We start from the raw sequence: 81,045 nt of genomic DNA on the forward strand, positions 1-81,045 counted from the left end.
TGCGACAAATTTCATCATTTTTTGTCACAACTAACTGATTTTCAATAGCGATTTTTCAACATGGCAACAGGGGCGGACAAGTCAGGACTACCATTGATGTCACAACTCCAGATTTCACCCTGATCCCAGCTCCTGTTACTCTGAGCTCCGCCGCTGTCATCCTGAGTGTTTGAAGTGACGACCCGAAAAATAAGTTAGCTTCAAACGTATCGAAGGAGACAGCGAAAATCAATATGTTTATGGAAATTTTCTAACACTCACATATATAGTAACTTGTAGAGGCAAATTTTAAAAGGGATTGGAATACATTATTGTTTTATTGTTCTTTGATAAATATAGTTCTGAATAGAATTCCGACATTCTGACAATTTTCAATTTGTCACTTTGATTTAATTCAAAAAATGATTGATCAAAAAATTCATGGGACAATTCGTTTCTATAGAAGTATAAATTATAAAATAATAATCTTGTGAATGAACGAAAAGAGCTTAGGATTTTAAAAGCTCCTGTTTTTGTATTAGGCAAGATGATTCTCATTTGAAAGAATCCTAATGATTTTTCGAAACGACCTAATTTTGGTATATCAACTACGTTTTTCTCAGCATACTCAAATGGTTTCGAATTCTCTGGCTCGTCACAATTGTAATAGTTGTAATACTTTTTTGCCAATTGTTTTGGGTTGTATATCTTGTCATTGAAGTACAAAATACCCTCTTCGTCAATAGTAATTCTGAATCCCATCTCCTGTATTCCGCATGGCATTTTATTTGGTTCCCTAAAAACAAAGATAAGGCTACATTTTGAGCCCAAAGGAAATTCTTCAAATAGAAATGCTTGTTCACTGTTATTCATTAGTAGAGGCACAATAAGATTCTTATAATAGTTTAAACATGAGGCATTCTCTTCGCTTAGATATCTAATGATAGTCATCGTTTTGATATCATCGATTGTGTAAAGCTCAGCATTGCCCTCAACTTTTTTATTTGTGCATGCGGCAACTAAAACAGAAACTAACAAGATGGAAAAACCTTTAAGCATAGATCGTTTGAATCTATAAATTTATTAAGTAACATGGAATATCTTTAAGCAAATCAGTTTTCGGATTAAAATTTTGAAAAATGATAATTTAAGTTCTTTTCATGCCTTGTTTTCGTTATTCATCTGTGTAGAGGGAAATTTAAAAATGAAACAATTTTTATACAACCAAAAATACATATAAAAATATTTTCATGTATTGAAATATGAGATTTCAAAAGTACTTCAAGGTGCAGTCATAGTACCGACCGAAAGCGACGAAATGTTCAAACGCTCCTTCTTCCTTCTCATTTCCTTGTTCCTTATTCATCTTAATTTCATGAAGCTCGTCAAGTTCATAATGTAGAAAGGCACTTTTTATAGTTGTCAGTTGTGAGTAGTCAGAGACCAGTTTTAATGTCACTCATACTCTCACATTTGCGAAGCACACATCGACGCAGTCGCACATTTCCACACTTCCTTGTTCAGTGTTCAAATCACCCTTCAAATCAAAAATCTCAAATCTGATATCTTAAATCATCACTTCGCCCAGCCATCCTTCAGCGTCACCGTCCGATTGAAAACCGGCTTTCCTTCAGGGCTTTCCTTGTCAGGAACAAAATATCCGAGCCGCTCAAACTGAAAGTATTGTCCCGGTTTTGCGTCTGCCAGTGCGGGCTCGCAATATGCAGTAACCGTTTTTATGCTGTCGGGATTCAGGTAATCAACAAATGTTTTTCCTTCTTCGGCATCGTCAGGTGCGTGAACCGTGAAAAGCCGGTCGTAGAGTCGTGTTTCGCAGGCTACAGCTTGCTTTGCGGGAACCCAGTGAATCGTTCCTTTTACCTTGCGGCCATCAGGACTATTTCCACCGCGACTGGCCGGATCAATTTCTCCGTAAATTTCAATCACACTTCCGTTTTCGTCTTTTTTGCATCCGGTGCATTTTACGAAATAGGCATAACGCAGACGTACTTCATTGCCCTGATACAGACGGTGATAGCCTTTTACGGGTTCTTCCATGAAATCCTCGCGCTCGATGTATAATTCACGTCCGAAAGGAATTTCGCGGGTTCCGGCTGCTTCGTCTTCCGGATTATTGATGGCCGTTAAAAGATCGGTGTTGGCATCGTCGAAATTCGTGATAATCAGTTTCACCGGATTCAGCACGGCCATGCGGCGTTCGGCGCGTTTGTTCAGGTCTTCGCGTACGCAGAATTCAAGCAAACCAAGTTCAATTACATTCTCGCGTTTTGCAATGCCCACCTTGTCGGCAAACATTCGGATGGATTCGGCTGTATATCCACGACGACGCATCCCGCTGATGGTCGGCATCCGCGGATCGTCCCAGCCATTTACGTATTTTTCGTTGACCAGCTGCAGCAGTTTACGCTTGCTCATCACGGTATAACTCAGATTCAGTCGTGCAAATTCAATTTGCTGTGGCGCATGAATGCCGATGTTTGCAATGAACCATTCATATAATGGGCGATGTACTTCAAACTCAAGCGTGCAAACCGAATGGGTGATGCCTTCCATCGAATCGCTCTGTCCGTGCGCATAATCATACATTGGATAAATGTTCCACTTATTTCCTGTGCGGTGGTGTTCCGAATGCAGAATGCGGTACATAATGGCATCGCGCATGTGCATGTTGGGTGAGTTCAGATCAATTTTGGCGCGTAAAACCATGGCCCCATCAGGAAATGCGCCATCGCGCATGCGACGGAATAATTGCATGTTTTCTTCAGGCGTGCGGTCACGATGTTCGCAGGCAATGCCCGGGCGCGTAGGCGTGGTGCGGTTTGCGCTGATTGTTTCCTGACTGCATTCGCACACATAGGCTTTGCCGCCCTGAATCAGTTTTTCGGCCCAGTCATACAACTGCTGAAAATAATCACTGGCGTAAAACTCATTGGCCCATTCAAAGCCGAGCCATTTAACATCCTCCTTGATGGAATCGACATACTCAACTTCTTCCCGGGTCGGATTGGTATCGTCGAAACGCAAATTGCATTTGCCGTTGTATTTGCGCGCCAGTCCAAAATTCAGGCAGATGCTTTTTGCATGGCCGATGTGAAGATATCCATTGGGCTCAGGCGGAAAACGAGTCAGAACGTAATTAAAACGTCCGCTCTCCAAATGCGAGTCAATGATTTCTTCAATAAAGTTTTTCTGCACTTTTCCTTCTTCAGGAAGATTGATTTTTTCGTCGGCCATTTTTTCTACTTTTGTACAAAATTACGAGCAAAATTTTTATCAACCACTATTTATGGAGATTATTTCAATTGAAGGGATGGAATTCCGCGCTCCGGTGGGGTGTTTCGACGAAGAAAAAATTGTTCATCCGGGCTTTTCCGTTGATGTGTACATCTCGTTTGATGCATCTGATGCAATGATGAGCGACAAACTTGACACTACGATCAACTATCAGGCGGTATATCTTCGGATAAAAGAAATAATGGAAGTGCATCACAATATAATTGAGCATGTGGCGAATCATATCCTCGATACTATTTTGAATGATTTTGCAAAGGCACAACATGTGCGCTGCAAAATTCATAAAACTTTTCCGGCCCTTGGCGGCCGCATTGCTGCTGTTGCTTTCGAAGCAGAGCGGGGGAGATAGGTTCCCATCCTTCGAAGGTTGGCTGCTATCTTATCACACCACCAGTAACTTTTTCTGGCGCGGATTTGCAATCCGTGACAGATAAGGTTTATCTTATCACACCACCAGTAACCTTCAACACATCATTGGTAATTCTTTCCATCGCCTTGTCAACCTCAACATCAGTCAGGGTTTTTTCATCGTGACGGAACATGAAACTAACGGCGTAGCTTTTCTTATTTTCCCCAAGTTTTTTATCGATGTAAACATCAAAAAGATCAACTGCTTTCAATAGTTTCTTTTCAGCTCCCTGTGCGGCTTTCTGAATTGCTTCAAATGAAACATTGCCGTCAAGCAGCAAGGCCAGATCGCGGCGCACAGCCGGAAATTTCGGAATATCCCTGAATCTGATACTGGTCTTACGGATTTTTTTCAATAACAAATCGAGGTTCACTTCTGCATACCAGATATTCGCATCAACATCGGAAAGCTTGCAAATGTTTGGATCAGCTAAACCAAAGGATGCAAGCGGCTTTTCATTAAGCATGTAGGTCATGCCAAAGACAAACTGATTGTTCACTTCTGTTTTGGCGACAAGCGAATCCATGATGCCAAGGTATCCGAAAACGCCTTCCAAAGCGGACTTCATACAGAAAAAATCAGATTCTTCGGGTTTGTATTTCCAGTTTTCGGGACGTTCGTTGCCGGTCATAATCAGCGAGAGCATGTTGGTCTCGGAAAAGCGTGCCATCACAGGTTTTTCTTTGTCCTGTGTGTTTTTGACATACGTTTTCCCGGGTTCAAAAAATTTCAGGTCGGCCGCACTCCGATTGATATTATGAGCAACCGACTGCAACATGCCGGATAACATGCTGTAACGCATCACATTCAGCTCGCGGCTAAGCGGGTTTTGCACAGTAACAATGCTGTCAACCGGATACACACTGGCTTTTTCATACCATTGCATACTGTTGAGAGAGTTGCACATTATTTCACTGAATCCGTTGGCTGCAAAATAATTGGATACTTTTTGTATCAGTTCGTGTAAGGTAATTCCTTTGCTCGTCGGGTAAATCGTATTCGATTTTTCCGGCATCGGAATATTGTTGTATCCATAAATGCGAAAAATTTCTTCATAAACGTCCACTGGACGGGTAACATCGGTGCGGTTGAGCGGAACTTCGACCGTAATTTCTTCTGCATTTTGTTTTGAAATTACAAAGTCCAGATCTTTCAGAATTCCAATGGTTGTTTCAACTGAAATTGGAGATCCTGCGAAAGTGTTCATGGCAGTGAAGTTCAGCGTTACAACTGGTTTCTCGGCTTTTGCCGGATAGAAATCCGATATCTCGGAACTGATACTGCAGCCTGTAATTCCTTTCAATAATAAAGCAGCCCGTTTGATGGCATAAATAGTGATTTCCGCATCCGTGCCACGCTCGAAACGAAACGACGCATCGGTGTGCAATCCATGATACTTGGCGGTTTTACGCACGGATACCGGATTGAAACAGGCACTTTCGAGAAACACTCTTTTTGTTTCCATGCTAACGCCGCTATGTGTGCCGCCGAAAACGCCCGCGATGCACATACCTTTTTCTGCATCACAGATCATCAGGTCGCGCGAGGTGAGCTTGCGTTCAACGCCATCGAGCGTAGTAAATGGACTACTATCGGGCAAACATTGTACAATCACTTTTCCACCGCTGATTTTGTCGTAATCGAAGGCGTGGAGCGGCTGTCCAAGCTCAAGCATCACATATTGCGTAACGTCGACAACTACATTGATCGGACGTAGTCCGGCGGCTTCCAGATTTCTTTTGAGCCAGTCCGGACTTTCAGTGACATTAAGATTTGTGAGCGTCAGACCGCTGTATCGGATGCATGCTTCTGGATTTATTACTTCAACTGGAGTGGTCAGGTCGTTGTTGTCTACCTTGAAATCCTCCACCGATGGCATTTGCAGCTGAACGGAATTTTCTCCGCAACGGTTGTGCAGCGCGGCCGCCAGATCTCGTGCTACGCCCGTATGACACATCGCGTCGCTGCGGTTTGGAGTTAAGCCAATTTCAAAAACTTGATCGGATGAAAGATTGAAAAGTTTTGCTGCCGGCATGCCTTTTTCAGTCGCCGGATCCAATATCATGATTCCTGCGTGTGAGGTGCCGAGGCCAAGTTCGTCTTCAGCACAGATCATCCCGTTGCTTTCGATGCCTCGCATTTTGGCCTTCTTAATAACCAAAGTGGTGCCGTCCGATTTGTATAAAGTGGCTCCGGGTAAGGCAATCAACACTTTCTGTCCTGCGGCAACATTCTGAGCACCGCACACAATCTGTAATTGCTCCGTGCCGACATCTACCTTCGTTAGTGAAAGATGCTCGGTGCCTTCCACATGCGCGCATTCAAGCACGTGGCCGACAACAATTCCCTGCAATCCGCCCTTGATTTGTTCGTGCTCTTCAAGACCTTCCACTTCAAGACCATTGTCGGTCAGAATTTTCGAAATGGTATCTGCGGGCAGGTCAGTGTTCAGATATTGTTTCAGCCAGTTATATGAGATTTTCATCCTGAAAAATTTTCAGCAAAGATACTGAATTCCGGCTTTTTTCAATCCAAACATATGAACTTCATTTCTTCAATCATTCCCGAGTCCAATCGATAAGCCGCAGTGCTGCGCAGGCAGGACATGGAATAGTTTGTACCTAACGCTTCTGGTAATTGCTAAATTTGTACATTTACATGACTAAGTTCACATGAAAAGAATAATAATCCTGTTTTTTCTGTCATGTCTGTTATCTGGAGTTCTCAATGCTCAGGAAAACAAAATCAGCTCGCGCAATGGTCAGGTTTTGCCTGTAAATGGAGCCATCCGGATATTGTTGATTTTTGTTGAGATTGAATATCCGGGCGGCGTTGACAAGTATGCTTCGGAAGTTGGTGAACAGTGGAAACCCGGCTCATATCCTGTCTGGTCAAATGACCTTTTTGATGCGAATGCTTCTTCAGATTTGAAAGGTATTGCAACCCGTTATTATCACGAGAGCTCTTTTGGAAACTACAGTGTTTATGCTGATATTCTGCTGAATCCGGACAACCCATCTATCCCGTTTCAGTATAAAAGCAATGGCGAAGTTAATGTTTCTAATATTCTGATCGATGCATGGAACAAAGGATTTAAAACAAAATCATCTTTGCCGGCTGATAGTTTTGATCTCTGGGTAAAATCCAAATCTGGTGAAATAAAACAATCGAGAACGATGGATGAACCATTATCATTTGATCATGTAATGGTTATTGCGCGTAATTGTACATACCCGGGCAGTCTGGCCGGATATGCGTCGGCCGGAAATTTATCGGGCAAAGCTCCCTTCAGGACCGATTCATACAGTGTGTTCGCTACGCGAAGTGCGAATCCGCTGAATATTCTTTTGCACGAGTATAATCATTTGCTTTTTGGAGGAAACAACGTGCATTGCTGTGGAGGAAACCATATGGCAAGCGGCAATCAATTGTTTTTATCTTTTCAGGGCGGATGGGGAATGATGGGAGCTGCCAATAAATCATTGATGACCTGCAATGCCTGGGATCGCTACAAGCTTGGCTGGAAGCTACCTGACAAAGATTTGTATATTTCTGCAACTGATACATCAGGAAATGAGATTAATTCTGATTTCGATTTCAGCGACAATCGAATTGTTGACACACTGATAGTTCTCCGCGATTTTGTAACTTATGGAGATGCGCTCAGGATAAGACTTCCGGGTATTCCGGATAATGAGTATCCTCAATGGTTATGGGTTGAAAATCATCAGACAAAAAGTTTAACGGAAGCACTTTTGATATTTTCCAATACCAGGAGTCGGGTTGCACCGATCTTGCCGTCCCGGGATTATATGCATATATTCAGGTTGATCACAATGAACTCGAAGGGATGAAGGCTTTCGGAGGAAATGCTGATTTCATTAGGGCTCTGCCGGCAAGCGGCATGTACGATTTTGTCTGGGGTGACACTCTTGTAAGAAACAATTGGTGCCAGAATAATAAACAATATTATCCTTTTGAACGCAAATCAATACTGAAAAACCCTTTGAGCGGCAATGCCGTGACCGAAATGCCTGCGTTTGACGAGAACAATGATGGTCATCTAGAGGAAAAAGAAAAACGTGACCCGGCAATTGAATTTGTTTCCGGTGAATACTTCAACAATCTTCCATACCTTGGAGAGTCAGAAATGGCTTATACGCTAAGCGGAAATAATAAAATCGGAATTGGCACCAACCCGTCTTCGGCAAATTCGCTTACAATGCTCAACGACAATAAGGCTGTCAACAAGGGACTGGTTCCGGATAACCGAATAATCTACCTGAATTCAGTCAGTGTTGAAATTGTACGCGAAGACTGGCCTTCATCGGGCGATGTGCTGGTGCGGGTTCGCAACGGTGATAATATTGTCTCGCAAAATGTACGCTGGTGCGCTCCGAAAATTGTTCTGTCCGATCTTCCGACTGATAATCAATTTGACCTGATCGTGGATAATAAAAAACGAGTTATTATTGATGCAGGACTCACTCCAACGCGCATTGATTCAGCAATAATGGTCAAAGGGAAAAAAGTGATCACAGATTACACACATTTTGAAATGATGCCCGGTACCCGTATGTTGCTCAAGAAAGGTGCAAGACTCGATATACGCAACGGATCAGTATTTCATGTTTCAAAAGGCGCTGTAATCGTTCTGGAAAAAGGCGCAAAAATAATCGTCAGCAAAGATTCAAAGCTTATCAATGATGGTGAAATAAGAAAGCTGTAAGTATTACTGATTTTGTGTCTTATTTTTCGTCTCTCACATTCCCACATCGGTGCACTTGTCTCAGCTTGCCACGTTTTACGTGGTTTTTAAGTGAGCCGCACATACGACGCAGTCGCACATTTTCACATCCTACTCAACAGCATCCTCCAGCGCTTTCAGCGTAAGTGGCTTTGCAACTATTTTTCCTTCAGTATCAATCACAAAAAAGCTGGGCGTTCCCCACACATTCCAGCGAATGGCATTGGCTCCGTCGTATCCTTTTAGATCGCTTAGTGATGGCTCTGGAAGATTTTCCTCAAGCATTCCGCCCAACCATTTGTTTTCATCCGTGTCGATGGAGTAGGAGAGAAGGACAAGATCCGGATTGTTTTTCAGAAAATCGAGTACATGTGGAATAGCTTCGCGGCAGTGTTCACACGAAGACTCCCAGAACATAACAATAACTTTATTTCCAATAAAATCACTGAGCGATACTGTTTTTCCTTCTCGATCAATTCCTGTCAGCTCCGGCGCGGCTGTACCCTTTTTCATGTTTTTAATGGAAAGCGCCTTGCGCTCTGCTTCGCTCGGAATGCCACCTTCGCACGATGAACCATGCATATAGGTCTCAAAAAGATGTAAATAAACATCATCAAAGCCAGACGACTCAAAAGTGTTAAGCAATAAATCCAAAACGTAATCAAACTGCTTGTTATTCCACGAAAAACTGCTCATGATAAAATCAGATGTCCTGATGTACCCGGCGCTCGTTTTTTCATCCGTAAAATTCCTTAGGTAAAAACTGCAGACATCGTAGATTACACGTGTATTTACAAGGCAGCTGTCGTATTTGTCGATATTGTCAAAATAGTGTCGTTTCAGAAAATCATACTCCGACTCAAATCCATGATTAGGATTAGCTTCTGAAAACGTCTTGAAATCAGGTGGAATGCTGCTTTTGTAAAGTTTTACAGAGAATAATCCCGGCTTTTCTTTGTCGAGCGAAATAATCCTTTCCTGAAGTTCTGCAACTTTATTCTGTAACTGGCTTTTCACTTTCTGCAGCTGAACCTGCATTCCCTTTTCATAGTATTCATCGCCAACCGCCGACAAACTGTCAATGGAACTTTCAATGGCTCTGAGCTTGTAAAAAGCCTTGTTTTCTTCCGAAACGAGAATTTTTATTCCCAGGTCTTTTTCAAGATTATCAGCAGTGAATTCAATAATATTTTCTTTGTTTATCACTAGATTGATAAAATATTTTTCTTCCCAGAAGATATAATACTCGCCGGTGACCGGAACTGTATCTGACGAAAACAAAACTTCACCTTTTACCGATTTCATGCTGTCTGCAATCTCCCAGGTGGAGCCCTCAACCGACAGCAGGTAAATGGTGGCCGGCCGCTGAAAATTGGATATCTGCCCCTTCAACACAAAATCACTTTGTGAAAAGCTGGCAACGCATGAGAATAAAAAGAAAAAAGTCAGGCCGATCCGGGTCATATTCGTATTTTTCAAGCCCAAAATTAATCAATTTCCGGGCCTTTTCAGAAAGTTCAGTTTTATATGAACGGAATAATGCAATATTACCCATAAAATTTCGTAATTTTACAATCCTGTTTTTCAAAACGGTCGTATGAGCATGCGCAAAACCATAGTGTTTTTTTTCCTCTTTGTTTGCCTGATGCCTTTTCAGAAGATATCGGCGCAGTTTTACAGTGGGAGCCATATGACTTTTGGGAAAAACAGGGTCCAGTACAACGAAGAGCGTATTTGGAGCCAGTTTCGGTTTAAGGATTTCGATTTTATTTTTTATCAGGATGGACGTAAAATCACCATCAACGCGGCAAAATATGCCTCTACTGCTTTAAAAGAAATTTCAGATAAGCTTGGATATAAGCCGGAAAGTAAAGTTCAGTTCATTGTTTTTAATTCACTGAGTGAAATGAAATCCTCCAATATAGGACTCGATAATGAAGTTCTGTACAACATCGGCGGAGTAACAAATGTGGTTGACAATAAAGTCTTTCTTTATTTTGATGGAAATTATCTTCACCTTGAAGAACAAATCCGCAGTGGAATTGCGCGTGTTATTCTGAATCAGATGATTTATGGCGATCAGATTACCGCCAATATAAAAAACTCCACGCTAATGGCGTTGCCTGAATGGTACCTCGGTGGCCTGGAATCTTATCTTGCTGCTGATTGGAATTCCGAGCTTGATGAAAAATTACGCGATGCAGTAGTTTCCGGAAAGTTCAGAAAATTTAATCATCTTGAAGGTGCCGATGCCACTTTGGCGGGACACTCGGTTTGGCGGTTTGTTGCCGAAAAGTATGGCAGCAATATGATTCCGAATATCATTTATATGACCAAGGTCTCACGCACCGTCGAAAACGGTTTTCTTTTCGTTCTCGGAATTTCTTTCAAAAACCTCATCCGTGAATGGTACGCAAATAATCAGACCGTTTATTACAACGATATTGCAGACAGAATTTCCCCTCCGGAACATAACGCTCCTGTAAAGATTAAAAAGAAAAACCATTACTATCAGGCTAAAGTCAGTCCCGATGGACGCTATCTGACTTATGTAATGGATAAGGTTAATAAAAAGAAACTGTTTATTGTCGATCGCCAATCCGAAAAGAAAAGGAAACTTTTTCGCTTGGGCACTAAAATGAACGAGACTCCGGATATGACTTATCCAATAACAGCGTGGCATCCAACTTCGGGACTTTTTGCGTGGGAGGTTGAGAATAAAGGTCGCCGGAAACTGTATCTCTATAATGTGAATGATGAAACCCGCGAAGAGTTTTTTATTGATAATATCAACAAAGTGCTCGATATGGCCTACTCTCCGGATGGTTCGGTGTTGGCAATGTCTGCAGTAATAAATGGCTACAGCGATATTTTTCTTTTCTATACCGGCAGCAGATCTTTTACGCGGATAACCAATGACGTTTACGATGATCTTCAGCCAAGGTTTATTGATAATGGCCGTTTGATTGCCTTTTCTTCAAACAGGGTCAGCGATACACTGGAGCTTGAGCAGGAGACATATCTGACCGACAACTCCAAACCTGTGATCAGGCAGCAATCGTTTGATATTTTCGCTTACGATATAATATCCAAACATCCGGTAATGCGGCGCGTGACAAATACGCCAGCTGTAAATGAAACATCACCCATGCCCTGGGATGGAAAGTATTTTTCCTTTTTATCCGATCAGAATGGCATCAACAATCAACTGATCGGGTATTTTGACAGTACCATTGATTATGTTGATACGGCGGTACATTACAGATACTTCACAACAACTTCTCCGGCATCCAATTATAGCTCGGCAATCAGAGAACAGGAGTCGTATTTCAATTCCGATTCAGTTGTTCAGGTTTTTACGGTGGGTAAATCTTCGCGCATTGTTGTTTCAGAAAAAAACAGCGTTGACAATTTATCAGCGCTCGACAAACCGTTCAATACTTTATGGGCTGAGGAAAGAAATATGCGTTTTAATATGTCGCAATCAAGACCCGACACAACGCATCAAAAGAATAAATCCGGGCAGAAGCAGGGATTTGTTTCATCACAGAAAGATAGCGGTAATGTCAATATTTACAACTATCGGTTTTCTACCAATACCAGCAAGAATCCGAAAAAGAATAATTCGGTAAAAGCAGATTCAATTGAAAAATTTACTTTGCCGCACCAGCAGAATTATGATGTCGAATATAGCATTGACAAATTAGTATCGCAACTTGATTTCTCTTTTCTGAATACTACTTATCAGCCTTACGACCGATCTGTTGTTTCATTTGGCAATGCCGGAAACAACCTCCTTTTCCAGATGAGCGTATCTGATCTGCTCGAAGATAAAAGAATCTCCGGGGTTGTACGATCATCGCTTTCTCTCGACAATAATGAGTATTTTATCAGTTACGAAGATCTGTTCCGGCGCCTTGACCGACAGATTGTTTTTCATCGCATGACATACGATGCTGCAAACGAAAATTCATATGTAAAGCATCATTTACATGATCTGAATTATATTTTTAAATGGCCGTTCTCTCCCGTGCTTGCAGTGAAAGGAACCATTATCCTCAAATATGATAATCAGGTTTACAAAAGCATTGATGATTTCTCTCTTGCCGCGCCCGATATAAATACATACTGGGGTGGAACCAGATTCGAACTGATTTTCGACAATACGCGCCCGGTAATGACCAATATTATGTACGGTCTGCGTTATAAAATCTTTGCAGAATACTATCAGGGGATAAACAAATCCGAACTCAACCTTATCACGGCTGGTTTCGATATCCGACATTATTCAAAAATTCACAGGACTTTTATCTGGGCCAATCGTGTTGCTTTTGGCACTTCCTTTGGCTCAACACGGCTTCTGTATTATCTTGGAGGCACTGATAATACTTTTCTCCCGTCGTTCAACACCCAGCAGCCGGTTGATACCTCAATGAATTTTGCTTTCCAGACAATAGGCACCAACCTGCGTGGCTTCCCTCAGAACATCCGGAACGGAAATACTTTTGCGGTAATCAATTCCGAATTGCGTTTTCCCGTGTTCCGCTATCTGCTGAACCGACCCATTAAATCTCAGTTTATTAATAATTTTCAGATTGTCGGTTTTGGCGATTTGGGCTCTGCCTGGCTTGGACTTAACCCTTATTCGGAAAAGAATGTAATGGTGCCCGAAACATATTACCAGAAGCCAATAACTGTTGTTGTAAAAACTCCGCGTAATCCTCTCGTGGGTGGTATGGGTCTCGGCGTTCGCACAACCATATTTGGTTATTTTGTGCGCTTCGACGTTGCCTGGGGAATCGAAGAGTTGCATGTTTACAGACCGAGATACGTTTTGTCATTTAGCCTTGATTTTTAATTATGGAATACTCAAAGAATATTGAATCACTGGCTGAGCAGGTATATCCACAACTTGTTGATATTCGCCGCCATCTGCATAAATTTCCGGAACTTTCCGGCTCTGAAAAAAACACAGCGTCTCATATCTGCGCTATTCTGGATGAATGGAAAATTCCTTATCGTGACGGCATTGGCGGATATGGAATCGTTGCACTCATCGAAGGAAAATCAGCAGGTGCTTGCGTAGCATTGCGTGCCGATATGGATGCGCTCAGTATTCAGGAGATCAGTAATTGTGAATACAAAAGCGCAATTGAGGGTGTTATGCATGCTTGCGGACACGATGCGCACATTGCCTCACTTCTCGGAACCGCCTTTATTCTAAATACTCTAAAAGATTCGTTTAGTGGTAGCTTCAAACTGATTTTTCAGCCTTCTGAAGAAAAATTTCCCGGAGGAGCAATTCAAATGATTCAGGAAGGAGTACTTGAAAATCCAAAGGTGAATGCTATAATCGGACAGCATGTATTGCCTGGTTTATCTACCGGGAGCATAGGCTTGAAGAGCGGCCCTTATATGGCTTCTACAGATGAAATTTACATAACGGTAACTGGTCGCGGAGGCCATGGCGCCACGCCAGAACTCAATATTGATCCTGTTGTCATTGCTTCACAAATCATTGTGGCTTTGCAGCAGATAACCAGCCGTGTGGCAAATCCATCCGTACCTACGGTGCTTTCATTTGGAAGAATGATTGCCGATGGTCGTACCAACATTATTCCAGAGGCGGTAACGATGGAAGGCACAATCCGCACTTTCGACGAAAAATGGCGTGCAGAAGCTCACAAGAAAATTATTTCCATTTCAAAAGGAATAGCTGAGGGATTTGGCGCAAAATGCATCGTCGACATTCATCATGGTTACCCGTTTCTGGTTAATGATGAAAAATGCACCGACATTGCTCGTCGCGCGGCCACTTCATTGCTGGGTAGGGAAAATGTCGTTGAGCTTCCATTGCGCATGACGGCAGAAGATTTTGCCTACTATGCTCAGAATGTGCCTGCAATATTCTACCGGCTTGGAATAACCGATTCCAAAACAAAAGAGCCGGCAGCAAATCTTCACACTGCCAGCTTTGACATTGATGAAAAGTCGCTGATAACGGGTTGCTCATGCATGGCGAAAATTGCCATTGACATGTTGTCGGAGCTAAACAATAAGCATTTATGAAATTGGTTTTAATCGTATGTTTAATTGGAAGCTTTCTTGCTTCCTGCACTTCAGGCAACAGTGATTCTAAGACTTACTACCATGGATTTGCCAATAATGCCTGGGAAGAGGGGAAAACGGTGTCTTTTTCATTTGATATTACCGACACAGCCTCGCCTTATGATGTTCATGGGAAAATGCGTATTACCGAAGCTTTTTCGTTTTCAACGCTCGACATGAGTCTTTCGTTGTTGACTCCATCAGGGTCTTCCCGCCACAAGAAAATTCATCTTGAAATGCGCAATAATTCAGGGGAAAGAATGGGTTCGCAGATCAACGATTATTATGAAATAGCATTCCCTGTTTATGATTCAATCAGATTTGCTGAATCCGGGAAATGGGTCATGAATTTCAATCACAATATGCCTGTAGATATTTATAAAGGAATGGTTGGCCTGGAACTTTTTGTTGAAAAACAGAAATAAAAAAAAGCCGCTCACAGAATTCCATGAGCGGCTCAATATATTTAGAAGTAATATTATTTCACAATCAGTTTGCTGATGGCAAAATTACCATCATTACCATTGATCATAACATTGTAGATTCCTGATTCCATTTCAGAAACATTTACGTCAGCACTTTGACTGAAGACAGTTGAAAAGACTACGCGTCCGGTCATGTCAACAACTTTCAGAATGCCTTCTGTTCCAGCTGAAACAGTCACAAATTCACTGGCAGGATTCGGATAAACGGAAGCACTGATTTCGTTTTCTTCAATAGCATTGTAAATCGTAACATCAGTAGCAGCACGTGGCTGAATTTTTCTTTCACTAAAACTGTAATCCATTATTCCGGTGATGTCATAATGTGTATTTAAAACGGGTGTATAAGCATAAATCAAATCACCAACTTTAAGACTTGACATTCCGTCGCCAACCAGCCATTCAAGATAAGTGTCTGGCATAGTTGTGCACTGAGCGTTGGTCACTTTGCAAAGTACGCCTTCGTACATTTCAAGTGCTCCGTCAGGAAGAGCAATATTGGTCACCTGAACCGGATTGCCACTGCTGACTTTGACATAGCTGCTTACAGATTTCAATTCTGTGAGATTGTAATATTCATCAACCACAGCAGCGAAAGTTACGCTGTCACCAATGGCTGGAGTGTTACCAGAGTCATAAACATAAACACCGCTCCATGGACCGGTTCCGTTCTGAATCCAATATGCACCTGATTTAGTGGCGCTGACAATACCACCGGTATTAACAGGTTGTCCAAAATAACTGCTGGCATCGGTAGTTGTGTATTGAATGTCGTATATTGAAACATTTGACATTGTACCAACTGAAACATAGAAAGAATCGATCTGCAGGTGATCGTTGGTTGCAAGAGTATTTCTTACAGAAAGAATAAATTCAGCAGTTGCTGAAGTAGTGTCGCAAAGAACGGTTTGCTCAACCTTGGTCCAGGTAGTGCCATTAATTACTACATAGCTATTGTATGCTCCGTAGTTTACACCATCAAAAAAACCAGTTCTGACTTCTCCGTTTCCACGGGCATAAAAACTGATGTTGTACACAGAGCCGGCAGTTACACTCACTGCTTTTGTCGAAACACGCTTGTGTGCTGTAGTGTCGTTGTTAATCTGCATTGAGTACGTTCCCTGATAAGGGTTGGTTGTGTACTGATCAACATCTGTAAATGTAATACTGGTGGCAACGCCAATCCAGTTTGTTGGAGTGTTCACGTCATCCCATGTTTCGAAACCACTGTAAAACACTTGTTGTCCGATGCCGCTCCCGATTGTCATAACAAACAATGCGGCTAAAAGTAAAGCTTTTTTCATAACAGTAAAAATTTTTCAAAGATAAGCATTAATTTTTTAGTAGGTTTGTATTCTGATATTTGTCATGCTATGAAGTGTAAAGAATTGTTTAATGCCATCGAAAAATTATTCCCGCTTTCATGGCAGGAAAATTACGATAACAGTGGCTTCCAGATAGGAAACCCGGACGATGAAATCAAGGGAATTTTATACACGCTTGATGTAACTCCTCACACGCTTGATCAAGCTATTGCTAATAGATGCAATGTCATCATTAGTCACCATCCACTAATATTTCAGGGATTGAAACAAATTAATCTGGCTAATTCAACTGGCCAGATCATCGAAAAGTGTATTCGCGAAAATATCACAATTTATTCTGCTCATACAAATTTCGACAAACATCCTTCTGGTGTGAGCGGTGCATTGGCTCAAATAATTGGTTTGGAAAATCCTGAAATTCTTGTTCCTGAAAATGGTTTGTTGAAAAAACTGGTTACGTATTGTCCCGAAGCGCAGGCCGCGTCTGTTCGAAATGCTTTGTTTGAAGCCGGAGCCGGCCATATTGGAAATTATGATTCCTGCAGTTTTAATATGTCTGGATTGGGCTCTTTCAGAGCTGGTGAAAACACAAATCCCTATGTCGGCGAAATTGGTGAAGTTCATTTCGAACCTGAAGTAAGAATTGAAACCGTTTTTCCCGTAAGTAAACAAGCTGCAGTTTTATCGGCTCTATTTGCATTTCATCCGTATGAGGAAGTTGCGTTTGATATATATTCACTCGAAAATCAATACCACGAATGTGGCCTTGGAATAATTGGAAATCTCCCTCAGCCTTTGTCATGTGAAGCACTCGTTGATTTAATAAAATCAAAACTGGGGGTTCAGTTTCTTCGTTGCAGCGCTTTTGTTTCTTCAGAAATCTCGAGGGTAGCCGTTTGCGGTGGTGCGGGAGCTTCGTTTATCAGCAGCGCTAAGTCAGCGGGAGTGCAGGCATACATCACCGCTGATCTGAAATACCACGATTTTCAGGCTGCTTCAGGAAGCATATTTCTGATCGATGCCGGCCATTATGAAACTGAAATTTTTGGTTTAAGTGCATTAAAGTCACTTGTTTCGGAAATTTTACCTAATTTTGTCCCTCACATTATTTCCCCGGACTCGAACTGGGTTAATACAGTATAAATCAAATTTATAATTGATATGGCTGTAAGCAAAACAAAAACCACCGACAAAAAGAAGTCAGCTTCTTCCAAGACAGCTCCCAAAAAAGCTGCTCCCGCTAAGAAAGCTGCTCCTGTAAAAAAAGTTGTTCCTGCCAAAAAGAGTCCTGTGAAAAAAGCTGCGCCTGCTAAAACTGCCCCTAAAAAAGCCGCTCCCGCTAAGGCTGTTTCAAAAAAGGCAGCTCCTGTAAAAAAGGTGGTTAATAAAATTGTCCCTAAGAAAGTGGCGCCAGCTTCCAAAAAAGCCATTAAAAAGGCCGTCCCAGTTAAAAAGGCACCAGTGAAAAAAGCTGTTGCGGCAAAAAAGGCTGCTCCTGCCAAGAAAGCTCCTGCTAAAAAAGCGCCAGTCAAGAAAGCTCCAGTAAAAAAAGCTGTTCAGCAAAAAAAAGCACCACTGGCAAAAAAACCAGCCGCAAAAAAAGCAGTTAGCTCAAAAGCTCCTGCGAAAAAACCTGTTTCAAAACCTCAGAAAAAAACAGTAATTGTAAAAACACCGGTCAAGAAAGCCACTGCCAAAAAAGTGGAACAAGCCGTGAAAAAACCCGCAGTACAAGTTGTCGCTCCTAAACAAAAAACGACAATTCCGATTGCGCCTAAAACCGAGAATCGTAAAATCCAAAATACAACCGAAAAAACGAAAGTGCCTGTGAAAAGTGTTGAGAAGAATGAAAAACTGAAAGAAGTGCCTGCTGCCAAGGAAAACAAAAAAATTGCAGCAGCTGAACCTGAAAGAAAAATTGAACAAACTGTGAAACCTGCATCAAAGAAAACTGAAAGCAAAAAAGAAGCAAATCCGGAACCTACTTATATTCCGTTTCCTGAAGGAAATCTTGAGAAATCAATCAGACTGAAGCTGGAAGCACTATACTCACTTCAGGTTATCGATACTCAGATTGATAAAATCAGAATTATTCGTGGTGAACTTCCACTCGAAGTACAGGATCTGGAAGATGAAATTGCTGGCATGAACACACGCCTTGAAAACTACAATGCGGAAATTGCGGCCATTGATAAATCCAAGGCTGAATATACGCAGGAAATTGCGCGCAGCAAGGAAATGGTGAAGAAATACGAGCAACAGCAAAAGAATGTACGCAATAATCGTGAATTCGAATCTCTTGCAAAAGAAATGGAATTTCAGGATCTGGAAGTTCAGCTGAGAAATAAAAAAATTAAAGAAGCTGAGGTTGCCCGTGAAGCAAAACAAAAAATGATTGACGAGCTGCGCAAGGTTCTTGATGTAAAAGTAGCAAACCTGAAAGATAAAATGGGCGAGCTGTCAGAAATTATTGCTGAAACTGAAAAGGAAGAAGAAGTGCTTTTGAAGAAATCAGACAAAGCAAAAGTTATTATTGAAGAACGCTACATGAATGCATATAGCCGCATTCGTAAAAGTGTCAGGAATGGTCTTGCGGTTGTTAAAATCGAAAGGCACTCCTGTGGCGGTTGTTTCAGTAAAATTCCACCGCAACGTCAGATGGAAATCAGAATGCATAAAAAGGTCCTTGTCTGTGAATATTGCGGCCGCATTATCGTTGATGAGTCTATCTCCGAGGCAGTTGAAAATCAAAATTAAAGAATAAAAAAAAGAGGGATTTTAATCCCTCTTTTTTTTGTACAGTATCTGAAATTATTTTCCACCAAATTTTGATCCAAGCGTAATTACAATACTGCTCCTGTTAAGGTCAGTAAGAACTGGCTCAAGATACATTCCCATGTTCTCAATGATTGAAGCATTGTAGAGATCATAGCTTTCATTTTTCATCGTGTAAACAAAAGCCAGATCGATATAATAGTTTTTTTCGCGGATTCCAAAACCAGCAGTGATGTTGCTTGTTGAATAATCTCTGGTGAACGAGCCGGCATAAGGTGATCCATAATATGAGTAACCTGCTCTGATGGAGAAAGGATTAAGCTTGAGTTCTCCTCCAACTTTAAAGTTGTTGGCAACAGCAAAATTTAATCCGATTGCTTCGTTGGCATCAAAGAAATCATACTCTGCATTTCTTGCACGCAGCTTGGCCTGACTGTAATCTACCATTTCATATTCTGCTGAAATAGCACCTATTTTTCCAATTACAAAGGCAATTCCTGCATTCAGTCTCATCGGGGTTGTCAAGCGATAATCATAAACTCCTTGAGGGGATTTTGACTCGAAAGTGGCGGTGTCAAGGTCTGAACGAATAACCCGGCTGTATGTGTCGTGCATGGCATAAAAAGTTGGGGTGTGAACAGCTCCTGAAATACGAACCCAGTCGGTAATTCTGTAAATCATCCCCAGTTTAAAATTGAATCCGGTACCGTGTGTGTTGAGTTCATCATTAACAGAAAGAGATTTAAAATAGCCAATGGTGTCGGCATCATCCAATTCCTTGTAATAGGAGTCTTCGTTGTAGTTTAAGAACGGGAACCCGAGTGTTGTTCCAATATAGAATCGGTCGTTATAGTTTCCACCTAATGTCATGACCATTTCATTTATTCCACCTGAGGTTGTAACGCTTTTCTGTTGCAAAACTCCACCCTCAAATGCTTTGATATAATCGTAGTCGGTACTGCCAGGATTCAGTAAATAAGTGTTCCAGGCAAGATCCGTGTCGAATGAATTTAATTCGTCGTGCCCGTATCCATTAGCCATGTTTTGGAAGACATCAAGAACAGAACTTGTAGAGTTGTGTCCACGCATCAGATAGCTGTTGTTAAAGTCAGCAAGTCTGTTTATTCCAAAACCGAACTGGATGTTTTTCCATTCCGCCTTTTCCCGGCTGCTTGAAATATCGCCTGAAAACACCATCCCGAAGTTTGGAATTGAAAACGCGGCTTTTGTGTCTTCTGATGTTGTTCCTAAAAAGGTTGAAGATGAGTTTGAGAAAGTGATCTGAGGAGTAAACATAAACTCCGAAGATTTATAGACGCCAATGCCGGCAGGATTGGTGCTGAGTACTGAAAAATCGGCACCCAGGGCTGAAAATGCACCCCCCATGGATGAGAAGCGGGCGGTGCCGCTGTTCATCAGAAAAGAGTATCTGAGGGCGTCGGTTTCATTCTGAGCTATTCCGGTAAAGGTCATAAATAGACCACACGCTATGATGATAATTTTTTTCATAACATCGAGATTTTCAAGTTTGACAAGAAGTTAATTACCGGCGTCCACTGCTGTGACTGCTGCTGCTTCCACCACTGCTTCCACTGCTGCTGCCGCTACTGCGACCTGAAGATGATGAACCGGATGAGTGTGACGATGACGAGCTGGAAGAGCTGCGTGATGAACCGGATGAATAGTTGCTGCTAGGGCGTGAAGTGCTGGAGCTGCTTGAACTACTCGGGCGTGAGTAACTGCTGTTGCTGCTTGAGCTGCTTGGACGTGAGTAACTGCTGTTGCTTCCGGAATTACTTGGTCTTGAGTATGTGTTGTTGCTTCCCGAATTACTCGGTCTTGAATAGGTGTTGTTTGATCCTGAATTCGAAGGTCTCGAGTAATTGCTGTTCGAAGAGTTACCAGAGGTTGATGGCCTCTGATAACTTGAATTATTTGAATTGCTAGGTCTCTGGTAGTTGTTGTTGCTTGGGCTGTTGTACTCGTTACTCGATTGAGGCTTGCTATAGTTTGGAGAAGTGTAGGTCTGAACAGGACGCTGATTCGATGAGCTGTTGGTTGGTTTGCCCTGATTTACATTCGAATTGTTATTGACCGGATTCTGCGTGTTAGTGTTGGGACGAGTAGTGCCAGAGTTCACGTTAGTGTTGTTGTTTGGACGAGTATAACCAGAGTTGGTATTCGTATTGTTTTCCGGGCGAGTAACATTGGTGTTCACTGAGTTGTTTGTATTGTTATTCGGGCGGTTTACGCTGGTGTTAGTAGTGTTGTTTGTGTTGACATTGGTCCCAACACCACCATTATTTAATGTTGAATTCGTGGAGTTTATTTGTGTTCCGGTTTCAATTCTTGAGCTGCTTACATTTCCTGCTGATACGGAATTGGTTCCACGGTCAACAAATTTTGATGAATTTACGGTCAAGCCTTCTTTACTATTATTAGCTGCAGTCAGGTGATTTTCGAAACGTGCTCCAAAGCTGGACACAGGTGCTGTAGTGATGTTGCTTCCTGAATTGCTTCCTGTTTCCGGTCTTGGGTTTGAGCCACCACCGATGCTGCTGCCACGAGGTCCGTAATATGTGTCATTGCTTGAGTAGAAGTCGTAGCTATTGTAGTAGTAGTAATTGTTACCATACATTCCATCGTAATATCCATCCCAATATCCGTCGCTGTATCCATTGTTGTAGCCCCAGCCGTAATTTGATCCGTAGTAAGGATATCCCCAATAGTTGTTATGATGTCCCCAGCCGTAGTAGTGATGGTAAGGATAGTTCCATCCACAACCCCAGTAGCTGTAGTTGTAAGGTCTGTACCACCATGAATAGGTGTAGTAAACTGAGACACCATAATAATAGGGGTCGTAATTATACCAGTACAGGTTTGTGTAGTAAGGGTCGTAGTAGTCGAAACCATTATAACCGCCATAGAATCTGCGGATACGCGATGAGTATTCATAATCGTAATAGTCACCATAGTAATTGTTGGTCACATTGTTGGCGCCGTTCTCATCGGTGTAGGTTTCGGTGGTCGAGTAAGGCTGTCCGTTTTCGTCGTAATAGCCTTTGTCGCCAGAGTAGTCAGCAGGTTGGGTTTCGTCAACGTATGCAGATGTGTTATTGGCGGGATCAGCAGTATTGCCGTAGTTTTCCGGTGTGGCATTGGCTACGGCATCTGTTCTTGAATAATATACATCGTCATATGGGTTTGCTGTATAGTAATTTACTGTGCAGCTGGAGAAAAGCAGGACGAAAGCTCCAAAAACCAAATTATAAACTGTCCTTTTCATTTCTTTGTCCTCCGAATTTTATTTAGTACTTTTGTTTTTCAATAAAAACCAAATATCATACCAAAATGGGTGGAAAGATTACGCCAAGAAGTGAAAATTATTCTCAGTGGTATCTGGATATTGTCCAGAATGCTGGTTTGGCAGAGAATTCCGCGGTCCGCGGGTGCATGGTAATAAAACCATACGGGTTTGCCATCTGGGAGCGTATGCGCGATGAGCTGGATCGAATGTTTAAAGAAACAGGACACTCCAACGCTTACTTCCCAATTTTTATACCAAAATCTTTCTTTTCGAAAGAGGCAAGCCACGTGGAAGGTTTTGCCAAAGAATGTGCCGTTGTTACCCATTACAGATTGAAAAACGCCCCTGATGGCTCGGGTGTTGTTGTTGATGAAGATGCAAAACTTGAAGAAGAACTCATCGTTCGTCCTACGTCTGAGACAATTATTTGGGATACTTATAGAACATGGATTCAATCATATAGAGATCTGCCATTGCTGATTAATCAATGGGCGAATGTTGTGCGCTGGGAAATGAGAACCAGACTGTTTTTGCGTACTACCGAATTTCTCTGGCAGGAGGGTCACACGGCCCATGCTACAGAAAAAGAAGCCATTGAGGAAGCTGAACGCATGCTTGGCGTTTATGCTACATTTGCCGAAGACTGGATGGCCATGCCAGTGTTGCAAGGGGTAAAATCAGTGAATGAGCGATTTGCAGGAGCTATTGAAACCTATTGCATAGAAGCAATGATGCAAGATGGAAAAGCTTTGCAGGCCGGGACCTCACATTTTCTCGGGCAGAATTTTGCCAAGGCTTTTGACGTAAAATTTTTGAGTAAAGAAAATCAGCTCGAATATGTGTGGGCCACTTCATGGGGCGTTTCGACTCGACTGATGGGCGCTTTGATTATGACCCACAGCGATGATAAAGGACTTGTACTGCCACCGACCTTAGCTCCTATTCAGGTGGTTATTGTGCCTATATTTAAAAATGAAGAAATGAAGCCAAAAATTCTGGAATATGTTGCCGGAATTGAAGCTGAACTCAAAGAGAAGAAAATTTCGGTGAAGGTAGATGACAGTGAGAATTATTCACCGGGGTATAAATTTGCTGAATATGAGATGAAAGGTATTCCAATCCGCATTGCAGTTGGTGCAAGGGATCTGGAGAATGGAACAGTTGAGCTTGCCCGCAGAGATACACTGACTAAAGAATCAGCAGGGCGGCTGGGGATATCTGATCTTGTTTTTGCATTGTTGGTTGATATTCAGAGCAATCTTTATCAGAAAGCGCTGGAGATGAGAAAGCAAAACACCTGCACCGTTGACACCTGGGAAGAATTTGTTGATGTGATTGAAAACAAAGGTGGATTTGTGTATGCTCATTGGGACGGTACTGCAGAAACTGAAGAAAAAATAAAGGATCTCACCAAAGCCACCATTCGATTGATACCTTTAGAAGAAGGAGAACCCGGAAAGTGTGTGCTTACCGGCAAACCCTCATCGAAGCGAGTGGTTTTCGCCAAAGCCTATTAATATGCAGCGCAAACTTGATGAATTCAGGCGTTTGCTTGAAATTATGGACAGACTCAGGGTAGAATGTCCGTGGGATCGCAAGCAGACCAATGAAACCCTGCGATATCTGACCATTGAAGAAATGTATGAGCTTGGTGATGCCGTGTTGGAGAAGAACGACCAGGAGATAATGAAAGAGCTTGGAGACATTATGCTCCACATTGTTTTTTATGCGAAAATCGGGTCGGAAAAAGGCGCCTTTGATATGGGTGACGTTTTGCATAATATCAACGAAAAGCTGATCAGACGCCATCCGCATGTGTTTGGTGAAACGGTGGTTGCCGACGATGAGGAGGTAAAGGCCAACTGGGAAAAAATCAAAATGGGCGAAGGACGGAAAAGCGTTCTGGAAGGGGTTCCCAAAGGATTGCCGGCTGTGGTAAAAGCATTCAGAATGCAGGAAAAGGTAAAAGGCGTGGGCTTTGAATGGGAGAGAACGGAACAAGTGTGGGACAAAGTGAAGGAAGAATTGCAGGAGTTGAATGAGGAAGTCATTGCCATGGCCCCAATTGAAAAAGTGGAAGATGAATTTGGCGATGTCCTTTTTGCACTGGTGAATTACGCACGCTTTATTGGCGTAAATCCTGAGAATGCGCTGGAAAGAACCAATAAAAAATTTATTCAGCGATTCACTTACATTGAAGAACAGGCACTGAAACTTGGAAAATCGATGCATGACATGACACTTGGAGAGATGGACGCCATCTGGAATGAGGCTAAGAAAAGAGAGAAATAGAAAATTTCACATTATTTTCTGATTATAATTATTGAGTTTACAGGATGCATTCTGCATAATCGCTATTTTTGTATTTCAAAAATGTATGATTATGGGGAAATTTATTTACGTTGGGGTATTATTGCTTTCTATTACCTTTTCAGTACAGGCACAATCAGGAGAAGAAATTGATGCGCGCGTTTTAAGCAGTCAGCTGGCGGATTATAATCTGGTGAAGCCGTATTTTGCGGAAGCATACAATTTGTACCCTTCAGTGCCTAAAGGAATTATTGAAGCTGTCGCTTTCACAAATACTCGTTTTTACAATGTGCCTTTGACCGAGGAGACCTCCAGTGAAGGATTGCCCAGCTATTTGGGCGTGATGGGGTTTATATTTGACGGGAAGGAATATTTTAACGAGAACGGAAAGCTGATTTCAAATTTGAGTGGAGCGAATGAAACATCGCTTCAGGAGCCGTCTGCACGTGCGCAGATAATTGCATGGGCCGGCGCTTTTGACGTGTTGTCGCGGCAAATGAATATTTCAGGGAAAAAGTTGGAGAATTATATTCCAGTATTGATTGCACTGAGCGAAATTCCCTGGCAGGAAGGTGATCCGACCAATGCATTTGCGATGAATTCGCATCTGTATTCGGTTTTGAGTTTTATGAAAGATGAATATTGGGCAGATGTATGTGGGTTCAGCGTTTATTCTTTTGAAATGAATAAAGTGTTTGCACCCAATACACTGAAAATATTGCAATCGGAAAAGGTTGTGATTTCAGCAAATGGGGTAAGTGATAATAAAGGACATGTTATGGAAGGCCTGGGCCTGAAGAGCACGCTTTCGGCTGATTATGCGCCAGCTCTCACTGATCTGACAACCTGTAATTACAGTTCAAGAAGCGGAGTTGCAGTTTCCGCCTATGTGCTGCATACAGTTCAGGGTTCGTATGCGGGCTGTATCAGCTGGTTTAAAAACTGTTCAGCTTCGGCCAGTACACATTATGTTATGCGCAGTAGCGACGGTCAGGTGACCCAAATGGTACTCGAAGTGAATAAAGCATGGCATGTGCGTGATGAAAATCCATACACGATAGGGACTGAAATGGAAGGCTATGTGAGCAGTGCATCGTGGTACACCGAAGCGGTTTACACCAGTCATTCCAATCTGGTGCGCGATGTCTGCAACAGCGGATATGGAATTAACCCGTTGCGCACTATGTATCGTGACACCCTGGATGATGGAACAGCGCTTGATTATGGCGTTCATGTTTTGGCTGGATCGAGCTACTGTACAAAGATAGCCGGACATCAGCATTATCCGAACAACGATCATACAGATCCGGGCAATCACTGGTGCTGGGATTATTTTTTCAGAAAGCTGAATAATACAACACCCGTTACCACTTTAACGACTGCTACAGGTAGTTTCTTTGACACTGGTGGATCGGCTGCAGCTTATAGCAATGATGAACGTAAGATATGGACAATTGCGCCAGCCAATGCCTCATCTGTCACATTATCGTTTTCATCTTTTGATGTCGAAGACAATTATGATTTTCTGTATATATATAACGGACCTACGGTTTTCAGTCCACGGATCGGCCGGTACAATACAACTGCGCCCATCACTGTTACTGCCAGCAGCGGTGTTATGACCATTGAGTTCCGCAGCGACTGTGCGACGACAGCTGCAGGATGGGCAGCCACCTGGACAAGTGCTACTGCTGATGCCACAGCTCCCACAACTTCAATTGCAACAACCGGAACCTGGAAAACCAATGATTTCACGGCTAATGTCACAGATGCTGATAATGCCGGGGGAAGCGGTATTCAGAAAGGGTATTATCAGGTTCTCGAAAATCAGGGAACAGAATGGAGAGCCAATGCCTCGCGCGGTTATTTTGCCGACAACTTTGATGCGTTGCACAGCGATTGGACACAGATACTTGGTACATGGAGTGTGGCTTCCGGATCGCTTTGGCAAAGTGATACTACGCAGAACAACACCAATATTTATGCAGCGCTGAATCAGGAATTGTCGAACAGAACGCTTTATCAATTTAATGCTATGGTGCCGGGCGTTTCTAAAGTAAATAAGCGCTTAGGTTTTCATTTCTTCTGCGACAGCGCAGCGCTCGATCAGCGCGGAAACGGATACTTTGTATTTTTCAGACTGGAAACCAATCAACTCGAATTTTATGAAGTGACGAATAATGTTTTCACACAGCAATTAGTCGTTACCAATGTAGTTACGAATCTGAATCAGTGGTATGATTATAAAATCATCTACGACCGCATTGCAGGCCAGATTTGGGTGTATCGCGATGATGCAATGATTGGAACATGGACAGATACAACTCCCTACAGCACGGGAGGAAAATACATTTCGTTCCGCACAGGAAACGCTCAGCTGAAAGTGACCGAATTGAAAGTATATCGCAGCAGAGCCGCCTCAGTGAATGTTTTGGTGGGCGCACAGGCGTCGGATGATATTCGTTACGAGAATCCTTCACCTTCTATTTATGGTGCAAAAATCAAGTCCATTTGTCAGGATGTGGCCAACAATCTTTCGGTGATTGAATACCATGATTTGAATGTTGATTTCACACCGCCAACTACAATTGCATCTGTGAACGATGGCAGCAGCGCGGATCAAGATATTTCATACAGTTCTTCATCGTTAGAGGCCAACTGGACGGCTTCTGCCGATCCGAATTCGGACATTTCGCATTATATGATTGCGGTCGGAAGCACCGCAGGAGGCGCCGATGTACTTGCCTGGACCAACAACGGAACAGCGCTGACAGCAACTCTGAACGGATTGACATTGTCGCAGGGAACAACGTATTACATTTCTGTAAAAGCAGTGAATAATGCAGGTCTTGAAGGCGCAGTAACCACGAGCGATGGAATTACCATAGCCACTTCGACGCTGGCCGGATTTTTTATGAGTTCGACCGAAGTCTGTCAGGGCGACAGCATTCAATATACAAATACCAGTGTTGGCGCAATAACTTATTTGTGGGAATTCACAGGCGGAGTGCCGGCTACATCGACATTGGCCAATCCAGTGATATATTATCCAAGCAGTGGTGTTTACGGAATCACGCTCCACGCCTATGGTGTAACGGATACTGCATCCATCGGATCGCCGGCAGCAATAACGGTAAGACCCGTTGCAACTGCTGGTTTCACGGTCAATGATACGATTTTTCTCATTCCAGACGCCATGGCTTTGTTTACGAACACCAGTAACAGTGCGGTTTCCTACGCATGGGATTTTGGTGACGGCAATTTCAGTGCTGATGTTAATCCGTGGCATTTGTACGGAGACACCGGAGTATATACTGTTCAGCTTGTCGCAATGTCTGAATTCTGTGGTAACGATACACTGAACGAGGTGTCGTATATCACTGTTCTTTTTCCTGATGGAATCAACGAGGCAGACATGAATCAGTTAACCTTGTATCCAAATCCGGCCGGAGATTTTGTTGAAATCACGCGAGATGCAGAGAGCCGCGAAAAAGCTCAGGTATTCATGTACAACCTGGACGGGCAACTTGTGTATTCAGGAATTTTTGCTGAAGGTCAGGCGAAACTGAAGGTTACAACGACCGGTTTTTCAAGCGGAATGTATCAGGTTGTTGTGTGCGGGGAAGAGACTTTGCGAGTGCCGCTGATGGTGAAATAATTGTTGATTTGGCTATTCGAATGTGAAGCACAGCCACACCATTTTGGAGCGGAGTGATTCGATATTATTTGTATATATGGTGTTTTCACGTTTAAGCATGTCTGGAATTCCGAAAGAAGAACGGAGTTCAACACCGAATTTAAAATACTCTAGGTACCATTCCACGCCTACGCCAAGGTCAACTGAATAGTCATGCGGAAGCAGTTTGAGATTGGCTTCGTCTTCCTGTTTCTTTTTGGATTGTGAGGCCAGGTCGAGGCTGTATTTGCCGCCGAAAAGTACATACGCGCGGAAGTTGGTGATGCGGTTTGTTTTGTATTTAAACAGCAGCGGAAAATCGAGGAATGTTGATTCGGCGGTTTTTGTAACCTTGGTGGTGCTGCCGGTTGAGGGATGAAACACATCGTAATGAACTTTGCGATCACCGAACGAAAGTCCAGGAACAAAGCGGAGGTTCATATTACTGCCAAGACGAAGATCGGACACGATGGCAATCTGAAATCCTCCCTGAGCTTGTGTTGTGATATTAAGTACAGAATCGATTGGGCCATTGGATTCGGGGCGGCGCAGCGTGAAGTCCATATTGTTGAATCCGAGTGTGAAACCAAAATGGACAATTCTCAAATCAAAGCGCGGCAGGTTCTCGATTCCTTGCTCCTGAGCGGATGTTGAGCCGGAAAGAAAAACGAAAACGGTGACAGCAGCAATGATCAGGCGATGGCGCATACTAAAAATCAGACAGTTTGTTGCTTAATAACTGCAAAAGTAAGAATATATTATAAATCGGTTTTTTACACTAAGTCGTCAGTATTATGCCGCTAAAAACTTTCGGGAGCCTATTCAATAATAATAACGCCAATAGACCGAGGTCATTCAAACTGTATTAGCACATGGTTTTCAGCAATAGAACTGTGACCGAGAACATACAAAGATTTCTTGTCACTCAAAATCTTTGCTGTTGATAAGAAAGGCTGCCCTTTTGCACAAATACTTTGATCTAAAATGTATTTTTGCAGGTCTCCTGATTTGGATATTTGTGCAATGCAAACAATGTTGTCCGGGCTAGATTTTGTTTTCCATTTTTCTACTGATGTAGAATACTCCGAGATGGATAAATTATTAATATTATCATTGTAGATTATAAATAAGCTCTCATTCACATATAACGGGAGAAATGATCCAGCAGCCATCCAATATCCTGTTACTCCATTTTCAGTTTTTTGATCCTTTCGAATGTTTTTTATCCATTCAAAATCAAAGGATTTATCAAAGCTAAAAGTGGAAATGTCTAAAAATTGCGCTTCTTCATTATAAATTACTGAGAACTCGGCAATAACATAAACACCACCGTCATCACGTGTGATGATTTTTTTAGTATTTATGAAAAGAAGACCATTTCCTATTTGTTTATTGTAATTATGCGAACTTATATATGACTGGTCAAATTCAACCTGATCAGATTTTGTGATTTCATTTTTGAATAAATCAATTTCAAGACAGTAAACACCATTTCTGAAGATAACTTCACTCAATCCCTGCTTGACAATGGTGCCATTGTAGTACAACCCTCCAACGTGAACTATTCCATTTGCTGGGAAATCCATTTTGTAATCATAAATTTTGCCTTCCGGAAGGGCAAACTGTAAAGGGCCTACAATATTGCCGTTTGCCAGGTAAGAAGTTAAGTAATAATTGCTTTCACTTATTCCTGCAGGGGAGAGTGAATGATATCTTTCCTGATTAATTGATTGTAAATTGCCAAAGTTATCAGTATAAAATGTCCATTGATAATATTCATAGTGCTCTTTATTGATATTCTTTTTCCATTGCAATTCCATTTCAGAGCTATACATCCAGCAATCAATGAGGATAGAGTCTTTACTAGTCAATTTATCAATAAATAGAAGTGCATGATTATTGTTGTCCGGGCTTGAAATTATTTTGAACCCTTGAAAACCATCATTGTCGTCTGAATCAGCAAAATCAAAATACTCTTCCTTACAAGGAAAACTATTTATTACCTCAGTTTTGGCAGAAACCTCAAGATTGTCAAGCGAAATAGCCGTTTTGCAAACACTTAATTCCTTGTCTTTCATAAACCCTGAAAAAATATAAAGCTGTTCTTTCCCGGCAAAAGCGTTAAGAAAAAATGTTTCTATTTTTTCAAATTTAAAAGAGAATTCTTTTTCTATCTCAACACCAGAGTTTCCGATTTTCTGTAAAATAAGTTTATTGGACTTCTCTACAACTAACACATGTTTTTCGTCATTTGTTCTTACCAGAAATGACTTGAGTGCGTAATTCATTTTAGTTAGTTCCGAGATCGTTTTCATTTCTGCAAAATCGCACTTGTTCTGTGCGAACGACATGAATGTGGCGCATAATGATGCAGTAAGAAGGAAAATCGCTTTCATAAAAAATTATTTGCAGCAAATATATGAAAATATATAAAAGACGAAGCCCTTGTCTAATAAGAAAAGGGCTTCGGAAATAAAATGAAGGAGTTCTTTATTTAATCCTTTTGCTGTCCCAGATGAAATAAACAATCAAAGCAGCAAAGGCAATCAATGCTGAAACTTCCGGCCACGGGCAACCCGGGATCCATTCCCAGCTTCCTTTGATTTGCATCTGGTTTACATGAAGAAAATTAAGGTTCACCTCGAAGAACAGCAGCAACGCGCCAACCACGCCAAATAGGGCCGCGCCCGCAATGAAACCGCTTGAAATGAGCGTTCCGCGTTGCTCGCGTGCTTTATTGACTTCGGGATCTTTGTGTCCGGTTGACATGAATTTGTGCAACAGACCGCCAACAATGAGCGGAGTATTCAGGTGCAGCGGTATAAACATGCCGAGGGCAAATGCCAGCGATGGCAAACCGAGCCAGTTGATAAGAAGTGAAATAATGGCCCCAAGTGCAAACAGCATCCATGGTACTGATGCGCCCGGTTGCATAAGCGGTTCGATGATGGACGCCATGGCATTGGCCTGTGGAGCAGCCATTGGGTCATCGTGAATGCCGGGGACCTTTACAAATCCATAGGCGCCGTTGAGTACGTAAATTACAACACCAACCGTTGCTGCAGAAACCAATGTTCCGAGAAATTTGAACGACTCCTGTTTGGCAGGTGTTGATCCCAGCCAATATCCAACTTTGAGGTCAGTGATAAAGCCGCCGGCCATGGATAGAGCGGTGCAAACTATTCCGCCAATGATCAGCGATGCGACCATGCCCGATGCGCCCTCAAGGCCGACTCCGACAAGAATGACCGAAGACAGAATCAGCGTCATGAGCGTCATTCCGGAGACGGGGTTTGATCCGACAATGGCGATGGCATTGGCTGCCACGGTGGTAAAGAGAAATGAAACGATTACCAATGTAACAAGAGCAACCAGTGCCTGAACCAGGGTGAGTTGAATTCCGGCATACAGAAAAATGAAAACAGCGATAACCGTAAAAAGAATCAGCAATAATACGAAAGTCATTTTGATGTCTTTCTGTGTGCGTTCGGGTTGTTCGACATTCTTTTTGCCGGAGAGTCCTGAGAAAGCAAGTCCGAAAGATTTTTTAATCACACCAGAAGATTTGATGATGCCTATAACACCAGCCATAGCAATGGCGCCGATACCGATGTTGCGGACATATCCCGAGAAAATGGCTTCGGGCGACATAGATGCGAAAATATTTATGCCACCACCAGCGGCAGCCATCATGTTCCCGATTTCGTTGAAAAGCGGCACAAACACAAGCCATGAAAGCATGGACCCGACTGCAATTATGAGCGCATATTTAAGTCCGATCAGATATCCGAAGCTGAACACGAGCGCACTGGTGCTCATTTTAAAAACCATTTTTGTGTTCTCAGCCAGTTCTGCACCCCATGGAATGACGCGGGTTGTAACCGTGTCGGACCAAAGTCTGAACTGAGCAGCGAGAAAATCGTAAACTCCACCTATGAGACCGCTGGCGATCAGCAATCCGGCCTGCTTGCCGCCTTTTTCTCCAGAGATCAGAATTTCGGTAGTTGCCTTGGCTTCGGGGAAAGGAAGTTTCCCGTGTTGTTCCTTGACGAAATATTTCCGGAATGGAATCAGAAAAAGAATACCCAGAATACCTCCGAGAAGGGCTGCCAGAAATATCTGCAGAAAATTAATTTCAATGTCCGGGTATTTGTATTGGAGAATATAAAGCGCAGGGATTGTGAAAATAGCACCAGCAACAATAACTCCGGAGCTAGCTCCTATGGACTGAATAATTACATTTTGGCCCAGTGCGTTTTTTCGTTTTGTCAATGCGGAGGCCCCGATAGCAATGATGGATATTGGAATGGCGGCTTCGAATACCTGACCGATTTTGAGGCCGGCATATGCTGCAGCTGCTGAAAAAATTACGGCCATGAGAAGCCCCATCAGGACTGACCACGTGGTTGTTTCGGGAAATGTTTTCGAGGCCGGCATAACCGGTTCATACGTTTCACCATCTTTGAGTTCGCGGTACGCGTTTTCGGGTAGTTCAAACGGTTTATCGTTCTGCAGGTCTTCCATAATAACAAGATTTAACAGATTGGGAGTGCAAGATAATTAAAGTTTGAAAACCGGACGAAAATTTGTTAAAAAAACTGTCGGGATACAGCCCGATTTCCTTAGAATAGCGGCCGAGGTATGATAATACACTGTAGCGGATTATATTGCGATTCCTGTCGGGACCGCCCCAATGCTTGGTGGTTTTAAAAAAAAGAGATGTAAATTGAAGTTGAATAGAATTTGGGGCAAGGTCAATTAAAGAAAATAGCATACTTTAGCAATGTCTGAAAATAAAGACAAGGAATGATATACGATTTAGCAGACAACGAAGTGTGAATTCTGAACAAATGGACATTGCAATCATTGGAGGCGGAGCTGCAGGATTTTTTGCAGCTATATGTGTTAAGGAGAATTATCCCGGGGCAAACGTAATTGTTTTCGAAAAATCGAAAAAGTTACTCTCTAAAGTGCGTATTTCCGGCGGCGGGAGATGTAACGTTACAAATGCCTGCGAAGGTGTGGGGGCCTTATGTAATGCGTATCCACGTGGCGGAAAACAATTGAGAAAGGTGTTTCATGTTTTCGATAATCACGATGCAATGCGCTGGTTTGAGTCGAGAGGGGTTGCTTTGGTGACACAGCCCGATGGATGTGTGTTTCCGGCATCGCAGGATTCGCAAAGCATTATTGATTGCTTTTTACGAGAGTGTCATCGGCTGGGCATTAAGATACAGACGGAAATATCATTTACCGCTTTGTATTCTAAAAGTCAGAGGCTTGAAGTGGTGGTCAACAAGGGAGAAGTGCAATATTTTAATAAAGTAATAATTTGCACAGGTGGAACAAAAAGCAATGAAATATTGAATTGTTTGGACGCATTGGGGCAGCCACGGGAGCAACCTGTGCCATCATTGTTCTCATTCAGTATTCCTGAAAACCATGTTACGAAGTTGATGGGAGTAGTATTGGATAATGTTATAACAAATATACAAGGCACAAAGCTATCGGCAAATGGGCCCCTGCTCATTACTCACTGGGGGATGAGCGGTCCGGCGGTGTTGAAGCTATCCTCATATGGCGCGCGATTCATTCATGAAAATAAATATACTTTTAATCTAAAGGTAAATTGGGTAAACGAGAAGAATGATTCTGTTGTTGGCGAATATCTGAATGATGTGATAAAAACGCATTCAAAGAAACAGATTGATAATTTTGCACCATACACATTGTCAACACGGCTATGGTTGTTTTTATTGGTGAAATGCGATATTCAGGAGACAAGGAAATGGGGTGAAATCAGCAAGAAAGAACTTAACCGGTTGGTCAATATACTTACCAATGACGTGTATGAGGTGAAAGGGCGTGCCGCTTTCCGAGATGAATTTGTGACATGTGGAGGTGTTGGCTTGCAGGGTGTAGATATGAGTACAATGCAAAGCAAGGTGGTGCCTGGCTTATATTTTGCGGGAGAGGTTTTGGATATCGATGGAATTACCGGTGGATATAACTTTCAGGCAGCCTGGAGCACGGCTTATGTGGCGGCAAAACTAGAGTAGGTGTTTTTGAGGAGTTGTGAAACAAAGAAAATTGAAAAGCATCTAAATGAGTATTATTGCCATAGTTTGTATGGTATTAAAACCGGATCTATCCGGTTGAAAAAACTAACTGGAACAGATATTAAATCATGCCGATCAGCACCACGTAGTTTTTGCCGTATTTCTTGGCGCATTTTGGGCAGGTGGTGTACCACATGTATGGTTTTTTTATTTCGAATCCTTTTTCCTTTGCTTTTTCTTCGAAATCCTTACTCCATTTTCCGGTGTTTTGAAATGGTCCTTCGTACACGCGGCTGTAGAATTTTCCGCTGATGGTTTTATTTTCCGCACCGGGAATTTCTTTATCGACCGCCAGAAACACATCCATATTCCATTTGGAAGTATGTTCTGAAAGACAGAGATAGTCGGGTGATGAAGCACCTGCATTTTCCAATGCTGTCATTACACGGGTCATTGTTTTTCCAAAACCAAAAGGCATGTAGAAAAATGTTTTCACCTGATCGCGGATGAATTTTTTATCTGACCATTCAATAATTTTATCATCCCAGGGCTCGGGTTCAAAGCGCGGGCAGCATTCGGCATTTTTGCTGTTTTCGATGCTCATGTTTTTTGCTTTTATGTTTTATTAGAAAGGATAAGTGGTGACTTCATAGAGCTCATCACTGTACTCCATCCTGGTAGACTGTCCTGATAATATATAATAGCCGGAATGTTCTGAATCCGAATACAGTTTTAAATTCAGCGTTGTGCTAAGCCAGATCAATCCATAAGGTAGTTCGTCTTCTCTTATGCTGGTCCCGGTGGTGATTACAACTGTCAAATCATCAGGGTCAAAATCTCCGTAAATCTTTACAATATTGACATACGTCCCAAGATCTGTTTTGAATTCCGTTCGGTTGTAGCCTGTAAAAGTGTTATCTTCTTCGTTGAATTCAACATTGTAAAGACTTTCCGAACATAAAAAATAACCGCTTTCGGTCAGATCGGTTCTGGCTTTGGATGCCCCTACCCAGCTTTTTTCAAAAACTTCGCTGGCCGTTTGCGCCTGCAATGAAATTTGCGCAAACAGAAAAGCAAACAGAATAAAAAACCTTGAAGATTTCATTTGTTTATGTTGTTTAATTAATTGCGGATGATGGATCTGAACATTGTTTTCATTTCTTCACCGGATAAAATTATACTGGCGGGATCATCGTCGTAGCCAATAATTTCGCCGCCACTCATGAATCGAATGAGTTTATTGTCGTTGAAATAGTAGCGGTATTCCCAATTGCTGTCGGGATTGTATTCCGATCCGTCCAGTTTATCAAAATGAAAAATCAGTTTGCCGTCGAGAAAAAGCCATTCACGGTACTGATGCATGGTGCTGTATTGCGATGATATAGTGACAAGCTTCAGCGCCCAGGAGCTGTCCTGGCTGGTATTGCCATCCATATTTGCTGCTTCCATTGCATCGCCATACCAATAAGTAATTGTGTCATGAAAAATACCGATGGCGCGCCACTGTGCATCATAGCGATTCCGGATAATCTGGTCGGAATAATAATATGAAATTGAGTCTGGATTATTGATGGCAATATTAGATTTCACTTCTTTGTAGTACGCACGTATTTCGAGCACTTTATCGTGTTGTGCTGACAAAGAAATTGAAATTATGAACGAGATAATAAAAACAGAAATTTTCATTCGTGTGAATTTTCGATGACATAGTTGTTGCTCAAACAAATATACAAAATTCAACAATGGATCAATCGCAGTTATTATTTTTTTCCGAACATCTGTAAATCGTATAAATGCTTGTATTGTCCGCCGAGTGCGAGCAGTTCTTCGTGTTTGCCCTGTTCAACAATGCGCCCCTGATCGAGCACTACAATATTGTCGGCTTTAACGATGGTCGAAAGTCGGTGGGCAATCACTACAGAAGTGCGGTCACTCAGCAGGCGATCGAGTGCATCCTGCACCATTCGTTCGTTTTCGGAGTCGAGCGAAGAAGTGGCTTCGTCGAGAATAAGAATGGGTGGGTTTTTCAGCACAGCCCGTGCAATGCTGATCCGTTGTCGCTGACCACCGCTGAGTTTGCTTCCGCGTTCACCCATTGAAGTATCGTACCCTTCGGGGGTCTCCATAATAAAATCATGCGCATTGGCAATGCGGGCTGCATTTTCGACTTCTTCGCGGGAGGCGTTTGGTTTTCCGAAAGAAATATTATTGAAAAAAGTATCGTTGAAGAGAATGGGTTCCTGATTCACAATGCCGAACAGACTCCGCAATTCAAGCACATTGTAATTTTTTATCGGTACGTTATCAATCAGAATTTCACCTTCTGTTACATCAAAAAATCGCGGCAGAAGATCGACCATGGTTGTTTTACCAGCGCCTGATGCGCCCACGAGTGCAATGGTTTTTCCTTTGGGAATGGTCAGGTTTATGTTGTGCAGAACATTATCATTTCCGTATGTAAACGAAACATTGCTAAACTCGACAGAATGATTGAACCCTTTAAATTCAGCCGGATTTTCCGGATCAAGAATTACTTCATCGGCATCAAGAAGTTCATCAACCCGCTCGAGCGAAGCCATTCCTTTTTGCACGCTGGACCACGCATTGGAAAAGCTTTTGGCGGGTGGCAATAATTGCGAAAACAACATGATGTATGCAATAAAAGCTTCAGCAGAAAATGCGAGACCGTCTGTGAGTACCATGTTGGCTCCGAGAAATAGAATGATGGCCATTACCAGAATGGAGAAAAACTCAGTTAGCGGAGAAGCAAGATTGCGTTTCCGAAAAATACGTATCTGTAAACGTGTGTAGTTGTGATTGCTTTCAGCGGTATTTTTATATACGATTTCTTCAGCGGTGAAAGCCTTGATAATTCTCAGTCCATGCAGTGTTTCATCGATGAGCGATGTAAGAAATCCCAGTCGTTGTTGTCCCAGTTTTGCTTTTTTTCGAAGCGACCGGCTGATGACCCCCAGCACGAAACCGATGACCGGCAACATGAGCAGAATAATGAGGGTTAGCCTGTAATTCATCAGAAAAAGACTGGAGAGATAAATAACAATAAATATCGGATCTTTAAACAACACCTGAATAGATGACATGACGCTGTTATCGACCTCCTGCACATCGTTTGTCACGCGGCTCATGATATCGCCTTTTCGTTCGTTCGAAAAAAACGACATTGGCAGGTGCAAAATTTTCCGGTACATTTTATTGCGAAGGTCTTCAACGATTCCGTTGCGAACAGGCGCCATAAAATAAGTTGACAGGTAGGTGAATAGATTTCTGAAAAAGAACAGAATGACAATAACAATGCATACAAAGATCAATGTTTGATTGATGCCGTATTTATCCAGCAGATTTGAAATAAAATAATTCAAATTATGTTGAAGTGATTCAAGATTCATTTCGAATGGCACTGACTCAGCAACGCGCTGTTGCATACCGAAGAGAACTCGCAGAAATGGAATGACCATCGCAATGGAAAAGAGCGAAAAAACGGCTGTAAGAATATTAAACAGCAGATAGTAAAGAGTATTTCTCCAATGTCCGTTGATCAGACGGAGCATGCGGCGCAAACTTTTCATGCAAATGAGATTGAATTCTATGCAAAGGTAAAAAAATATGCAGTTTTTATTGAAAATGCAGCTGTAAGATTGTTTTCAGCGCAATTATCACATCTGAAAACTGGCCAGCAGCAGATCCAGTTCCTTGCTTGGCAGACCGAAATTTTGCCCGATCATATGGTTGGTCAGAATTCCGTTGAACATGTAAATTCCCTGTCGCAGAGAAGGATTGGCTTTCAGAAAAGCTTCGATTCCGCCTTCTTCACCCATTTCCATAATGACCGGTGTGAAGAAATTGCTGAGTCCGTACGATGCGGTCTGTGGAACCCTGGAAGGAATATTGGGAACGCAATAATGAATAACATCGTGTTTGATAAACACAGGGTCCTTATGCGTTGTCACAGCAGATGTTTCGATGCACCCGCCCTGATCGATGCTGACATCGACAATCACAGAGCCTGGCTTCATGTCGGCAACCATTTCTTCGGTAACCACCACCATGGGTTTATTGCGAATGGAATGCAGCGCGCCTATAACAATATCGGCATTTTTTAAAGATTTTGAAAGGACTTTCGGATGAATGATGGAAGTAAAAATTTGTTTACCAATATCTTGCTGTAAAGATCTGAGTTTATAGATGTGATTATCGAATACTTTTACTTCGGCACCGAATCCCAATGCAGCTCGTGCAGCATAGGTGCCAACTGTACCTGCACCAAGAATGACCACTTCAACAGGCGCAATGCCTGGGATGCCTCCAAGAAGTTTCCCTTTTCCAATGTCGTTTTTACTGAGGTATTCTGCTGCGACCTGAATGGCTGCATAGCCCGAAATTTCGCTCATGGCTTTCAGCACCGGGAATATATTACCCTGATCTTTGATGAATTCAAATGCAACTGCCGTTGTTTTGTGCTGCATTAATTTTTTGAAATATTCTGCTGTTTGCATGGTGGAGTGCAGCGCAGAAACAACCGTTTGACGGCTCTGCAACATATCAATTTCGCTCGGCAGCATAGGAGCAACTTTCAGAATCAGATTGCACTGATATATTTCTGCAGCTGAATCGGTGAGTGTGGCGCCGGCTTCAGCATATTCTTCGTCGCTGAAATGCGCGTTGCGGCCAGCCCCACGTTGAACATATACTTCGTGCCCATGCGACACAATCAGTCCGACACTGTCGGGCGCCAGTGAAACGCGGTTTTCCTGAAATGCAATTTCAAGTGGAACTCCGATTTTCAGGCTGCTTTTTTTTCTTTTAATCTCCAGTCGTTCTTCGGCAGGCATCATTTGTCCTGCAGGACCCATGTTGTAAATATTGTTTTCAGTCATGGTCAGGAATATTTATTTCGATGTGGCGAAAAGATTCGTCATCGGATGATGAAAGCGTTATTGTAATCAGATTTTTAGGTAGCAAAGCTTCGATTTTTTCAGGCCATTCAATCAGGCAGACCGCATTGCTGTACAGCATTTCCTCAATTCCTGCATTTAGTGCCTCTTCCGGTTTTTCAATGCGGTAACAGTCGAAATGGTAAACTGGCTTAGCTGCTTCATACACGTTTATCAGCGCAAAAGTAGGGCTTGTCACATCCAGCTCTTGCTGAAGCATTATGCGTATCATTTTTCCAATGAGCGTTGTTTTTCCGGAGCCCATTGGTCCGTAGAAGGCAAATACAGCGCGTTTTTCCGCAAGTGTTGCCAGAAAATCCGCAACCATCGTCATGTCATTCAGTGAAACACGGCTGAATACTTTTTTCATTTTTTATTTTGGTGAAAGCGTAATGAGCGGAATCAGGTTTTCTTCAAGTGAAATGCCTCCATGCTGAAAAGTGTCTGCAAAGAAATTCACGTAGTAGTTGTAGTTGTTTGGATAAACAAAATAGTCGGCCGAAATGCAAAACATGTAGGAGGTGCTCACATTCGGGCGTGGCAGATAAATATCGGCCGGATTTTTTACTTCAAAAACATTTTTTCCATCGGAATTAATATTTTTTCCATACTTAAAACGAATGTTAGCGTTGGTTTCGCGGTCACCGTAGATTTTAACCGGATTTTTTACGCGAATGCTTCCATGATCTGTTGTAAGAATTATTTTGAAGTTGTTTTTTGCGGCAAGTTCAAAAACTTCAGCAAGAGGGCTGTGATCAAACCAGCTGCTGGTGATCGATCGGTAGGCTGCTTCATCGTTTGCCAGCTCCTTGATGATTTCCATGTTTGTTTTGGAATGCGAGAGCATATCGACAAAATTGTAAACCAGCACGTTCAGCTGATTTGAAGCGATGTTACTGAATGTCTCAACATATTTTCTACCAGCTCTGAGATTCAGAATTTTTGCGAAATTGTGCTTAATATTCAGTCCTAAACGTTTGAGCAATTCATCCAGCAATTCTGATTCAAATTGATTTTTTGAGTTTTCATCGTCATCTTCTTCAACCCAGAGTTTTGGAAATTTCTTCTGAATTTCGGTGGGCATCAGTCCGGAAAACAAAGAGTTTCTTGCATATTGAGTAGATGTGGGCAAAATGCTGCAATACATTGAATCGCTCACTACTCTGAAATTCTCTTCTATGGCCGGCTGAATGGCTTTCCACTGATCGTAGCGCAAATTGTCAATAACCACCATGAGCACTTTTTCACCTTTCCCAAGCAGCGGAAAGACGGACTTTTGCATTACGTTGTGCGACAGCAATGGTGGATTGTTTTTGTCGCTGAGCCAATCACGGTAGTTTCGTATAAATGCTTTTGAAAAGACTTTATTGGCCTCTTCTTTTTGAGTTCTGAGAATCTGCAACATGCTTTCATCACCCGACTCCTGCAATTCCAGCTCCCAATAAATGAGTTTCCGATATAACGATGACCATTCTTCAAATGTCAGATTGGGCGAAATTTCCATCCCAAGTTTTGTAAACTCGCGCTGATATGAACCGGTGGTTTTTTCATTAATAAGCCGGCGGTCCTCCAGATTTTTCTTAAGCGTAAGTAGTATCTGATTTGGATTTACGGGTTTGATGAGATAATCGGCAATCTTGCTCCCGATGGCCTCCTCCATGATGGCTTCTTCTTCGCTTTTTGTAATCATTACCACCGGAATATTGGGCTTCAGATTTTTTATGTGCGTCAGGGTCTCAAGTCCGCTTAAGCCAGGCATGTTTTCATCAAGAAAAATAATATCGAAATCTTCGGATTTGATCATGTCAATCGCATCATTTCCGTTAGAAACTGGAGACAGCTCATATCCTTTCTGCTCCAGAAAAAGAATATGCGGTTTCAGTATTTCAATTTCATCATCAACCCAGAGGATTTTGCTTTTTGTATTCATGTTACTTTACTTTTCTGGTTATTCATTACATTTGTCTGTTTTTGACAAGGTGGTTTGTCAACGAGCAAAATCATTTTCAAAGATACAAAAAATATTGAAAAATTATTGAATCGTCAAGCAATGGCTGTAAACAAACGCAAGATACTCAACGACCCGGTGCATGGTTTTATTACGATTCCCGATGAATTAATTTTCGGGCTCATGAATCATCCTTGTTTTCAGCGGCTCACGCGCATCCGTCAACTCGGGCTCACTTATCTGGTATATCCCGGAGCCCTGCATACTCGTTTTAATCATGCCATTGGCGCCATGCACCTCATGGATGAAGCCATTGAAATACTGAAGCAAAAAGGTTTTGAAATCACTCCCGATGAAAAGCAGGCGGCGCTGGTGGCCATTTTGCTGCACGATGTGGGTCATGGCCCGTTTTCGCATGCGTTGGAGCACTCACTCATTCATAATGTTTCGCATGAAGATATTTCACTGAAACTGATGGAAAAGCTTGATGCGGATATGAACGGGCAGCTCAGAATGGCCATCCGGATTTTTAAGGGAACGTATAAAAAGAAATTTTTGCATCAGCTTGTGTCTAGTCAGCTTGATGTTGACCGGCTCGATTATCTGTCGCGAGACAGTTTTTTTACGGGTGTTTCAGAAGGTGTTGTTGGCACTGAACGAATTCTGAAAATGATGACTATCGCTGGTGATGATCTGGCAGTTGAAGAAAAGGGCATTTATTCTGTTGAGCGATTTATTATTTCACGCAGGTTAATGTATTGGCAAGTCTATTTTCATAAAACAGTTGTTGCTGCTGAACAAATGCTGATCGGTGTTTTAAAGCGGGCACATGAACTGGCTCTCAATGGCGTAAAAGTTTTTGCTCCGCCGGCTCTTGCTTTTTTTCTGGAAAACAACAACAATCGCACAAACCTGAACGCATCAACGCTGGATAATTTTATCGACATCGACGACAGCGATGTGTTATCGTCGCTTAAAGTTTGGCAACATCACAACGACCCGGTGCTGAGCCGCTTGTCGGCAAATCTGCTGAGTCGCAGACTCCTTCGCGTTGTAATAGATTCTAAGCCGATCAGTAAGAAAAACGAGGATGAATTACTGAAAAAAATCTCAGGCACTTACAATATTTCAAAGGATGAAGCCCGCTATTTTCTAAGCTATGGCGAAATCGAAAACAATGCTTATGCGCCGGGCATTGATAAAATATGGATCGCATACAAAGACGGAACGCGCAAAGATGTGGCCGAAGCCTCTGATCAGCTGAGCCAGGGTGCAATTTCGAAAACCGTGGTGAAATATTTCCTGTGCTATCCGAAAGAAATCATGTAGAGTAGTCAGTGGCCAATAGTCAGTAGCCAGTAGTCTGTAAATTTTCACTTACAACTGACCACCAACAACTGACCACTTTGAATGATATTAGTCATAAACGATGACATGATGTGCTTTACGTAATGTATCTTTGTACCACTAAAATTCAAATACAATGGACGCAATAAAAATGATACAGGAACGTCGCTCAGTCAATAATTTTGACCCGACACGAAAATTAGACAACGAAACGCTGAAAAAAATTGTAGATCTGGCTGTTCATGCACCTTCTGCCTATAATCTTCAACCATGGAGAATAATTGTTGTTCAAAGCGATGAAGCCAAGGAAAAATTCTGGAACCTCGCATATAAACAACCAAAAATAAAAGATGCTGCAGTAAATCTGCTCATTGTAGGCAACAAAAACGGATGGGACAAAGAAAATCCTGTCTGGGATGAAATGCTTAAGACCGTAGGTGGAAATGTAGAAGCGGTTGAAGGCGCCCAAAAAGGAACGGCATATTCGTATGGTTCTACCGAGGAACGCCGCATTGCCTTTGCTCAGGCCAACGCAGGACTGCTTTCGATGAGCATAATGTATGCTGCCAGCACCCTGGGCATCGATTCTCATCCTATGAACGGATATGATTACGATGGTGTTCACAAGGAATTCGGTCTGGCCGAACACGAAATGCCTGTCATGAATATTTGCCTAGGTTTCTTCGATCAAAGCAAAACGCTTAATCCGCGCCGTCCCCGAAGAGGATTTGAAGAGATCACTAAAGTTTTCTAAGACACTTATGCCGAAAATTTATTAAGTTGCATTGCAGTAATTGATTGAAAATCTAAGCAATTAATTGCTGTTGCTTTGTCACATACAGAATACAACCAGTTTCTACCCGCCATTTCCTCAACTAAATTAATTATATTAATTTAGCACTCTATTTCTGACACATATGATGGAATTCACCGCAGCACAGGTCGCATCTTTCATCGGGGGGAATGTTGATGGAGACGCCGCCGCGAAACTCAGCAATTTTGCGAAAATTGAACAAGGCAAAGCCGGAGATCTTTGCTTTCTGTCCAACATGGTTTATGAGCATTATATCTACACAACCGAAGCATCCGCTGTAATTGTGGCAGAGGATTTTGTTCCGTCTGCAAAAGTGAGTGCTGCTCTTATCCGGGTTAAAAATCCGTACGAAGCATTTGCAAAACTAATGACACTGGCCGAAGCGCAGAAACCGAAAAACAAAGGCGTGGCGGAACTGGCTTTTGTAGCCGCCGGCGTGCATGTTCCCGAATCGTGTTTTGTGGGTGAGTTTTCTGTAATACAAGCTGGTTCTGCGATTGGAGAAAACACACAGATTCATCCTCAGGTTTTTATCGGCGAAAATGTTAAGATCGGAAGCGATGTTATTTTGTATCCCGGGGTAAAGATCATGCATGATTGTGTGATCGGAGATCGGGTTATTCTTAACCCGGGCGTAGTTGTAGGCACTGACGGATTTGGATTTGCGCCCGATGCCAATGGCCATTTCAGCAAGATTCCACAATTGGGAAATGTAATTATTGAAGACGATGTTGAAGTAGGTGCCAATACTACGATAGACAGAGCAACGATGGGCTCGACACGCGTTGGTAAAGGGACTAAGCTGGATAATCTGATTATGATTGCTCACAATTGTGAGATTGGGGAGCACAATGTTTTTGCTGCGCAGGCAGGCGTTGCCGGATCGACCAAAATTGGAGACCATAACCAGGTTGGAGGTCAGGTTGGTTTTGCCGGACATCTGAAGATTGGCAGCTATTGCCGGTTTGCGGCACAATCGGGCATTATGGATAGTCTCGATGATCATTCATCGGTCATGGGAGCACCCGCTGTTTCTGCCACACGTTTCTTCAAGATTTATTCTATATTTAAGAAGCTGGACGAGATAGCTTTCAGGGTCAATGCCCTTGAGAAGAAATAAATTTCTTACTTTTGCCTGATTATAATTCAATGAGCAGACAAAAGACCATACGAGAGCCGATTGAAATCCAGGGGAAGGGGATTCACACAGGATGCATGACCACCATGCGTTTTTTACCGGCACCTCCCAATCACGGTTATTCATTTTGCAGGGTGGATTTACCCGGGAAACCCATTGTGCGTGCGCTTGCACAGAATGTGTTTGATACGAGCCGGGGCACGTCCATACGCGAAGGTGAAGCTATCGTAAGAACAGTCGAGCATGTACTTGCTGCTGTCCTTGGTTGCGATCTTGACAATATTCTGATTGAGATCAACAGTGAAGAAACACCGATACTTGACGGCAGTTCGGCGCCATTCACCAACATTCTCCAGAAAGCAGGAATTGTAGAACAGGACGCCATTCGCATCGTGTATAACCTTCAGAAAAAAGTGTATCTGAAAGACAATGACAAGGATGTTGAAATGTGGCTGGTTCCTGACGAAGGCTATCGTATATCGACAATGGTTGATTACAACAGCAAAGTATTGTCGTCACAGAATGCACTGCTGAAAAGCATTTCCGATTTCAATGCTGAATTTTCCAAAGCCAGAACTTTTGTTTTTCTGTCCGAAGTTGAAATGTTGCTGCAGCGAAAACTGATTCAGGGCGGCGACATAAAAAATGCAGTTGTGTTTGTCGATCGCATGCTATCGCAGGAAGAGCTGGATCATCTTGCTACGGTGTTCAATCAACCAAAAGTGAATGTGCTTAAGGAAGGCGTGCTGAATAACATCGAACTTAATTACACAAATGAACCCGCACGTCATAAAACGCTTGATGTGTTCGGTGATTTATGTCTGGTCGGATGCCGTTTTTCGGGGCATGTGATTGCCAATAAACCTGGCCACAAGACCAATGTGGAGTTTGCAAAAATGATTCAGAATCAAATACAGAAGACCTATGGAATTGAAATTGCCTGAATTTGACATTAATGCCAAACCTTTGTTTGACGTAGTGGAAGTTCAAAAGTTTTTGCCTCACAGGCCCCCGTTTTTATTTGTTGACAAAGTCATGATGATGACCGATCATAATATTATCGGAATCAAAAACGTGACCATGAACGAGCCCTTTTTTGTGGGCCATTTTCCTGGAGCTCCGGTGATGCCGGGCGTTATCCAGGTGGAAGCTATGGCGCAGGTAGGCGGCGTTCTGATGTTGAATACTGTTCCTGATCCTGAAAATTATCTTACTTTCTTTCTGACCATTGACGGTATTAAATTCCGCGACAAAGTGGTGCCGGGCGATACGATTGTTTTCTATCTGGAACTTATGAGCCCAATTCGCAGAGGGATTTGTGAGATGGCCGGAAACGGCTATGTTGCTGGCAAGCTGGTTCTCGAAGCCACTATGAAAGCGCTCATTAAAAGAAAGCCCGAAGCAGTTCAGGTATAGTTGGTTAATAATATTTTTTTAATAACGGAATAGTCTGAATAAAATCAGTTCTATTGGTGTGCATTTATTATATTTGCACTTAACCAAATCAAAACCCCATGAAAAAACTCTTGATCATTTTTATCGTTATTGGCCTGACCGCCTGCGGTGGTTCGAAAAAAGAAGATAAAAACACAACAGATTCAACCACCACAAAAGAGGAAGTAGTGCAGATCCCGGATGTAGTGAAAGACGCATTTGCAAAGGCATATCCCAATGCAATGGGAACAAAGTGGGAAGCAGAAGAAGGAAATTTTGAAGCTGAATTTACAGTTGAGAATATTGAAACATGCGTGTTGTACAATAAGACTGGTTCTTTGCTGGAAACTGAAACATCGGTGGAACCATCGAAACTGCCAGATGCTGTAAAGAAATATTGCGCTGACAATATGAAGGGCAAAGAAATTACAGAAGCTGCAAAAATAACTGATGCCTATAATATTGTTACGTACGAAGCTGAAGTGGGTGGCGAAGATTATATTTTCGATGCTGACGGCGTGTTCAAATATAAGTCGCAGGAAAAAGATGACGACGGAAAAGAAGACTAAAAGTCTGTGTAAAAATGATGTCGGATGCAAAAACAACATTCCACCGTCCGAAAGCGACGAAGGAGCTGAAGGACATGGAACCGTTGTTTTTGCTGTTGTTACGACGGTTCCATGTTCCGGCACATCTTTCAGCGTTTAGTCTCAACTGGCAGTCGGAACGGTGGAATGTCGTAACAATGAGCTGTTTTTAGACCGCCTCTAATATTTTTAGAAAAGATTAAAAGAAGCTGCCTTCGGGCGGCTTTTTTCATGCCCGCCATTTACAATTTTATAAAATCTGTAATGATTTCCGTTGCACCGGCATTTTTTAAAACATATTGTTTTGCGGCTTCAGATGAAGCTTTGCGGATGGTTTCATTATCCAGCAAATTGTTACAGATATCTGAATACTGTGTTTCGTCGGAAAATGAAAATCCGCCACCGCACTCTATCAGATCTTTCGCTTCCTGAAATTTGTGATATTGGGGTCCGAATATAACAGGTACTCCATAAACCGCAGCCTCCAGCGTATTGTGAATGCCGCTTCCAAAGCCATTTCCGATATGTGCAATCGTAGCATAGCGGTATAGACTGCTCAGCATGCCGATGGTGTTGATGATGAGAATTCTGTTGTTATTGAAGTCAGGAAGATTTCTCTCACTATACAACGATGCTTTGTATGGTAAAGATTGCTGCAGGTGCGATATTCGCTCTTCGTCGATTTCGTGGGGAATAATTATAAACTTCAGATCCTGCCTTGCATTTATTAACCCAATAATGAATTTTTCATCGGGCTCCCACGAAGAACCTGCCATATAGACTGGTTTTTGCTGAATGAATTGTTCGATTTCAGGAAACGACTTAGCGTCGCTTGCTACTTTCACTACGCGGTCGAATCGGGTGTCACCGGTGATGGTAACATTGCTAAATCCGATTGATTTCAAGATCTCTGAAGAATTTTCGTTCTGCACGAAGAAATGCGTGAACGCTTTTAACTGTCTGCGTTGCCAGCCACCATACCAACGAAAGAAATGTTGGTTTTTTCTGAAAATTCCGGAAATCAGATAGAGCGGAATGTCCGACTTTTTCAATGTATTCAGATAATTAAACCAGAAATCGTACTTGACGAAAAACGCAAATTTAATATTGAAATTTTTCAGCAGTCGGCGTGCATGACACATGGTGTCTGATGGAAGATACAATACCAGATCAGCTTCTTTGTAGTTTTTTCTGACTTCGAATCCGGATGGACTGAAAAAAGTCAGCAGTATTTTGAACGCCGGATTATGGCTCCGGTAGTGCTCTATAAGAGGGCGGCCCTGTTCAAATTCACCCAATGATGAAACATGAAACCAAATCCACTGTTCGTTTGTGTGATTAGCTGAAAATATTTCTTTTTGCTGTCTTCGTCCGTCAATCCAGAGTCTGGCCTTATTGTTTCCTGTCAGCGCTGCAAGCCGGATTCCAAAAGTGTAGAGGTGTATGAAAAGGGTATAAAATAATCTCATTTCAATAATAGTAATACGTTTCGCCAGATGCTTTTTTGAATGGAATGGTCCATTGCAATTTGAATCCATACAAAAACTCAACACGTTTTTCGGTATCGGGTCCGCCAATTGGGAAGAGATAATCGCGGCGCCCTTCCGTAAATGCCTCTACAAATTCAAACCCCGCTTTAAAACTGTACACTTTTTTTGGTGCAAAAAAGGTGTATCCGAGGAATTGTTTTATAGCTACTCCATTAGTCAGATAATCATATCCTTTGGCATAATCGCCGCAAACCTGAGGTGTGATATTGTCGGGGTTATATACTCTGATTTTGTGCTGCATGAATCCTGCACCAGCGCCTATCGTCACTCCACTATTTTTGTTTGCGGCAAATAGCGGAAGAATTTTCGAGACACCGAGCGTAATGTAGTAGCCTCGTTCGTAGGTGTAAAGCTCTGCAAACTGGCCGTTACCGTCGATTATGAAACCATCATCATTGGCAATTCCTGCGAAAAGGCTGTCATGGATTTTTACATTTCCTCCAAAAATATAACTGAAGTCAGCGTCGAATAGCCAATTTGAGCTGGTTTTAAAAGATGCTGCAATTCCAGCAACCTGGTTCATTCCATAACGCTCATCCATATCGCCGCCGGGTAAATGAAAACCATACTGGACGTGAATGCTTGTGATTATGTCAGCTTTTTTTGTGGAGTCTTGTGCAAGGATTTTGGAGCTTGCAAAAGTAAGTGACAGCGCGATAATCAGTAACGAAATGTTTTTCATTTCTCAGAAGTATTTGTGTTCTTTCAGGTATCCGGTTACATAATCTTTCACTCCGTCTTCGAGGCTGACAAAAGGTTTGTTGTAACCTTTCGAAATCAGTTTCGACATGTCGGCTTCGGTGAAGTATTGGTATTTATCGCGGATGTCTTCGGGTGTGTCAACAAAATCAATTACAGGAGTGCACTCCATGGCTGCAAAAACGGCCTCAACCAAATGCAAAAACGCGCGAGCCTTTCCGGTACCTGCATTATACAACCCGCTTTCAGGGCGATGTTCAAACAAAAATGCAATGATGGATGCAATGTCTTTCACGTAAATAAAATCACGCATCTGCATGCCATCAGCGAATTCAGGCTTGTGAGAGCGAAAAAGTTTCATTCTGCCGGTTTCGCCGATCTGATTGTAAGCATGCATAATCACCGATGCCATGCGGCCTTTATGATATTCGTTCGGACCATAGACATTGAAAAATTTGAGTCCTGCCCAGAATGGTGGCGCCTGATTTTGCTGCAATGCCCATTTGTCAAAATCATTTTTACTTTCACCGTAAGGATTCAGCGGTTTTAATTGTTCTACAATATTGTGATCGTCTTTGTATCCAAAAGCACCATCGCCGTAAGTGGCTGCCGATGAGGCGTAGATGAAAGGGACGTTTCTTTCAGCACAAAATTTCCACAAGTCTTTTGTGTAGTTGAGATTGAGTTTATTGAAAATCTCAACATCAATTTCCGTAGTATCGGTGCGGGCTCCAATGTGAAACACTGCCCCAATGTCCGATTTATGCGATTGAAGAAAATCATTCAGTTTATCTCGATGAATAAAGTCCTTGTATTTTCTTCCTTCGAAATTATCTGCTTTTGCTGTTTTCGAAAAGTCATCAACGGCAATAATATTCTCCATGCCGGCATCCATTAGTTGTCGTCCTAAAACGGATCCGATAAATCCGGCAGCTCCGGTTAAAATGTTCAGTTTACCCATGGTGAAAAAATATCGTGCAAAGATAAGGAATGATTTTCAGGCATGGACTTGAGAAGTGTAAGCACAGCGTGAAGCCCGTTCTGTCCCGGATTTATTGAATAATCGTTCACATAAAGGTCGATATGGCTGTTTATCACTTCGTCCGAAATCTCCTGTGAATGGCATTTTATGTAATCCATCGATTCCGGTCGGTTTTGCAGCCCATACAAGACGGAATTGCGTACAAGTTCTTCCAGTTTTTTGATTATCTCGTTTCCAATACTGCGACGAACAACAATGCAGCCCAGCGGCAATGGAAGTTGAGTTTGATTATACCAAAGCTCGCCCATATCGGCGATTTTATGTAAGCCATGTTGCAGAAAAGTAAACCTGCTTTCGTGAATAATGAGACCGGCATTGGCTTTTCCTGATTCCAGCATTAGTAATATTTCGCTGAAAAGTGTTTCCTGTTTGTTATTGATATTAGGAAAAAATCGCGTTAGCAACAGGTTTGCTGTAGTATGTTTTCCTGGGATCAGCATTGTCCCATCATAAGAATTCAAATCAATTTTGGAATCTCTGGCTACAATCAACGGCCCATTGCCAAATCCCATTGCCATCCCGGTACTCAGCATAACATACTCTTTTTGAACAAGCGGATAGGCGGCCACACTCATTTTCGATATGTCCCATGTGCCGCTCAGCAAGCCGTTGTTGAGCTGTTCGATGTCGTGATATTCCGTGTTGAAATAAATTTCGCCTGATGTAATTTTCGAATTCACCAATGCGTCAAACATCAGTGTGTCGTTCGGACAGGGCGATATGGCTAGAGAGAGTGCGGGCACTTGTTTAAGATTTCATCAGGTGATCCAGAGTATAGTCTGTCAAATTTTGGAGTGCTAACGGAATATTCCAGTTTTTAGTGTTGCTCTGTCCGACAAAATTCGAAATCGCCCTGATCTGCACACAGGGAATGTTTTCTTTCATGCATGCATAATAAAAGGCAGCACCTTCCATGGTTTCGATGCCTGGATTGTACCGCTGAAGCCAAAAGGTGCGCTTTTCGGCCGTGGATGTTACTGAATTAACTGTAATAGCACTGGCTTCGGGCAAATCTGTTTTTTTATATATGGTTGAATTAGGAATTAATTTTCCTTCGGTAAATGGCGGAGTTCTGAAGTCGCTGAATTCCGCTTCATGAATGGGCTTTCCGTTATCGCTCAGACAAAGGTCTGCAAAAACATCACTGTTGACTTTTACGATTGATCCGACCAGAAGGTCTTCTTGAAAGCTGCCTGCAATGCCGATCTGGATAGCAGCATCGAAATTTTTATGCTGAAGAATCTTACTTAGCGAAAATGCTGTGAGGGCTGACCCAATGCCGCTTACAAGCAATGTAAAATCGGCGGTTTTTGTTTCAACAATTGACAGCTCATTATTCTGAACACTTCGTGCAAGCAGGAAATCCAGCTCCATGGCGGTGGCTGCGGTAATGAGAATTTGTTTTTTAGGCATGAGTGCAAAATCAATTCAAAGATACATAAATGCTGCGAAAAATGCCCGGACTATTCCATGTCCTTCACTTCGTTGTAGACTATGGAATCTCCTGATGCGAATCAGAGTTCGTTGTACACTGAATCGCGTTCCACTGGCTGGAAACCGGCTTCGGTGATCAGTCGCTGCAATTCGGACAGTGACATATCAGGGCTTTCGCCGCTGCCTGCACGCGTATAAATGCTGGTGGAATCATTGATGGTGCCGTCGAGGTCATCCACTCCGAACTGAAGTGATATCTGCGCGAAGTCGCGACCAACAGCGGGCCAGTAGGCCTTCAGGTGCGGAATATTATCGAGAAAAATCCGAGCGATGGCGTAAGTTTTCAAATCTTCTATGACCGGCGTTTCTTCAATGTCCGACATGCGATTGTCCCGGTTTCTGAATTTCAATGGAATGAAACAATTGAAGCCATGCGTTTCATCCTGCAGGTCGCGCAGTGCTGCCATGTGCGATATGCGCTGTGTGCGGCTTTCGACATGACCGAACAACATGGTGGCATTGCTGGGTAAACCGGTTTTATGAGCCATGCGGTGCACAGCGAGCCACAGTTGGCCGGTTGGTTTTTCAGGACTTATTTTCTCCCTTACAGAATCATCAAAAATTTCGGCGCCGCCACCGGGAAGTGAGGATAATCCGGCATCTTTTAAAATCCGCAACCCATCTGCGATATCAAGTTTATCGATGTTGCACATATATGCAATTTCCACTGCTGTAAACGCTTTGATGTGTATGTGCGGAAATTGTGTTTTGAGAGATTTCAAAAGAGTGGCGAAAAAATAAATTCCCCATTCTGGATGAACACCGCCTGTGATGTGTACTTCGGTAATGTTGTCAGCAACTGCAGAAATATTTTCGATGATTTTTTCCGTCGTAAAAGTATAGCTGTCGGCATCGGACTTAGCGCGGTAACTGCAGAAGCGACAATTATAAACACAAATATTTGTGGGTTCAATGTGAATGTTGCGGTTGTAAAAAACCTTGTCCTGCGAAGCAAATCGTTTGCGGTGTGTGGCCAGCAGAGCGAGTTGTGGCAGGTCGAAATCATTAAATAACAACAGGGCTTCTTCTTCGCTGATGCGTTGATCAGAAAGAATTTTTTCGGCGAGTGGCAGCTGTTGTATAGTGAAATATGGAGTTGATGTTTTCACAAAACAAAAGTACTGAATTTCTACTATTTTTAAGCTCAATGTTACGCAGAAAAAGCTCAATATTCGCCTTTTTTAAGCTTTATTTTGAGTTTGAATGAGCTCTAAATTTTGAGCTAACCATATCACGGATTGCAAATCCGAGCTATGGTTAGCTATGCATAGTGTTTATTTAGAAAAACACCCGCACCTGAACGTTGCCGGTATGCACTACCGGATTGCCTTCGCTGGCGCGGCCGTCGTAGATAAAATTCAATTGCATGTTGCTGCCCAGTGTGCGCTGAATGCTGAGGCCCCATGTGAAGTTGCGGCCGGGCTGCAACCCTTCGAGCATGATGTAGCCCAGACTGGAATTGGTTTCACCGCCATAGCTGATCTGCAGCATATTGAACTGGAGCATGGCCAGGCCTTTGCCTGATTTGCTGAACTTTAGCTCTGTGCCTGCTTTGCGTACAATCGCCTTTTCAACTGACAGCACATTGTTTTTTTCAGAATATTGAAAAAGCATTGTCCAGCGAAAAGTTGTCCCCGGTTGCCATGACAGCGATGGCTTGATCCCGGTTTCTTCGATGCTGTAATTGTTTGAAGTGAAATATTCCGAAGTAAAATCGCGTACGCCGCTGATGGCCGATAATTCCGTCACCCAGCTGTTGACAAATGATTTGCTGATTTTTATTTCGTCCTGTTGGCCCTGGCGGTCTTCGATGCCGTTGGTGAATAGTCCGCGTGCGCGGTTTGAAGTATTGATCCAGTTGATGCTAAATCGCGAATCGTTTGCTTTAAAGGTCAGGACATTTCTCCAGGTGGCATTTTGTGTTACAAGAAGTGAATCCTCACCTTTGGTAGTGAACGGCAGATACATCTCAGATGCTATCTCAGACGAGGTTTTCTTGTCATATGAAAAGGCACTTCTGTTTGAGAATTTGGAGATCTGTTTTCCCATGAATTTTTCTTTTTTCAGGATATCGGCCGGAGTGACAGCAAAGTTTCCGTTGAGTTGAGAAGAGAAAACCCTGATGTAATCATTCGTTGGTGTATAGATGCGAATGAAATTGGCCTCATCGCTGAAGGCGGCTGCCTCAAATTCATTTAGCTCGCGGATGCTGTTGCCATTGTAGTCGTTCCATGTGTAAACGCCTTGTCCGGGTGCGACTTCAAGATATGAAAATTCTTTTTTGGCCTCCATTCCGGAACCCGCTTCATAACTGGCCCCGAACACCATAAATCGTTTTTTGATCCGGCCGCTGTATTCAAGTCGTCCGAGCAGAAATTCCTCATTGGGCGTGGTTCCGGTTTTGTAAATGACTTCACGGTAAATGGCACGTAATAAAATTTGATTGTTTTCTGCAATCTGTCCTGTGCTTTCAAAACCAATATCAGTCATGTAACTTTGAGGTACGAGCTGCAGACTGTCCGCCACTTTGTCTTCGCGGTACTGATAATATACTTTTGCGCTGCGGCTAGAATCGGCATAGCCGGTATAAAATTTAGTCAGCCACCAGTTAAAAGATCCGGCATTCAAAAGATTACTGTCAGCTGAATGCATCTGTTTGGATTCTCCGTTGGCTTCAGCTCCCAGTGCGAATTTGCCGAATTTCTGTTCAAGTTTATTCTGATACTGAAAGAAATCTGTATTCCGGTTGCTCGTTGGCGATGCAAGATATACTGCGGTGGAGCGGAGAATCGTGTTTTTCCAGTTTTTATTTATCTGGAGCAGATTCTGATACGATGCATTTTTGCTGTCGCGCATGAACGCCCCGGTGCTAAGCCGGATCTTTTCCGATTTGGAATTTTGCAGAACAATATCAGCAAGCCCGAAATATGTGTTTCCGCGCTTTTCCATGAGGTCGAGATTCCAGTCACGGGCGAATTCAATGCTGCGAAAACGGTCAATTTCATTGAAATTCCGATCGGTTATTTCGGTGCGGATGTTTGTTGCCAGCATCCATTTTTTTACTGTATCGTTGCCAATTTCCTGATGGCTCCGGAAGTTCAATGTCAGCGCGTGTCCGGCATTGTCAGCGTCGTTCAACGACGAAAACAGATTTATGTCTTTATTGCTGATGGCATATTCGGCATGCAAAGATGTGTTTTTACTAAAATCATATCCTGCCCGAAACGCATACATCTCTGTTTTTTTAGGCGTGATGAGGATTATGACGGGTTCGTACTCTCCCTGCGGAATTCCGGCGATAGGCGACACCCATTTGAAAACGCGTCCGTTGGCACTGCTGCCGGTTTGAACGTAGTTGCCATTGTTTTTTCCAACATAAGAAAAAGTAAGTGCATACAACGCGCTGTCTGTGCTCGTTGAGTAAACGAATACGCTGTCATATCCGAGGGTATCTACCATTGCATACATAACTCTTTCGGTAGTGAATCCGATGCTGTCGATCCCCAATGAATACGCATTTTGAATGGAGTCGCCCACCAGCGACATGATCATTTTCTGCTCATCGGACAAATCCTGTTGCACCGATTGATTTTTCAAATCTGATTCAGAATATAAACTCAGACCTGTTGTGAATTTCCCTGATTTGTAGCCGACTTCGGAAGTTATCAATGAACGCGAATAGTTTTTGTCGGAGTATTCAAATTCAACGGAGATGCGCGATTTGGAAGTGATGATTACTTTAGTTGTAAAAGTTAATTCAGCAGTATTGTAATCAATAATATAATCATTGTCTTCGCCGCGTGTGAGCAATGTTCCGTCGATATAGACTTTTTCGCTGCCGGCCAACACAATGATGAAAGTCTCATTGTTATTGCCTTTCAGCTTATATGGGCCATGATTGCTTTCGATGGCTGTTATTTCCTGACGTGTGTAGCGGCCTTTTCCAAATGATCCGTTGGCCCGCACAAACAGCTCGTCATTTTTAGTGAGTCCCGGCGAAAATGTTGTTTGAAAATCACCGCCCTGTGATTTGCGGTTATATTTTAGGAAATAGCTCTGTGGTGCCGATTGCACCTCGATATCACCTGCCGTGAAAATATTTTTTTCCTTCGAAAGCCGGATAAATATTTTATCGAATTCCTGGATCTGCTGTGTGTTTCCTTCAGGTTGAATCGGAATGTTGTTGTCAGAAATAGCGGCCTGTATTTCGAGATCGTTGCTGAGCTTGCCGTTTAGCATAAGATTCAGCGACGAGCTGAGTGAGAAATCCTGCCGGTTTCCGACACTGAATCCGCGGGTGATGCTTCCGGTTTTATCGAGGCCGTCGGTTTCGAGCCAGGAACCCGCAGTTCCGGTGTTGGTGGCATCGAAAGGATTGTAATAGTTGTTTAGTTCGGGAAAGAGCAGCGTCGTGTCCTTGTGTTTGTAAGGTTTGGAGAGGTTTACACTCATGGCTTTCCACGATATCCTGAGTTCTCCGGCCGTCGGAAATTTTTCTTTTTTAAAGAAAAGCAAACCCTTGCTGATATCGAAGCGGAAGTAAGATGTGTCTGCCGGAGTGCCATCGGGCAGGATGATTTTTATATCAGCCGGATCGACTGTAAAAGAATCGAGTTGAATGGAATCGGGCACCGGAAGCTGCAGGGAAAGCGATTTCACGCCCGGATTCTGCTGGGCCGACAACTGCATGAAGGCAGATAGAAGGACAAGAAAGCCGATTAATCGCTGCATGTGTGTAGGAACGCAAACAAAGATAATCTATTTTAAATTGTCAGTGGTGAGTCAGGGCAGGGTTGAGGTCAGGATCAAGAGTCACGCGTCAACGTAAAACGTTGCAAGCAGGAGACGCGCGCCCAAGTTAGGGTCAAGGTTTAGCATCTTTCAGTCGTTAGCAGTCAGTGGCGAAGCCGTAATAAAAGCTACGCAATACCGGACTGTCCCATCGGGACAAAATATTGGTAGCCCCTGGTCGAGCGCTTCGCGCGAAGGCCCCGGGTAATATTCGCGCAGCACCCGTAAAAGAGGCAATCAGGTATTACGTCTAAATTACAAAAATATTTTTTTGCGGAAAAATATTTCTTTGTATCTTTGCAGTCCGAAAAAATTGGGGCATTAGCTCATTTGGCTAGAGCGTTTGACTGGCAGTCAAGAGGTAACGAGTTCGACTCTCGTATGCTCCACGAGGGAACCCGGGTTAGCCGGGTTTTTTTGTATGGAAAAGAATACATTATTTGGATTATTACCGGAAGAAATTGCCGCCATCGTTGAGAAATACGGTGCCCGCGCATACACCGCAAAACAAATTGCAGAGTGGATGTATGCACGGCGTGTTTTCAGCTACGATGAAATGAGCAATCTACCAAAGCATTTCCGTGATCAGTTGAAAAATGATTATCCGGAAATTTTGGTTCCATATTCAAATGTGCAGATTTCAAAAGATGGCACAAAAAAATATCTGTTCGAGTTTTCCGGTGGTCGAAGTGTTGAAACTGCCGTTATTCCCGATGATGACCGGCTAACGGTATGCGTTTCATCGCAGGCTGGATGTCGCTTTGGATGCCGTTTTTGCGCAACAGGTTCTATTGGCTATCATGGAAATCTGACGTCGGGCGAAATCCTGAATCAGCTGATGGCCATTGATGAACACGATAAAATTACAAACATCGTGTACATGGGTATGGGTGAGCCACTCGACAACTGGGCCGAAGTGTATAAGTCGCTTGAAATTCTGACTTCCGAAAAAGGATTTGGTTTGAGCGCAAGCAGAATCACGGTTTCGACCATCGGGATAAAAGCATCTTTCAAAGAATTGCTGGAAAAAACAAAGGTCAATATTGCCGTCAGTCTTCACAGTCCTTTCCCTGAAGAACGAATGCATATCATGCCTGCACAGATTTCAAATCCGGTTATCGATATTCTCGACATGATCGTTGCAGCGGATTTACCAAAGCACCGCAAGCTTTCGTTTGAATATATCTTATTCAAAGGAATCAATATCTCGAGAAGTCATGCTTTGAAACTGGCTGATATAGCCATTCGCTGCAATGCTCATATAAACCTGATTGTGTATAATGACGTTCCGGGATTAAATTTTGAAGCTCCTATCGAAAGAGAGGTCCTTACTTTTCAGAATGAACTCATAAAAAAAGGAGCCACCGCAACGATTCGTCGTTCCCGTGGACTTGATATTGCAGCTGCCTGCGGCACGCTTGCCGGAAAGAGATAAAGCCGGGCGGTGATCTGGAAAACGAATTGTATTATCAGTCCTGTTTTTTCAACAGTTTGAAAATGGCTATATTTTCACCTGAAATCACCTGAACAAAGTATGTTCCCGGATTTCCAAAAATTTCATCTTCTATAATGTTTGTTTCAGGAAACAATTTCCTGCTGACGACTTTTCCGTATGCATCAAATATTGTTACTTCTGGTGTTTCAGCGGTGTGACTAAAGTGAATGGTAATCTTCCCGTCCGTTGGATTTGGGAAAACAGAAATGCCCCCTGAAAATGAATTTTCAATTATTTCAACGGGATACACAGGATAACAATCTGAGGTATCAGTGCAATTGTGTTGGGAAATAATGCAAGCAAAATATCCTGATTGCGATGGAGAAAAACTCTGATTTGTTTCACTGGGAATGATATTGAAAGTCGGACATTCCACCCATTGGTATAGGCAGTTTTGCTGAGCTATCAGGGTTACGGAATCCGACTGAATGACATTGCTTGGTGTGTTGTTGATTGTCAGATGTAAAACTACAACACTGTCACAGCCAAAAGCGGTCGGAATTGTATATGTGTATGTGCCGGATGAAGTAAGAACATTGTTATCTGGAGCTATATATGAATCGCACGAAGATGCAAAAATCTCATTGGCATCGTTTATAACCTCTATCTCAATTGTATCTGATAATGTCAGTCCTGAAGCGGCATCTGTTACAACTACAATAAAAGTACTGTCATGTGTTGGGTAAACAGCCTGCGGCTCATTTGTATTTATACCATTTGACCATGAAAATAATGACGCATTGTTTGAATTAATGATGATTTCATCAATCCCCCAGTTATCATATCCGGGGCCGCTGGTGTATATCTGAGCCCATCTTATTTTTACAGAATCACTAATAGCGCCTGCTGGTATTAAGCCAGTATGTGCTGACCATGTATATATTGGTCCAGTGGAGGTCATATTTGCAGGCCAATTTTTCAGATCTGTCCAAGTATTAAATGGAGGAAGTGAATATTGCAGATATATTCCTTCGTTAGTCATATCGGGATCTTCGCAGTCGACTGTATTTTCATCTGCTCCGTACCGGCACATGAAGGAAATTGTGACTCCATTTGGAGCGTAAATTGATTTTGTAGTTATTTCCCTAGGTAAAGTCGAATTGTAACCGAACCAGCAATTATGTCCAAATTGATATGTTGTTGAGTCGCAAGGATTAGTAAATAAAACTCCACCAGAAGATGTTGCGCCTGGGCCAACCATCGATGAGTCAAAACCGACAACCAGTAAAGTGCTGTCGCTGCGATACAGCGCTGATAAAAAAACTTCTTCGCCGGCGCAAATGGTTGTTTTGTTTGCCACAACTTCCAAATATCCCTGTGAAAAAGCACAAATGGGAAAAATGATGAATATCACCAATATATGTCGTAGAAGACTACTAATAGTTTTCATTTATTGTTATTTTGAAACAAAATTATGAAATTTAGCAATACAAGTAATATTTCGATGAATGCTTTTTTTGTAATTTTGAAATTGTTTTATTTGCACATTCGCTATAATACCAGAAAAAGCTTCAGTGGCTATCTGGAATTTATTTCTGTGACAAAATCAACACGACCTTCAATAGTCCGAAATGCAATGGAGGACATGGAAGAGTCGGTTGCAGAGACCTCTGCCCAACTACTCCATGTTCTTCGAGGATTTTACACTGCCCTGCAGTGCTCCGAACTATGGAATGTTGGACTACCTTATTCCATCACTGGCATTATGAAGGATAATCATTTTGTTTTATGCCTGAAACCATTCTTGATCAATACCTTAACAACCTCAAATTCATTGTTCTCACAGACCGAGAGACAGGGCTGGCGACAGCCATTTATTTTGATTACACATTGCCCAATATGCATTGCGAAATTTATGGGCAAGCGGTGAGCGAGTATTCCGCAAAAGGCCTTCGCATCGGCATGTCGGGTGGGGGACGCATTACAAAAATCGGTAATTATATTGTTTTACATAGCCGCTCAGGACAATATGGCCGCTACGAAGATGTGGATGCTCTGCGACTTGCACCCTTACATCCAATGCTTTGTGATCGGGGATTTGTTTTTCTTTCACAGTCAGGCGAAGACAATGCGCTGGTGGTGGTAAGGGAGTATGAGGCGAAAATGTAATAGGAGCAAGTTTGGCAACGTATTTACTTCGCACGCATTTGGTGATTATTCGTCACAAAATTGGTTCCGTAACAGTTGGCCGCAATCTGTAAATCACCGACACAATAATCAGACTCAGTATTGCCGAAAAGAAGCACCAGACCGACACAAAGAAATCCAGGTAAAAAACTCCGGTTACGAGATAAGCCACAAAGACTGAAATCCCGAAAAGTTTCATTCCTTTAATCGATGATACCATCAGGGATCCAATGGTGGCCATGGCATAGAAAACGCTTACAATTGGAGTCATGATTACCGGATATCCGAACGTGTAGAAAATGTGACACTCTTCAATTACACCATCGACCGGGAAAATCATCATGCAGGACAGAAAATAGAGTGACACCATGACACCAACGGCCACCATAATTTTCAGAAATTTTCTTTTTCGTTCATTGGATTCAAGTTTTAAAACTGCAAATGGAACCCATGTTGGCCAGAAAATCTGAGCGAAAAAAAGAAATAAATAAGTGCATGGTTCTTTAAACATGGCATATTCAGAATTTGACAGCGACAGCCAGAGAAATCCTTCTGTAATTTGTTGTGCCGCAAAGAGAAGCGGAATGCCGGCAAATGGCAGCTGTTTTGGATGAGTCGCTGTTTTCATTGAGGCGACCCCCATCACCGTCAGAATGGCTCCTGCCCCGAAACTAGCTGTAGCTGAGAAACACATGGTTTTTCCTGTTAGAAAGTATAATTTATTCCGGCTCAAAAGTAACACGAAAATTACTGCGGAAGATTAAATCAGTGGTAATTCGGAAAATATTTTTCCACAGTTGGAACAATTGCTCCTGTGAACGCATATGGTGCCGCCGCATTCGTGACAGGTCCATTTCAATGACTCTTCGCTGAGAAAACACTTATTCCTTTATCAATATACTTGTACCGGTTTGTTGATCGGATCTGATTTTCAGCAAATATGCACCTGCTGATAAATTTCTGAGATCGATGGTTTCATTTGGTTGCAGTATTGTAAACAACATTGTTCTTCCGGTCATATCGCAAATGGTGACTTCTGCGGCGCTGGATGTCTGATCTTCAACTTCAATATTTATAAAATCTCTGAATGGATTTGGGAATGCGATTATTTTAATTTTTTCGTCATTGTATTCATTCAGTCCAGTCATATCCCAGTGGCATGAATCAGCGCCTGTTGGCGAATTTATGTAATAGGTGGCGGTATCCGAAAAACAGAGGGTGAATAAATTCCATTCAAATTCATACAGAAATGGAGATAGAAGATCTTTTGTACTACCGATTCCTTCAATCCAATATTCAGGATAGAACAATAAGTTGCTGTTTTGAATTTCATATCGTTTCCGGTAGCTTGTCCCAATCATCACAGAATCTATTGCGATGACTTTGATCAGAGCTACTCCCTGATGAATCTGCAATGTGTCTCCTGCATGCAAATTATTGAAAGTGTAAAGCAGATGTTCAGTCGTGTAGTCGGTCAACGTGCCTGGGGAGCCGGTTTCCTGAAGGGATGAGTCTGGGAAAAAATAAATCTGTCTGAGGGAATCTTCTCTCAATCCTCCTATAAACACGCTTGCAGACGGAGAATCGGTTGCTTTGTAATAGAGTTTGTTATACGATTTCCCTCCAAGAACGGTGTCTCCTTCCATGATATATTGATAATTGACACCCCATTGTCCAGTCGGTGCGCCATTCCACCAGTAATACTGGTTCCAGTTGGCAAGGTCGGTGGGAAACGGGTAATAGTTCTGACTTTTCAATGAACCTGCGCTGGCAAGCATTGTTACAAGGAATATTAAAAGGAACTTCTTCATTTTAGTGTTTTTTAGAAAAGCAAAAATTGTCGTGGAATTTCAGGTTGCAATCAATGCAACAAATACAACTCTCCGCTGTAATCGTGTTGAAGTCCGTCGGTGAATTCAGCATGAAAATAATAGTAGTAAAGCCCGCCTGAAATGCTGCTGCCGGGATTCCAGCAGGTATATATATTTGTAGTTCTCCACATCTCAATTCCATCCTGATCGGTTACAATCAGCAGACATTTCGAAACATCGTCAGCATCGATGCACCACATTTCATTATATCCGTCATTGTCGGGTGAAAAAGAATTTGGAATGCGGATACGCTCATCCCAGTTATGATCATAATTATTCTCACAGGAAAATAGGAATGAGAAAGCAATGATGATAAAAAAGAATTTTGCTTTCATAGTATCAGAGATTAATTGAAAAAACAAGTCGCGATTGCTGCAAACAAAATTCTTCTGAAACGGGCTTGACAAAAGCGAATGAAGCTACTCCTGCAGAAATCTTTTTCCCTGAATACAAAAGCATGACTCCGCCCGATTTATTGGTTGACAATTGGATTCCCAAACAGACGCGGTGAAACTGATAGGTCGATTCAATATTGAAAATGTGATGTTTAAGCTGATTCATTCTCCAACCTGCGGCGATGGTGCGGAATCCGTTACGAGTATCATTGTAATATCCTCCTGTAAACCGCATCCCGCCTGTGTATTCATTGTATGAAACAAAGCTGATATTCGGCGTAGTCAGGTCATAAAACCTTGCCGTAGCAAACAAGTGAGGTGCTGTAAAAACCAGATGTCCGTGAAATGTTGCAACGGCTTTGCTTAACTGATCCATTGGCTTAACCTGATTTGACTCAATTATTGTGTCTGAAATCGTTAGCTGATCGGGAAAAACAAGACTCTCCCAGTTTAATTTGCATGCAAGTACATGAAAAGACATTCCTGCTGCCAAAGAATAATCCGGATTTTTTAAAAAATCGTACAGCACGCTTATACCGCCATTTGAAGAATTGTACATGTATGATGCAGCGTAATTCCAGTCTGCCGAATAAGTGAAACGTGATTTTTTCGACGGATTGAAATAAATTTCCACATCGGAATTAACAAAGACAGATGGCTTATCAACTGAAAAATCGGGGCCGGCCGATGCCCTAAAAAAGGCCTCTCCTGGATTCTGCGGGAAAACCGAACAAGCTTCACCGGGAAATAAAAGCGGCACCCGGAGCGAATCCTGTGCATTCATCCATAATGGGATTATAAAAATGAGAAAAATAAATTTTCGCATAAAATCCATTTTTTGACTAACAAATGTAATCGATATTTTATCCAAAACAAAATAATTTCTTAACAACCGGATTTTCCTTCTTGCGTTGTATCACAAATTTTTCTGGGCGCGCGTCTCCCGCTTGCAACGTTTTACGTTGACGCATGACCACTCTCCTCTACGGGTGCTGCGCGCGTTTTACCCGGGGTAGCTTCGCTTCGCTCGCAACCATGGGCTACCAATATTTGATCCCTACGGGATCGTTTTGTGCTTCGCAGCTTTTTTTATGGCTTCGCCACTGACCACTGGCAACTGGCTACTGGAAACTATTTTTGTATCTTTGCTTCGTATTTAATTAAAATGAAAATTTCAGCCTCGCTTTATAGTGCCAATGCAACCGATTTGCGCGAGCTGGTGCGCGAACTCGACGCCTACCAGTCCGACTGGTTTCACATTGATTGCAACGATGATCCATCGGTTTTTGATGATATAAAAGAGATCCGTAACTATTCGGATACGCCCATCGATTTACACATCATCAGTCCGGAGCCTCAGAAATACTATGATCAGATTATTGATGCCGGAGTTGAATATGTGACATTGCAATACGAAGCCATTGAAAACTGGCAGCCAATGCCGGTTGCATTCAAAGGTCAATTGGGAATTGCAGTTACTACTGACACAGATATCGCGGTGTTTGATCGTTTCGCCGACAACGCTTCTTTCATTTTATTTATGGCCACCACGCCCGGAAAGAGCGGGGAGCCGTTTCAACAGAAAAATTTCAGAAAGATCCGCGAATTCAGAAATAAATATCCCGATAAAAAAATTCATGTTGATGGCGGTATCAATGCAGAGCTTTCTTTCATCCTGCGCAATATGGGCGTGACAGCCGTTGTGGTTGGTTCCTACCTGCTGCGTCAGGAATTTATTGGTTCGGCCATGATGAAACTGCGTAGCAATACCGGAAGCGAATATAGGGTAAGTGATTTCATGCTGAACCGCGATGAAATTCCGACTGTGACACGCAATGAATATACTTTTCCGCAGTTGCTGAAAGTCATCGAAGACTACAAACTTGGTTTTGCCAACATCGTGGATGAAAACGACATGCTGTTGGGAATCGCATCCATGGCTGATGTGCGTAAAGCTTTGCTGAAGCATTGGCCGACATTGGAAAACCTGAAGGTGGAAGACGTGATGAATTCGCACCCTGCGCTGATCCGCAGCAACAATACGGTGTATGATATGCTTCAGTATGTAAAAAATCTTTCATTTCCTGTGTTGTTCCTTCCCGTGATTGATGAAAGCGGAAGACTGGCAGGCACAGTGAAATTCAACAATCTCATAAAAGGTGAATTATGATTATTCAACTCAGAAATAATATTTCAGATTCTCAGATTCAAGCGCTGGCAGCGGCTTGCGAAGGTGTTGTCGTTAAAGATGAATCAAACATATTGGTCGTTACGCCTTCGGCAATGAAAACCATAGATTCGAAATTTAGCGACAATATTGAAAAAAGCTGGATCATGGATTCCGACATTCAGCTTTCATCCAGAAAATTCAAAGCCGAAACCCGCCAGATAAATATTGGAAAATTTACGTCAGGAAATGCCCAAACATTGCTCACCATCGGACCTTGCGGCGTTGAAGGTGAAGAAATGATGGAGCAAACAGCTAAGTTGATTGTTGAATCCGGGTTGACCAGTATTCGCGCCGGAGCTTTCAAACCCCGCACTTCGCCTTACAGTTTTCAGGGCATGGGTGAAGACGGATTGAAATTACTCGCAAAAATGCGTGAGAAATATGGATTGTCGGTTGTGACCGAAGTGCGCGACAGCACGCATGTTCAGCTGGTGCTCGATTATGCTGATGTGATTCAGATTGGCGCAAAAGCTATGTATGATCATGGCATATTGCGCGCCTGTGGCCGTTCTCAGAAGCCTATTCTAATTAAGCGCGGATTCGGAACGACGTTGCAGGAATTTGTTCAGGCAGCTGAATTTGTTTTGTCAGGCGGAAATCCGAATGTGATGTTGTGCGAACGTGGCATCAGGACCTTTGAAACAAAATCGCGGTTTACATTGGATTTGTGTGGTGTAGCTTATTTGAAAGAGAACACAAATTTGCCAGTAATTCTCGATCCAAGTCATGCCATGGGGTATGCGTATGGAGTTCCTGACCTGGCGCGGGCTTGCATGGCTATGGGCGTTGACGGTTTGCTTATTGAAGTGCATCCAAATCCTTCAGTGGCGAAGTCCGATGCATCGCAGCAATTGAATCACGAAACATTCAGAAAATTGCTTGAATCGCTAAAACCCATTGCTGCTGCGGTTGGACGAAGCATTGTTTAATAAATATACTGTCATCCTGAGCGGAGTCGAAGGATGAACAGCTATTTAAACGAGTATATATGCGTTATTTCGTTGCTGTCTACTCTTCGACTCCGCTCAGAGTGACAGCAATGGCAGCGAGAAATTATACAAACAAACTATGAAAACATTCATCAGCAATCTGAAAAAAATTATGGAAAGCGAAGGCTTGAGTGCTGAAGAGCTTTCTATAAAATGCGGGCTAGAACGTACTTCCATTCAGGCCTTTCTCAATGAACAATCATATCCAAAACCTTCAGAATTGGCTCAGATGGCCAAGGCTATGAAGTTGCCATTTGAAAGCTTTATACTTCCTGTTTTTAATATTCCGAAGACTTTTGATTGTCGCCTGCTGGCACTCGATGTGGATGGTGTGATGACTGATGGCGGCATGTTCGTTACATCCGACCAGAAAGAAATGAAAAAGTTCAATACCCGCGATGGAATGGCGATGAAAATTGCGGCCAGACTTGGGATTGAAGTTGGTTTTATCAGCAACGGTCTCATGGAAGAGCTGATTGGATATCGCGCTGAGATGATTCATGTGAACCGTTATTATGTCGGCAACGACAAAAAGCTGCCAGTGCTTGAGGGCTGGTGTAAGGAGCTGGGTATTGAGCTTTCACAGGTGGCCTATATCGGCGATGACATCAACGATCTGGATGTAATTAGAAAAGTCGGATTGAGCGCCTGTCCGGCCGATGCTACACCGGCAGTTAAAGCAGAGGTAGATTTTGTGCTTCGCACCAAGGGAGGCAAAGGCTGTGTGCGCGAATTTGGCGAAATGCTGGGATGGACCAGGTAGTTGTGGTTAACGGTTATTGGTTAATAGTTAGCGGTTAATGGTTATTAGTTAATGGTTATTAGTTAATGGTTATTGGCGCAACGGCAGTGGTTTAAACGCTTTCAAATAATTCTTTCTGTTAATATAAATTCGGGTCGGAAATTTTTCTACCTTTGCACAAAATTTGAAATATGGACCCGAAAGTGGCTCTGTTTTCCGGCCAGGTAACTCTCCCTTTAGCACAAAAAATCGCTGAATCCTATGGTACAAAATTAGGCAGCGTAGAACTTATGCGTTTTTCGGATGGCGAGTTTCAGGTTTCCTTTGAGCAGACACTGCGTGGATCAGAATTGTTTCTGATTCAGTCAACCATGGCTCCGACAGAAAATTTATTCGAATTACTTCTGATGGTTGATGCTGCAAAACGTGCATCAGCTCATCATATCAACGCTGTGATTCCATATTTCGGTTTTGCCCGTCAGGATCGCAAAGACAAGCCCAGAGTAGCCATTGGCGCTAAAATGGTTGCCAATCTTTTGATGGCAGCTGGTGTTGATCGCGTAATCACGGTTGATTTGCATGCCGATCAGATTCAGGGATTTTTCGATATCCCGGTTGATCATTTATTTGCCTCTTCTATTTTTATTCCATATTTGCAGAGTCTCAATCTTGGAAAAAACATTGTGATGGCTTCTCCCGACACGGGCGGAACCAAACGGGCCAATGCCTATGCAAAATATCTGGATTGCGATATGGCTATTTGCTACAAGCAGCGCTCCAAGCCAAATCAGATCAGCAACATGGTGCTTATTGGCGATGTGAAAGGGAGAGATGTTGTTTTGCTTGATGATATTGTTGATACGGCAGGCACACTTTGCAAATCAGCTGAGCTGATGATGAATGCCGGAGCTAAAAGTGTTCGTGCTATGTGTACTCATGGCGTATTCAGTGGAAAAGCATACGAGAATATTGATAATTCTGTACTAACAGAACTTATTGTGACCGATACAATCATCAAAGATCACAAATCACCCAAGGTAAAAGTATTGTCTGTAGCAGAATTACTTGCCGATGTAATTAGTCGAAATCTCACCTGTGAGTCAATTAGTACTCACTTCAATTTAAACACTCTAATCTAAAACAAAAACAAATGAGAACAGTATCTATGAGCGGTTCCCTCAGAGGGGACGTAGGGAAAAAAGATGCGAAGCGTCTCCGTAAAGAAGGCCTGGTGCCATGCGTGCTTTATGGACAAAAAGAACAGATTCATTTCTTCACACAGGAGAAACAGTTCAAGGATGTGATTTACACGCCGAATGCATGTTTTGTAGAACTCAGCATCGACGGACATAAACATAATGCTCTTTTACAGGAAGTACAGTATCATCCTGTTTCAGACAACATCCTGCATGTTGACTTTTATGAATATGCCATGGATAAACCGGTGTCACTTTCAATTCCAGTAGGTTTTGTCGGAACATCACCCGGTGTACTCAAAGGGGGAAAGATGCAGCAGAAAGTCCGCAAGATTAAAGTAACTGCTTTGCCCGATAAAATGCCGGAAAAAGTAACCATTGATATTACGCCTCTTGACATCAATGACGCGGTAAGAGTTAAGGATATTGTGGCTACTGATTTCAAAATCAATCTTCCTGAAAACAATGTTCTGCTCATTATTAGTCCGTCCAGAAACGTTGTGGAAGAAACTCCAGGCGCGGAAGCCGCAGCTGCACCAGCAGCCGCTGCTGCGAAGAAGTAATTTCAGAAATATTGAATAAAAAAGGCAGGAATTTCCTGCCTTTTTTTATTTCTGTTAGATAACCGTCGAAGGGTTTCAAACCCTTCGACGGTTATCTGTATTAATCCAACAGCAGGAAATATGGCAGACGCGCCTGAACCCCATTCATCTGCGTTGCTTTTTTCCATGCTTCGTACAAAGGTGCAAATTCGCCGAGTTCCTGCTCGATTATTTTACCGCTTTCTACTTTTGTTTCATTTCCGAAATCTTCCATCAGCGTCGAAAGAAAATCTTTCTGAATAGGAAGTTCTTCAACGGAATACTCTGTGAGATTGGCTGCCTGTGCTGCATAGGCTATGGCATCGTAAATGCCGCCCATTTCATCAACAAGCCCCAGACGCATAGCGTCAGTACCACACCAGATGCGTCCCTGGCCAATGCTGTCAACGTCAGCTGCTTTCATTTTACGGCCCTCAGCCACATGATTGATGAAAGTAGTGTAAATATCTTCAATCATAAATTGCAGCGTCGCTCTATCATATTCATTCAGCGGTTTCATGGTGCCAATGTAATCCGAATGCTGATTTGTTTTCACCTCATCAAATGTAATTCCGAGCTTTTCGTTGAACAATTTCTGCAAATTGGGAATCATTCCGAAAACACCGATGCTGCCAGTGAGTGTGGTTGGTTCTGCGTAAATTTTACGCGCGGCACAACTGATGTAATATCCGCCCGAAGCAGCATAATCGCCCATCGAAACAATCACCGGCTTGGCTTTGTTTGCAAGGTAAACTTCGCGCCAGATCATATCCGAAGCAAGGGCGTCGCCTCCCGGGCTGTTAACGCGCAATACAATGGCTTTGATGCTCGAATCGGCCGCTGCATCGCGTATAACCTTTGACATATGTTTGCCGCTGATGGTTCCATGCTGGTATTTGCCATTGTTTATTTCGCCAAAAGCATAAATCACCGCAATGCGATTTTTGTTATAACTCAGCAGTTTTTCCTTAATTCCTTTAAAATAATCACTCATTGAAATATAAGGAATTTCGCCTGTCTGAACTGATTTCGCCAGAATCATTTTATTCAGTTCATCGCGATAAATCAGACTGTCCACAACGCCGTATTTCAGCGCGCCTTCGGCACTAAGAGCAAACAGACTATCGGCCACCATGTTCATTTTTGCAGTATCTGATTTTCGGCTGGCTGCAATTTCTTTCACCAGGTGTCCCCAGATACCATCGGCGAAAGTCTGCAGCTGAAGCCGGTTCTCGTCGCTCATTTTTTCAAGGATGAAAGGTTCCACAGCGCTTTTAAATTTACCGTGACGAATGATTTGCATATCCACACTCAGCTTTGCAAGCGCGTTTTTGAAAAACATGGTCTGCATGTATATACCTTTGAAATCGACCGCGCCTTCCGGATTGAGATATACTTTGTCGGCGGCGGTAGCCAGATAATATGCTTTTTGAGAATAGTTGTCGCCGTAGGCAATAACGAATTTTCCAGAGGCCTTAAAGGTGTCAATCTGATTGCGAATGGCTTCGGTTGTAGCATAGCCGGCATTGACATCACTCAGGTCGAGCAGGATCCCGCTTACGCGCTCGTCTGTAGCTGCATATTTAATGGTACGCAGAATATTGTTGAGCCCCATGGCGGTTTCCGACGACATGGAACCGAAATCCATATTGTCAAATGGATTGTCAGATGAACGTTCTGAAATGGCTTTGTTCAGCTCAATTACAAGAACGGATTTGTCCTGAATTTTCACTTCTTCGCTGCCACCCGACATCAGGCCGGAAATCACAGCAAACATGATCACAAACACAACCAGTACTGTTAGCAGACAGCCGGTCATGGAGGCAAACATCATTTTGAAAAATTCTTTCATAGGTTTAAGGTTTTTTGTTTTGGTAAAAGTAAGAATTTATTTTTCGTCTACAACTTTCGATCGACAAGACAGTTATAATGCTATACATGCGAGCTTCGTACATCTGTGCAGCGGGAGAATGTAGTGGCCAGTAGTCAGTGGCCAGTATTCAGTAGCCAGTTAATTTTCACTCACAACTGACTACTGTTCCTTGCTGGCGGCAATTAAAAAAGGTACCGGAAGAAATCCTCGCCCTCCGATACCTTTTTGCAAAATAAACCAACCATGCATAAGACGAAGGTGTTTTTGATTTGTTACAGGCCGGGTGAAATATTTCTTTTTTGTAACTTTGAAAAAAATTACACCATGGAAAAACTGTCATCTTTATTGGAACCCGGTTTTGTTTTCGGGGAGAAAATGCGCGTATTGCTGAACCATGCAAAAGCAAACAATTTTGCAATTCCCGCAGTGAATGTGGTCGGCACCGACTCAATCAATGCCGTGCTCGAAGCAGCTATGCAGGCCAAAGCACCGGTTATGATTCAGTTCTCGAATGGTGGGGGACAATTCTACGCAGGCAAAGCGTTGCCGAACGATGCGTATCAGGCCAGCATTGCAGGCTCAATTTCGGGTGCTGAACATATTCACCGCGTAGCCGCTATGTATGGCGTACCCGTGATTATTCACACCGACCATGCTGCAAAAAAACTGTTGCCTTGGATCGATGGTCTGCTCGATGCCGGTGAGAAATTCTACGCACAGCACAAGAAGCCACTTTTCAGCAGTCACATGCTCGATCTGAGCGAAGAATCGCTGGAGGAAAATATTGAAATCTGTAAAAAATATCTCGCACGTATGTCGAAAATCGGCATGACACTCGAAATCGAACTCGGCGTTACCGGCGGCGAAGAAGATGGGGTGGACAATACCCATGTCGATAATGCCAAGTTGTACACCCAGCCTGAACATGTTGCCTATGCATACGAAGAACTGCTGAAAATTTCGCCCGATTTCACGATCGCTGCTTCTTTCGGAAACGTGCATGGTGTTTACAAACCGGGCAATGTGAAATTAATGCCTGTGATTCTGAAAAACAGTCAGGATTTTATTCAGAATAAATTCAACACCCAGGAAAAGCCGGTGAATTTCGTATTCCATGGCGGAAGCGGCTCCACACGCGAAGAAATTCGTGAAGCCATTTCTTACGGCGTTATCAAGATGAACATCGATACCGACACGCAGTGGGCTATGTGGGAAGGCGTAATGAATTTCTACAAAAAGAACGAAGGCTACCTGCAAGGCCAGATCGGCAATCCCGAAGGTGAAGACAAACCGAACAAAAAATATTACGATCCGCGCGTTTGGTTACGTGAAGGCGGAAAGTCGCTTGTGAAGCGCCTGATGGTGGCTTTTGAGGATCTGAACGCTTTGGGTTCATACTGAGAAAGAGCTTCGGAAAAGCATTGAATTTTGAATGGTGAGCAGTGATGACATTGCTCACTTTTTTTGTCAGTCGTTTATTGTAATTGTCATGATAATTATCACCAGCGCTGACACAAAGACGCTTTTTTTGGCAGAAAAGTAGGTGTTTTCGTCGGGGAATAGTATTTGTCAATGGCAAACATCTAAATAAATGCATATGAAATCTTCGATAAATGGAAAGTGGCTCGGGAATATGGCTTTTGAAGCAGAAGTCAGTGGTCATAAACTAATAATGGATGTTTCGGCAGAAGGCAACGGAGAGAATCTCGGCCCACGTCCAAAAGAGCTGATGATGGCAGCATTGCTGGGCTGCACGGGGATGGATGTTGTCAGCATTCTTAAAAAAATGCACGTCGAATATGATTCCCTGGATATACGAATTGAATCGGAAGTAACCGAAGAGCATCCGAAACATTATTCGGCCATGCACATTATTTATAGTTTTCGTGGAAAAGAACTTCCTTTGGACAAGCTTGAAAAAGCGATTGAAATGTCGCAGGAAAAATATTGCGGCGTTTCTGCCGTGTATAAAAAAGCCATGCCGATAACGCATGAAATCAGAATTAACGAATAACCAAAAAACAAAACAAAATGACACTCGACACCAATCTTACACATGTTGAAACTGCCGCTGACTGGCAGAAAATAATCAGTGAAAACGAAAATGTAATGATCACCTGCGGTCGCATGGGACCCATGTGTATTCCTGTTTACGCGGTGATGGAAGAAATTGAAAGCGAATACAGTCATGTGAAATTTGCCGACATGATGTTTGATTCTCCCGAATCGCATGTAATTCGCAATGCACCCGAAGTACGTGGCTTTATGGGAATTCCGTTTGTCATGTATTATAAAAACGGTAAAGTTGTAAAAGCGACAAGCAGCATACAGAGCGAAGATCAGGTGCGTACTATTTTGAATGAAAGTTTCGGTGAACCCGCAAAATAAGAAATCATGAGCGCTACAATGCAATACGATGTGATTGTGATAGGTGGAGGTCCGGCCGGATTAACGGCCGGCATCTACCTGTCGCGTGCAAAGCTGAACACATTGATTTTGAATATGGGTGTTGCAGGCGGCCAGATGATTCTGACACACGAAATCGCCAATTATCCGGGGGTGGAAAGCACAAGTGGCTACAAGCTTGCGTCTGTCATGAAAAAGCAGGCACAATCGTTTGGGGCAACCATAAAAACTATTTCTGTTCAGCCTGAAATTAAGGAAGAGGGCAACATGAAAATTGTCCGGGTTGGCGATGCTGTTTATTCGGCATACACTGTAATCCTTGCTCCCGGCGGCGCTCCGCGTATGCTTGGTGTGAAAGGCGAACAGGAATTCAAAGGCCTCGGCGTGAGTTATTGCGCCACTTGCGATGGTGAATTTTTTAGTGGAAAAGATATTTTTGTAGTTGGAGGCGGAAATTCCGCACTCGAAGAATCAGTGTCGCTTGCAAAATATGCAAACAAAATCACCATCGTTCATCAGTTCGACAGTTTTCAGGCATTTCCGGCATATGTAGATGAAGCGAAGAACAATCCAAAGATTGATTTTATCATGGAAGCAGAACTACGTGAATTTGCCGGTGATGGTAAACTTGAACGGGTATTGTTGCATCATAAAAAAAGCGGAAAGGAAGAATGGTTCAATGCTGGTGGAGCATTTGTATTCATTGGCTATCAGCCTAACACAGCGTTTTTGAAAGATATTATTCCATTAAACGAGCGAGGTGAAATAGTGGTGAATGCCGATATGGAAACAGCAGTACCAGGCATCTATGCTGCCGGTGACAGCATCGCAAAAAAATATCGTCAGGTCACAACGGCTGTTGGTGAAGCTACCATTGCTGCATTAGCAGCTGCTTCGCGCACCTGGGAATTGAAAAAGTAATCATTAAAAAATTAAAGTTATGCCAGTCTGGTTGATCGTATTGATAAGTGTTGTTGGATTATTTGTCCTGATCATTGTACGTAGTTATTTAAAATTAAAAAATTCTTCAAACGACGCTGGCAGCGAGCATTTGCTGCATCTGACTGATACTGACTTTCAGAAGAAAATTTCTACCGGAGTCACTTTGGTAGATTTCTGGGCGGGTTGGTGCATGCCCTGCAAACTGCTGGGACCAACAATTAGTCAGCTTGCCGATGATAATGCCGGAGAAGCAAAAATCGCAAAACTCAATGTGGAAGAGTCGCAACGCACCGCTGCCAAGTATGGTGTGAGTAGCATTCCGACCGTTATCATTTTTAAGAACGGCAAAGAAATCAATCGCATTGTTGGTGTGAAACCAAAACAACACTATCAGAATCTGATTGATAAAGCCCTGAAATAATTTTCGCAAATAAACACCAGTGGTCAGTATTCAGTATTCAGTCGTGAGTAAAATTTAACTGGCAACTGTATTGTCGCTTGATCGTCCCCGGAGCCTTAAAGGGCATACGGGCTATTTTTATTTATCGCCTTCCGGCGAATAATTATGGAACTGCGTAGCTTTTTTTGACGCCTTCGGCACTCACCACTCAAAATCATTGGTTCATCTCGCCCCGGAGCGGCTTTTGCAGCATTGTTGCAAGTTCCTTTTCTTTGTATCCCTGTCCTAATAAAAACATAGCTTTTGCTATAGCAGCTTCCGTTGTTATATCATTTCCTGAGACAACGCCAAGATTCATCAAAGGCAGACTGGCTGCGTATTTCCCCATCTCGACCATGCCGCCTTTGCATTGTGTGACATTAAAAAGTGTTTTGCCGGTTGAAACAGCTTCGTGAATGGTTTTTACGAAGCTGCTGGTTGTTGGCGCGTTTCCCGAGCCAAAAGTTTCGAGAATAATCACATCAAGATTTTCTTGCAGCAGCACCGGGCGCGTGTATGCATCGGGCATTCCGGGAAAAAGCTTGAGAATTCCAACACGTGGCGAAAGCGCTTTGTGCACCTTCAGATTTTTGAAACTTGGTTTCGCAATAAACGCTTTGTTGAATTTTATTTTCACACCGATCTCGGCCAGTAAAGGATAATTGCCAGAGATAAAGGCGTTGAAGTTTTCTGCATTGATTTTCGAAGTGCGGTTTCCGCGGAAAATCCGGTTTTCGAAACAAATGGCAACTTCGGGAACCAGCGCGGTATCGTCGTCGTAGGAGGCCGCCACTTCAATTGCATTGATCAGATTTTCGCGTCCGTCGCTGCGAACCATGCCGAGCGGCAGTTGCGAACCGGTAAGAATTACGGGCTTGTTTAGATTCTCCAGCATAAAACTCAGCACCGATGCGGTGTATGCCATGGTATCGGATCCATGCAGAATTACAAATCCATCGTATTTCAGATAATTGATTTCGATAATTTCTACCAGATCTTTCCAGAATTCCGGATTCATATCGGATGAATCAATAATATTTTCCATGCTCAGCATTTCTATCTTCACCGGAAGGCTTTCCAGCACTGGCAGGTAATGATACATATTGTTGAGCTCAAGCGGGATGAGCGACCCGTCCGATTCGCGACGAATCATTCCGATGGTGCCGCCTGTGTATATTAGAAGTACGGATTTCTTACTGTTCATGTCGTCTGTATCTTTTGAAAAATCTGCAAAGCATTTCGGGTCGTGGCTTCTGCGATTGTTGCTTCGTTCACGCCGAGTGTTTGCGACAACAAAGTAACAACATATTTCAGATATGCAGGCTCGTTTCTTTTTCCGCGGAACGGCATGGGCGCCAGAAAAGGAGCATCGGTTTCGAGAACAATGTGATCAAGCCCGGTATAGGTCACAATTTCGCGCAGATTGCTGTTCTTAAAAGTAATCACACCGCTGATTCCAAGCTTGTAGCCGAGGTTTATGGCCGTAGTAGCGTCATCTTTTTCTCCGCTGAAACAATGCAAAACGCCGGTCACTTTTCCGTTGAATTCCGACATGATTTTCAAGGTTTCTTGCATCGAGCTGCGCTGATGTATGGATACAGGCAAATGCAGTCGGGAAGCAGTTTCCATCATATAGCGAAAGACAATTTCCTGCTCTTTGAAATACGTTTTATCCCAGTATAAATCGGTACCGATTTCACCCACAGCAATCCATGGAAAACCACCTTCGATTTCCTTTTCAAAATGCGCGATCTGTTCCTTGTAATCCGCATCAACACTGGTTGGATGAATACCGGTCATCCCATACATCAGACCCGGAAATTGTTCAACTATTTGTTTTACTTTTTCTGTGTGTTCCTTGTCAATATCGGGTATCAGCAATTTCTCAACTCCGGCTTCGCGGGCGCGCTTCGCAACGTTGCTCAGGTCTTCGTCAAATTGTGTAAGATAGAGATGAGTATGGGTGTCAATCAACATCATTTTTTTACAAAGAAACAGGAAAAATTCTGATTTTCAGTGAAAATTTGTAGAGAATATATGCCTTCAGCCAGTTGCGATACATTTATTTCAGAGCTGCTAAGTTGTTCTTCCATAACAAGACGTCCTGATTCGTCATGTATTCTGAAAATGGCTTCATCAGCTATGTTTGATCGAATAAAAATTACATTATCAACTGGATTCGGATAGAAATGAATTTCATTTTCACGGTTTTCACCGATGCCAACCGGATCAACAACAACAATGGTGATCGTGGCAGAATCGTCTGCGCAACTTGCTGAAACAGCTTCCAACAATACGGAGTAAGAAGCAGGTGTTGATGCATATGCGTGATATGGATTGATGTCGCTGCTGGTGGCTCCATCACCGAAATGCCAGAGATAAGAATCGGCATATTGTGACTGATTGGTGAAAACAACCAGTGGATTTGAAACCGGCACGGTATCGTTGGATACGATGAACTGCGCTTCGGCATTGGGTGAAACCACAATGTAGTTTGAATATTCAATCGTGTCGTTCCCGTATGAACTTACGGCAATCAGCCCTGCATCGTATGTTCCGGCATTGTTGTAAACAACAGTGCATTGATCGCTGGTTTGATTTATTAATGTTGCTCCGGGATAATTCCAGATAAGTGAAGTAGCATTCTGGCTCGTGGAGCTGAACACAACTGTATCGCCTGCGCAAACTGTCCTATTGTCTGCACTTAACTGAGAAACAGCAGCGGCATTTATCACCACAATGGTTGCGCTGGTTGTATCATTGGAACAACCGGATGCGTACGCCTCTAAAGTAACGGTGTATGTTCCAATTGTAGAATAAATATGTGAAGGATCTGTGGCGTTTGTAGTGGTCCCGTCACCAAAGTTCCAGACATAAGAATCTGCTCCGGCTGAAGTGTTGGTGAATGTTACATTCGGTGATGACATGTTAACTGTATCGGCAGATGCTGTAAATTGCGCTACAGCATTGGGTTGTACATTGATGTAGGAATTGTATGTAAGTGTATCACGCCCATTAAAATTTACAGTAATCAGTTGTGCCGAAAAGGTTCCCGGTGCATCGAAATTGAACGTTGCCTGATTGCCGTTCTGACTTGTGAGTGTTCCTCCTGAGCAGCTCCAGATGAGACTTTCAGCGTACTGACTTGTTGAAGTTAAAACGATGTTATTTCCCTGACAAATTGTAGTTTGATCTGCCGAAAACTGTGAAACAGGATTTGGATATCGTGACCATTTGATGGCATCGAATGCAATGGTATCTCCGTCTGTGCCTGTATAATCGCCAAGCCGTACAGTTGCTTCACCGGGGCACATAATAAATGTTCCTAACTGCACCCATGAATTTTTATTCGCACCCTGATTTATATGTACAGCAGTATCAGCACCAAGCCGGTTTATCTGATAAATGGCATTTGTTGTGCTTGTTCCTTTTGAAGGAATATAGGCGCTGACGATGAATTTGGCTGTATCACTTATGTTGGGAGTCCATGTAGTAAAACAGATGTCTGGATCTGTCATGCCGATGGTGTACCATGTATGACCATTGTAACCGACATTGTAATCACGGAAGTAGCGCTGCGTGCTGCCTAGCGTGCTGTTGTTTACATAAAATCCGTGATTGTAATAATTGTTGTCTATGATGGTGTCATTGTATACCGGTTCAGTTGTGCGGGCAGCAACGGTCCATGCAACGTAGCTGTAGGAGCCGCCGAGATTGGCCAGCCCGTTGTTATAGGTTGGCCAGTCGTACGAAACGCCAGCACCGTCATAATCACAGTAAGTAGCATCATTGCGGTCACCGTACGGATCATTGAACAACAGCGAATGTTGCGTATCATAATACCCAATGCATAACGTCAGATGCCCTGAAGTAGTCAGATAATTACAGATTGGATGGACATATCCGTTGTTGATTTCCGATAATGTCTGAGCCCATGTACAGCCGGTTGTCCAATACTGGTTCGATGCCGCATAATGCTGAACAATATATTCCTCCATACGGCTGTTAGGTCCGTAGGAGCCAGTCCACATATAACCGTACCCGCCATAGGTTGTGCCATCGGCCGCATCCAGCGCGGTTTCGCTGTAGTACCATTCGTTGAAGCGATAACGGTCTGCCACATAAGAACCAAAATTGTTTACATGTGGATCCCACGACATGCCGTGATCGACTGTTGTAGGCCAGGGCGGCAGCCGGTTGTAATAAGCAAATGCCATGGCCGAGGTTGTCGGCGCACAGCTCCAGTAGCCCGAATGCCAGTTTGGAGTGTCATAAACCTGATGTACATACGGTACGCTTCCGGGTACTGTTACAATCGCTAATGTACTTTTTGCAATTTCAAAAAAGTTCATCGGAAGACGTGCATTGTGTCTGTATATGCATTGCGGAGCATTGTTTATTTCAGAATAAATTCCAAGCGAAACCTGATCATGAAAATAAAATTTTCCGGATTTATCAAAGGCCGGATCGAAAAACAAATTTTCAGTATCACCTGCAATTAATGATTCAGCGCCGGTTTCAGGATTATGCATTTTTATTTCAGCGCGCGAAACCGTGTAATTTGTTGATTCAATAAAATTGAATGCAAGCAAATCCAGAGAAGGATGCCATTCGGCAGCAGTACCGTACAATGTTGTCACAATGCGGTTTTGCTCAGTATTGTAAATGAAAATTCTTTGCAGAGATGAAACAAATGAAATGAATTTTCCTGAAGGCGAAAATTCCGGAAGCGCGCATCCTACGGGGCTTATAGCGACAACCTCTTTAGTTTGCGTGTTGAACATCTGAAGCTGATCATTGTTGTCATTGTATACAACAAATTTTCCATCAGGCGAAGCAGCAGTATAATTGGCGTATGTGCCAGTTGCAAATTTTTCAGAAACCCCATTTTTTCTGTAAACTGTGAAACCTGACGTGTCGGATATAACAACATCGCCATTGGTTGAAAACGAGGGCTGGCCACATAATGGGGCGGGTTCTGCAAGAGATGTCGTTTTGCCGGTTGTAATATCAAGCAGTGCCGGCGTTTGCATTCCATCTTCTGCAATGTACTTGAATCCGATTGTCTTTCCATCAGGGCTCATTTGCATGTAGCGGCCGCATCCAGGCGCAGAAACCAGCGTTTTCAATTCACCGTTGTTGATCAGATAAATCTCATTGCAGTTGTTCGAACTGGCAACAATTCCGTAATCAGTCGGATGCAGATTGGAAAAGTATCCCTGCTCTTCAGCCCAGTAAGCATCGTGTGGACGGTTTTCCTGTGCAGTTGCAGAAGACAAAAGAAAAAAGGAAAAAGACAAAAGGATAAATAGATTTTTCATAACCCCCTGAAAATTTGTTTGATAAAACGTACAAAGATAAGGAATTAGGAATTATAATGAAAACCTGATCAAATGAAGCACCTTTTAACTTTATGAACTTTATAAACTTTCAACTGGCAGCGCTACTGCGCCACACCATTCCATTCCACCACACTGCAGGCACAGAAAAATCCTGCAATGTTGTGCCGGTCTGCATCAGGATCTGCATAATTGATGTATTGTGTCATATTACTGGTGGCATTGCCAGGGTGAGCCATTATAATACCATTGTTCCATTGTGTTTCAATAAGAATTTCGCGTAGCCATTCCGCGTATGGTCCAGAAATAGAATACCTGCGTTCCTTTATCAGCGTGCCTTTCGGAAATGTTACCGATTCAAGATCGGTTTGCAGAACTTCGCCCATATCAAGCGATCCAAGCGTATAGTAATATAAAACTGCTTTGTTCTCAAGGGTGTCATAGCCCGGAACACCGCTCCAGTCGAGCGATATCTCGTACATAGCAAACTTCGATGGATCGTAATTCTGACATACCGATGCAATTTTATATAAACTATCTGCTTCATTTACCAGCAACAAAGTTAGCGGCGAAAACAGCTCTGCAGGCGGCATTACATCAGTGCCGTCCCATCCTCCGCCAGGCAAAAACCGAAGCGCCAATTCATAGGAATGACCAGGAACACCGGCAAACACATCGTTCGAATAATAATGTCCGGGATTGAGTGTGTCTTCGGTGAACAGATAAATGGTAGTTCCATCAATGATTCTTACATCGGCTCCTGAAACCATGACCGGGACATTGTTTGCAGAAGTTACGGGCAAGCTCAGAATGACTTCCTGATTTTTTGTTTCATTGGTGAGCATGGCTTCCACAACCAGATATGGAAGTTTACCCTCATCCGTTGGCCATGCTGCTTCGCGTTCACACGAAGCAAATATCAGGACTGACAATATAATCAGAAATATATTTTTCATAACCTGAAACGATACGTTAATGAAGGAATAAAGCCCGCTACAGCAGTCGTCACCGGATTGATCAAAGCAGGATCACTGAAGTCTGATGGCAGCACAAAGTTGCCGTTGTCATCGACAATTTTATTGAAAGTAATGGCAATCGGATTGTGTCGGCCATATAGATTATAAATTCCGAATTCGAGATAGTGTTGCCATTTGCGCGAAGCTTTAGCCAGAGCCAGAGTTACCGAAATATCAAGCCGGTGATAATCCGGCAGGCGGTCGTTGTGGATCTTGTCATAAACCGGCACCAGGTGGTTCATATAGGTGTAGTAGCCAACCGGTGTCGTGACGGGCATTCCGGTCAGATAAATCCAGTTGGCAGTCAGTTTCCACCGATGACCATTGGTCCACGAAACATGCAATGAAATATTGTGCGGACGATCCCACATGGCAGGATAGGTACGGCCTTCGTTAAGCTCCGGTGTATTCACCAGCGATCTCGAATAAGTGTAACTGATCCACCCGGTGAGCGCTCCGCTGCTTTTGCGCGCCATCAGCTCAATACCATAGGCATTAATTTTCCCTTCTCTGACTTCGGCTTCCAGCAAGGGATTGAGCAACAAGTTGGCGTGATCAACATAATCAAGTTGATTGCGCATAAGTTTGTAATACGCCTCAGCAGAAAACAAAAATCCGTTTTTCAACAGGCGGTCGAAATATCCGATCGAAACCTGATCGGCGCGCTGTGGCTCAATGTTGGGGCCAGCCGGCACCCACGATTCAATTCCATTAAAAGGACTAATGCTGCTGCTCAGAATTTGCAGAAACTGATTGTTGCGTGTGTATGAAAACTTTAACTGGCGGCCGGTTACAGGTGCGTAGGTGATGACAAGACGAGGTTCAAGACATCGGAAAGAAATTATTTTTTCATTTAGTCCATAGTTGACAGTATCCGTGACATGGTACAATGAATCGAAGAAATATACCTGAGTCAGGCCATTGTTGCGCCATACAGGCTGCCGCAACCCGTAATTCAGAAACCACTTTTTGCCAAGTTTCTGCTCCGCTGAAAAATACAAAGTGCTGCTGGCACTTTTATAGGGTCAGATTAAAAACTTGGGGAGAAAGTGTATTTTTGGGTTCAAAAAATACACAAAATGGAAACAGATTTACTGCGATTGGTTTTACCAGAGA

General features: G+C 42.8%; 66 protein-coding genes, 1 tRNA gene and 1 pseudogene. 30 read left to right on the forward strand and 38 right to left on the reverse strand.

All coding sequences use genetic code 11. The features are described from left to right. Positions 1 to 288 precede the first annotated feature (288 nt). The 3 genes from A2W93_00710 to A2W93_00720 form a co-directional block, all read right to left on the reverse strand. Positions 289 to 1,038, reverse strand: coding sequence for a hypothetical protein (locus A2W93_00710; protein OFY54120.1), 750 nt, complete (start codon positions 1,036 to 1,038; stop codon positions 289 to 291). 211 nt (positions 1,039 to 1,249) lie between these two features. Further along, a complete protein-coding gene (locus A2W93_00715) occupies positions 1,250 to 1,438 on the reverse strand; it encodes a hypothetical protein (protein OFY54121.1) in 189 nt (62 codons plus the stop codon). A 116-nt stretch (positions 1,439 to 1,554) separates the two neighbouring features. Further along, positions 1,555 to 3,234, reverse strand: coding sequence for a glutamine--tRNA ligase (locus A2W93_00720; GenBank protein ID OFY54122.1), 1,680 nt, complete (start codon positions 3,232 to 3,234; stop codon positions 1,555 to 1,557). Positions 3,235 to 3,310: 76 nt separating this feature from the next. Between A2W93_00720 and A2W93_00725 the strand changes: the two genes are divergently transcribed. Next, positions 3,311 to 3,643 (forward strand): dihydroneopterin aldolase, encoded by a 333-nt coding sequence (locus tag A2W93_00725; protein ID OFY54174.1) that lies wholly within the window; start codon positions 3,311 to 3,313, stop codon positions 3,641 to 3,643. A gap of 88 nt (positions 3,644 to 3,731) precedes the next feature. Here A2W93_00725 and A2W93_00730 read toward each other — a convergent pair whose 3' ends face one another. After that, complete coding sequence (locus tag A2W93_00730; protein ID OFY54123.1) at positions 3,732 to 6,188, reverse strand: phenylalanine--tRNA ligase subunit beta; 2,457 nt, start codon at positions 6,186 to 6,188, stop codon at positions 3,732 to 3,734. Between the two features lie 187 nt (positions 6,189 to 6,375). On the opposite strand from A2W93_00730, the gene A2W93_00735 reads away from it, so the two are divergent. Together A2W93_00735 and A2W93_00740 are read left to right on the forward strand one after the other, a co-directional pair. Next, on the forward strand, positions 6,376 to 7,557 hold the full coding sequence (locus tag A2W93_00735; GenBank protein OFY54124.1) for a hypothetical protein: 1,182 nt from the start codon (positions 6,376 to 6,378) through the stop codon (positions 7,555 to 7,557). Next, a complete protein-coding gene (locus A2W93_00740; protein ID OFY54125.1) occupies positions 7,554 to 8,432 on the forward strand; it encodes a hypothetical protein in 879 nt (292 codons plus the stop codon). The genes A2W93_00735 and A2W93_00740 overlap by 4 nt, the downstream gene beginning before the upstream one ends. A 129-nt stretch (positions 8,433 to 8,561) precedes the next feature. On the opposite strand, the gene A2W93_00745 is transcribed toward A2W93_00740, so the two are convergent. Beyond that, on the reverse strand, positions 8,562 to 9,842 hold the full coding sequence (locus A2W93_00745) for a hypothetical protein (GenBank protein OFY54126.1): 1,281 nt from the start codon (positions 9,840 to 9,842) through the stop codon (positions 8,562 to 8,564). Positions 9,843 to 9,849: 7 nt separating this feature from the next. Continuing rightward, on the reverse strand, positions 9,850 to 10,140 hold the full coding sequence (locus tag A2W93_00750) for a hypothetical protein (GenBank protein ID OFY54127.1): 291 nt from the start codon (positions 10,138 to 10,140) through the stop codon (positions 9,850 to 9,852). Between A2W93_00750 and A2W93_00755 the strand changes: the two genes are divergently transcribed. The 3 genes from A2W93_00755 to A2W93_00765 are packed head-to-tail and all read left to right on the forward strand — an operon-like array spanning position 10,141 to position 14,983. Continuing rightward, entirely contained in the window at positions 10,141 to 13,308 is a 3,168-nt protein-coding gene (locus A2W93_00755; GenBank protein OFY54128.1) for a hypothetical protein, read from the forward strand. Positions 13,309 to 13,310: 2 nt separating this feature from the next. Continuing rightward, complete coding sequence (locus tag A2W93_00760; protein OFY54129.1) at positions 13,311 to 14,519, forward strand: N-acyl-L-amino acid amidohydrolase; 1,209 nt, start codon at positions 13,311 to 13,313, stop codon at positions 14,517 to 14,519. Further along, a complete protein-coding gene (locus tag A2W93_00765; protein ID OFY54130.1) occupies positions 14,516 to 14,983 on the forward strand; it encodes a hypothetical protein in 468 nt (155 codons plus the stop codon). The genes A2W93_00760 and A2W93_00765 overlap by 4 nt, the downstream gene beginning before the upstream one ends. A gap of 53 nt (positions 14,984 to 15,036) precedes the next feature. On the opposite strand, the gene A2W93_00770 is transcribed toward A2W93_00765, so the two are convergent. Further along, the gene (locus tag A2W93_00770) at positions 15,037 to 16,344 is read right to left on the reverse strand and encodes a hypothetical protein (GenBank protein ID OFY54131.1); all 1,308 of its coding nucleotides are present in this window, start codon (positions 16,342 to 16,344) and stop codon (positions 15,037 to 15,039) included. Between the two features lie 69 nt (positions 16,345 to 16,413). On the opposite strand from A2W93_00770, the gene A2W93_00775 reads away from it, so the two are divergent. After that, positions 16,414 to 17,508, forward strand: a complete 1,095-nt coding sequence (locus tag A2W93_00775; protein ID OFY54132.1) for a Nif3-like dinuclear metal center hexameric protein — start codon at positions 16,414 to 16,416, stop codon at positions 17,506 to 17,508. An 846-nt stretch (positions 17,509 to 18,354) separates the two neighbouring features. Beyond that, the gene (locus A2W93_00780) at positions 18,355 to 19,122 is read left to right on the forward strand and encodes a hypothetical protein (GenBank protein ID OFY54175.1); all 768 of its coding nucleotides are present in this window, start codon (positions 18,355 to 18,357) and stop codon (positions 19,120 to 19,122) included. 54 nt (positions 19,123 to 19,176) lie between these two features. Here A2W93_00780 and A2W93_00785 read toward each other — a convergent pair whose 3' ends face one another. Together A2W93_00785 and A2W93_00790 are read right to left on the reverse strand one after the other, a co-directional pair. Next, positions 19,177 to 20,613 carry a hypothetical protein gene (locus A2W93_00785; GenBank protein OFY54133.1) on the reverse strand — a complete coding sequence of 479 codons (1,437 nt, stop codon included), beginning with the start codon at positions 20,611 to 20,613 and terminating at the stop codon, positions 19,177 to 19,179. 70 nt (positions 20,614 to 20,683) lie between these two features. Continuing rightward, on the reverse strand, positions 20,684 to 22,426 hold the full coding sequence (locus A2W93_00790; protein ID OFY54134.1) for a hypothetical protein: 1,743 nt from the start codon (positions 22,424 to 22,426) through the stop codon (positions 20,684 to 20,686). A 65-nt stretch (positions 22,427 to 22,491) separates the two neighbouring features. On the opposite strand from A2W93_00790, the gene A2W93_00795 reads away from it, so the two are divergent. The 3 genes from A2W93_00795 (at position 22,492) to A2W93_00805 (ending at position 28,415) form a co-directional block, all read left to right on the forward strand. Next, positions 22,492 to 23,964: a proline--tRNA ligase gene (locus tag A2W93_00795; GenBank protein ID OFY54135.1), complete on the forward strand. Its 1,473-nt coding sequence runs from the start codon at positions 22,492 to 22,494 to the stop codon at positions 23,962 to 23,964. Continuing rightward, positions 23,960 to 24,739: a nucleoside triphosphate pyrophosphohydrolase gene (locus A2W93_00800; protein ID OFY54176.1), complete on the forward strand. Its 780-nt coding sequence runs from the start codon at positions 23,960 to 23,962 to the stop codon at positions 24,737 to 24,739. Before A2W93_00795 ends, A2W93_00800 begins: the two co-directional genes overlap by 5 nt. A 91-nt stretch (positions 24,740 to 24,830) precedes the next feature. Then, entirely contained in the window at positions 24,831 to 28,415 is a 3,585-nt protein-coding gene (locus A2W93_00805; protein ID OFY54136.1) for a hypothetical protein, read from the forward strand. 12 nt (positions 28,416 to 28,427) lie between these two features. On the opposite strand, the gene A2W93_00810 is transcribed toward A2W93_00805, so the two are convergent. From A2W93_00810 to A2W93_00825, 4 genes are all read right to left on the reverse strand, one after another. Then, positions 28,428 to 29,141: a hypothetical protein gene (locus A2W93_00810; protein OFY54137.1), complete on the reverse strand. Its 714-nt coding sequence runs from the start codon at positions 29,139 to 29,141 to the stop codon at positions 28,428 to 28,430. 143 nt (positions 29,142 to 29,284) lie between these two features. Then, positions 29,285 to 30,829, reverse strand: coding sequence for a hypothetical protein (locus tag A2W93_00815; protein ID OFY54138.1), 1,545 nt, complete (start codon positions 30,827 to 30,829; stop codon positions 29,285 to 29,287). A 94-nt stretch (positions 30,830 to 30,923) separates the two neighbouring features. Then, entirely contained in the window at positions 30,924 to 32,957 is a 2,034-nt protein-coding gene (locus tag A2W93_00820) for an oligopeptide transporter, OPT family (protein ID OFY54139.1), read from the reverse strand. Further along, complete coding sequence (locus A2W93_00825) at positions 32,935 to 33,207, reverse strand: hypothetical protein (GenBank protein ID OFY54140.1); 273 nt, start codon at positions 33,205 to 33,207, stop codon at positions 32,935 to 32,937. Before A2W93_00825 ends, A2W93_00820 begins: the two co-directional genes overlap by 23 nt. Before the next feature lie 76 nt (positions 33,208 to 33,283). On the opposite strand from A2W93_00825, the gene A2W93_00830 reads away from it, so the two are divergent. Next, positions 33,284 to 34,492, forward strand: coding sequence for a flavoprotein (locus A2W93_00830; GenBank protein ID OFY54141.1), 1,209 nt, complete (start codon positions 33,284 to 33,286; stop codon positions 34,490 to 34,492). A 121-nt stretch (positions 34,493 to 34,613) separates the two neighbouring features. On the opposite strand, the gene A2W93_00835 is transcribed toward A2W93_00830, so the two are convergent. From A2W93_00835 to A2W93_00865, 7 genes are all read right to left on the reverse strand, one after another. Further along, entirely contained in the window at positions 34,614 to 35,096 is a 483-nt protein-coding gene (locus A2W93_00835) for a hypothetical protein (protein ID OFY54142.1), read from the reverse strand. 21 nt (positions 35,097 to 35,117) lie between these two features. After that, positions 35,118 to 35,597 (reverse strand): hypothetical protein, encoded by a 480-nt coding sequence (locus A2W93_00840; GenBank protein ID OFY54143.1) that lies wholly within the window; start codon positions 35,595 to 35,597, stop codon positions 35,118 to 35,120. Positions 35,598 to 35,614: 17 nt separating this feature from the next. After that, entirely contained in the window at positions 35,615 to 36,178 is a 564-nt protein-coding gene (locus A2W93_00845) for a hypothetical protein (protein OFY54144.1), read from the reverse strand. A 74-nt stretch (positions 36,179 to 36,252) separates the two neighbouring features. Further along, entirely contained in the window at positions 36,253 to 38,079 is a 1,827-nt protein-coding gene (locus A2W93_00850) for an antibiotic ABC transporter ATP-binding protein (GenBank protein ID OFY54145.1), read from the reverse strand. Between the two features lie 87 nt (positions 38,080 to 38,166). Next, a complete protein-coding gene (locus tag A2W93_00855; protein ID OFY54146.1) occupies positions 38,167 to 39,387 on the reverse strand; it encodes an alanine dehydrogenase in 1,221 nt (406 codons plus the stop codon). Then, on the reverse strand, positions 39,380 to 39,814 hold the full coding sequence (locus A2W93_00860; protein OFY54147.1) for a tRNA (adenosine(37)-N6)-threonylcarbamoyltransferase complex ATPase subunit type 1 TsaE: 435 nt from the start codon (positions 39,812 to 39,814) through the stop codon (positions 39,380 to 39,382). Before A2W93_00860 ends, A2W93_00855 begins: the two co-directional genes overlap by 8 nt. Positions 39,815 to 39,817: 3 nt before the next feature. Continuing rightward, positions 39,818 to 41,374 carry a two-component system response regulator gene (locus A2W93_00865; protein OFY54148.1) on the reverse strand — a complete coding sequence of 519 codons (1,557 nt, stop codon included), beginning with the start codon at positions 41,372 to 41,374 and terminating at the stop codon, positions 39,818 to 39,820. Positions 41,375 to 41,494: 120 nt separating this feature from the next. On the opposite strand from A2W93_00865, the gene A2W93_00870 reads away from it, so the two are divergent. From A2W93_00870 to A2W93_00890, 5 genes and pseudogenes are all read left to right on the forward strand, one after another. Beyond that, a complete protein-coding gene (locus A2W93_00870) occupies positions 41,495 to 42,721 on the forward strand; it encodes a phosphohydrolase (protein ID OFY54177.1) in 1,227 nt (408 codons plus the stop codon). 154 nt (positions 42,722 to 42,875) lie between these two features. After that, a complete protein-coding gene (locus A2W93_00875; GenBank protein OFY54149.1) occupies positions 42,876 to 43,493 on the forward strand; it encodes a nitroreductase in 618 nt (205 codons plus the stop codon). Between the two features lie 166 nt (positions 43,494 to 43,659). After that, positions 43,660 to 44,673: a UDP-3-O-(3-hydroxymyristoyl)glucosamine N-acyltransferase gene (locus A2W93_00880; GenBank protein OFY54150.1), complete on the forward strand. Its 1,014-nt coding sequence runs from the start codon at positions 43,660 to 43,662 to the stop codon at positions 44,671 to 44,673. A 29-nt stretch (positions 44,674 to 44,702) separates the two neighbouring features. Then, positions 44,703 to 46,107: pseudogene (locus A2W93_00885) on the forward strand (UDP-3-O-[3-hydroxymyristoyl] N-acetylglucosamine deacetylase). A gap of 98 nt (positions 46,108 to 46,205) precedes the next feature. After that, a complete protein-coding gene (locus A2W93_00890) occupies positions 46,206 to 46,694 on the forward strand; it encodes a hypothetical protein (protein OFY54151.1) in 489 nt (162 codons plus the stop codon). Between the two features lie 260 nt (positions 46,695 to 46,954). Here the strand turns inward: A2W93_00890 and A2W93_00895 are convergent, their stop codons facing one another. The 7 genes from A2W93_00895 to A2W93_00925 form a co-directional block, all read right to left on the reverse strand. Beyond that, positions 46,955 to 48,181 carry a hypothetical protein gene (locus A2W93_00895; GenBank protein OFY54152.1) on the reverse strand — a complete coding sequence of 409 codons (1,227 nt, stop codon included), beginning with the start codon at positions 48,179 to 48,181 and terminating at the stop codon, positions 46,955 to 46,957. A gap of 1 nt (position 48,182) precedes the next feature. Further along, positions 48,183 to 48,944 (reverse strand): hypothetical protein, encoded by a 762-nt coding sequence (locus A2W93_00900; GenBank protein OFY54153.1) that lies wholly within the window; start codon positions 48,942 to 48,944, stop codon positions 48,183 to 48,185. Between the two features lie 3 nt (positions 48,945 to 48,947). Beyond that, entirely contained in the window at positions 48,948 to 49,913 is a 966-nt protein-coding gene (locus A2W93_00905) for an ADP-glyceromanno-heptose 6-epimerase (protein OFY54178.1), read from the reverse strand. Further along, positions 49,910 to 50,698: a hypothetical protein gene (locus A2W93_00910; GenBank protein OFY54154.1), complete on the reverse strand. Its 789-nt coding sequence runs from the start codon at positions 50,696 to 50,698 to the stop codon at positions 49,910 to 49,912. The genes A2W93_00905 and A2W93_00910 overlap by 4 nt, the downstream gene beginning before the upstream one ends. A 52-nt stretch (positions 50,699 to 50,750) precedes the next feature. Then, positions 50,751 to 51,416 carry a futalosine hydrolase gene (locus A2W93_00915; GenBank protein OFY54155.1) on the reverse strand — a complete coding sequence of 222 codons (666 nt, stop codon included), beginning with the start codon at positions 51,414 to 51,416 and terminating at the stop codon, positions 50,751 to 50,753. A 101-nt stretch (positions 51,417 to 51,517) separates the two neighbouring features. Then, positions 51,518 to 52,579, reverse strand: coding sequence for an aminofutalosine synthase MqnE (locus tag A2W93_00920; GenBank protein OFY54179.1), 1,062 nt, complete (start codon positions 52,577 to 52,579; stop codon positions 51,518 to 51,520). 196 nt (positions 52,580 to 52,775) lie between these two features. Beyond that, entirely contained in the window at positions 52,776 to 56,228 is a 3,453-nt protein-coding gene (locus A2W93_00925; protein OFY54156.1) for a hypothetical protein, read from the reverse strand. Positions 56,229 to 56,603: 375 nt separating this feature from the next. On the opposite strand from A2W93_00925, the gene A2W93_00930 reads away from it, so the two are divergent. Further along, a tRNA-Ala gene (locus A2W93_00930) sits at positions 56,604 to 56,680 on the forward strand. Between the two features lie 29 nt (positions 56,681 to 56,709). After that, positions 56,710 to 57,723, forward strand: a complete 1,014-nt coding sequence (locus A2W93_00935) for a 23S rRNA (adenine(2503)-C(2))-methyltransferase (GenBank protein ID OFY54157.1) — start codon at positions 56,710 to 56,712, stop codon at positions 57,721 to 57,723. A gap of 34 nt (positions 57,724 to 57,757) precedes the next feature. On the opposite strand, the gene A2W93_00940 is transcribed toward A2W93_00935, so the two are convergent. Then, positions 57,758 to 59,140 (reverse strand): hypothetical protein, encoded by a 1,383-nt coding sequence (locus tag A2W93_00940; protein ID OFY54158.1) that lies wholly within the window; start codon positions 59,138 to 59,140, stop codon positions 57,758 to 57,760. A 371-nt stretch (positions 59,141 to 59,511) separates the two neighbouring features. On the opposite strand from A2W93_00940, the gene A2W93_00945 reads away from it, so the two are divergent. Further along, positions 59,512 to 59,892 (forward strand): hypothetical protein, encoded by a 381-nt coding sequence (locus A2W93_00945; GenBank protein ID OFY54159.1) that lies wholly within the window; start codon positions 59,512 to 59,514, stop codon positions 59,890 to 59,892. Positions 59,893 to 59,944: 52 nt separating this feature from the next. On the opposite strand, the gene A2W93_00950 is transcribed toward A2W93_00945, so the two are convergent. From A2W93_00950 to A2W93_00965, 4 genes are all read right to left on the reverse strand, one after another. Next, positions 59,945 to 60,604, reverse strand: a complete 660-nt coding sequence (locus A2W93_00950; protein ID OFY54160.1) for a hypothetical protein — start codon at positions 60,602 to 60,604, stop codon at positions 59,945 to 59,947. 187 nt (positions 60,605 to 60,791) lie between these two features. Then, positions 60,792 to 61,721, reverse strand: coding sequence for a hypothetical protein (locus A2W93_00955; GenBank protein OFY54161.1), 930 nt, complete (start codon positions 61,719 to 61,721; stop codon positions 60,792 to 60,794). 50 nt (positions 61,722 to 61,771) lie between these two features. Next, complete coding sequence (locus A2W93_00960) at positions 61,772 to 62,116, reverse strand: hypothetical protein (protein OFY54162.1); 345 nt, start codon at positions 62,114 to 62,116, stop codon at positions 61,772 to 61,774. Positions 62,117 to 62,120: 4 nt separating this feature from the next. After that, positions 62,121 to 63,011 carry a hypothetical protein gene (locus tag A2W93_00965; GenBank protein ID OFY54163.1) on the reverse strand — a complete coding sequence of 297 codons (891 nt, stop codon included), beginning with the start codon at positions 63,009 to 63,011 and terminating at the stop codon, positions 62,121 to 62,123. Positions 63,012 to 63,341: 330 nt separating this feature from the next. On the opposite strand from A2W93_00965, the gene A2W93_00970 reads away from it, so the two are divergent. The 5 genes from A2W93_00970 to A2W93_00990 all read left to right on the forward strand — a co-directional run bounded on the left by A2W93_00970 (position 63,342) and on the right by A2W93_00990 (position 67,896). Next, the gene (locus A2W93_00970; protein ID OFY54164.1) at positions 63,342 to 64,346 is read left to right on the forward strand and encodes a hypothetical protein; all 1,005 of its coding nucleotides are present in this window, start codon (positions 63,342 to 63,344) and stop codon (positions 64,344 to 64,346) included. Further along, the gene (locus A2W93_00975; GenBank protein ID OFY54165.1) at positions 64,343 to 65,335 is read left to right on the forward strand and encodes a 3-deoxy-7-phosphoheptulonate synthase; all 993 of its coding nucleotides are present in this window, start codon (positions 64,343 to 64,345) and stop codon (positions 65,333 to 65,335) included. The genes A2W93_00970 and A2W93_00975 overlap by 4 nt, the downstream gene beginning before the upstream one ends. 325 nt (positions 65,336 to 65,660) lie before the next feature. Next, complete coding sequence (locus tag A2W93_00980; GenBank protein ID OFY54180.1) at positions 65,661 to 66,158, forward strand: hypothetical protein; 498 nt, start codon at positions 65,661 to 65,663, stop codon at positions 66,156 to 66,158. Positions 66,159 to 66,328: 170 nt separating this feature from the next. Further along, positions 66,329 to 67,276 (forward strand): ribose-phosphate pyrophosphokinase, encoded by a 948-nt coding sequence (locus tag A2W93_00985; GenBank protein ID OFY54166.1) that lies wholly within the window; start codon positions 66,329 to 66,331, stop codon positions 67,274 to 67,276. 11 nt (positions 67,277 to 67,287) lie between these two features. Then, positions 67,288 to 67,896 (forward strand): 50S ribosomal protein L25/general stress protein Ctc, encoded by a 609-nt coding sequence (locus tag A2W93_00990; protein OFY54167.1) that lies wholly within the window; start codon positions 67,288 to 67,290, stop codon positions 67,894 to 67,896. A gap of 100 nt (positions 67,897 to 67,996) precedes the next feature. Here the strand turns inward: A2W93_00990 and A2W93_00995 are convergent, their stop codons facing one another. Next, entirely contained in the window at positions 67,997 to 69,766 is a 1,770-nt protein-coding gene (locus A2W93_00995; GenBank protein ID OFY54168.1) for a signal peptide peptidase SppA, read from the reverse strand. A gap of 345 nt (positions 69,767 to 70,111) precedes the next feature. On the opposite strand from A2W93_00995, the gene A2W93_01000 reads away from it, so the two are divergent. The 5 genes from A2W93_01000 to A2W93_01020 all read left to right on the forward strand — a co-directional run bounded on the left by A2W93_01000 (position 70,112) and on the right by A2W93_01020 (position 73,556). Continuing rightward, positions 70,112 to 71,188 carry a class II fructose-bisphosphate aldolase gene (locus A2W93_01000; protein ID OFY54181.1) on the forward strand — a complete coding sequence of 359 codons (1,077 nt, stop codon included), beginning with the start codon at positions 70,112 to 70,114 and terminating at the stop codon, positions 71,186 to 71,188. A gap of 196 nt (positions 71,189 to 71,384) precedes the next feature. Further along, the gene (locus A2W93_01005) at positions 71,385 to 71,801 is read left to right on the forward strand and encodes an osmotically inducible protein C (GenBank protein ID OFY54182.1); all 417 of its coding nucleotides are present in this window, start codon (positions 71,385 to 71,387) and stop codon (positions 71,799 to 71,801) included. 17 nt (positions 71,802 to 71,818) lie between these two features. Next, positions 71,819 to 72,175 carry a hypothetical protein gene (locus A2W93_01010; GenBank protein ID OFY54169.1) on the forward strand — a complete coding sequence of 119 codons (357 nt, stop codon included), beginning with the start codon at positions 71,819 to 71,821 and terminating at the stop codon, positions 72,173 to 72,175. 18 nt (positions 72,176 to 72,193) lie between these two features. After that, positions 72,194 to 73,114, forward strand: coding sequence for a pyridine nucleotide-disulfide oxidoreductase (locus A2W93_01015; protein ID OFY54183.1), 921 nt, complete (start codon positions 72,194 to 72,196; stop codon positions 73,112 to 73,114). Positions 73,115 to 73,244: 130 nt separating this feature from the next. After that, positions 73,245 to 73,556: a thioredoxin gene (locus A2W93_01020; protein OFY54184.1), complete on the forward strand. Its 312-nt coding sequence runs from the start codon at positions 73,245 to 73,247 to the stop codon at positions 73,554 to 73,556. 193 nt (positions 73,557 to 73,749) lie between these two features. Here the strand turns inward: A2W93_01020 and A2W93_01025 are convergent, their stop codons facing one another. The 5 genes from A2W93_01025 to A2W93_01045 form a co-directional block, all read right to left on the reverse strand. After that, the gene (locus A2W93_01025) at positions 73,750 to 74,778 is read right to left on the reverse strand and encodes an L-asparaginase 1 (protein OFY54170.1); all 1,029 of its coding nucleotides are present in this window, start codon (positions 74,776 to 74,778) and stop codon (positions 73,750 to 73,752) included. Continuing rightward, complete coding sequence (locus A2W93_01030) at positions 74,775 to 75,551, reverse strand: hypothetical protein (GenBank protein OFY54185.1); 777 nt, start codon at positions 75,549 to 75,551, stop codon at positions 74,775 to 74,777. Before A2W93_01030 ends, A2W93_01025 begins: the two co-directional genes overlap by 4 nt. Then, positions 75,551 to 78,895: a hypothetical protein gene (locus A2W93_01035; protein OFY54171.1), complete on the reverse strand. Its 3,345-nt coding sequence runs from the start codon at positions 78,893 to 78,895 to the stop codon at positions 75,551 to 75,553. The genes A2W93_01030 and A2W93_01035 overlap by 1 nt, the downstream gene beginning before the upstream one ends. 122 nt (positions 78,896 to 79,017) lie before the next feature. Then, a complete protein-coding gene (locus tag A2W93_01040; protein ID OFY54172.1) occupies positions 79,018 to 79,869 on the reverse strand; it encodes a hypothetical protein in 852 nt (283 codons plus the stop codon). Next, positions 79,866 to 80,930 carry a hypothetical protein gene (locus A2W93_01045; GenBank protein OFY54173.1) on the reverse strand — a complete coding sequence of 355 codons (1,065 nt, stop codon included), beginning with the start codon at positions 80,928 to 80,930 and terminating at the stop codon, positions 79,866 to 79,868. Before A2W93_01045 ends, A2W93_01040 begins: the two co-directional genes overlap by 4 nt. Positions 80,931 to 81,045 lie beyond the last annotated feature (115 nt).

The organism is Bacteroidetes bacterium GWF2_43_63, assembly GCA_001769275.1.
Taxonomy (GTDB): domain Bacteria; phylum Bacteroidota; class Bacteroidia; order Bacteroidales; family DTU049; genus GWF2-43-63.

Coding starts and splice junctions, on each gene's coding strand:
- A2W93_00710 (OFY54120.1), bottom strand. CDS start 1,038: ATGCTTAAAGGTTTTTCCATCTTGTTAGTTTCTGTTTTAGTTGCCGCA.
- A2W93_00720 (OFY54122.1), bottom strand. CDS start 3,234: ATGGCCGACGAAAAAATCAATCTTCCTGAAGAAGGAAAAGTGCAGAAA.
- A2W93_00725 (OFY54174.1), top strand. CDS start 3,311: ATGGAATTCCGCGCTCCGGTGGGGTGTTTCGACGAAGAAAAAATTGTT.
- A2W93_00730 (OFY54123.1), bottom strand. CDS start 6,188: ATGAAAATCTCATATAACTGGCTGAAACAATATCTGAACACTGACCTG.
- A2W93_00735 (OFY54124.1), top strand. CDS start 6,376: ATGAAAAGAATAATAATCCTGTTTTTTCTGTCATGTCTGTTATCTGGA.
- A2W93_00740 (OFY54125.1), top strand. CDS start 7,554: ATGAAGGCTTTCGGAGGAAATGCTGATTTCATTAGGGCTCTGCCGGCA.
- A2W93_00750 (OFY54127.1), bottom strand. CDS start 10,140: ATGGCTCCCACTGTAAAACTGCGCCGATATCTTCTGAAAAGGCATCAG.
- A2W93_00755 (OFY54128.1), top strand. CDS start 10,141: ATGACTTTTGGGAAAAACAGGGTCCAGTACAACGAAGAGCGTATTTGG.
- A2W93_00760 (OFY54129.1), top strand. CDS start 13,311: ATGGAATACTCAAAGAATATTGAATCACTGGCTGAGCAGGTATATCCA.
- A2W93_00765 (OFY54130.1), top strand. CDS start 14,516: ATGAAATTGGTTTTAATCGTATGTTTAATTGGAAGCTTTCTTGCTTCC.
- A2W93_00770 (OFY54131.1), bottom strand. CDS start 16,344: ATGAAAAAAGCTTTACTTTTAGCCGCATTGTTTGTTATGACAATCGGG.
- A2W93_00775 (OFY54132.1), top strand. CDS start 16,414: ATGAAGTGTAAAGAATTGTTTAATGCCATCGAAAAATTATTCCCGCTT.
- A2W93_00785 (OFY54133.1), bottom strand. CDS start 20,613: ATGACCTTTACCGGAATAGCTCAGAATGAAACCGACGCCCTCAGATAC.
- A2W93_00790 (OFY54134.1), bottom strand. CDS start 22,426: ATGAAAAGGACAGTTTATAATTTGGTTTTTGGAGCTTTCGTCCTGCTT.
- A2W93_00795 (OFY54135.1), top strand. CDS start 22,492: ATGGGTGGAAAGATTACGCCAAGAAGTGAAAATTATTCTCAGTGGTAT.
- A2W93_00805 (OFY54136.1), top strand. CDS start 24,831: ATGGGGAAATTTATTTACGTTGGGGTATTATTGCTTTCTATTACCTTT.
- A2W93_00810 (OFY54137.1), bottom strand. CDS start 29,141: ATGCGCCATCGCCTGATCATTGCTGCTGTCACCGTTTTCGTTTTTCTT.
- A2W93_00815 (OFY54138.1), bottom strand. CDS start 30,829: ATGAAAGCGATTTTCCTTCTTACTGCATCATTATGCGCCACATTCATG.
- A2W93_00820 (OFY54139.1), bottom strand. CDS start 32,957: ATGGAAGACCTGCAGAACGATAAACCGTTTGAACTACCCGAAAACGCG.
- A2W93_00825 (OFY54140.1), bottom strand. CDS start 33,207: ATGCTATTTTCTTTAATTGACCTTGCCCCAAATTCTATTCAACTTCAA.
- A2W93_00830 (OFY54141.1), top strand. CDS start 33,284: ATGGACATTGCAATCATTGGAGGCGGAGCTGCAGGATTTTTTGCAGCT.
- A2W93_00835 (OFY54142.1), bottom strand. CDS start 35,096: ATGAGCATCGAAAACAGCAAAAATGCCGAATGCTGCCCGCGCTTTGAA.
- A2W93_00840 (OFY54143.1), bottom strand. CDS start 35,597: ATGAAATCTTCAAGGTTTTTTATTCTGTTTGCTTTTCTGTTTGCGCAA.
- A2W93_00845 (OFY54144.1), bottom strand. CDS start 36,178: ATGAAAATTTCTGTTTTTATTATCTCGTTCATAATTTCAATTTCTTTG.
- A2W93_00850 (OFY54145.1), bottom strand. CDS start 38,079: ATGAAAAGTTTGCGCCGCATGCTCCGTCTGATCAACGGACATTGGAGA.
- A2W93_00855 (OFY54146.1), bottom strand. CDS start 39,387: ATGACTGAAAACAATATTTACAACATGGGTCCTGCAGGACAAATGATG.
- A2W93_00860 (OFY54147.1), bottom strand. CDS start 39,814: ATGAAAAAAGTATTCAGCCGTGTTTCACTGAATGACATGACGATGGTT.
- A2W93_00865 (OFY54148.1), bottom strand. CDS start 41,374: ATGAATACAAAAAGCAAAATCCTCTGGGTTGATGATGAAATTGAAATA.
- A2W93_00870 (OFY54177.1), top strand. CDS start 41,495: ATGGCTGTAAACAAACGCAAGATACTCAACGACCCGGTGCATGGTTTT.
- A2W93_00875 (OFY54149.1), top strand. CDS start 42,876: ATGGACGCAATAAAAATGATACAGGAACGTCGCTCAGTCAATAATTTT.
- A2W93_00880 (OFY54150.1), top strand. CDS start 43,660: ATGGAATTCACCGCAGCACAGGTCGCATCTTTCATCGGGGGGAATGTT.
- A2W93_00890 (OFY54151.1), top strand. CDS start 46,206: ATGAAAAAACTCTTGATCATTTTTATCGTTATTGGCCTGACCGCCTGC.
- A2W93_00895 (OFY54152.1), bottom strand. CDS start 48,181: ATGAGATTATTTTATACCCTTTTCATACACCTCTACACTTTTGGAATC.
- A2W93_00900 (OFY54153.1), bottom strand. CDS start 48,944: ATGAAAAACATTTCGTTACTGATTATCGCGCTGTCACTTACTTTTGCA.
- A2W93_00910 (OFY54154.1), bottom strand. CDS start 50,698: ATGTTTGACGCATTGGTGAATTCGAAAATTACATCAGGCGAAATTTAT.
- A2W93_00915 (OFY54155.1), bottom strand. CDS start 51,416: ATGCCTAAAAAACAAATTCTCATTACCGCAGCCACCGCCATGGAGCTG.
- A2W93_00925 (OFY54156.1), bottom strand. CDS start 56,228: ATGCAGCGATTAATCGGCTTTCTTGTCCTTCTATCTGCCTTCATGCAG.
- A2W93_00935 (OFY54157.1), top strand. CDS start 56,710: ATGGAAAAGAATACATTATTTGGATTATTACCGGAAGAAATTGCCGCC.
- A2W93_00945 (OFY54159.1), top strand. CDS start 59,512: ATGCCTGAAACCATTCTTGATCAATACCTTAACAACCTCAAATTCATT.
- A2W93_00950 (OFY54160.1), bottom strand. CDS start 60,604: ATGTGTTTCTCAGCTACAGCTAGTTTCGGGGCAGGAGCCATTCTGACG.
- A2W93_00955 (OFY54161.1), bottom strand. CDS start 61,721: ATGAAGAAGTTCCTTTTAATATTCCTTGTAACAATGCTTGCCAGCGCA.
- A2W93_00960 (OFY54162.1), bottom strand. CDS start 62,116: ATGAAAGCAAAATTCTTTTTTATCATCATTGCTTTCTCATTCCTATTT.
- A2W93_00965 (OFY54163.1), bottom strand. CDS start 63,011: ATGGATTTTATGCGAAAATTTATTTTTCTCATTTTTATAATCCCATTA.
- A2W93_00970 (OFY54164.1), top strand. CDS start 63,342: ATGAAAATTTCAGCCTCGCTTTATAGTGCCAATGCAACCGATTTGCGC.
- A2W93_00975 (OFY54165.1), top strand. CDS start 64,343: ATGATTATTCAACTCAGAAATAATATTTCAGATTCTCAGATTCAAGCG.
- A2W93_00985 (OFY54166.1), top strand. CDS start 66,329: ATGGACCCGAAAGTGGCTCTGTTTTCCGGCCAGGTAACTCTCCCTTTA.
- A2W93_00990 (OFY54167.1), top strand. CDS start 67,288: ATGAGAACAGTATCTATGAGCGGTTCCCTCAGAGGGGACGTAGGGAAA.
- A2W93_00995 (OFY54168.1), bottom strand. CDS start 69,766: ATGAAAGAATTTTTCAAAATGATGTTTGCCTCCATGACCGGCTGTCTG.
- A2W93_01000 (OFY54181.1), top strand. CDS start 70,112: ATGGAAAAACTGTCATCTTTATTGGAACCCGGTTTTGTTTTCGGGGAG.
- A2W93_01005 (OFY54182.1), top strand. CDS start 71,385: ATGAAATCTTCGATAAATGGAAAGTGGCTCGGGAATATGGCTTTTGAA.
- A2W93_01010 (OFY54169.1), top strand. CDS start 71,819: ATGACACTCGACACCAATCTTACACATGTTGAAACTGCCGCTGACTGG.
- A2W93_01015 (OFY54183.1), top strand. CDS start 72,194: ATGCAATACGATGTGATTGTGATAGGTGGAGGTCCGGCCGGATTAACG.
- A2W93_01025 (OFY54170.1), bottom strand. CDS start 74,778: ATGAACAGTAAGAAATCCGTACTTCTAATATACACAGGCGGCACCATC.
- A2W93_01030 (OFY54185.1), bottom strand. CDS start 75,551: ATGTTGATTGACACCCATACTCATCTCTATCTTACACAATTTGACGAA.
- A2W93_01035 (OFY54171.1), bottom strand. CDS start 78,895: ATGAAAAATCTATTTATCCTTTTGTCTTTTTCCTTTTTTCTTTTGTCT.
- A2W93_01040 (OFY54172.1), bottom strand. CDS start 79,869: ATGAAAAATATATTTCTGATTATATTGTCAGTCCTGATATTTGCTTCG.